At 62.1% G+C, this 112799-nt stretch carries 111 protein-coding genes, 2 rRNA genes and 1 pseudogene (2 of these 114 only partly in view); 49 read left to right on the forward strand and 65 right to left on the reverse strand.

The genetic code is table 11. The annotated features are described in order from the left end of the window. The 5 genes from L0U80_RS25025 to L0U80_RS25045 form a co-directional block, all read left to right on the forward strand. A 23S ribosomal RNA gene (locus L0U80_RS25025) occupies positions 1 to 473 on the forward strand (it extends 2408 nt beyond the left edge of the window). A 162-nt stretch (positions 474 to 635) separates the two neighbouring features. Further along, a 5S ribosomal RNA gene (rrf, locus tag L0U80_RS25030) occupies positions 636 to 749 on the forward strand. A gap of 638 nt (positions 750 to 1387) precedes the next feature. Beyond that, positions 1388 to 2065: a CsgG/HfaB family protein gene (locus L0U80_RS25035; protein WP_233872168.1), complete on the forward strand. Its 678-nt coding sequence runs from the start codon at positions 1388 to 1390 to the stop codon at positions 2063 to 2065. Positions 2066 to 2120: 55 nt separating this feature from the next. Continuing rightward, positions 2121 to 2486 carry a DUF4810 domain-containing protein gene (locus tag L0U80_RS25040; protein ID WP_233872172.1) on the forward strand — a complete coding sequence of 122 codons (366 nt, stop codon included), beginning with the start codon at positions 2121 to 2123 and terminating at the stop codon, positions 2484 to 2486. 14 nt (positions 2487 to 2500) lie between these two features. Continuing rightward, a complete protein-coding gene (locus L0U80_RS25045) occupies positions 2501 to 3166 on the forward strand; it encodes a DUF799 domain-containing protein (RefSeq protein WP_233872176.1) in 666 nt (221 codons plus the stop codon). A gap of 140 nt (positions 3167 to 3306) precedes the next feature. Here L0U80_RS25045 and rpoD read toward each other — a convergent pair whose 3' ends face one another. The 3 genes from rpoD to L0U80_RS25060 all read right to left on the reverse strand — a co-directional run bounded on the left by rpoD (position 3307) and on the right by L0U80_RS25060 (position 7003). Next, a complete protein-coding gene (gene rpoD, locus L0U80_RS25050; protein WP_267954952.1) occupies positions 3307 to 5286 on the reverse strand; it encodes an RNA polymerase sigma factor RpoD in 1980 nt (659 codons plus the stop codon). Positions 5287 to 5953: 667 nt separating this feature from the next. Continuing rightward, on the reverse strand, positions 5954 to 6379 hold the full coding sequence (locus L0U80_RS25055) for a GFA family protein (protein WP_233872179.1): 426 nt from the start codon (positions 6377 to 6379) through the stop codon (positions 5954 to 5956). 282 nt (positions 6380 to 6661) lie between these two features. Then, entirely contained in the window at positions 6662 to 7003 is a 342-nt protein-coding gene (locus L0U80_RS25060) for an XRE family transcriptional regulator (protein WP_233872182.1), read from the reverse strand. 79 nt (positions 7004 to 7082) lie between these two features. Here L0U80_RS25060 and L0U80_RS25065 point away from each other — a divergent pair, with 79 nt between their 5' ends. Further along, entirely contained in the window at positions 7083 to 7976 is an 894-nt protein-coding gene (locus tag L0U80_RS25065) for a hypothetical protein (protein ID WP_233872185.1), read from the forward strand. Beyond that, positions 7924 to 8172, forward strand: coding sequence for a hypothetical protein (locus L0U80_RS25070; protein WP_233872188.1), 249 nt, complete (start codon positions 7924 to 7926; stop codon positions 8170 to 8172). Before L0U80_RS25065 ends, L0U80_RS25070 begins: the two co-directional genes overlap by 53 nt. Positions 8173 to 8470: 298 nt before the next feature. Here the strand turns inward: L0U80_RS25070 and copC are convergent, their stop codons facing one another. The 3 genes from copC to L0U80_RS25085 form a co-directional block, all read right to left on the reverse strand. Next, a complete protein-coding gene (copC, locus tag L0U80_RS25075; RefSeq protein ID WP_233872191.1) occupies positions 8471 to 8836 on the reverse strand; it encodes a copper homeostasis periplasmic binding protein CopC in 366 nt (121 codons plus the stop codon). A 16-nt stretch (positions 8837 to 8852) separates the two neighbouring features. Further along, positions 8853 to 9776 carry a hypothetical protein gene (locus L0U80_RS25080; protein WP_233872195.1) on the reverse strand — a complete coding sequence of 308 codons (924 nt, stop codon included), beginning with the start codon at positions 9774 to 9776 and terminating at the stop codon, positions 8853 to 8855. 114 nt (positions 9777 to 9890) lie between these two features. Next, a complete protein-coding gene (locus tag L0U80_RS25085) occupies positions 9891 to 10268 on the reverse strand; it encodes a DUF2946 domain-containing protein (protein ID WP_373322288.1) in 378 nt (125 codons plus the stop codon). Between the two features lie 400 nt (positions 10269 to 10668). Between L0U80_RS25085 and L0U80_RS25090 the strand changes: the two genes are divergently transcribed. Next, on the forward strand, positions 10669 to 10962 hold the full coding sequence (locus L0U80_RS25090) for an antibiotic biosynthesis monooxygenase family protein (RefSeq protein ID WP_233872200.1): 294 nt from the start codon (positions 10669 to 10671) through the stop codon (positions 10960 to 10962). 107 nt (positions 10963 to 11069) lie between these two features. Here the strand turns inward: L0U80_RS25090 and L0U80_RS25095 are convergent, their stop codons facing one another. From L0U80_RS25095 to L0U80_RS25105, 3 genes are all read right to left on the reverse strand, one after another. Continuing rightward, positions 11070 to 12077 (reverse strand): glycosyltransferase family 2 protein, encoded by a 1008-nt coding sequence (locus tag L0U80_RS25095; protein WP_233872203.1) that lies wholly within the window; start codon positions 12075 to 12077, stop codon positions 11070 to 11072. Positions 12078 to 12195: 118 nt separating this feature from the next. Further along, positions 12196 to 12849, reverse strand: a complete 654-nt coding sequence (locus tag L0U80_RS25100) for a class I SAM-dependent methyltransferase (RefSeq protein WP_233872206.1) — start codon at positions 12847 to 12849, stop codon at positions 12196 to 12198. Positions 12850 to 13018: 169 nt separating this feature from the next. Further along, a complete protein-coding gene (locus L0U80_RS25105) occupies positions 13019 to 13852 on the reverse strand; it encodes a peptidoglycan DD-metalloendopeptidase family protein (RefSeq protein WP_373322316.1) in 834 nt (277 codons plus the stop codon). A 380-nt stretch (positions 13853 to 14232) separates the two neighbouring features. Between L0U80_RS25105 and cobA the strand changes: the two genes are divergently transcribed. After that, positions 14233 to 15048, forward strand: a complete 816-nt coding sequence (gene cobA / locus L0U80_RS25110) for a uroporphyrinogen-III C-methyltransferase (protein ID WP_373322289.1) — start codon at positions 14233 to 14235, stop codon at positions 15046 to 15048. A 90-nt stretch (positions 15049 to 15138) separates the two neighbouring features. Here cobA and L0U80_RS25115 read toward each other — a convergent pair whose 3' ends face one another. The 6 genes from L0U80_RS25115 to L0U80_RS25140 are packed head-to-tail and all read right to left on the reverse strand — an operon-like array spanning position 15139 to position 23618. Further along, positions 15139 to 16287 (reverse strand): CmpA/NrtA family ABC transporter substrate-binding protein, encoded by a 1149-nt coding sequence (locus L0U80_RS25115; RefSeq protein WP_233872215.1) that lies wholly within the window; start codon positions 16285 to 16287, stop codon positions 15139 to 15141. A 10-nt stretch (positions 16288 to 16297) separates the two neighbouring features. Next, a complete protein-coding gene (locus L0U80_RS25120) occupies positions 16298 to 16873 on the reverse strand; it encodes an ANTAR domain-containing response regulator (RefSeq protein ID WP_233873825.1) in 576 nt (191 codons plus the stop codon). 38 nt (positions 16874 to 16911) lie between these two features. Further along, positions 16912 to 19605 carry a nitrate reductase gene (locus tag L0U80_RS25125; protein WP_233872218.1) on the reverse strand — a complete coding sequence of 898 codons (2694 nt, stop codon included), beginning with the start codon at positions 19603 to 19605 and terminating at the stop codon, positions 16912 to 16914. A 5-nt stretch (positions 19606 to 19610) separates the two neighbouring features. Then, positions 19611 to 19937, reverse strand: coding sequence for a nitrite reductase small subunit NirD (nirD, locus tag L0U80_RS25130; RefSeq protein WP_233872221.1), 327 nt, complete (start codon positions 19935 to 19937; stop codon positions 19611 to 19613). Positions 19938 to 19947: 10 nt separating this feature from the next. Continuing rightward, complete coding sequence (gene nirB, locus L0U80_RS25135) at positions 19948 to 22383, reverse strand: nitrite reductase large subunit NirB (protein ID WP_233872224.1); 2436 nt, start codon at positions 22381 to 22383, stop codon at positions 19948 to 19950. A 32-nt stretch (positions 22384 to 22415) separates the two neighbouring features. Beyond that, positions 22416 to 23618 carry an MFS transporter gene (locus tag L0U80_RS25140; protein WP_233872227.1) on the reverse strand — a complete coding sequence of 401 codons (1203 nt, stop codon included), beginning with the start codon at positions 23616 to 23618 and terminating at the stop codon, positions 22416 to 22418. 1717 nt (positions 23619 to 25335) lie between these two features. Here L0U80_RS25140 and L0U80_RS25145 point away from each other — a divergent pair. Next, a complete protein-coding gene (locus L0U80_RS25145) occupies positions 25336 to 26892 on the forward strand; it encodes a methyl-accepting chemotaxis protein (protein ID WP_233872230.1) in 1557 nt (518 codons plus the stop codon). Positions 26893 to 27193: 301 nt separating this feature from the next. On the opposite strand, the gene L0U80_RS25150 is transcribed toward L0U80_RS25145, so the two are convergent. The 3 genes from L0U80_RS25150 to L0U80_RS25160 all read right to left on the reverse strand — a co-directional run bounded on the left by L0U80_RS25150 (position 27194) and on the right by L0U80_RS25160 (position 30666). Further along, positions 27194 to 28981 (reverse strand): chloride channel protein, encoded by a 1788-nt coding sequence (locus tag L0U80_RS25150; RefSeq protein ID WP_233872233.1) that lies wholly within the window; start codon positions 28979 to 28981, stop codon positions 27194 to 27196. 5 nt (positions 28982 to 28986) lie between these two features. Further along, positions 28987 to 29400 carry a MarR family winged helix-turn-helix transcriptional regulator gene (locus tag L0U80_RS25155; protein WP_233872236.1) on the reverse strand — a complete coding sequence of 138 codons (414 nt, stop codon included), beginning with the start codon at positions 29398 to 29400 and terminating at the stop codon, positions 28987 to 28989. A gap of 111 nt (positions 29401 to 29511) precedes the next feature. After that, complete coding sequence (locus L0U80_RS25160) at positions 29512 to 30666, reverse strand: HPP family protein (protein WP_233872239.1); 1155 nt, start codon at positions 30664 to 30666, stop codon at positions 29512 to 29514. Positions 30667 to 30984: 318 nt separating this feature from the next. Here L0U80_RS25160 and L0U80_RS25165 point away from each other — a divergent pair, with 318 nt between their 5' ends. Further along, positions 30985 to 33255: a bifunctional diguanylate cyclase/phosphodiesterase gene (locus L0U80_RS25165; RefSeq protein WP_373322290.1), complete on the forward strand. Its 2271-nt coding sequence runs from the start codon at positions 30985 to 30987 to the stop codon at positions 33253 to 33255. Between the two features lie 62 nt (positions 33256 to 33317). Here L0U80_RS25165 and L0U80_RS25170 read toward each other — a convergent pair whose 3' ends face one another. Further along, positions 33318 to 33914 (reverse strand): hypothetical protein, encoded by a 597-nt coding sequence (locus tag L0U80_RS25170; protein WP_233872242.1) that lies wholly within the window; start codon positions 33912 to 33914, stop codon positions 33318 to 33320. Positions 33915 to 34391: 477 nt separating this feature from the next. Here L0U80_RS25170 and L0U80_RS25175 point away from each other — a divergent pair, with 477 nt between their 5' ends. From L0U80_RS25175 to L0U80_RS25190, 4 genes are all read left to right on the forward strand, one after another. Next, positions 34392 to 35021 carry an MlaC/ttg2D family ABC transporter substrate-binding protein gene (locus L0U80_RS25175; protein ID WP_233872245.1) on the forward strand — a complete coding sequence of 210 codons (630 nt, stop codon included), beginning with the start codon at positions 34392 to 34394 and terminating at the stop codon, positions 35019 to 35021. Between the two features lie 64 nt (positions 35022 to 35085). After that, on the forward strand, positions 35086 to 36945 hold the full coding sequence (locus L0U80_RS25180) for an AI-2E family transporter (protein ID WP_233873832.1): 1860 nt from the start codon (positions 35086 to 35088) through the stop codon (positions 36943 to 36945). Positions 36946 to 37096: 151 nt separating this feature from the next. Then, positions 37097 to 37351, forward strand: a complete 255-nt coding sequence (locus L0U80_RS25185; RefSeq protein WP_233872248.1) for a hypothetical protein — start codon at positions 37097 to 37099, stop codon at positions 37349 to 37351. Positions 37352 to 38507: 1156 nt separating this feature from the next. Continuing rightward, the gene (locus L0U80_RS25190) at positions 38508 to 39248 is read left to right on the forward strand and encodes a 3-ketoacyl-ACP reductase (RefSeq protein ID WP_233872251.1); all 741 of its coding nucleotides are present in this window, start codon (positions 38508 to 38510) and stop codon (positions 39246 to 39248) included. A gap of 886 nt (positions 39249 to 40134) precedes the next feature. Here L0U80_RS25190 and L0U80_RS25195 read toward each other — a convergent pair. Then, positions 40135 to 41232, reverse strand: coding sequence for a transporter substrate-binding domain-containing protein (locus L0U80_RS25195; RefSeq protein ID WP_233872254.1), 1098 nt, complete (start codon positions 41230 to 41232; stop codon positions 40135 to 40137). 469 nt (positions 41233 to 41701) lie between these two features. On the opposite strand from L0U80_RS25195, the gene L0U80_RS25200 reads away from it, so the two are divergent. Together L0U80_RS25200 and L0U80_RS25205 are read left to right on the forward strand one after the other, a co-directional pair. Then, on the forward strand, positions 41702 to 42634 hold the full coding sequence (locus L0U80_RS25200) for a dihydrodipicolinate synthase family protein (RefSeq protein ID WP_233872257.1): 933 nt from the start codon (positions 41702 to 41704) through the stop codon (positions 42632 to 42634). Between the two features lie 37 nt (positions 42635 to 42671). Continuing rightward, positions 42672 to 43604, forward strand: coding sequence for a Gfo/Idh/MocA family protein (locus L0U80_RS25205; RefSeq protein WP_233872260.1), 933 nt, complete (start codon positions 42672 to 42674; stop codon positions 43602 to 43604). 80 nt (positions 43605 to 43684) lie between these two features. Here L0U80_RS25205 and L0U80_RS25210 read toward each other — a convergent pair whose 3' ends face one another. Genes L0U80_RS25210 through L0U80_RS25225 form a run of 4 tightly spaced genes read right to left on the reverse strand, consistent with a single transcriptional unit; the run spans position 43685 to position 47396 of the window. Further along, positions 43685 to 44416, reverse strand: a complete 732-nt coding sequence (locus L0U80_RS25210) for a FadR/GntR family transcriptional regulator (protein WP_233872263.1) — start codon at positions 44414 to 44416, stop codon at positions 43685 to 43687. Positions 44417 to 44461: 45 nt separating this feature from the next. Further along, entirely contained in the window at positions 44462 to 45277 is an 816-nt protein-coding gene (locus tag L0U80_RS25215) for an ATP-binding cassette domain-containing protein (protein ID WP_233873835.1), read from the reverse strand. Then, the gene (locus L0U80_RS25220; RefSeq protein WP_233872266.1) at positions 45277 to 46287 is read right to left on the reverse strand and encodes an ABC transporter permease; all 1011 of its coding nucleotides are present in this window, start codon (positions 46285 to 46287) and stop codon (positions 45277 to 45279) included. The genes L0U80_RS25215 and L0U80_RS25220 overlap by 1 nt, the downstream gene beginning before the upstream one ends. Positions 46288 to 46289: 2 nt before the next feature. Continuing rightward, a complete protein-coding gene (locus tag L0U80_RS25225; RefSeq protein WP_233872269.1) occupies positions 46290 to 47396 on the reverse strand; it encodes a sugar ABC transporter substrate-binding protein in 1107 nt (368 codons plus the stop codon). Positions 47397 to 48125: 729 nt separating this feature from the next. Here L0U80_RS25225 and L0U80_RS25230 point away from each other — a divergent pair. The 4 genes from L0U80_RS25230 to L0U80_RS25245 are packed head-to-tail and all read left to right on the forward strand — an operon-like array spanning position 48126 to position 51797. Beyond that, positions 48126 to 49520 carry a hypothetical protein gene (locus L0U80_RS25230; protein ID WP_233872272.1) on the forward strand — a complete coding sequence of 465 codons (1395 nt, stop codon included), beginning with the start codon at positions 48126 to 48128 and terminating at the stop codon, positions 49518 to 49520. A 17-nt stretch (positions 49521 to 49537) separates the two neighbouring features. Continuing rightward, positions 49538 to 50689, forward strand: coding sequence for a glycosyltransferase family 2 protein (locus L0U80_RS25235; RefSeq protein ID WP_233872275.1), 1152 nt, complete (start codon positions 49538 to 49540; stop codon positions 50687 to 50689). A gap of 3 nt (positions 50690 to 50692) precedes the next feature. After that, positions 50693 to 51094 (forward strand): GtrA family protein, encoded by a 402-nt coding sequence (locus tag L0U80_RS25240; RefSeq protein ID WP_233872278.1) that lies wholly within the window; start codon positions 50693 to 50695, stop codon positions 51092 to 51094. After that, positions 51072 to 51797, forward strand: a complete 726-nt coding sequence (locus L0U80_RS25245; RefSeq protein WP_233872281.1) for a class I SAM-dependent methyltransferase — start codon at positions 51072 to 51074, stop codon at positions 51795 to 51797. Before L0U80_RS25240 ends, L0U80_RS25245 begins: the two co-directional genes overlap by 23 nt. Before the next feature lie 144 nt (positions 51798 to 51941). Here L0U80_RS25245 and yjfF read toward each other — a convergent pair whose 3' ends face one another. The 4 genes from yjfF to L0U80_RS25265 all read right to left on the reverse strand — a co-directional run bounded on the left by yjfF (position 51942) and on the right by L0U80_RS25265 (position 56642). Next, a complete protein-coding gene (gene yjfF, locus L0U80_RS25250; RefSeq protein WP_233872284.1) occupies positions 51942 to 53063 on the reverse strand; it encodes a galactofuranose ABC transporter, permease protein YjfF in 1122 nt (373 codons plus the stop codon). A gap of 16 nt (positions 53064 to 53079) precedes the next feature. Beyond that, on the reverse strand, positions 53080 to 54105 hold the full coding sequence (locus L0U80_RS25255; protein ID WP_233872287.1) for an ABC transporter permease: 1026 nt from the start codon (positions 54103 to 54105) through the stop codon (positions 53080 to 53082). Beyond that, on the reverse strand, positions 54102 to 55619 hold the full coding sequence (locus L0U80_RS25260; protein WP_233872290.1) for a sugar ABC transporter ATP-binding protein: 1518 nt from the start codon (positions 55617 to 55619) through the stop codon (positions 54102 to 54104). The genes L0U80_RS25255 and L0U80_RS25260 overlap by 4 nt, the downstream gene beginning before the upstream one ends. 75 nt (positions 55620 to 55694) lie before the next feature. Continuing rightward, positions 55695 to 56642: an ABC transporter substrate-binding protein gene (locus L0U80_RS25265; RefSeq protein ID WP_233873838.1), complete on the reverse strand. Its 948-nt coding sequence runs from the start codon at positions 56640 to 56642 to the stop codon at positions 55695 to 55697. 273 nt (positions 56643 to 56915) lie between these two features. Between L0U80_RS25265 and L0U80_RS25270 the strand changes: the two genes are divergently transcribed. Continuing rightward, complete coding sequence (locus L0U80_RS25270) at positions 56916 to 58658, forward strand: IlvD/Edd family dehydratase (RefSeq protein WP_233872293.1); 1743 nt, start codon at positions 56916 to 56918, stop codon at positions 58656 to 58658. 206 nt (positions 58659 to 58864) lie between these two features. Further along, positions 58865 to 59884, forward strand: a complete 1020-nt coding sequence (locus L0U80_RS25275) for an alpha/beta hydrolase family protein (RefSeq protein ID WP_233872296.1) — start codon at positions 58865 to 58867, stop codon at positions 59882 to 59884. Between the two features lie 54 nt (positions 59885 to 59938). On the opposite strand, the gene alr is transcribed toward L0U80_RS25275, so the two are convergent. Together alr and L0U80_RS25285 are read right to left on the reverse strand one after the other, a co-directional pair. After that, complete coding sequence (gene alr, locus L0U80_RS25280) at positions 59939 to 61060, reverse strand: alanine racemase (protein ID WP_233872299.1); 1122 nt, start codon at positions 61058 to 61060, stop codon at positions 59939 to 59941. Positions 61061 to 61304: 244 nt separating this feature from the next. Beyond that, complete coding sequence (locus L0U80_RS25285; protein WP_233872302.1) at positions 61305 to 61745, reverse strand: SET domain-containing protein; 441 nt, start codon at positions 61743 to 61745, stop codon at positions 61305 to 61307. A gap of 503 nt (positions 61746 to 62248) precedes the next feature. On the opposite strand from L0U80_RS25285, the gene L0U80_RS25290 reads away from it, so the two are divergent. Both L0U80_RS25290 and L0U80_RS25300 read left to right on the forward strand, forming a co-directional pair. Then, positions 62249 to 63127, forward strand: coding sequence for a hypothetical protein (locus L0U80_RS25290; protein ID WP_233872306.1), 879 nt, complete (start codon positions 62249 to 62251; stop codon positions 63125 to 63127). A 287-nt stretch (positions 63128 to 63414) separates the two neighbouring features. After that, positions 63415 to 64143 (forward strand): GNAT family N-acetyltransferase, encoded by a 729-nt coding sequence (locus L0U80_RS25300; RefSeq protein WP_233872309.1) that lies wholly within the window; start codon positions 63415 to 63417, stop codon positions 64141 to 64143. 28 nt (positions 64144 to 64171) lie between these two features. Here L0U80_RS25300 and L0U80_RS25305 read toward each other — a convergent pair whose 3' ends face one another. The 5 genes from L0U80_RS25305 to dbpA form a co-directional block, all read right to left on the reverse strand. Further along, a complete protein-coding gene (locus L0U80_RS25305; RefSeq protein ID WP_233872312.1) occupies positions 64172 to 66979 on the reverse strand; it encodes an Hsp70 family protein in 2808 nt (935 codons plus the stop codon). Between the two features lie 5 nt (positions 66980 to 66984). Beyond that, complete coding sequence (locus L0U80_RS25310; protein ID WP_233872316.1) at positions 66985 to 68832, reverse strand: Hsp70 family protein; 1848 nt, start codon at positions 68830 to 68832, stop codon at positions 66985 to 66987. Beyond that, positions 68829 to 69437: a DUF2760 domain-containing protein gene (locus L0U80_RS25315; RefSeq protein WP_233872319.1), complete on the reverse strand. Its 609-nt coding sequence runs from the start codon at positions 69435 to 69437 to the stop codon at positions 68829 to 68831. The genes L0U80_RS25310 and L0U80_RS25315 overlap by 4 nt, the downstream gene beginning before the upstream one ends. A 367-nt stretch (positions 69438 to 69804) precedes the next feature. Then, a complete protein-coding gene (locus L0U80_RS25320; RefSeq protein WP_233872322.1) occupies positions 69805 to 70116 on the reverse strand; it encodes a high-potential iron-sulfur protein in 312 nt (103 codons plus the stop codon). A 177-nt stretch (positions 70117 to 70293) separates the two neighbouring features. Next, positions 70294 to 71691, reverse strand: a complete 1398-nt coding sequence (gene dbpA / locus L0U80_RS25325) for an ATP-dependent RNA helicase DbpA (RefSeq protein ID WP_233872325.1) — start codon at positions 71689 to 71691, stop codon at positions 70294 to 70296. A gap of 289 nt (positions 71692 to 71980) precedes the next feature. Between dbpA and L0U80_RS25330 the strand changes: the two genes are divergently transcribed. After that, positions 71981 to 73051 carry a diguanylate cyclase gene (locus tag L0U80_RS25330; protein ID WP_233872328.1) on the forward strand — a complete coding sequence of 357 codons (1071 nt, stop codon included), beginning with the start codon at positions 71981 to 71983 and terminating at the stop codon, positions 73049 to 73051. Positions 73052 to 73286: 235 nt separating this feature from the next. On the opposite strand, the gene L0U80_RS25335 is transcribed toward L0U80_RS25330, so the two are convergent. Next, the gene (locus L0U80_RS25335) at positions 73287 to 74309 is read right to left on the reverse strand and encodes an NAD-dependent epimerase/dehydratase family protein (protein WP_233872331.1); all 1023 of its coding nucleotides are present in this window, start codon (positions 74307 to 74309) and stop codon (positions 73287 to 73289) included. Positions 74310 to 74407: 98 nt separating this feature from the next. On the opposite strand from L0U80_RS25335, the gene L0U80_RS25340 reads away from it, so the two are divergent. Further along, positions 74408 to 75301: a LysR family transcriptional regulator gene (locus L0U80_RS25340; protein WP_233872334.1), complete on the forward strand. Its 894-nt coding sequence runs from the start codon at positions 74408 to 74410 to the stop codon at positions 75299 to 75301. A gap of 178 nt (positions 75302 to 75479) precedes the next feature. Here L0U80_RS25340 and L0U80_RS25345 read toward each other — a convergent pair whose 3' ends face one another. Both L0U80_RS25345 and L0U80_RS25350 read right to left on the reverse strand, forming a co-directional pair. Next, a complete protein-coding gene (locus L0U80_RS25345; protein WP_233872337.1) occupies positions 75480 to 76151 on the reverse strand; it encodes a Vgb family protein in 672 nt (223 codons plus the stop codon). Then, on the reverse strand, positions 76148 to 77380 hold the full coding sequence (locus L0U80_RS25350; RefSeq protein WP_233872340.1) for a helix-turn-helix domain-containing protein: 1233 nt from the start codon (positions 77378 to 77380) through the stop codon (positions 76148 to 76150). The genes L0U80_RS25345 and L0U80_RS25350 overlap by 4 nt, the downstream gene beginning before the upstream one ends. A 127-nt stretch (positions 77381 to 77507) precedes the next feature. On the opposite strand from L0U80_RS25350, the gene L0U80_RS25355 reads away from it, so the two are divergent. The 4 genes from L0U80_RS25355 to L0U80_RS25370 all read left to right on the forward strand — a co-directional run bounded on the left by L0U80_RS25355 (position 77508) and on the right by L0U80_RS25370 (position 80836). Further along, positions 77508 to 78275, forward strand: coding sequence for a DUF899 domain-containing protein (locus L0U80_RS25355; RefSeq protein WP_233872342.1), 768 nt, complete (start codon positions 77508 to 77510; stop codon positions 78273 to 78275). Between the two features lie 6 nt (positions 78276 to 78281). Next, positions 78282 to 79106, forward strand: a complete 825-nt coding sequence (locus L0U80_RS25360) for a DUF2182 domain-containing protein (RefSeq protein WP_233872345.1) — start codon at positions 78282 to 78284, stop codon at positions 79104 to 79106. 121 nt (positions 79107 to 79227) lie between these two features. Beyond that, positions 79228 to 80331 (forward strand): GGDEF domain-containing protein, encoded by a 1104-nt coding sequence (locus tag L0U80_RS25365; protein ID WP_233872347.1) that lies wholly within the window; start codon positions 79228 to 79230, stop codon positions 80329 to 80331. 166 nt (positions 80332 to 80497) lie between these two features. Continuing rightward, positions 80498 to 80836, forward strand: coding sequence for a carboxymuconolactone decarboxylase family protein (locus L0U80_RS25370; RefSeq protein ID WP_233873841.1), 339 nt, complete (start codon positions 80498 to 80500; stop codon positions 80834 to 80836). A 175-nt stretch (positions 80837 to 81011) separates the two neighbouring features. Here L0U80_RS25370 and L0U80_RS25375 read toward each other — a convergent pair whose 3' ends face one another. Next, positions 81012 to 81341 (reverse strand): DUF2322 family protein, encoded by a 330-nt coding sequence (locus tag L0U80_RS25375; protein WP_233872350.1) that lies wholly within the window; start codon positions 81339 to 81341, stop codon positions 81012 to 81014. Positions 81342 to 81405: 64 nt separating this feature from the next. After that, a complete protein-coding gene (locus L0U80_RS25380) occupies positions 81406 to 82053 on the reverse strand; it encodes a glutathione S-transferase family protein (RefSeq protein ID WP_233872353.1) in 648 nt (215 codons plus the stop codon). A 718-nt stretch (positions 82054 to 82771) separates the two neighbouring features. Here L0U80_RS25380 and L0U80_RS25390 point away from each other — a divergent pair. After that, the gene (locus L0U80_RS25390; RefSeq protein WP_233872356.1) at positions 82772 to 83188 is read left to right on the forward strand and encodes a universal stress protein; all 417 of its coding nucleotides are present in this window, start codon (positions 82772 to 82774) and stop codon (positions 83186 to 83188) included. 210 nt (positions 83189 to 83398) lie between these two features. Here L0U80_RS25390 and L0U80_RS25395 read toward each other — a convergent pair. Beyond that, a pseudogene (locus L0U80_RS25395) lies at positions 83399 to 84055 on the reverse strand (methyl-accepting chemotaxis protein); the annotation flags it as partial. Between the two features lie 160 nt (positions 84056 to 84215). On the opposite strand from L0U80_RS25395, the gene L0U80_RS25400 reads away from it, so the two are divergent. Next, complete coding sequence (locus tag L0U80_RS25400; RefSeq protein ID WP_233872359.1) at positions 84216 to 85442, forward strand: tyrosine-type recombinase/integrase; 1227 nt, start codon at positions 84216 to 84218, stop codon at positions 85440 to 85442. Between the two features lie 45 nt (positions 85443 to 85487). On the opposite strand, the gene L0U80_RS25405 is transcribed toward L0U80_RS25400, so the two are convergent. The 12 genes from L0U80_RS25405 to L0U80_RS25460 all read right to left on the reverse strand — a co-directional run bounded on the left by L0U80_RS25405 (position 85488) and on the right by L0U80_RS25460 (position 93401). Then, complete coding sequence (locus L0U80_RS25405; RefSeq protein ID WP_233872362.1) at positions 85488 to 86165, reverse strand: hypothetical protein; 678 nt, start codon at positions 86163 to 86165, stop codon at positions 85488 to 85490. Between the two features lie 101 nt (positions 86166 to 86266). Further along, entirely contained in the window at positions 86267 to 86494 is a 228-nt protein-coding gene (locus L0U80_RS25410) for a helix-turn-helix transcriptional regulator (protein ID WP_233872365.1), read from the reverse strand. 19 nt (positions 86495 to 86513) lie between these two features. Continuing rightward, the gene (locus L0U80_RS25415) at positions 86514 to 86756 is read right to left on the reverse strand and encodes a hypothetical protein (protein WP_233872368.1); all 243 of its coding nucleotides are present in this window, start codon (positions 86754 to 86756) and stop codon (positions 86514 to 86516) included. 69 nt (positions 86757 to 86825) lie between these two features. Beyond that, positions 86826 to 87254: a hypothetical protein gene (locus L0U80_RS25420; protein ID WP_233872371.1), complete on the reverse strand. Its 429-nt coding sequence runs from the start codon at positions 87252 to 87254 to the stop codon at positions 86826 to 86828. Positions 87255 to 87471: 217 nt separating this feature from the next. After that, on the reverse strand, positions 87472 to 87729 hold the full coding sequence (locus L0U80_RS25425; RefSeq protein WP_233872374.1) for a hypothetical protein: 258 nt from the start codon (positions 87727 to 87729) through the stop codon (positions 87472 to 87474). A 4-nt stretch (positions 87730 to 87733) separates the two neighbouring features. After that, positions 87734 to 88792: a recombinase RecT gene (locus L0U80_RS25430; RefSeq protein WP_233872377.1), complete on the reverse strand. Its 1059-nt coding sequence runs from the start codon at positions 88790 to 88792 to the stop codon at positions 87734 to 87736. A gap of 28 nt (positions 88793 to 88820) precedes the next feature. After that, the gene (locus L0U80_RS25435) at positions 88821 to 89771 is read right to left on the reverse strand and encodes a YqaJ viral recombinase family nuclease (RefSeq protein ID WP_233872380.1); all 951 of its coding nucleotides are present in this window, start codon (positions 89769 to 89771) and stop codon (positions 88821 to 88823) included. 734 nt (positions 89772 to 90505) lie between these two features. Continuing rightward, on the reverse strand, positions 90506 to 90979 hold the full coding sequence (locus L0U80_RS25440) for a hypothetical protein (protein ID WP_233872383.1): 474 nt from the start codon (positions 90977 to 90979) through the stop codon (positions 90506 to 90508). Positions 90980 to 90982: 3 nt separating this feature from the next. Continuing rightward, a complete protein-coding gene (locus L0U80_RS25445; protein ID WP_233872386.1) occupies positions 90983 to 91873 on the reverse strand; it encodes a hypothetical protein in 891 nt (296 codons plus the stop codon). Positions 91874 to 91916: 43 nt separating this feature from the next. Beyond that, the gene (locus L0U80_RS25450; protein WP_233872389.1) at positions 91917 to 92246 is read right to left on the reverse strand and encodes a DNA-directed RNA polymerase subunit alpha C-terminal domain-containing protein; all 330 of its coding nucleotides are present in this window, start codon (positions 92244 to 92246) and stop codon (positions 91917 to 91919) included. A 1-nt stretch (position 92247) separates the two neighbouring features. After that, the gene (locus tag L0U80_RS25455) at positions 92248 to 92709 is read right to left on the reverse strand and encodes a hypothetical protein (RefSeq protein ID WP_233872391.1); all 462 of its coding nucleotides are present in this window, start codon (positions 92707 to 92709) and stop codon (positions 92248 to 92250) included. Between the two features lie 5 nt (positions 92710 to 92714). Continuing rightward, positions 92715 to 93401 carry a hypothetical protein gene (locus L0U80_RS25460; RefSeq protein ID WP_233872393.1) on the reverse strand — a complete coding sequence of 229 codons (687 nt, stop codon included), beginning with the start codon at positions 93399 to 93401 and terminating at the stop codon, positions 92715 to 92717. Between the two features lie 1038 nt (positions 93402 to 94439). Between L0U80_RS25460 and L0U80_RS25465 the strand changes: the two genes are divergently transcribed. From L0U80_RS25465 to L0U80_RS25510, 10 genes are all read left to right on the forward strand, one after another. Beyond that, on the forward strand, positions 94440 to 95318 hold the full coding sequence (locus tag L0U80_RS25465; RefSeq protein WP_233872396.1) for a hypothetical protein: 879 nt from the start codon (positions 94440 to 94442) through the stop codon (positions 95316 to 95318). Next, on the forward strand, positions 95296 to 95919 hold the full coding sequence (locus L0U80_RS25470; protein ID WP_233872398.1) for a hypothetical protein: 624 nt from the start codon (positions 95296 to 95298) through the stop codon (positions 95917 to 95919). Before L0U80_RS25465 ends, L0U80_RS25470 begins: the two co-directional genes overlap by 23 nt. After that, the gene (locus L0U80_RS25475) at positions 95916 to 96314 is read left to right on the forward strand and encodes a hypothetical protein (RefSeq protein WP_233872401.1); all 399 of its coding nucleotides are present in this window, start codon (positions 95916 to 95918) and stop codon (positions 96312 to 96314) included. The genes L0U80_RS25470 and L0U80_RS25475 overlap by 4 nt, the downstream gene beginning before the upstream one ends. Continuing rightward, positions 96311 to 96814, forward strand: coding sequence for a RusA family crossover junction endodeoxyribonuclease (locus L0U80_RS25480; RefSeq protein ID WP_233872404.1), 504 nt, complete (start codon positions 96311 to 96313; stop codon positions 96812 to 96814). The genes L0U80_RS25475 and L0U80_RS25480 overlap by 4 nt, the downstream gene beginning before the upstream one ends. Before the next feature lie 213 nt (positions 96815 to 97027). Then, the gene (locus L0U80_RS25485) at positions 97028 to 97267 is read left to right on the forward strand and encodes a hypothetical protein (protein ID WP_233872407.1); all 240 of its coding nucleotides are present in this window, start codon (positions 97028 to 97030) and stop codon (positions 97265 to 97267) included. 20 nt (positions 97268 to 97287) lie between these two features. Next, positions 97288 to 97476, forward strand: a complete 189-nt coding sequence (locus L0U80_RS25490) for a hypothetical protein (RefSeq protein WP_233872410.1) — start codon at positions 97288 to 97290, stop codon at positions 97474 to 97476. Between the two features lie 12 nt (positions 97477 to 97488). Next, positions 97489 to 97722: a hypothetical protein gene (locus L0U80_RS25495; protein ID WP_233872413.1), complete on the forward strand. Its 234-nt coding sequence runs from the start codon at positions 97489 to 97491 to the stop codon at positions 97720 to 97722. Further along, on the forward strand, positions 97719 to 97916 hold the full coding sequence (locus L0U80_RS25500; protein WP_233872416.1) for a hypothetical protein: 198 nt from the start codon (positions 97719 to 97721) through the stop codon (positions 97914 to 97916). Before L0U80_RS25495 ends, L0U80_RS25500 begins: the two co-directional genes overlap by 4 nt. Beyond that, positions 97916 to 98527, forward strand: a complete 612-nt coding sequence (locus L0U80_RS25505) for a group I intron-associated PD-(D/E)XK endonuclease (RefSeq protein WP_233872419.1) — start codon at positions 97916 to 97918, stop codon at positions 98525 to 98527. The genes L0U80_RS25500 and L0U80_RS25505 overlap by 1 nt, the downstream gene beginning before the upstream one ends. A gap of 9 nt (positions 98528 to 98536) precedes the next feature. Then, positions 98537 to 99331: a DNA-methyltransferase gene (locus L0U80_RS25510; protein WP_233872422.1), complete on the forward strand. Its 795-nt coding sequence runs from the start codon at positions 98537 to 98539 to the stop codon at positions 99329 to 99331. A gap of 56 nt (positions 99332 to 99387) precedes the next feature. On the opposite strand, the gene L0U80_RS25515 is transcribed toward L0U80_RS25510, so the two are convergent. The 5 genes from L0U80_RS25515 to L0U80_RS25535 form a co-directional block, all read right to left on the reverse strand. Then, the gene (locus L0U80_RS25515) at positions 99388 to 100023 is read right to left on the reverse strand and encodes a hypothetical protein (RefSeq protein WP_233872425.1); all 636 of its coding nucleotides are present in this window, start codon (positions 100021 to 100023) and stop codon (positions 99388 to 99390) included. A gap of 220 nt (positions 100024 to 100243) precedes the next feature. Further along, positions 100244 to 100852 (reverse strand): T6SS effector amidase Tae4 family protein, encoded by a 609-nt coding sequence (locus tag L0U80_RS25520; RefSeq protein ID WP_233872428.1) that lies wholly within the window; start codon positions 100850 to 100852, stop codon positions 100244 to 100246. Next, a complete protein-coding gene (locus L0U80_RS25525; RefSeq protein ID WP_233872431.1) occupies positions 100852 to 101400 on the reverse strand; it encodes a PAAR domain-containing protein in 549 nt (182 codons plus the stop codon). Before L0U80_RS25525 ends, L0U80_RS25520 begins: the two co-directional genes overlap by 1 nt. 12 nt (positions 101401 to 101412) lie before the next feature. Next, positions 101413 to 101970 (reverse strand): PAAR domain-containing protein, encoded by a 558-nt coding sequence (locus tag L0U80_RS25530; protein WP_233872434.1) that lies wholly within the window; start codon positions 101968 to 101970, stop codon positions 101413 to 101415. Between the two features lie 75 nt (positions 101971 to 102045). Further along, entirely contained in the window at positions 102046 to 102828 is a 783-nt protein-coding gene (locus L0U80_RS25535; protein ID WP_233872437.1) for a PAAR domain-containing protein, read from the reverse strand. A gap of 191 nt (positions 102829 to 103019) precedes the next feature. Between L0U80_RS25535 and L0U80_RS25540 the strand changes: the two genes are divergently transcribed. Further along, positions 103020 to 103610, forward strand: coding sequence for a hypothetical protein (locus L0U80_RS25540; RefSeq protein WP_233872440.1), 591 nt, complete (start codon positions 103020 to 103022; stop codon positions 103608 to 103610). A gap of 140 nt (positions 103611 to 103750) precedes the next feature. Here L0U80_RS25540 and L0U80_RS25545 read toward each other — a convergent pair whose 3' ends face one another. From L0U80_RS25545 to L0U80_RS25560, 4 genes are all read right to left on the reverse strand, one after another. After that, entirely contained in the window at positions 103751 to 104191 is a 441-nt protein-coding gene (locus L0U80_RS25545; RefSeq protein WP_233872443.1) for a hypothetical protein, read from the reverse strand. Beyond that, on the reverse strand, positions 104184 to 104666 hold the full coding sequence (locus L0U80_RS25550) for a hypothetical protein (protein WP_233872446.1): 483 nt from the start codon (positions 104664 to 104666) through the stop codon (positions 104184 to 104186). Before L0U80_RS25550 ends, L0U80_RS25545 begins: the two co-directional genes overlap by 8 nt. Before the next feature lie 96 nt (positions 104667 to 104762). Next, positions 104763 to 105341, reverse strand: a complete 579-nt coding sequence (locus tag L0U80_RS25555) for a hypothetical protein (RefSeq protein ID WP_233872449.1) — start codon at positions 105339 to 105341, stop codon at positions 104763 to 104765. 28 nt (positions 105342 to 105369) lie between these two features. Continuing rightward, positions 105370 to 105684 carry a hypothetical protein gene (locus tag L0U80_RS25560; protein ID WP_233872452.1) on the reverse strand — a complete coding sequence of 105 codons (315 nt, stop codon included), beginning with the start codon at positions 105682 to 105684 and terminating at the stop codon, positions 105370 to 105372. A gap of 350 nt (positions 105685 to 106034) precedes the next feature. Here L0U80_RS25560 and L0U80_RS25565 point away from each other — a divergent pair, with 350 nt between their 5' ends. The 3 genes from L0U80_RS25565 to L0U80_RS25575 all read left to right on the forward strand — a co-directional run bounded on the left by L0U80_RS25565 (position 106035) and on the right by L0U80_RS25575 (position 109572). Continuing rightward, positions 106035 to 106595: a phage tail protein gene (locus tag L0U80_RS25565; RefSeq protein WP_233872455.1), complete on the forward strand. Its 561-nt coding sequence runs from the start codon at positions 106035 to 106037 to the stop codon at positions 106593 to 106595. A gap of 227 nt (positions 106596 to 106822) precedes the next feature. Further along, positions 106823 to 107350 carry a hypothetical protein gene (locus L0U80_RS25570; protein ID WP_233872458.1) on the forward strand — a complete coding sequence of 176 codons (528 nt, stop codon included), beginning with the start codon at positions 106823 to 106825 and terminating at the stop codon, positions 107348 to 107350. Positions 107351 to 107529: 179 nt separating this feature from the next. Next, the gene (locus tag L0U80_RS25575) at positions 107530 to 109572 is read left to right on the forward strand and encodes a phage terminase large subunit family protein (protein WP_233872461.1); all 2043 of its coding nucleotides are present in this window, start codon (positions 107530 to 107532) and stop codon (positions 109570 to 109572) included. Here the strand turns inward: L0U80_RS25575 and L0U80_RS25580 are convergent. Both L0U80_RS25580 and L0U80_RS25585 read right to left on the reverse strand, forming a co-directional pair. Continuing rightward, positions 109569 to 110042 carry a hypothetical protein gene (locus L0U80_RS25580; protein ID WP_233872464.1) on the reverse strand — a complete coding sequence of 158 codons (474 nt, stop codon included), beginning with the start codon at positions 110040 to 110042 and terminating at the stop codon, positions 109569 to 109571. The two genes, L0U80_RS25575 and L0U80_RS25580, sit on opposite strands and share 4 nt — an antisense overlap. Positions 110043 to 110045: 3 nt before the next feature. Continuing rightward, positions 110046 to 110432 (reverse strand): aggregation-promoting factor C-terminal-like domain-containing protein, encoded by a 387-nt coding sequence (locus L0U80_RS25585; protein ID WP_233872467.1) that lies wholly within the window; start codon positions 110430 to 110432, stop codon positions 110046 to 110048. Positions 110433 to 110525: 93 nt separating this feature from the next. Here L0U80_RS25585 and gpW point away from each other — a divergent pair, with 93 nt between their 5' ends. Then, positions 110526 to 110828 (forward strand): gpW family head-tail joining protein, encoded by a 303-nt coding sequence (gene gpW / locus L0U80_RS25590; RefSeq protein ID WP_233872470.1) that lies wholly within the window; start codon positions 110526 to 110528, stop codon positions 110826 to 110828. 21 nt (positions 110829 to 110849) lie between these two features. Here the strand turns inward: gpW and L0U80_RS25595 are convergent, their stop codons facing one another. Continuing rightward, a complete protein-coding gene (locus L0U80_RS25595) occupies positions 110850 to 111392 on the reverse strand; it encodes an NYN domain-containing protein (protein WP_233872473.1) in 543 nt (180 codons plus the stop codon). A gap of 68 nt (positions 111393 to 111460) precedes the next feature. Here L0U80_RS25595 and L0U80_RS25600 point away from each other — a divergent pair, with 68 nt between their 5' ends. After that, a protein-coding gene (locus L0U80_RS25600; RefSeq protein WP_233872478.1) for a phage portal protein crosses the window boundary here: on the forward strand, positions 111461 to 112799 show its 5' portion. The gene runs 296 nt beyond the window's last position; the window shows 1339 of its 1635 coding nt (coding positions 1–1339); its start codon is at positions 111461 to 111463; its stop codon lies off the right edge, out of view.

Genomic DNA, 112799 nt, shown 5'->3' on the forward strand with positions numbered 1-112799 from the left:
AAAAGGTACTCTGGGGATAACAGGCTGATACCGCCCAAGAGTTCATATCGACGGCGGTGTTTGGCACCTCGATGTCGGCTCATCTCATCCTGGGGCTGTAGCCGGTCCCAAGGGTATGGCTGTTCGCCATTTAAAGAGGTACGTGAGCTGGGTTTAAAACGTCGTGAGACAGTTTGGTCCCTATCTGCCGTGGGCGCTGGAAGTTTGAGGGGGCCTGCTCCTAGTACGAGAGGACCGGAGTGGACGAACCTCTGGTGTACCGGTTGTGACGCCAGTCGCATCGCCGGGTAGCTATGTTCGGAAGAGATAACCGCTGAAAGCATCTAAGCGGGAAACTCGCCTCAAGATGAGACTTCCCCGGGGACTTGATCCCCTTGAAGGGTCGTTCGAGACCAGGACGTTGATAGGTCAGGTGTGGAAGCGCAGTAATGCGTTAAGCTAACTGATACTAATTGCCCGTAAGGCTTGATCCTATAACAGGTATGCCTCCCTCCCCTGATGGAGAGAAGCGCGTACAGGTTGAGATCACGTGTTGTGCCTGAAACAACACAACCCCAATTCAGCAACACACACTCTTTACGCTTCTTCCCGATTGGCTGTGGCGCGATAACACCGCGACGCAGCAACCCGTCATGCCTGATGACCATAGCGAGTTGGTCCCACCCCTTCCCATCCCGAACAGGACCGTGAAACAACTCCACGCCGATGATAGTGCGGATTGCCCGTGTGAAAGTAGGTAATCGTCAGGCTCCTTATGCTGTAAAGTTCGAAACCCCGGTGTCTCCGAAAGAGCGCCGGGGTTTCGGCGTTTATGCGCCGGTGAAGCCACTCCGGAGCGATACGCTGAAGCGCAAGACCGTAGCGGACGTACCGCGGCGCAAGCCCGGGACGCTGGGCCTGCCGGTCGCGCCGTGAAACCGGAAACGGAAGCCGCAATAAAAAGCCGTCCCGAAGGACGGCTTCCGCTTCTGGAACCAGGACACACTATTCCTGTACAAGAAATCTTGTCGCCAGTCGCAGGCAATATGACGAAATCGTAGCTTTCCCCAAGTTTACGTTGTACCAGCCGATACACCCGCGTGTAAACTTAAATGCAGGTTTAAAAGACACGCTGTACCAACAAGAGCCGGGAGGCTTCCGCACATACGTTCGCGTACGGAAAGAGATAAACGTGCAACGCCGACGGAATAACCATCGCGCGTAGCGCCGCGCCGCGTCTTCTACGTCAGCCGCGTTCACGTACGCGCGACCGGACGTTTCACGCCATGCGCAACCGTGCCGTGGCCATCCGATGCCAGTTCTCGCCGCCCCCCATTCTCCTGCCGCTTCCACCGCTACACACCGCCGGTGCTAACTGACGTTCCCGTTCCAACAAAAAGGAGAACCCGTGAAACTGTCCAAAACCTGTTGCGCAGTCGTCGCTGCCACCACGATCGCGGCCCTGAGCGGTTGCACGACGGAGTCGTCGCGTTCACTTCCCGTAGCGCCGGTCGCAAGTGCGCAGCGCCCGCCAGTCGGCAAGCCCGTGCAGATCTCGGTCGGGAAGTTCGACAACCGGTCGAGCTATATGCGAGGCATTTTCTCCGACGGCATCGATCGTCTCGGTAGCCAGGCCAAGACCATCCTGATCACATCGCTGCAACAGAGCGGCCGTTTCAACGTACTTGACCGCGACAACCTCGACGAAATCCGCCAGGAAGCCGGCTTCACGAAAAAGGCCCAGGCGATCAAGGGTGCAAATTACGTCATCACTGGCGACGTGACCGAGTTCGGGCGCAAGGAAGTCGGTGATCACCAACTATTCGGCATTCTTGGCAGCGGCAAGAACCAGATTGCATACGCGAAAGTGAGCATCAATGTCGTCGATACCACGACCTCGGAAGTCGTCGCCTCGGCACAAGGCGCGGGCGAGTACAGCCTCTCCAACCGCGAGATCATCGGCTTTGGCGGCACCGCGAGCTACGACTCGACGCTCAATGGCAAGGTCCTCGACCTCGCGATCCAGGAAGCGGTCAACCATCTGGCCGATCAGGTTGACGCCGGCGCATTGCGCACCGCGCACTGAGCGCGCGTCGTCTACGTTATTCGCCCGAAAAACCAAGAACTACCAGGGAGATTTCATGAAACACATCGGAATGTTTCGGGGACTTTGCGTGCCCGTCACGGTAGCCGCGCTGCTGCTCGCGGGCTGCGCGAACACGACGCCGACGCTTTACCAGTGGACCGGCTATCAGCCGGGCGTGTACGACTACCTGAAGGGTGAAAAGGGGCCGCAGGAACAGATCGATGCGCTCGAAAAGGCGCAGCAGCAAATACGCGCGAAGGGCAACACGCCGCCGCCTGGTTTCCACGCCCAATTGGGCATGCTGTACGCGAACCTTGGGAACGACACGCAAGCGATGCAGGAGTTCGACGCCGAGAAGCAGCTCTTTCCGGAGTCGTCGACCTATATGAACTTCCTCATGAAGAAACCGAAACAACAATAAGCGAGCGTACCGATATGTCGAGATTCTCTTCTTTCAAGCTCTTGTTGGTGCTGTCCGCGGTCGCGTTGCTCGCGGCTTGTGCCCAGCCTGTGAAGCACATGGATTACACGGCATTTAAGAATGCGCGTCCGCACTCGATCATCGTGCTGCCGCCCGACAACTCGACCACGGATGTGAACGCGTCGAACAGCGTGCTCTCGCAGATGACGATGCCGCTCGCCGAAGCGGGCTACTACGTGATCCCGGTCGCCGTGATGGAAGAAACGTTCAAGCAGAACGGACTCACGACGGCGGGTGATATCCAGCAGACAACGCCTGCGAAGCTGCGCGAGATCTTCGGCGCGGATGCTGTGCTGTACTCGACGATCACGCAATACGGCACCCAGTATCGCGTGCTTGCCAGCGCGACGGTGGTCACGGTGTCGGCGAAACTCGTCGATCTGAAAAGCGGCGACGTGCTCTGGCAAGGTGCTGCGACGGCCAACAGCGAAGAGGGTAGCAACAACGGCGGCGGCGGCATCATCGGTATGCTGGTGACGGCGGCGGTCAAGCAGATCGCGAACTCGCTCACCGACAAGAGCCACGATATTGCCGGTATTACGAGCTATCGTCTGCTGCACGCCGGTCCGCCGACGGGGCTCCTTTACGGTCCCCGCTCGCCGAAGTACGACACGGATTAAGCGTAGTTCCCACTCGATATGCAACTCGCCGAGGCGCTTCTATCGGCAAGTCCAATTACCACACAAACAAAAAAGCCCGTCACACAGTGACGGGCTTTTTATCGCAGCTTCGAGATGCCTGAAAGCGCGATCAATACGGCTTAACGCTCGAGGAACGGCCGCAGCTTGTCGGCTCGGCTCGGGTGCATCAGCTTGCGCATCGCCTTGCTTTCGATCTGGCGAATACGCTCGCGCGTCACGTCGAACTGCTTGCCGACTTCTTCCAGCGTGTGATCCGACGTCGTGTCGATGCCGTAGCGCATGCGCAGCACCTTTGCCTCACGCGGCGAAAGCGCCTTGAGCGCCTCATCGATGGCGGCACGCATGTTTGCGTGAATCGCAGCATCGGCCGGCGAGCTCGATGCGGCGTCCTCGATCATGTCGCCGAGCGTTGCGTCGCCGTCGTCGCCGACCGGGCTCTCCAGAGAAACCGGCTGCTTCGCGATCTTCAGGATGCCCCGCACCTTTTCTTCGGTCATGCCCATGCGCGCGGCGAGATCCGCCGGATGCGCTTCCATGCCCGTCTGCTGCAGGATCTCGCGCGAAATGCGGTTCAGCTTGTTGATCGTCTCGATCATGTGAACCGGCACGCGGATCGTGCGCGCCTGGTCCGCGAGCGCACGCGTCACGGCCTGGCGTACCCACCACGTGGCGTACGTCGAGAACTTCCAGCCGCGGCGATATTCGAACTTGTCCACGGCCTTCATGAGGCCGATGTTGCCTTCCTGGATCAAGTCGAGGAACTGCATGCCGCGGTTCACATACTTCTTCGCAATCGAGATCACGAGACGCAGGTTGGCCTTCACCATCTCGCCCTTCGCCTTGCGCATTTTCGATTCGGCGACCGTCATGCGGCGGTTGATGGCCTTGATCTGCTGCAGCGACAACGAAGCGGCTGCTTCGATCTCGGCGAGCTTGCGCTGTTCCGCCTGAATGGCCGGCAGGCTGCGTTCCATCGAGGCGCCGTACTTGCTCGACTTCGCAGCCGTGCGGACGGCCCAGTCGAGATCGGTTTCGTGGCCGGGGAACTGCTCGACAAATGCATCACGCGGCATGCCGCAGCGGTCGACGACGATCGTCAGCACATTGCGCTCGATCGCGCGGATCTGCGCGACCTGGCCCTGCAGCAACGTGCAGAGCCGGTCGATGGTGCGCGCCGTGAAGCGGATCGGCGCGAGTTCGCGCTGGATCTCTTCGCAGATCTTCATTTCGGCTGCCGATGCGCGCGCATCCGAATCGGTCGTGCATGCCATCTGTTCGAAGAGCGTGCGCACGCGAGCGAAGATCGCAAGGCCGTCGGCCTTCAGCTGCGCGAGCAGGGCTTCGTTCGCCTTGCTCGAATCTCCGGCATCGCCGTCGTCTTCTTCGCCGCCGTCGCTTTCGTCGGCGTCGTCGGCTTGCGCTTCGATCTCTTCGCTTTCGTCGCTAGCGGCGATCGCGGGTTCTTCGACGGGCTCGTCGCTGCCGATGCCGTCGATCAGCTCGTCGATGCGCATCTCGTCGGCGGCGATACGATCCGCGTCCGCGAGGATCGTTGCGACGATCGACGGGCACGCGGCGATGGCCTGGATCATCTCCTGGAGACCGTCTTCGATGCGTTTCGCGACTTCGATTTCGCCGGCGCGCGTCAGCAGTTCACTTGACCCCATTTCGCGCATGTACATGCGGACGGGGTCGGTGGTGCGGCCGAATTCCGAATCGACGGTCGAGAGCGCGACTTCGACTTCTTCGTCCGCTTCGTCGTCGATTTGAGCTTCGCCACGCGTTTCGTCGTTGAGCAGCAGCGTCTCGGCGTCGGGGGCCTGCTCGTAGACCTGCACGCCCATGTCGTTGAACGTCGCAACGATCGTTTCGAGCGCGGCCGTCTGCGCGAAGTTGTCGGGCAGATGGTCGTTGATATCGGCGTGCGTGAGGTAGCCGCGTTCGCGGCCGAGCTTGATCAGCGCGCGCATCTGGTGCTGGCGTTTTTCCAGCTGTGCGCTAGCGTCGATCTGAGTCGTATCGCCGGTCTTGTCTTTCGATGCGCGGCGTGCAGGGCGGGCAGACGAGGCCAGCACGTCGTCCCGGTCATGGCTTGTCAATACGTTCTCCTTGAAGGGGGGCCTGACAAGGGCAAAAAGAGTCACGCGCCAGCGGCGTTGCGTCCTGGCGATGACGAAATTGCAGGGGAATTGGCGGGGGCGAATGCCGGTCCCGCCGAGCGGGCACCAGACGCACAAGGCGAAAGGCGGCCTGAATTTTCGTGCAATGCAGAGAGATCGCGTATGGTAGTGCGTTCCGGCATGGGAGGCAACCGGAATCGTCGTCTGCAACGCACAGTTTCACGCAACCGCCAGATCGAATCACAACACCTGCTCAACAGTACTTCGCCACGAGCGCTGTTCGGCGCGAAAACAAATAATTGGTTCGCGACTCTAAATCGTCTGATGAATACGTGACGCGGCCAGCAGGAGGACGTTTGCGTGTCGAAATGACCCGCGCAGATCGTGCCCCGTTACAAGCCGCTTTTCACCGCTCGATTGCAAATGGCGACAATACGTTGAACGCGTTTACCTGACGACTGGTTGACCGCCGTTTCGTCGCACGCGAGCGCGGTGCCACGCAGGGTGTCCCTGACGACTGATGTATCGAGCGCGCAAATAGCGCGTCCTGCGGTGTCACGGAAGTGTTTGCCTCGCGTCAGGCACCCGCTCAGGGGGGCGAGTGGTTGTTCCGGTCCCGGCGCCTGCCGCCTCCCGTGAGGTCCAATCACGGGAATTCGTCGTACTGCGGCAAGGTGTCCGTGATCTCGAACCAGGGCGCCTTCGAGCCAACGAAAATGTGGGCGCTCGGGCGGATCGCGGGAGTGTCGACGAGCGTACCCAGCGTCACGTGAACCCAGCCCCCTTCGCGCACGACTGAAAAGAGCAGTGAGCCGCATAGGGCGCAATGGACGTCGTGATTGGCCTGCGCGTCGCCGAACGTCAGCAGGCTTTCGCCGCCTCGCGTCACGACCAGTTTCTGTCGCTCGATGCCTGCGAACGGTTTGAATGCCGAACCGGTCGCCCGTCGGCATTTCGTGCAGTGGCAATTGAGCGCGTAGACGAAGGCATCGTCGACGGCGTAATGCACCGTGCCGCACAGGCATTGCCCGCGCAGTGTCGAGGTGGTGTTCGCAGATGGGGACGCCAGCATCGTAATTCCCTCAAGGGACCTGCAATCGACCGTGGGTTCACGTCAGCCGCGACGTGATGGCACAAGGTAACCGGATTTGGGGTCTGGGGCCCCAACTCACCGTATCGGCGCGCCCCGCGCGGCTTTCCGCAGACCATAAGGGGCGCTTCCTACGGCCTTTATACGCGCGTTCGCTGCTAGGTAGAGCGTCGACTTCCCATAAAGCGTTACCTTTGCGCGCTGCAACGCTACTGACCCGGTGACCTGTGTACCCCAACGCGCCCCTTCTTCCGTGCGCGACGCTCATCGGGTCCGACCACTCATCTCCTTCAATCCATTGATCACGACGAGTAGCGCGCGGCCGTGCTCTTCCGAGCCGTCCCACGCCTCGACGATCGCGTTGCGCAGTAGTTCGCTATAGGCAGCGTCGCGCCGCACGTTGGGCGTTGACTCGACACCATAGAAACTGCATAGCTTATTGAATGACGCACTCCGGCGCAGCCGCCTTCCATTCGAGAGACGAAGTCTCGACACGGTGGGCTGGCTAACGCCGGAAAGCCGCGCAATTTCGCTAGATGAGCGGGTATCGGACGTAAGCCGGCTCATTAGCGTACGTACGGGAAAATGTCGGTCTGGGGCTTCCATGTCATGCATTATACCTATACAGTAACGGTTATTGAATTGCTCGTCGAATCGGGCAGATTGATGTATTCCAAGGAAGTCGATGGCACTGAAAAACTTACCGCCCACTTTTTGCTGGTCTCGAATCGGATCGGAGACCAGCGAAGATCTCGCTACGCTCATACTTCGCAAGGAGTGGGAGCGGCGGCTGGGCGGCGGGCGCTTCCTGTGGGGTATCAGCCAGTCGCTCGGCAGCAGCGCGCAGGTGGCGGCGCTGCGCACGGGTTTGCTGCTCGCGCTGTTTTCGCCCGCGGCCAGCCGTGGGCGCGTACAGCAACGCAAGAGCGAAGACGCACTGGTGTGGAATGCCTGGGTCGATACTTCCGGACAGATCCGGCAACTGCCCCAGCATGCGTTCGTGACGAGCCGCACGACCTTACCTTCGGGTCGTGCGCGCGAGCAGCACTACGCGTTGGTCTGCGCGTCGCCAACTGAACTCAGCATTGGCAGCAGTCTTAAGGTGTATTCCGAACGCCTGCGCAGCGTGGGCACCGGCAAGGCGCCGTGCGCTTCGCGGGCCACTACCGTGGTGGACCGCGTCGAGCGTGCGGGCGACGCGACGGGCAAGGCTTACCCGATCGCGCTGGCTGTCGAACTCGAAGCGCCCTATTTCGTGCGACTCGCGCAGCCCACGCTCGTGAAGGCGCGCAACCTCGCCGCGATTCACGAGGCAGCGCGTGACGGCAATTTCGAGGCCTATGCCGAACTCACGAAACGTCTGCGCAACCAGCCGGCCATCCAGCAGGTGCGCGGCGTCACGCGCGATCTCTTTGATACGTCGTCGGCCGAATCCGCGATATCAGTCGGGCACGGCGGCGCGCGTTCACGTATCCGCAGCGCTCAGGGCGTAGCGGACTGGACGCAACTAACGATGGAACTCTTTCATGGCGATCATCACCCGTTCACGAGAAGCCGAGGCCGCGCAGCGCTTCGTTGAGGCGAGCCGTCACGTCGATCTGGCCTTTCGTGCCGTTCGCGGCGAGTCGGAGGAAGCGGCCTCGCCGATGACCTATGGAGCGGCGCAGTCTCGTCTGGAGCGTGCGCTCGACGAACTTGCGCGTGCTGAGGCGCTTTTCGATTCTGTGATTCGCGTGCAGGGACGCGGGCACCGTCCGGATCGTATGGATACCTGATTAAAGCGGCGTCATGACTCGCGGTGCTGCCGGGACCTTCTGGCGGGCCGTCATTTCGACGGTCAGGACGCCCTCTATCGCCGTTTCGCGGCGAAACGCGGAATCTGGCGGTTCGGAATCGATCCCGCAGATCTGCCCGCGTTCCTCGCGCCCTAAGGATGGCGCGTGAGCTAAGCGCCGGAGCCAGAAACGCTAGCGCGGCGCTACATCAAGCCAACCGGCAGCGCGCTCACCTGCATGCCGATCGAGCGATCGGTCTGCTCAGCGCGCTCTTAACACACCGGCAACCCATCTTCGATCACTTCACCGTGAACGTGTAGTGTCCCTGCGTGCGATGTCCGTCCGCGGCGACAGCGACCCACGCGACCGTATAGACACCTGGCGTCAGCGGATTCAGATCCACCGACATACGCTTTTTGTTCGACGCATCGACCATGGCTTTGCCGCTCGTGACGGCCTTGCCTTGCGCGTCGGTGACGGTGATCGAACTGAACGCGGGTTCGAGTGCGTCGTCGAAGTCGATCGCCACGTTCTTTTGGTCGGTTGTGACGGTCGCGCCCGCGGACGGTACCTGGTGAGTCGGATGCGCGTGCGCGAAGGCAAACTGGCAAGCGGCGATAAAGAGCGCAGCGACGGCGGCGCGAGCGGTGGTGTGCAGTTTCATGAGTCGTGTCCTTCGGTCAGAAGAGGGGTTTGCCGAGCGAGTGCGGGAAAAGGTCGTCGAAATAAAGATGTGCGTCAACGAGCACGCCCACATGGTTGCCCGTCGCGCGGTTGACCGGAATCTGTGCTTCGATGCCGAACTGGCCGTAACGGTTAAGCCATAGCACGCCGGGATTGATCGTGCCGGTGGTGTGTCCTGCGCACGCGCCAGCGGTGCAGGTGCTCATCGGGAATTCGACCACGGGGACCATGTTGCTGAACGGCTGCGGCAGGCCCAGATCCTTCACCTGGCTCTGCAGATACGGAATGCTGTACTGAAGCGTCACGCCCCAGTCGAGCGAATTCGGGCCGTTGTCGGACGATGCCGTCGTGATGTTCGGGCCGATTTCACCCGTCACCGCGAAGGGCCGCAGATAGCCGAGGCTCGCGGGGATGTCGCCGAAGCCCTTGCCGGCAAAGACTGCGGGTGTGAAGGTCGAATAGGGATTGCCGATCGATTTCGCGCCCGTTCCGCCAATCTCCGTTGCGAGTCCGATCGACGCCATGAACTCGTGCTTCGCGTTCGCGTAGACGAGGTATTTCACGCCGAGCGTGACGTTGTCCCAGCCTTTCGCTGAATTGCCGTTTGGCGCGTTCTGGTTGACGTACTGACTCGACACACTGAACGCGAGGTTCTGTGTGATGAGCTTGCTCCATGCGTATGAGACCGTGTTGACGTTCATGTTGTCGCCGTCGTCGGTGGGCGACTTGATGTGGCCGAACTGCGTGTCGAATTCGTCACCGACGCCGGGATCGTCGACGGCGAGCGTGGCGGGAAAGGCACGCTCGCCGACTATCGCGTGAGCGTGCGCGGCGGGTGTGGCGATGGCGCAGGCGAGGGCGGTCGAGGCGAGCAAGGCCGCGCGCGATACCCCGATCGGGCGCAGCAAGAGGTTGCGCATGAATTTTCTCCGGATGTGTTTTCTCGCCGTCAAGTGCAAGCATGACGGCGGCCCGCCACGATGAGCGCAGTGGCGGTGTTTTGTTCGTTTGCGCGCGAGGCGCAGCGGATGCGGTCAGGAGAAAGCGGGTGGTGCGCGCGGCTGTGCCGCCGTGTGGACGACGAGTGTGTGAACTTCAGAGACAGCGGGCGCCGCGCTTACGCATGCGATGGCAAGTGCAACAGCGAACTTCGCGGCCGCAGCTGGCAGCACGGGCACGTGTGCGAGCAGGCTGCAATACGCGCAGGCCTGCCAGTGCTGCGCAAGAGAATGGTTCGGGGTGTCTCGTGTGGGGACGGCAGATGCCGCCTCGGCAATACAGAACGCGGTATGTGCGTGACCATGTCGATATTGCGTGACCAGCGTCTGCGAGATGGTCGGCGCTAACACGCTCATCAGGATGGCGAGCAAGCCGAGCAAGCTGCCGATTTTCCCTGGTCGAATGCGTGACATGTGGCGCGTGGTGCGAACGGGCGCTTCAAATGCGCCGTTGAATTACACGGCAGATGCCGTGCGTTGAGTTCGGGCGCCATGTGGCGCCAACAGGTGCGAAAATTATGCCACGCACCCCACGTGCTGACAGGGGGGCGCAGATGCGTCGATTCGGCGCGTTGCAGCGGGAAAAGCTTGAATGCGTGCTGCCATTCAGAGCGGACGCCCAGTCATGACCGCGAACCTCGCTATGGGCGGAATCGTCATATTTGAAACGTCGATCTTTTGTGCGGAATTGTCGAAATCGCGCGGATCAAGACGCTGCCGTGCTAACGTGGCGGTCGGCTGCTGCGTCACGCGCCCATGACGGCGCGACGTGAGCGGGTTCCGCAACAGATGGCTGATAGAAGAGGAGAATCTCGTGGTCTACGAAATGGCACACATCGCGGTGCAGGCAGGCAAGAACGCCGAGTTCGAGGCAGGGGTGGCGCAAGCGATTCCGCTGTTCAACCGTGCGCGCGGCTGCCGCAATATCGAGTTGCAGCGTTCCGTCGAAGAGCCGAACAACTACGTTCTCGTCGTGCAATGGGATACGGTCGAGGACCATATGGTGCATTTCCGCGAGTCGGCGGATTTCCAGGAGTGGCGCCGGCTCGTCGGCCCGTACTTCGAAAAGCCGCCGGTGGTTGGGCACACCGAAGTCGTCGTCAAGTAAGCGCGGAAAAGTGGGCGCGTCCGAGTGACACCTCACCGGATCACGGCGCGCTCATTCCTGATTGGTCAGTGTCTCGGGCACGGCTCCCGGGACACGCGCGCGACGCGCTATCGGATCAAGGAAATATCGACATTGCCTAGATACTTGCGCGGACGCCGGATCTTGCTTTTGAGTTTCTTAAACCCGATAGCAACGCCCGGGAAGCTAAACGTCAATAGCTTTCGCGTCTTCCATCCGGCGCGAATATCTGCCTGGGCCATGAGCACCTTGAATCGGCCCGCGATGGTCTGCTCTGTGACCATCGCGTAGATGTATTCTTCCTTCCGCTTCTGGTCAGATAAGGCATTCCGGACGATTTCGTAATTCCCCTTATGCGATGCGTCGTTTTGCATTTGCGTAATGCCGGCGAGAATTCGTTTGCTCTGAGTCCCGTACCATTTCTTTAGCGCTGAAGCCGACTCGAACATGGGCTGCTGTGAAGTGCCGCCTACGCGGTAAAGAACAAGAGGCTCTTTTACCGTTATCGCGCCTCCGCTCATCAGCGCCCGAAGCAGAATGACCGGATCTTCGTACCATACGTCCACACCCAGTGGACCGTATTCGTCGAATAGACGCCTCGTAAACGCATGCGTTGCGCCCACCGTGAACGGATGCCCCTTCGTCCAGGACGACAGGGATGCGAGTCCGAGATCTTGTGTCTCCACCTTGTCCCACTTGCGACCGTTGCTGTCGATAATGGTGAAATGACTGGAGAGCATGTCGGGCGCTCTTCCGGCGGACTCCCAGGCCTCGACTAGCCGTGTGACTCGACCCGGTTCAGAAATATCATCGCCTGCGGCCGTAATGATGAGTTCGCCTGTCGATGCGGCAATGGCCTCGTTGTAGTGCTGCCCGATTCCGGCGTTTTTATGGTTTCGCCTCACGACCAATTCGTGAGGACCTTCGTACGATCGAGCGATTTCTTCCAGAGTCGCGAAAGTGCCGTCCGTGGACGCGTCGTCGGAAAACACTATCTCAAGGGGCTCATAGTCCTGGCTGAGGCACGCAAGCGCTGCCTCTTTGACGATGGCTTCCTGGTTATAGGTGAGAAGTAAAAGACTGGCTTTCGGTTTCAATTGATCTCCGTCTTTCCGCTTTTCTTCAATCAGGCATTGATCGTTAGCGTTGCGATGGCACGCCAACGGACCCATACGCGCCACATTGGAAACGAACGTCTACCGGTGTTTTGAATCGTTATTTCTGCGCTTCAAAATCCCAGAGAAAATACGAAAGCGCCCCTCGTTTTGCACGACGTTTTCTGGACATTTCCTGACGCCAGCTCAGTTCGGTAGCGGTTTGAACGAGTTCTGGAATGGTCCATTCAGCCTTGATCGCACGGAAAGAACCAGCGAATCCATACATTCTTCCCAGCGGCTCTGCACCCGTGAAATAGTGGTGCGTCGTATCGGTCAGGATGTTAACGTGGGTTGGATCCTGGAACGCGACTTTGGCTGGATAACAAGGCGTCAGAGCATAGAGTCGTCCACCGGGTTTGAGCACGCGCCAGATTTCATTCATCAAATTGATGAATGGGTTAATCGTGGATTTCCCGTCGGCGCTTGATAGTATTCTTGGGATGTGTTCCAGAAAGTCGAAGGCCGACACCGAATCAAACTGATTGTCGTCGAACGGTATTGTCTCGACAGCAAGATTGGCGCACTTGATTTCAACTGTTCCGGGAACAGAGAGCGGCCTTACATCGACGCCGTAAACCTTCGTTTTCCCGTACGGATTATGAGGACGGGTACCGCAGCCGAGGTCGAGGTGAGCGCCCTCAGTGGTGCTGCTTGCGGGGCCTTGTCCGGTCAATGAGAATTCGTCGGAAAGCACAGAAAAGGCCCTGTTCATTCGGACAGTCCGTTTGCGAGGATTTACGCTGGAGGCGGCCGGAGGTCCCGCTGAAAACGCATGCTTCATCGCGCCTCGTCAGAACGCGAGGCGAATTTATCATATCGCAAAAAAAGGCCGCTCAATGCGGCTCGCCAGCAGCGCGCCGCAAGCGCCAGCGCAACCGAGCTTACTGCGGCGGCAAATACCGCATGGGGTCGACCGGCTTTCCGTCGCGCCGCACTTCGAAGTGCAACTTGACGCGATCCGAATCCGAGTTGCCCATTTCAGCGATCTGCTGGCCCTTCGTCACGGAATCGCCTTCCTTAACTTTCAGGTCGCGGTTGTGCGCGTAAGCGGTTAGAAAGCTCGCGTCGCTTTTCACGATGATCAGATTGCCGTATCCGCGCAGGCCATTCCCCGCATACACCACCCGGCCGTTGGCGGCCGCCCGCACAGGCTCGCCGGCGGTGCCGCCGATGTCGATGCCCTTGTTCCGTGATTCGTCGAAGCGGGAGAGCAGCGGGCCACGCGCGGGCCAGCCCAGGGCGATGGCGCTGGCGGCGGGCATGACCGGCTCGGCCGGCGCGCCGGTTGAGGCGACGGTGGGCCCGGTGCTGACGGGCGCCGGCGCGGATGCGGATGCTTGCGTCACGGCAGTGCCGGCCGCTTGCGGCGGCACTACACGCAGCGTCTGGTCCACTTCGATGTGGTTCGGATCGGAGAGATTGTTCCAGGCGATGAGGTCGCGACTGCTCTGCCCATTCGACCGGGCGATACCGGAGAGCGTGTCTCCGGGTTTGACGCGATAGAAACCGTGCGGCACAGGTGGGAGCGGGGCGGGCGCGCTTGCGATGGGAGCATTGGTCGCCGGCACCGGCGCGGACATGGCGCCACGACCGGTCATGTCCACGACGGGCGCAGGATCGAGCCGGGTGGCGCAGGCCGTCAGCACGCAGAGTGCGGCGGCGCAGAGTCCTGATCGTATCGTGGTCAATCCGTGGCCCGGAAGATTTGCTCGCATCGTTCTATACCTGCTTCTTTCGTTTACGTGTCCGCCCGGCGTGCCTTGGGGCACGACATTGTACTGGACAGTCAACGGTTTTCCCGCATCCGGGGTTGACCATTGTGGTACCGGCGGGTATCCAGCGCGCGTGTCGCGCAAAGCGGGCGGGGCGGCACCAGCGCGGTGCTCGCGCGCACGCCACGCGTGCGCGGCAGGGTTCCCGTAACCGGACCGGGTTTCGTCCTGCGTGCGCAGCGCGTCCCGCACACGCCGTCGACGCGCCTGGCGCACGCTGGCCTCGTTCTTGCGTTAAAGAATGCCACCGGCAACGAGGCCGGTTCAGGTCGTACGCGGCTTCTTTTACGCGCAGTCATTCAGGACAACGGCGTCCCCAGTGCATGCACGGGCGGCACGCCGTTTTTCACCGGCTCCCGCTCATACGGAGAGCTACATTGAAACCAGGCAAAGTCTCGCTGGTCAGCGCCGGTCCAGGCGATCTCGATCTTTTGACGTTTCGCGCGGCGAAGGCCATTGCGGCGGCCGATGTCCTGCTCATCGACGATCTCGTGAACAGCGAGATCGTCTCGCTCGCACCCCGCGCGCACGCGATCCGGGTGGGCAAGCGCGGCGGGTGCCGGTCGACGCCGCAGGCCTTTATTACCCGACTGATGCGCCGGTATGCGCAACAAGGCCGCCACGTTGTGCGCGTGAAGGGCGGCGAGGCACTGCTGTTTGGGCGCGCGGGTGAGGAGATGAGCGAGCTGCGTCGCGCGGGCGTCGAGGTCGAGGTGATCAACGGGATTTCGTCGGGCTTCGCCGCGGCGGCCGGGCTCGGTGTCTCACTCACGCATCGCGATCATTGTCCCGGAGTGATATTCGTGACCGCACACCTACGCGACGGTTCATCGCCGGACTGGCCCGCGCTCGCGCGCACGGGCATGACGCTTGCCATCTACATGGGTGCGAGCCGGCTCGCCGACATTGCCGGGGCCTTGATTGGCGTGTTGCCGTCGCAAACGCCTGCCGCCATCGTCGAGTGGGCCGGCACGACGCGGGAGCGGCGCGTGGTCGCCACGCTCGACGATATCGCGCAGCTAGCCGACGCCGCTGGGATCGCGAGTCCGGCGGTGATCCTCGTGGGCGGGGCTATCGGGGAGGCTTCCTGTGAAGCGGACTTGCTGCAAGATGCGCACGAGCTGTCGCGTCGCGCGTGAATGGCGGGCGTGGTTGCATCGGGTGGCGGTTACGCGTAAGTGCCGCGCCTGACCGCCATACGCAACCGCAGACCGCGCACGCCCGAGGGCTCAGGCGTGCGCGCTCCGAATCGTGAACCCGTCCACGTACGCGTGCGGATCGCCACCATCCCAGCGACGGCCATCGATCAACACTTGAGGCGGGGTTTCGGCGGGCGTATCGATCTGCATCGACTGCGTCGCCTCGCGGTAGAGCGCGGTCTGATTGAGCGCCTGCGCGATCTCGCGATAGTCGTCGCGCCGCGCCTGCATGCCCCAGCGCTCGAACTGCGTGAGAAACCACACGCCTTCAGAAGGGCGCGGATAGTTGACGGCGCCATCATCGAAGAAGCGCACTGGCGGCACCTCGGAGCGCATACCTTGCTCTAGCCGCGATGCAATCACGGCAGCGTCGACGCCCAGGAATTCCGGCCGCGCAAGCCACTGCGCGATTTCGCGCCGATGACCCGCGCCGTCGAGCCAGCGACACGCTTCCAGCATCGTGCGCACGAGCGCCTGCGCGGTACGCGGATACGCATGCACGAAATCGCGGCGGCAGGCGAGTACCTTCTCCGGATGATCCGGCCATATCTCACCGCTATAGACGACCGTGCGTCCCACACCCTTTTGCTCCGCGAGCGCGTTCCAGGGTTCGCCGACGCACAAGCCGTCGAGCCGATCGTCCGCGAGCGCAGCGACCATCTGCGGCGGGGGAATGACGACGCTCTCGACATCGCGCAACGGATGCACGCCTTGCGCGGCGAGCCAGAAGGCGAGCCACATCGCGTGCGTGCCGGTGGGGAAGGTCTGGGCGAAGACGGGTTTGCGTCCAAGCGAAGCCAGCGCGCGCGGCAGCGTGCCGTGCGCGGCAAGGGCGTCGGCGAGCCGGTTCGAGAGCGTGATGGCCTGGCCGTTGCGCGCCAGCACCATCAGCAGCGCCATGTCGGTCTGCGGTCCGCCGAGGCCGAGTTGCAGGCCGTAGACGAGTCCGTAGAGCGTGTGCGCGGCGTCGAGTTCGCCGGCCACCAGTTTGTCTCGCAGTGCGGCCCAGGAAGGCTGGCGTGACAGTTCCAGCGTGAGCCCGTGTGCGTGGCCGAATTCGAGCAGCTTTGCGGCGACGATCGGCGCGGCGTCAGAGAGCGGCACGAAGCCGATCTTCAGATGCGACTTCTCGGGCGGCGCGAGCGCGGATGCGGTTTGGGAGAGCGCGTTCGGGTTCATGGGTTTCGCTTCACTCCTTCGATCCGGCAGCGTCGACGATCTGGCGGGCCGCCTCGGCGAGCTTCACGCTGTGGTTCATGGCGTGCTTGCGCAGCGCGGCGTACGCGTCAGGCTCGGTCATCTTCTGGCGTTCCATCAAAAGTCGCTTCGCGCGGTCGATCAGCTTGCGTTCGGCGAGTTCGTTCTCAGCCTGCGTGAGACGCTCACGCAACTGCGTTTCCTGCGCAAATCGCGCGAGGGCGACTTCGAGGATCGGCGCGATCCGCTCGCCCGCGAGCCCTTCGACGAGATACGCCGTCACGCCCGCGTGCACGGCCGCGCGGATCAGTTGCTGGTTTGCGTCGTTGCTGAACATCACCACCGGACGTGGCGCGGTGGCGTTCATCACGGCGAGTTGTTCGAGCGTGTCGCGTGACGGTGATTCGGTATCGATGATGATGACGTCGGGCCGCGCGTGCTCGACCACGCGATGCAGATCCTGCGGCGTGGCCGGGTCGGGCAGCATCTCATAGCCGAGTCGCGCGAGCGCTTCGCGCAGATCGCCGATGGGCTTGTCGGTGTCGGTGACGAGCAGTACACGCAGCATGTCGGATGGCGGGTTAGGTGTCTTGTCGTAGCTGTTATTCATCCGCCGACGGTGGCGGTCTCGCACATGCGCCGCAGTTCGGTCACGCACGATCCGCAAACCGTGCCGCAGCCAAGCGACGCTTTCAACTCAGGCACCGAAGCGCCGCGCGCGATCGCCGCCTGGATTTGCGTTTCGCTGATCTGCATGCAACTGCAGACGATGCGCTCTCGTGGCGTGCTGGCGGTCTCTCCGGCACGGCGCGCGGCGAACACGCTGAGCCGCGTTCCGTGCCACGGTTCGCCCGAGCGCACGGCGGCGAAAAGCGTATCGGCCTCTTTGACGTCGCCCGCGAGCACGAAACCGCGTATGACGTTTTCGCGCCAGAGCGCGCGCTTGTCAAGGCTTCGGCGCGCGTCGCGGTATTCGAGCGTGTCGTCGCCGGAGGGGAGGTCGAGCGCGGCGTAAAGCTTGTCGAGCCAACCGGCCGGCGCGGCGGTATTGGCTGCGCGTACGATCAGAAGGTCGTCTTCGATGGCGAGCGCCGCGTAGCGGCACGCGCCGAGCAGCGGTTGAACCGCCGCCTGCAGCGCCAGCGCGTCACCTCGCCGTGCGGCGGCCACGCGCCATGGCAACGCGACAGGTTCGATGCGTACCGCCGCGTGCTTCAATTCCGGCTGCAACGAATGAGGATCGACAGCGGGATCGGTGACCTCGTTGATTCCGCCGCTCGACATGAACTGCGCGTTCCAGTGCATCGGTGCGAACAGCGTGCCGGAGCGCACGTCGTCGCTCGTCCTGATGGGCAGCACGAGTTCGCCGCGTCGGCTGATGACGCGCACGAGGTCGCCATCGCTCAGACCGCGTCGCGCAGCGTCGCCGGGGTGGACGTCGAGCGTCGGCTCGGGCGCGTGCATAAAGAGCCTGCCGATGCGGCCTGTTCGCGACATGCCGTGCCACTGGTCGCGCAGGCGGCCGCTCGTGAGGCGTAGCGGGAAGCGCGCGTTGATGGCGTCGGCGGGCGGTTGATAGCGCGGTGCGTGGAAGCGGGCCCGGCCATCGTCGGTGGCGAAGCGGCCATCGGTATAGCGGCGCGCCTCGCCTTGTTCGGTGCCCGCACGAAATGGCCACTGTTGCGGGCCACGCTCGTCCAGCAGCGCGTAGCTCAGGCCGCTGATGTCGAGATCGCGGTCTTCGGTGAGCCGCCGGTGTTCGTTGAAGATGGCTTCCGTCGTTTCGAATGCAAAAAGCGACGCTTCACGCAAGCCGCCGAGCCGCTGTTCGATACGTCGCGCGATTTGCACGGCGATCCACCAGTCGGGCTTCGCGTCGCCCTGGGCGTCGATCGCTGCGCGAACGCGCGAGATCCGGCGCTCCGAGTTCGTCACCGTGCCGTCCTTTTCACCCCATGAGGCGGCAGGCAGCAAAACGTCCGCGTAAGGCACGGTATCGGTCTGCGTGAACGCTTCCTGCACGACGACGAACTCCGCCTTTTCGAGCGCTTCGCGCACGCGAGCGTTGTCGGGCATCGAATGAGCCGGATTCGTGCAGACGATCCACACTGCCTTGATCGTGCCCGCGCGCAGCGCTTCGAACATCTCGACGGCGGGCAGGCCAGGCCGCGCCGAAAGCGCTTGTACGCCCCACAGCCGCGCGAGTTCTTCACGGTCCGCTGCGTTGCCGATGTCGCGATGCGCGGCGAGCATCGTCGCCATGCCGCCTACTTCGCGTCCGCCCATCGCGTTGGGCTGGCCCGTGAGCGAGAACGGCCCGGCGCCTGGCTTGCCGATCTGCCGCGTGGCCAGATGCAGGTTGATGAGCGCGAGATTCTTGTCGGTGCCGTGGCTCGACTGGTTCAGGCCCATGCTGTAGAGCGACAACGCCGCGTCGCTCGCACCGAACCAGACGGCGGCCTGAATCAGGTCTTCTTCGGCGATACCGCACAATTCGGCCGCGATCGCGGGCGTGAACGTCCGCACGGCCGACTTGAGCGCTTCAAAACCCTCGGTGTGTTCGTCGATGTACGCGCGATCGACAAGCCCTTCCCAGATCAGGTGATGCAGCATGCCGTTGAAGAGCGCGACATCGGTTCCCGGTTCGATCGCGAGGTGCAGATCGGCCATCGCGGCCGTATCGGTGCGGCGAGGGTCGATGACGATCCAGCGGATCGACGGGTCCGCGGCCTTCGCTGCTTCGAGCCGGCGGAACACGACCGGATGCGCCCACGCCGCATTGCTTCCCGCGAACAGCACAGTGCGGGCGCGCTCGAGATCGTCGTAGCAGGTGGGAGGACCGTCCGCGCCGAAGGCCTTCTTGTACGCGGTTACGGCGCTCGACATGCAAAGGCGCGAGTTTGTGTCGATATTGTTCGTGCCGATCAGACCTTTCGCGAGCTTGTTGAAAACATAGTAATCCTCAGTGAGAAGCTGACCGGAGACATAAAACGCAACGGCGTCCGGACCGTGCTGCTCGACGATGCGCGCGAAGCGCTCCGCAACCGTGTCCAGCGCGACCGGCCACTCGACAGCTTCGCGCGGCAAGTCGCGATGGACACGTAACTCTGGCTGCAGCGCGCGGCCCGTCGTGCTTCGCGCTGTGTCCGCCAGCGCCATGCCCTTGCTGCAGAGCAAGCCACGGTTCGCGGGATGGTCGGGGTCGCCGCGCACGCCGGTGATGCGACCTTCGCCGGCTTCGATCAGCACGCCGCAGCCGACGCCGCAATAGCAGCAGGTGGAGCGTGTCACGGTCTTCATGGTCGTCAGTCCAGGCAGATAAACACGGCGCCGTCCTCGACGCGCACTGGGAAGCGCCGCGCGCAACCCTCATCCGGCGCGTGGGCCTTACCGCTCGCGAGGTCGAAATTCCATGCGTGCAGGGGGCACGTCACGCTCTCGCCGTGGACGATGCCGAGCGAGAGCGCACCGCCCTTGTGCGGACAGCGGTCGAGCAGGGCGAAGACAGTGTCGAGTGCAGTGCGAAAGATCGCGACGTTACCGTCGTCGCGTTCGAGCACGCGGCTGCCGAGGCGCGGAATGTCCGTGACTTCGCATACACGCGTCCAGACGGGAGTGGCTTTCATATCCATGTGCGTAACCTCAGGCGATGACCTTGAGCGGAATGTATTGATGACGCTGAGCACCACCGATGCGCGTCTCCCACGGGTCCTGCAGACCGTCGAGCGAATACAGCAGACGTTCGTACAACGCGCGGCGGCTGGCGGCGTCCTCGACGACTTTTTGCTTCACGTAATCGAGCCCCACACGCGCGATGTAGTGCACCGTGCGATCGAGGTAATACGCTTCCTCACGATAGAGCTGCAGGAACGCACCGCTGTACTCTTTCACTTCGTCGGACGTTTTCACTTTGCAGAGGAACTGCGCCACTTCCGTCTTGATGCCGCCGTTGCCGCCCACGTAGAGTTCCCAGCCGCTATCGACGGCGATCACGCCCACGTCCTTGATGCCCGCCTCGGCGCAGTTGCGCGGACAGCCCGAGACCGCGAGCTTGACCTTGTGCGGCGACCACATGTTGGCGAGCATGGTTTCGAGGTCGATGCCCATCTGCGTGCTGTTTTGCGTGCCGAAGCGGCAGAACTCGCTGCCCACGCAGGTCTTCACTGTGCGGATGGATTTGCCGTACGCGTGGCCCGACTTCATGCCGAGATCGTGCCAGACGTTGGGCAGGTCTTCCTGCTTCACGCCGAGCAGATCGATACGCTGACCGCCTGTGACCTTGACCATCGGGATGTGATACTTGTCGGCCACATCGGCGATGCGGCGCAGTTCGGATGGATTCGTCACGCCACCCTTCATTTGCGGCACCACGGAGAACGTGTTGTCCTTCTGGATGTTGGCGTGCAGACGTTCATTGACGAAACGGCTTTGCGGATCGTCCACGGCTTCGCGAGGCCACGTCGAAAGCAGGTAGTAGTTGATTGCAGGGCGGCAGGTCGCGCAGCCGTTCGGCGTGTTCCATTCGAGGAAATCGTAGACATCGCGATGCGTGAGCAGATGATGTTCACGGATCGCCTTGCGCACCTCGCCGTGATTGTGGATGGTGCAGCCGCAGATGGCTTTCGTCTTCGGCGCTTCCTGGAAGTTCGAGCCGAGCGTGCTCATCAGAATCTGCTCGACGAGACCCGCGCACGAACCACACGAACTCGATGCCTTCGTGTGCTTTTTTACATCGTCGAGCGTGAAGAGGCCCTTTTCGGTGATCGCCTTGACGATCGTCCCTTTGCACACGCCGTTGCAGCCGCAGACCTCGTCGGTGTCCGCCATCGCGGCGGCGCGGCTCTGCCCTTGCACGCCGGCGTCGCCGATGCCCGTTTCCCCAAAGACGAGATGCTCACGCAACTCGCCCAGCTTGCGTTCCTCGCGCAGGAGGCGGAAGTACCATGCGCCGTCGGCGGTATCGCCGTAAAGGCAGGCGCCAACCAGCTTGTCGTCCTTGATGACGAGCTTCTTGTACACGCCGCCCGCCGGGTCCGAGAGCACGATTTCCTCGGTGTCGGCACCCCCGACGAAATCGCCCGCGGAAAACAGCTCGATGCCGGTCACCTTGAGCCGCGTCGAGAGCACCGAACCCTTGTAACTGCCGATACCCATCAGCGCGAGGTGGTTCGCACACACTTTTGCCTGTTCGAACAGCGGGGCAACGAGACCGTACGCGACGCCGCGATGGTTCACGCATTCGCCCACGGCGTAGATGCGCGGATCGTAGGTTTGCATGGCGTCGTCGACGACGATGCCGCGCGAGCAATACAACCCCGCCGATTCAGCGAGTGCGGTATTCGGCCTGATGCCCGCGGCCATCACGACGAGATCGGCCGGAAGCGATTCGCCATCGGCGAAGCGCACGCCCGTCACTTCGCCTGCGTCGTTGCCGGTGATTTCGGCCGTCGACTTGTTGAGCAGGAAACGCAGCCCGCGTGTCTCGAGCGATCGTTGCAGCAGCTTGCCCGCGGTCGCGTCGAGTTGACGTTCGAGCAGCGTGTCGGCGAGATGCACGACGCTCACGTCCATGCCGCGCAGCTTGAGTCCGTTTGCCGCTTCGAGCCCGAGCAGACCGCCGCCGATCACCACCGCATGTTGCTTGACGGCTGCGGCGTCGATCATCGCTTGCGTGTCGTAGATGTCGCGATACGAGACAACGCCTTTGAACGTGTTGCCCGGCACGGGCAGAATGAACGGCGTCGAACCGGTTGCGATGAGCAGGCGATCGTACGGCGCTTCGGTGCCGTCCTCCGCAACGACGACGCGGCGCATCCGGTCGATACGCTCGATGCGCTTGCCCAGATGCAGATGAATGCCGTTTTCCGCATACCAGTCGAGCGGATTGAGCACGATGTCGTTGAAGTTCTGCTCACCAGCGAGAACCGGCGACAGCAGGATGCGGTTGTAGTTCGGATGCGGCTCGGCGCCGAACACAGTGATGTCGTAGTGGCCTCGCGCGATCGTGAGCAGCTCTTCGAGCGTGCGGATGCCGGCCATGCCGTTGCCGATGACGACGAGCTTCGGTTGCGTATCCATGGAGTGTTCCTCGTGCGTAGTCGGTAGTGTGTTCAGACGCGCGCCGCGGCCAGCGACCACGTATTGCGCCAGCGGTGCTTCACGTTGCTCATCCCGGCCCAGCCGAGCGCGGTCAGCAGTGCGAAGAGCGCGAGCCCCCACGCGTAGCTGCCGGTGGCCTGCTTGATCGCGCCGAGGCTCGCTGCGAGCGCGAAGCCGCCGACGCCGCCCGCCATGCCGACGAGCCCCGTCATCACGCCGATGTCTTTGCCAAAACGCTGCGGTACGAGCTGGAACACGGCGCCATTGCCTGCGCCGAGGCACAGCATCGCGGCGATGAAGAGCAGCACGGTGACGACAGGTCCGCCCGGATGAAACGCGGCCGCGCCGATGAGCAAGGTCACGGCGGCGAAAACGTTGAGCAGCGAGCGCGTGCCGCCGATGCGATCGGCGAGCAGGCCGCCGAACGGACGCATCACGGAGCCAGCGAACACGCACGCGGCGGTGGCCCAACCGGCGAGCTTTGCGTCGATCGCGAACTGATCGTGGAAAAAGCCGGGCAGCGCGCTCGCGAACCCGGAAAAGCCGCCGAACGTGAGCGAGTAGAAGAACATGAACCACCATGTATCGCCGCCGCGCAGCATGCGTGCGTAGTCCGAGAAGCGCTTGCGCTCGACGAAACCGGGCGCGTCCTTCGCGCAGACCATATAAATGGCGAGGGTCGCGACGAGCGGAATGCAGGCAATGCCGAACACGGATTGCCAGCCGAACGCGACAGCGAGTGCGGGTGCGAAAAGTGCGGCGAGCACGGTGCCCGAATTGCCCGCGCCGGCGATGCCCATCGCCGTGCCCTGGTGCTGCGGCGGATACCAGCGCGACGCAAGCGGCAGTGCGACGGCGAACGAAGCGCCTGCAACACCGAGCGAGATGCCGAAGAACAGCGCTTGCGGCAGCGAGTGCAGACCGACCCGCCACGCCACGAACAGGCTCGCGATCACGCACACCTGACCGAGGAGTCCTGCACGTTTTGCGCCGATGCGGTCCGCGAGCATGCCCATGAATACGCGCAGAATCGCGCCCGCCAGAATGGGCGTGGCGACCATGAAGCTGCGTTGCTGTGTTGTGAGCGCGAGCGTCTGAGCGATCTGGATCTGCAGCGGTCCGAGCAGATACCAGACCATGAAGCTCAGGTCGAAGTAGAGGAAAGCGGAAAACAGCGTCGGGGTATGGCCGTTGCGCCAGAAGCTGCGGTCCATGTCGGCTCCGTCGTTGGATCGCACCGGTTCGAGATATACCGGTTGCGACGAACGTCGAACGTCATTGCCCGACAAGGTTTGGCAGTTTCGAGCGTCGTGCGGGACGCGCTGCCGCGATGCTGAGCGGTGCGCGAAGTTCGTGCTCGCCGCTCTCAGGTTCCCACGTCATTGCGGGACCCGAGAGCCTTTTCGCAAACACTGTGCCAACTCGCAGCAACGGCGCAAAGCGTTGCTGGACGGGGCTGTACGGGAAATGGAGGGTATCTGGCTGGTGCACCGCAGCAGTGCGGCGCGCGTTTTGCCGCACTTAACTGGCGCAGTAATCGCACGCGAAAGCAGCGGTCACTGCTGGCGGGTGACTGCAGTTGATTGGGTATTCAGCGCCGGTTCTGGATGTCGTATTTCCAGTGATTGAGTGCTGTGAACCCTTCGAGCGCGGTGCATTGTGATGGAGACCGGAAAATTCCCCGCCCTTCGCAGATTTCAGGGGAAGGGCTCTGTTCGATCCGTAGCCGACTCTCATGGATTCGATTTACGTGTTGAAAAGCGGACACCCATCATTTGGATCCCAAATCGACGTCATCCGTTCTGCCAGTACATGGTCCGCTGCCCCGATGCGTTGGATTTCAGTTTGACTTCAAGTCAAAGATAGCCTGCGCCTTTTGAGTCCTGCCACTATTCCTGGCTGCCCACGTTACCTTGAGGCAAGTTCAAAACGGTTGTTCAGGACGGTCGAAGCTGTTCCAACAGGCCGGCGCGCACGCTAGTCCGACGAGTGCTTCACGAATGTCGACTCGATTTCTTATGAACACTGACGCTCGATATTCACGTCGGAAACAGCCGCTAATGTCCGTAGCGGCTATCGCTCCTTTAACGCTAGCGATACCACTTCGGTGTCGACCGGATATTGCCGGGCTTGTATGAGCATTATTGCGCCCTGGCGGCGCGATATCCTGCCATTGGCAGCCCGAAGAGGCGTGCCCCAAAAACTAGGTAAACCCCGCATGGTGGTTTTCTCACCAGGAAACTAACATTTGCTAACGTTAAGGCTAACGTTCTTCGGTTGTTTTAATTCAAAGTCGCAACAGGGGTAAATACCCACCCGATCAGAGCACTGCGGTGAATGCATGCCGCATCGACAAATCGCTTGCTAACGACGGTGAAAGCATCAACGTCACCGTCGCTGCAGTGTCTGGAATGCACTCGTCTGTTCAAGTGGCGTTGGAGCAAGGCGACCGCTGATCACACCTGCGCCAGTGTGCTGGCTGAGCAGGCAGAAGGCGCCAACCCAGGCTGCACGCGATGCGATAGATCGGGAACCGGACGGCGATCAGGTCCTGACCTTGACGATCAGCGGGTTCGAAATCGCGGAGCTAGTCAAGGACGGCAGACTCGGACCGTCGATGGACGCGCGGAACCGGGGCTCTCCGCGGTCGTGTCAATGGAGGGCGCACGGATGGCTCTGTTGGGCGCCGAGACCACGTTTGCGCGCGATCACCCTGTCGCTCGCGCTGACATCGCACCAGAGGATGGTCGTCACGGCAGTCCGCGCCTTTAACTGCATCGATTCGCTTCAATTCACGATCAGGTAGGCACTGTATCTCTGCTCTGCCGCTATCACATGAACACGTCACCGAGGCGAGGCGTGAACGACAAACCTCGAAGCCTGGAAGAACCACGCGCCGCCAAAGGCTGATTCCGACATTCCGGAGACCCAATGCTTAACAACCTCACCATTCGCGGTGGCCTGACGCTGGTCATCAGCGTTTTCGTTGCGTTTCTGCTTACCGTGATCGGCGTCGGCTACGGTGCGCTCAAGCTCACGAGTAGCGGGCTGGAGGACGTCCGGCACCGTGCGTCCACGCTGGAGGAACTGAGGGGCAGCTCTGAACAGCTTCTTCAGGTGCGGCTGGCGCTCAGCAGTTACGAGACGCTCTTCAGCGCCGGCAAGCAGAACGACGGGCTACTTCCGGCGGCGCACGCGGTGCTGGAAGAATCCACGGCTGCGTTCCGCCGTTACGCAAATGGACCTTTTGCCAGCGACGAGGAAAGGCAGCTCGCGCAGGCCGTCGAGCAGGCACGCGCCGCGCTCGTCGACCGCGCGATCGAACCAGAATTCAAGGCGCTCAAGGACTACGACTTCAACACCTTCCACACTATCCAGGGCGAAACGGCGAGCACCTACTACGCGGCCTACGCGAAGGCGTTCGACGCGCTCAACCAGTTGCAGACCATCGAAAGTCAACGTCAGGCCGAAACATCGGAGCAGCGCTTGCGCACCTCGACGCTGCTGTTCGGCGCGATCGGCGCAATTGGCGTCATGGTCGGGGTGATGGCGCGAGCAGGCGTGTCAGCGGCGGTGGTCAATCCAGTGAACCGGACGATCTCCCACTTTCGCAGCATCGCTGCGGGTGACCTGACGATCTCAGTCGGGTCACGCTCGCGCAATGAAATGGGCCAGCTGCTGTCGGCGCTCACGCAGATGCGCGACGGTCTGGTGGATACGGTGTCGAAGGTGCGCGGCAGCACGGACGCGATCACCACTGGCGCGAACGAGATTGCCGCGGGCAATGCCGATCTCTCTAGCCGTACCGAGCAGCAAGCCGCGGCGCTTCAGCAGACGGCGGCGAGCATGGAACAGCTATCCGCGACGGTGAAGCAGAACACCGACAACGCGAAACAGGCGAGCCGCCTCGCGCAGGGCGCGCTGGAGACGGTGACGCGCGGCGGCAACGTCGTGACTCGCGTGACAGAGACAATGGACGGCATCACGGAGTCGTCGCGCAAGGTCACGGAGATCATCGGCATGATCGAAGGCATCGCTTTCCAGACCAACATCCTTGCCTTGAACGCCGCGGTCGAGGCGGCCCGTGCGGGTGAGCAGGGGCGCGGCTTCGCGGTGGTCGCATCGGAAGTGCGCAGCCTCGCGCAGCGCTCGGGCGCGGCTGCGAAGGAAATCAAGGAACTGATCGGCGACTCGGCCGCGAAGGTGGAACAGGGCGCGTCGCTCGTAGGGGAAGCGCGCAGGACGATGCTGGAGGCGATGGAGTCGGTGGGCCAGGTAAGCGGCATCATGAGCGAGATCGAAGCCGCCGCGCTGGAACAAAGCACTGGCATCGATGAGGTCAACAAGGCGATCAGCCAGATCGATGAAGTCACGCAGCACAATGCCGCGCTCGTCGAAGAAGCCGCGATGGCAGCGAAATCGTTGGAAGCGCAGGCGGATGTTCTGCGGGGTGCGGTGGCGGTGTTCCGTATCGATCAGGATCGCTAATCAGCGGACGCAGCGCAAAACGGAAGTTCGACGGCGGGTGGGCCTCAATATGGCCATCCGACTGCGGGCGGCCGCCTCGCTCTGGCAATCCGCTAGTTCCGTCCCGTTTTGGACAGCGCGTTCGATTTCGACGGCGCTCTCGCGTCGTCGCGGGACGGGCCAGGCGTTTGTGATTCCCCGGCGAAGTGCTGCGTCGTTTCGAAGCTAACGGTCCAACCCGCGCCACCCTACCTGCCGAGCGGCGGCACGCTTTAGGCCATGCGTTGGCACCGTCGAGCAGAAAGAGGGCGAACGTATGCGTTCACCCCGCTTTATGCACGGGAGGAAACCTTCGCTTGCCGTTGCCGATGCGAATACGACGAAACCGCTCCTTCTTGTGCTCTTCCTCGAAGTGGGTCAGCGAGAGCTTGACCAGATCGCTGCGCGAGACAATGCCGACGAGGCGCATCGTCGTGCGGTCGGTGACGACAGGGAGTCGTTCGAGGCCATGGATTGCGAGCCGCGTGGCGATCTGGCGGCACGTCTCCTCGGGCATCGCGACGTCAGGCACGCGGGACGCGAGCAGCGCGCCGAGCGTCTTGTCGGCGCCATCGCCACGCAGGTTTTCGAGCGCCGCACGATCCACCACGCCAAGCACCGCGCCGTCACGCACGACAGGCCACGCGCGTCGCGTCTGCGCTGCGCCGAAGCGGGTCGCGAGGGCATCGCCCACGCTGGTGTCGGCGTCGATCGTCTCGACGTCGTGCGACATCACCTCATCGACATAGTGACGTTCGAGCGGATCGACGCCGTACTCGCGATAGATGTGATACCCACGGCGCGCGATCTTCTCGGTCATGATCGAGCGCTTCATGACGACGGTGGCAAAGCCATGCGCGATCAGCGTGGCCCCAAGCAGCGGAAGCAGCGCGTTGCTGTCATGCGTGAGTCCGAACGCGAAGACGATAGCCGTGAGCGGCGCGCCAAGCGTTGCGCCGAGCGTCGCCGCCATGCAGACGAGCGGCCACAGCGCGGGATCGGCGCCGGGCAACACGTGACCGAGCACGGCGCCGAGTCCTGCGCCGAGCATCAGGAGCGGCGCGAGCACACCGCCCGACGTGCCGGAACCAAGCGCGACGACCCAGATGATGGCCTTCACGACGAGGATGCCGATCGCAACCTGCCAGACGATGTGCAGATTCAGCAGATCGCCGATGACGTCATAGCCGACGCCGAGCGCACGCGGCTCGAAGAATCCACCGATGCCGACGACGAGGCCGCCGAGCGCTGGCCACCAGCTCCAGTGAACAGGCAGGCGTCCGAATAAATCTTCGACCTTGTAGAGCGCGGCTGACAACCCCGACGCCAGCGCGCCGGACAACAGCCCTGCGATAACGCACGACCCGAGCGCAAGCGCATGGGGCGGCGGAGTTTGAAGTGCGAACAGCGGTTCGACGCCGAAGAACGCGGCGCGCGCGAATCCCGCGACAGCGCACGCGAGCGCGACGGGCAGGAAGCTGCGGGGCCGCCATTCGAACAGCAGCAGTTCGACGGCGAGCAGCACGGCGGCGACGGGCGTGCCGAACACGGCGGTCATGCCGGCGGTCGCGCCTGCGACGAGCAGCGTTTTGCGTTCGGCAGAGGTGAGCTTCACGCACTGCGCGAGCAGCGAGCCCAGCGCGCCACCCGTCATGATGATCGGACCTTCCGCACCGAATGGCCCACCGCTGCCGATCGCGATGCCTGACGAAAGCGGCTTGAGCACGGCCACTTTCGGCGACATGCGGCTCTTGCCGAACAGGATCGCTTCGATGGCTTCGGGGATGCCGTGACCGCGAATGCGCTCGGAACCGAAGCGCGCGATCATGCCGACGATCAGCCCGCCGAGGGCGGGAATCAGGATCACCCATGGGCCGAGCGTGTTGAGCGCGGGCGAATGATCGGCGAATGAAAAGCGGCCGAAGAAAAACAGATTCGTGAAGAGATGAATCAAGCTCAGCAGCGCGAAGGCGGCGAGCGTCGCGATGACGCCGATCACCGCCGCCAGCGCGGCGACACCCGGGAGGCGCTTGTTGGCGGAAAAATCGCGCTTGTGGGAATCGGCGTGCATGGCAGTCAAAGGTCGATTTGCGGAACCGTGAAGGCGCTGTCGAGCGAGCGCAGTTCGGCGCGATGGAGTTCGGCGAGTCGCGCGAGCAGTTTTTCGCCGTCGGGGAGGAGGTGGACTTCGACCTGGCGGCGATCGCGTTCGCTGGCGCGGCGCTCGACGAGGCCGAGCACCTCGCAGCGCGATACGAGCGCCACGACGCCGTGATGCTGCGACTGCAACCGCTCGGCCAGTTCGCCGATGGTGGCCCATTCGCGCTCCGGATATCCCTTGACGTGAAGAAGCAGGAGATACTGGAGCGGCGTGATACCTTCGGCCTGTGCCGCGCGCTCGGAGAAGCGCTCGAAGCGCCGCATCTGGTAGCGGAACGCAGACAGTTGCTCGTAATCGCTCTTGGCGAGCGCACGCGTGCCTCTTTTCATCAGATCATCCGGTGGGACAGGGAAGCTCATAAATGTATCACAATATGATATATTGTTGCGTGCGAAGGCAATGGCGATAGCGCTTGTAGCGCTTACATAAGGTTGCTCAAATCAGGCGGCGAGCGGTAGTTCGCTTTGCGACTGCCGGTAGAGACCTGAAATCAGGTCCGCCTGAGTGACGATGCCCGCGAGACGCTTGTGCGCGTCGACGACCGGAACGTGGTGGTGGCCGCGGCCCGCGAAGATCGCCAGCAGATCCGCGATCGGCGTTGTCGTCGCGACCGTGCGAACGGGCGCACTCATCAGCGTATGCACGGGCTCGTCCATTCCCGTCAGCGGCGCGAGCCAGCGCGCAGCGCGCGCGGCCAGGCGACGGCCCGGATGCGCATTGCGTTCGCCGTCCGCGAGATTGGCGCGCGTGACGATGCCCTTCACATTACGCTGCGCATCGACCACGGGCAGCGCCTTGATATCGTGTCGCCGCAGCAGGCGGCGTGCCTCACGCACGGTTGTATCGGGCGAGATGCTGATGACGTCGTGCGTCATCACTTCGGCGCAGGTCAGCTCGCCGAAAGTGCGTGCATATGCACGGATTTCCGCTTCACGCAGAACCGCTTCGAGATCCCGAGGATCGACGTCGAGCATTTCATCTCGCCCGCGCAGCACCGCCTCCAGGTCGTCACGTGAAAAGCCGCGCTGCGCGGGCGCATTGCGATCCGCCGGTTTGACGGCCACATGCGGATAACGGTGCCCCGTCGCGGCGTGATAGACGAGCGCCGAGCCCAACAGCACTGCGGACTGGAGCGCGACGGGCTCGAACACGAATTCGTATCCGAGCGCGCGCACCGCAGGGCCGCCGAGCACGGCCGTAAGCGCAACCGCGCCTGAGGGCGGGTGAACACAGCGCAACGCGAACATTCCCGCAATCGCGAGCGCGATGGCGACCGCTGCTGCCTCGACGGGATCGTGAATCAGAAGCGCGCAGGTCACGCCCACCGTCGAAGAAACAAGGTTGCCGCCGATGATCGACCACGGCTGCGCGAGCGGGCTTGCCGGCACGGCGAACAGGAGTACCGCGGAGGCGCCCATCGGCGCGATCAGGAACGGCACAGTCGCATCCGTGCCGAGCAGCCAGTGCGCAAGCAAGCCCGTTAGCGCGATACCGAACAGCGCGCCGCCGCTCGAGCGCGCGCGCTCGCGCCAGCTGATGGAAATACGGGCGGGGGCGAATCCGGCGAGCCAACGGGTAAGGTTCAGACGTGACACGATCGAAAGCTTTCTGGAAGGAGCGAAACGGCGTCCCGGTTTTGTATGAGGAGGCGGCAAAAAGCCGCAAGCCGCGAATTATATCGCAACGTGATATATATCGCAGCGGTCCTCACGGAAACAGCGCTGCTCGCGCGGAGAACGCATCAAGTCACGCCGGGTGCGTCAAGAAGCCGCAATTACTGCCGATATCACAAAGAGAAGGCCTGCGGATGTGAATACGTCCTCAGCCCGGTCCGGCAATCCGGACACCAACGCTTGCATTAAAAAAGCGCGCGATGGCGCGGATTTGCCGTTACATCAGGAGAAAGCGTGGGGATGAGCTATTCCTGGAAGATCGGAGGCATGGGCGGGGCGCCAGTGGGTGGCGCCGGTCACCGGGCCGGTTCGGCGGAGGATGCGTTCGCCTTCGAGCGCGACGTGCTGAAGCTCATCACACGCGGCATGCCTATGCCCGAACTGCTGGCGGAACTGTGCCGCCATGCCGAGCGATTGCTGGGTGACGGCGCAATCTGTTCGATTCTGCTGCTCGACGCTGACGGGCAGCACATCCGTCTCGGCAGCGCCCCTTCGCTTCCGGACTACTATCGCCGCAATGTGGACGGGACGCCTGTTGGTCCGCACAGCACGCCGTCGGGCACGGCGATCTACGAGAACAGGACGGTGGCCGTCGAAGACCTGCTCGCCGATCCTGCGTGGGCCGCCTTTGCGCATGGCGCCGCGAAGAGCGGCGTGTGCGCGTGCTGGACGACGCCGCTCGAAAATGACGCCGGCGGCGTAATGGGCGCGCTGGCGGTGTATCGGGGCGTGCCGTGGCGGCCAGACGCGGCGACCGAGAGACTGTTGCGCGAAATCGGGCTGAGCGTCGCGGCGCTGGTCAATCAGGCGAACATCGCGCAACGCCTCGCCGAGAGCGAAGAGCATTACCGGCTCGTAGTCGATCACCTGAACGAAGGCATCGTCGTGCAATCGCGCGACAACACCATCCTCGCGTGCAACCGTAGCGCGCGCCGCATTCTGCGCTTGCCGGACGACGTGATCGGCCAGAGCATCCTCACCGTGATTCCGCGTGTGCTCGACGAAGATGGGCAGCCCATGAGCCTGCCGCGTCGTCCCAGCATGCTTGCGCAGAGCGCCGGAAAGTCCATCATCGGGCGCACGACGGGGCTGGAACTCGCGAACGGCGAGATCGTCTGGGTCAGCGAGAACGTGCTGCCCATCTTCCGGCCCGGCGAAACCGAGGCGTCGTCGGTCGTGGTGTCGTTCACCGACATCGGCGCGGTGCGCGAGGCACAGCAACAGCTCCTCTACCTGGCGACGCGCGATCCGCTGACCGGTCTCTACAATCGCACCTGGCTCGCCGACCGCATGCGCGAATTGCTCGAAAGCGAGGATGGAACGACCTGCCCCGCGCTGCTGTTCGTCGATCTGGACGGTTTCAAGAAGGTGAACGACACAGGTGGCCACGAGGCAGGCGACACGCTGTTGCGCGCAGTCGCGGCGCGGCTCACGCAATGTGTGCGCGATGCCGGCACGTTAGCGCGCGTGGGCGGCGACGAATTCGTGATCGCGGTGCGCCGGCACGAGGGCGGCAGCGAGCTGATCGCGCTTGCGCAGCAGGTGCTCGACGCCATCGCCGTGCCATTCAAAGTGGCGGACAACGAGTATTACCTCGGGGCATCGATCGGCATCAGCCGCTATCCCGACGACGGCACGGACGCTGCCGCGCTCATGCGCAACGCCGATTCTGCGATGTACGTTGCCAAGCAGCGCGGCACCAACCAGTTCCAGTTCTTCACGGCCGAACTGCGGCAGCGTCTGGAGCGCCGCTACCTGCTGGAGCAGTTGCTGCGGCGCGCGCTCGCGTCGGGGGAATTGCGGCTCGTGTACCAGCCGATCGTCGACGGCAAGACGGGCAGCACGATCGGCGCCGAAGCGCTGCTGCGCTGGGAGAGTGGCGAACTGGGCCCGGTCCGGCCCGCCGAATTTATTCCGATCGCCGAGGACACGGGCATGATCATCGGCATCGGCCAATGGGTACTCGAGCACGCCTGCCGGCAGGCCGCGCAGTGGCGCCGCCTGATCGCACCGGACTTCGTGATGGCCGTGAACCTGTCGCCGCGGCAATTCACCGAAGGACTCGTCGAGCAGATCGAACGCTGTCTGACGCAGGCCGGGCTCGATCCTTCCGGTCTCGAACTCGAAATTACGGAAGGACTGCTGATGAATGACAGCCAGTCCGTCCTGCCGATGCTGCGCGCGATCAGCGATCTCGGCGTGCGGATTTCGGTGGATGATTTCGGAACCGGGTACTCGTCGCTCTCTTATCTGAAGCGCTTTCCGCTTCATCATCTCAAGGTCGATCGCTCGTTCGTCATGGGCCTGCCCGATAACCGCGACTCGGCGGCAATCACGCAGGCCGTGGTCGCGATGGCGCATTCGCTCGGGATGCATGTCACAGCCGAAGGCGTGGAAACGCCCGAACAGTCTTCGTTCCTCAAATCGCTCGGCTGCGAGCGTCAGCAGGGCTATCTGTTCGGACGGCCGGTTGCCGCTTCGGTCTACGCGAGCAAGCTGAGCGGCGCCTGAGGATGCGCGTGAGCCGCGCGGGCGTCCGGTCGTGCCGGACTCGCGTGCGGCTCAGGCGTGGCTCAGCTGTGCGGTTGCACCTGATGGTTCTCGTCGGCTGTGCGGTTTGCGGCGGGCGCTGGCTTGCCGGACGGCGGCTGGTGCGGCTGATGTGCCTGCTGCGTCGGCTGCGCCTGGCGCGCCTGCGATGGCTGATGCTTCGCGGGCTGGTGTGCCAGTTGTGCCGGGCGGGCCGGCGGCGCCGGCGGGGCGCGCCTTGTGGGCGGCGGCGCCATCTGCACCTTCTGCATCGGCAAATGACCTTCGTGATGCGCCATGACGAGCCGCAAATTCGCGCGCCGGTGCATGACCTCGCCACGCAGATCGCCATGGCCGTAGAAGTGACGATAGCGCCGGCCATCGTGGCCGAGATACCAGATATACGTGTTGCCGCCTGCAAAGACGATGTCGCTGTCGAGGGCGATCGAAATATACGCGTCGTGAGGCTCGGGCACGTAGACCGGCTCCGCGACGACAACCGCCGGCCGCGGCGGTGGCGGCGGTGCGGCGACGACCGCGTTGGCCCGGACAGGGGGGGCAGTGACGCGGTTGTCGCTGATGCAGCCGCTCAGCAGCAGCGTGGTGGCCAGGGCACTGAGGGCGAGCGTTTTACGGTTCAAGCAAGACTCCGTCACGATGGTGGATACCTCAGCACGTTTACGGCACGTTCGTGCGGCTGCTTGAGAATGGGGTCTCGCGCGATGGGCTGACGCGGGTGTCGCGGCTGGCCAGGCGTCGGGTTTTGTAGATTTTGCAGACCCTGCGAAGTGGCGAGACGGCGCTTCAGGCGCTTTCCAGTGTGGTACGGGCCTTGCTTCTCGTTGACGTGCTTCTGCGCGTCGCACGCATCGCGGGGCGGCGCCGAAGCAACGGATACACCTTCTTTTCCCCGCGATACCACTGAAACGGCGGCGCATGACCGCACGGGTCTGTTCGACTGAGCGGTGGCGCCGATACGTGTGCGCCGCGGCCGGTGCAGTGGACCTACCTCGCCCGGCCTGAACTTATAGACTGAAGGGTATCCGGCACACTCGCGCGGGTGCGGTAGCCGTATGCAAATCGGCGCGCGACCGCACGATTCACCTTTTGAGACCTCGATGAAAAGGCTATTCCTGTTTATCGCGCTGCTCGCAGGGCTGGCGCCGGGTGTGAGCGCGTTTGCGCAGACCGCCGTCGACCAGTCGGATCCGCAGGCGCTCATCAAGACCGCGACCCAGCAGGTGCTGGACGAAGTGCGCACAAAGTCGATCGCACCGGACGACATTGCGCGCATCCGCAGCATTGTCGACCAGCACATCCTCCCTTACGTCGATTTCAAACGCACCACGCAGCTCGCCATGGGCCGTCACTGGCGTACGGCCACGCCTGAGCAGCAACAGAGAATCGAGACGGAGTTCCAGTCGCTGCTGATCCACCTGTATTCCGGTGCACTGGCGCAACTGAAGCCGGATCAGCAGATCGAGTATCTGCCGATGCGCTCGTCACCCGACGACACCGATGCCGTCGTGCGCACGCTTGCGCAGACGAGCGGCAACCCAGTCGAGATCGACTATCGTCTATACAAGACGCCACAGGGCTGGCGCCTTTACGACCTGAATGTGCTGGGTGCGTGGCTCATCCAGACCTACCGGGAGCAGTTCAACGTACAGATCCAGCAGGGCGGCATCGATGGCCTGATCCAGTTCCTCACCGCGCGAAACCAGGAGATCACCTCGGGCAAATCGTGAGGAAGGCCGTGTGCCGTCCCTGCGCCGCTAGCCCGATCGACTCATGAAATTTCCTCGCTACGACATGAATTTTCCGGTGCCGCCGCAGGGCCGGAACAACCGCGTCTTTCCGCCGAGCCCGCCGACGCTGCATGTTCTCGCGTCGGTGATCATCGGCGCGATCCTGGTATGCGGCCTCTACTTCGGACGTGCGGTGCTGATTCCGATCACGCTCTCGGTGCTGTTGAGCTTCCTGCTCGCACCGCTCGTGACGACGTTGCGCCGCTTGCACCTCGGGCAATTTCTGTCGATCTTTCTTGCGGTGCTCGCCACCGTGCTAGCGCTGGGGGGCGTGGGTACGTTGATCGGGGCGCAGATCGTCCAGCTTGCCGCCGACCTGCCGCAATATCAGGAGGCGATCGAGCAGAAGCTGGAGACGGTACAGGAAAAGACAGTTGGCCGCGCCGATTCGCTGATGAGTCGCGCGTCCACGGCGCTTCAGCGCATGTCGCCCGCGCCGCCGCCCGCGCCGCTGCCGTTGCACGGTCGCGCCGCACGCAACGCGCCCACCCAGCCGACGCCGGTCGAGGTCCGCACGCCTCCGCCTACGCCGATGCAGCTCGCGCTGCGAGCGATCTCGCCTGTGATTGCGCCGCTCGAAACTGGCCTTATCGTGCTGGTGGTCACGATCTTCATCCTGCTCCAGCGCGAGGACTTGCGTGACCGCCTCATCAGTCTGTTCGGCTCGGACGACCTGCATCGCACCACCACGGCTATCAACGACGCATCCCGGCGGCTTTCGCGCTACTTCGTCGCGCAACTGGGCGTGAATGTCTCAGTGGGGGCGATCATTGCGATCGGGCTTGCGGGCATCGGCGTGCCGGGCGCGTTGTTGTTCGGCGCGATGGCGGCGTTGCTGCGCTTCGTGCCGTACATCGGAATCTGGATCGCGGCGGGGCTCGCGACCGTGCTGGCCGCCGCCATCCAGCCGCAGTGGACGATGGGAGTCTTGACGCTGATTCTCTTTATCGTCGTCGACATAGCGGCCGGGCAGTTCGCGGAGCCGCTGCTTTACGGGCGCCACTCGGGTCTGTCGCCGCTCGCGGTCGTCGTCGCGGCGATCTTCTGGACCTGGCTCTGGGGGCCGATCGGGCTCGTGCTCTCGACGCCGCTCACGTTGTGCCTCGTCACGCTCGGACGCTATGTAGACAAGCTGAATTTTCTGACCATTCTGCTGGGTGACCAGCCAGCGCTTACGCCCGCGCAAATGTGCTACCAGCGCCTGCTTGCCGACGATCCACACGAAGCGCTGCTGCAGGCGGACCGACTGCTCGCGGGCATGCCGCTCATCGACTACTACGAGCAAGTGGTGCTCGAAGGCCTGCGCTTCGCGCGCAACGACGCGTTGCGCGGAGTGCTGCCTGCCGAACAGGTTGCGCGCATCAATCAGGCGCTGCTCGATATCGTGGAGGACCTGGAATCCGTCGATGATTCACGACATGCCGACGCTGACGAAAGCGTTGGCGAAGCCGGTGCGCAAGCTACTGGTCGCGAGATCGTTGAGCCGGGCCCGGTGCTGTGCGTGCCGGGGCGTGGCGCGTTCGATACGGTTGTCGCAGCGATCGTTGCACAACTGCTCGCGCGGCGCGGCATCGATTGCACGACGACAAGCTATGAGCAGATGCGCGGCACGCGAGCCGGGATGGTGGATGGGGAGGATACGCGAGTGATCTGTGTGGTATCGCTGGATGCGCCCGAATCACCGCCGTATTTGCGCAATCTCGTGCGACGGCTGCGTGAGCGGACTGCGCAGGGGCTGATCATCGTTGGTATCGGTGGACCACAACAGGAGGAAGGTCAACTCAACACCGACGATGCGAACGTGCGGATTGCGGCGGCGTTAAAGGATTTGATCGAGGAATGCGCGCGGACGCGCGTGGTTTGAGCGTGGCGCGCGGCGGTGCCGATCAAAACCGCTCTTGATTGCACCTCGCCCCCGACCGATTGTGACAGTCATGACGGTGTCATATTTGACCGCCAATATGTGAGGTTCTGTGCCCCTGGTTGCGGCATTAATGTTACTGGGAGACGAAGTCTTGCTAAGTCCACACGAAATTGCCACGCTGATGCTGGTCCGCCATTCGGCGGAACAGATCGACATGAATCGCAGTGAACTCCACACGCTGCTCGAACGCAGACTGATCGCACTGGAGCAGCGCGAAGGCGGTCACCGGCGGCTCTCGTTGACGATGACGGGCCGTCAGTTGCTTGAAGCGGTCGGGCGTATAGACCCGACTTTGCCGACGGCGAATGAAGCCAACGGCTTCGGGCGTCTTGCAGCGAATCTATAAGTATCTATTTACTTCAATTTTAAATTGGAGCTGATTCGGTAACGGTGCGCTCCACGCCTGATCGTTCGAAAATGCGAATGTGATTTCGCCCGATCTTCGGGGTGTTGACGCGTTACGCGCTGGCTATCCAGATTAATCGGATGCTGTCTTGGTGAACGAGAAAAACCATCGAAGTCGTGATCGAAATTGAAAGTTTTGACGCGGCTGTGATTAATTCGTAAAACTAAATGTTGAGCGGAGACGTCGCTCTGTGATGGCCTGTTATGTTAACGCTCGATTAACTGTTCGCCATCTATGCAAGCGGAAATATTGTTTCATTTGTCGAAGTGTACGAACGGCCGTGCCAGATCGTAATTTCCGTGTTTGCAGAAACGAATTGATACATATCACGAGTATTTTTTTCAAACGGTCTGGACGGGTTCGGCATCTCCGTGTTTTACTTGTCATGTGACACATCGCAATATGCGTTACGTATGAAGAGTAACGCTGTCGTATGACGAATTCCCCTGTCGTAGAACTGTCACCATAGCCGCGATACGATTATTAACGTCACCTGCTGATAGCAGGTGGACGAACGGCCGTGCTGTTGCGCAGGGTGCCTTTTTATATGGAGTCCGAATTTTGGTCTGCGTTGCCGAAGATCGTGCCGGGTTCAGCACTATGTGCATGCGTGTCACCGGGATTTCCGCCCGGCTTGCCTCTTACCCGAGGCGCCATCAATCGGATGTGCCGCATTCACGCGGATCTTGCGTACGAGACTTCGGACGCGGCGCTCGTTGCGCCCGCCTCAAATGCATGAGCCTGTGCTCACTGCCCCAAGAGTGGTTGAATCGACTTCGATCCAGTTGGCGAGCTCCCAGCCGGGCATGATCACAAGACGCTCCCCGCTGGTTGAGATTTCGGCTACGCGTCGCTGCGGCTGCTGCCGTTGGTCTAGCGCGGCGCGATACCCAGCGGCGGCAAGCATCAGGTGAAGGTGGCGCTCGGCGCGCGCCTGCCCCGGCTGGTCAGCGGCGCATTACGCACCGATTCCGTCAATCATCGTTACTGCATCCGGGTTTATACCCATCGTATGGCGCGAGGGTGGTGTTCAAACTGACCCCACCCTCCGCAGCTTTTATCGAGTTGCTTATACCCCTAAACGAAAGGAGGAGTTATGGCGAAGCGCATTGCCTATGTAACCGGCGGAATGGGCGGCATTGGAACCGCAATCTGCCAGCGGCTGCACAAAGACGGCTTTACCGTCATCGCCGGCTGCGGGCCGAATTCCCAGCGTCGCGCGAAATGGATCGAGGACCAGAAGGCGGCAGGTTATGACTTCGTTGCGTCGGAAGGCAATGTGGCTGACTGGGAATCGACGGCTACTGCTTTCGCGAAGGTGAAGAAGGAAGTCGGCGAAATCGACGTGCTGGTCAACAACGCTGGCATCACGCGCGACGTCGTGTTCCGCAAGATGACGCATGAGGACTGGGTCGCAGTCATTGACACCAACCTCACGAGTCTCTTCAACGTCACCAAGCAGGTTATCGACGGCATGGTCGAGCGCGGCTGGGGACGCGTTATCAACATTTCGTCGGTGAACGGGCAGAAAGGTCAGTTCGGCCAGACGAATTACTCGACCGCGAAGGCCGGCATTCACGGCTTCACGATGGCGCTCGCTCAGGAAGTCGCGACGAAGGGTGTGACCGTCAACACGGTCTCGCCCGGCTATATCGGCACGGACATGGTGCGCGCGGTGAAGCCCGAAGTGCTGGAGAAGATCGTGGCGAGCATTCCGGTGCGTCGTCTCGGCGAACCGCATGAAATCGCGTCGATCTGTGCGTGGCTCGCGTCTGAGGAGTCGGGTTTCTCGACCGGCGCCGACTTCTCGTTGAACGGCGGTTTGCACATGAGCTAAGCGGACGTTTCGGCCGACTGTGTGCAGCTGGCGGAAGTCATGTAATGCGGGAGCGGGCAGCAGCCTGCTCCCGCATTTTGCATTATGCGGGTCGCGCAACGATACGGCAGGGGCCAAGAAAAAGCGCCGGAAACAGGGGTCCCGGCGCCCAAGGTTGGCTCTGCGTGTGGTCCCAACTGCTGTTACATGGGACAGGGTATGGCCCGTGGCGCGCGGGAGCGACGCATTCGACCCGTCGCCTCGTTCCATGATTGTTTTAACGGCAGCAGCCGCGCGAAGTTAAGGGTGGAGAATCACGGCTAGTCGAAAGAACGAAGACATGCTACGCCGGGGCGTGAGAGAGCCAACACTGATTCAGATATCGATGCCGTACTATCAGCGTGACGGTTCCGGGTGCCACGCGTCATTCGGGTTGCCCGACCGCCGACTGGCGAAGTGCAAATCGTTGTGCGGCGATCCGCGCAAGAAGCGCCGGAGCGTATGACTTTATTGTCCCTTCGTCAGTGCCGCAAAACCAACCGGCAGGCTGGCTCCCTGATCGGAGGCAGCAAAGGGGAACGGCTATGCATTCGAAAGCAATGCCTCATATGCTTGCAATCGTATTGCTCATGAGTAGCGGCCCCGCTCTTGCCGCCTGTGAACAAGAAGCGTCACGACTCTGCTCGAGTGGCGATCCACGTTGTCTTGAAGGTGCAGTAGCGTCGGTTGAGCAGGCGCTCGCCGACTGCAAAACGCCGGAAGGAAGGCAACAGAACGCGGCGCTGTGGCAAGCCACGCCGCTATTCTTCGACGGGCAGCCCTTCGAACATATGTTCTGGCGGTGCGTTGCACATCTGTGCGACGAGCGTCAATAGGCCGGTTTCGCGGCGCCTGTGACAACGGCCTGCTATCGCGTTCCGAACCATCTGTCGTAAATGCGCTGGTACGTACCGTCTTCGCGCATTGCGAGGAGGGCGCCGTTCACGCGTTTGAGCAGCGCGCTGTTGAGCGGGAAGACGAAGCCCACGTCGTTCTCGTTGAAGCTGGGGCCCACGAGCTTCACCCGGCCCTTGCCTTCGTGTGCCGCGAAGTACCCAAGTCCTGCGGAGCCGAGCACGACCGCATCCACGTCGCCTTTGAGGAGCGCGTCGAAGGCGGCATGGTCGCTCGCGTATTCGCGCACCTGCACGTCGCGATTCCGAAGCCACGGCAGCGCCGAACCGCTGGCCACTGTGGCGACGGTCAAGCCCGCGAGGTCGTCGGGGCCGTTGATCGAACCACGAATATGCTCGACGGTCAGTTTCGAGGTGAGTTGCGCCGTGTACGACGCCACGAACACGATACCGACGAACATCCATACCAACGCTATCGCACGCGAGAGCGCTCGACGGCGAGGCTCGTCTTCCTGCGTGAACAACGTGGACGCCGCCCAATAGATCGCGCGGAAAATGCCCGGAAAGTAGCGCGTGGACTTGCCGGACTTATAGCCCTGCAAGTAATCGACGAACCACACCACATGCGCTGCAATCAGCGTGAGCAGTGCGGCCATGGCGAACCAGAGCAGCGTCGTGCGCGAGATCAGCAATTCGCCGAATCTTCGTAGCGGCAAGACGGATGCGGTTTCGCCCGTGTCGCGCACCATCACGCGCAGACCCGATTCCATGATCGGATACGAAAAGTCGAATTCGCGATCGCGTTCGACGCTGTAGAAGAGGCCGGACACAGCAACATCGTCGTCACCATCGCGCAGCGTCTGGAATAGTGCGTTCACGTCAGGTGCCACGTCGTAGTGCGTCTGGATGTGCAGACGCGCAGCGATTTCGTTCCACAAGTCGATGGAGAATCCGGTGAGCTGACCGTGAGACTGCATCACGAACGGCGCGATCACGAACGTGCTGACGCGCAACGGCTGAGGTTCCTGCTGCGCGTGCGCTTGTGATGCGTGGATGAGCGATGCCAGTAGAAGCAGCCATGCGCCCAGAGTCTTGCGCCATCGGGCAGTCAAGTTGCGCCTCCACGCAAAAGGCGCGGTCTTCGTGGAGAGGTTCGAATCGCGTGCTTTCATGGACGTAGCACCGTCCTTGTCGGCTTGTGGCGCACAGGCGCGATGGATCGAGCTTAGCCGCGAAGTTTTGTGATGTCGATGAGCAACAGACTCATCTTCGGACTCGCGCGCGTGGTTGAGGGGCACTTATCGCGGACGGTATTAGGGGTTAATACCATGTCGATTTCGATATCGGAAGGCGCTCAATTGCGCCAAAGTGGATGTTTTGTGCCTGCGGGGATCGGCGAGTTACGCCGGGGTAGCCGGCGCCGCGCCGATCGCAATGAGCGGGGATCACCGCGCGAGCACGACGAAAAATCGAAGCTTTGCGCAGGGCCGCACTAAGTGCTAAAGCACCAGGTGCGGCCGACAGCTCTGCATGGGGCCGCACTAAGTGCTAAAGCACTAAGTGCGGCCGACAGGAGACAGGATGACGACCACGAACCGTGTACCCCGCCACGCGGGCATCTTTCCCGTCGTACCAACCACGTTCACCGAAACCGGCGAACTGGATCTCGAAAGCCAGAAGCGTGCGGTCGATTTCATGATCGACGCAGGCTCAGACGGACTGTGCATACTCGCGAACTTCTCGGAGCAATTCTCGCTGTCCGACGACGAACGCGACCTCATCACGCGCACCGTGCTTGAACATGTCGCGGGCCGTGTGCCTGTGATCGTGACCACGACGCACTACAGCTCGCACGTCAGCGCTGTGCGCAGCCGGCGAGCGCAGGATCTGGGCGCGTCGATGGTGATGCTGATGCCGCCTTATCACGGCGCGACGTTCCGCGTCCCGGAAACGCAGATCCATGAGTTCTACGCGCGTGTTTCCGATGCCATCGACATTCCGATCATGATCCAGGATGCGCCCGCGGCGGGCACGGTGCTCTCTGCTTCGTTTCTCGCGCGCATGGCGAAAGACATCGAGCATGTCGCCTACTTCAAGATCGAAACGCCGGGAGCGGCAAACAAATTGCGTGAACTGATCCGCCTGGGTGGGGAAGCCGTGGCCGGCCCGTGGGACGGCGAAGAGGGCATCACGCTGCTCGCGGACCTCAATGCGGGCGCAACCGGATCGATGACGGGCGGCGGCTTCCCGGACGGTATCCGTCCGATCATCGTGGCGCACCGCGAAGGCCGCACCGACGAGGCGTTCGCGCTCTATCAGCGCTGGCTGCCGCTCATCAATCACGAGAATCGCCAGGCGGGGTTGCTTGCCACGAAGTCGCTGATGAAGGAGGGCGGTGTAATCGCGTGTGAATTGCCGCGCCATCCGTTGCCACCGATGCATCCCGATACACGCGCCGAACTTATCGCCATTGCACGCCGTCTCGATCCGCTCGTGCTGCGGTGGGCGCATTGATGATTCAAGTGTAACCAATACCAACCAGGAGATCCTGATGAACGCATCGCCGTATACGTTGGCCATTGCGGGTGTCGGCAAGATCGCACGCGACCAGCATCTGCCCGCCATCGCTGCGAATCCGGGCTTTGCGCTCGTCGCGAGCGCGAGTCGCAACGCGCAGGTTGAGGGTGTGCGCAATTTCACCGATATCGATGCGCTGCTCGCCGACGTGTCCGGACTCGACGCTGTGTCGCTCTGCGCGCCGCCGCAGGTCCGTTATGCGCAGGCGCGCTCCGCGCTGCTGGCGGGCAAGCACGTCATGCTGGAAAAGCCGCCGGGCGCGAGCGTGACTGAAGTGGAAGCGTTGCGCGAACTGGCCCACGCGCAAGGGCGCACGCTTTTCGCGACGTGGCACTCGCGTTACGCGAGCGCCGTCGAGCCCGCGCGCGCATGGCTCGCGACGCGGACCATCAGCGCGGTGCACGTTCGCTGGAAAGAGGATGTGCGGCGCTGGCATCCGGGGCAGCAATGGATATGGGAGCCGGGCGGCCTGGGCGTATTCGATCCCGGTATCAACGCGCTTTCCATCGTCACGCGTATGCTGCCGCGCGAAGTGCTGCTGCGCGGTGCGACCCTGCATGTACCCGCCGATTGCTTTACGCCCATTGCTGCCGAACTCGACTGCATCGATACCGATGGTGTCGGCGTGCGCATGGAATTCGACTGGCGACATGGCCCCGTCGAGCAATGGGAGATCGACGTTCAGACGACGGATGGACTGCTGGCGTTGAGTGAAGGCGGCGAGCGCCTCTCGATCGCGGGCGAGGACGTTGCGCTCGCGCCCGAACGCGAATATCCGGCGCTCTACGAGCGATTTCACTGGCTGATCGCGCATGGTGCCGAGGACGTCGATGTGCGTCCGCTGCGTCTCGTCGCCGATGCGTTTCTGCTTGGGCGGCACGTCGAGGTTGAACCGTTTGGACGCTAGCGCGGGTGAGAATGGGATGGGCGGATGTAGAGCGAATTGAATACGTTCTACGCTAGCCGGCGCGCCCGTCAACCATCCATCTACCGCTCCGGCGCGAGCGCTGCACCACCGAGAATCGAATTCGCATCGACGCGCGCGTTATCGAGCTGCACGACGCTCGCCTGTCGTGCAGCCAACGCGTCTCGATGCTCGATCGCGGTGAGTATGGCCTTATGCCGTGGCAGCGAAAGGGCGTGCGTGTTCGGATGGCGGCTCGTGAGTTTGATCGACTCGGAGAGCGCGAGCGAGAGCATGTTGCCGATATAAGCGAGCATGTCGTTGTGCGTGGCCGCCATGATCGCGCGGTGGAACTCCAGATCGGGCTCGAGCAGTTCGCTCGCTGTGCGCGCACGCTCCATGCGCGCATAGGCAGCGCTGATGCGCGCGACATCGTCGTCACTGGCGGAAATCGCGGCGAGTGCGGCGGCGGCGGGCTCGATGATCTGGCGCACCGTCATGAGCGCCTGAAAAAATTCGCCTTCGGGAATGCTGTTGACGGTCCAGTAGAGCACATCGGGATCGAGCATGTGCCATTCTTCGCGCTTGCGCACGACGCTTCCCACGCGTGGCTTGGACACCACCAGTCCTTTCGCCACGAGTACGCGCGTCGCCTCGCGCAACACCGGACGGCTCACACCATAGGCCTCGCATAACGTGGGCTCCGGCGGCAGTCGCTGCCCCGGCACGAATCGTCCGCTGACGATTTGCATGCCCAGTTCCTGCACGATGCGGCCGTGCATGCTCTTGCGGTTCGGCAGATTGCGATAATCCATGTTTTTGCGGTGGGGCGATCCGGTCGGGTACGCCCTCGTTTGTCGTCAATTCGTTTCGTTCGCGCGCATCGCGCGGTACTCCCGCCGCACGATGTCCATCAGTTCCGGCACCGAGGTTTGCGCGCTGTGCTGCTCGAACGTCACGCGGCCGCGTTGCATCAGCATGATGCGGTCGGCGATATCGAGAGTCTGCGCGTAGTTGTGCATGATCATAATAATGGAAAGCCCACCCTTTTCCTTGAGGCGCAAAACGAGGTCGATGATAAGCGCGGCTTCGCGCGCGCCCATCGCCGCGAGCGGTTCGTCGAGCAAAAGTATCCTGGCATCCGAGTTGACAGCGCGCGCCACGGCGATCGCCTGGCGCTGTCCGCCCGAAAGCCGCTCGACGGGCAGATCGACCGACGGCACATGCACGCCGATGTCGTCGAGACACTGCGCCGCGCGCTCGCGCATCTTTCCGTGATCGAGCAGGCGAAACGGGCCGCGCCGCACGATCTCGCGGTTCAGGAACATGTTGTGGTAAATGCTCAGCGAATTCGCGAGCGCGAGGTCCTGATAGACGCACTCGATGCCGAGCGAACGCGCGTGATCGACTGAGCGCAGCAGCATCTCCTGACCGTTCACGTAGAGCGTGCCGGCTGTCTGCTGATGAAACCCCGTGAGGATCTTCACCAGCGTGGACTTGCCCGCGCCGTTGTCGCCGAGGATGCCGAGAATCTCGCCTGGCCCGAGCGTGAACGACACGCCGTCTAGCGCCGTCACAGCGCCGAAGCGTTTGACGAGTTGTTCGCCGCGCATCGCGAGCGGCGCGCCGGAAGCGGCGCTCGCAGATGTGGTGGCGTCGGTTCGCGGCTCGACCATCATCGGCCCCCTCTGCGCCCGATACGCCCGACGTGAATGTTGAAGATCATCGCGGCGAGAATCGCGGCGCCGAGGATGATGTTGAACATGAACGCGTTGATGCCGATGAGCGTGAAGCCGTCGTTGAGAATGCCGAGCACTGCTGCGCCGATCAGCCCGCCGATGATCGTGCCGGAGCCGCCCGTGAGCGGCGTGCCGCCGATCACCGCAGCGGCGATTGCGAGGAATGTGATCTGGTTGCCGCCGGCTTGCGGATCGATGGACGTGATGCGAAAACCTTCGAGGATGCCGGTCAGGCCCGCGAGCATCGCGGCGATGATGAAGTTGCCCAGCCGCAACCGGTTGACATGAATACCCGCTTCGCTCGCGCCTAGCGGGTTCGCACCCGCGGCCTGCGTATGCAGCCCCCAGCGCGTGTGCCGCAACAGGACGTGCATGGCGAACGCGAGCCCGAAAGTCCAGAGTATTTCGCTGTAGCCCCACGCGCCCATGACGTTGGCGAATGCCGTTGACCCCGGTGCCTCGACTGGCGTACCGCGCGAAACCGTGAGCGTGATCCCGTTGATCAGAAAAAGCGTGCCGAGCGTCGTCACGAACGAAGGCAGCCGCAGCCACACGGTCACCGCGCCGTTCGCGAATCCGACGAGCGCCGCCGCGGCGAGTCCCGCGATCAGGGCGAGCCACATGGGCGCGCCCGCGTCGTTGGCGAACACCATCATGAACGGCGCGAACGCGAACACCATGCCCGCTGAAAGATCGATGTCGCCGCCAATCATGAGCATGATTTCGCCGAACGCGATGATCGCGACCGGCGCGACGAACTGCGAGAGGTTGACGAGACTCGCATTCGTCAGAAGAAAATCATGATTGGCGAACTCGAAGTACGCGGCGAGCAGTACCGCAACAAGCAGAATGCGCAATTCCGCGGACCAATGGGCCAGCAGGAGCCCGCGCGGCCGCGCGTTCCGCGCCGGGGCTCCGACCTTGCGGGGATCGTCTACGGTATTCATCACTACTTGATCGGGCCTCTCATCTGGAGGATCTGCGCCTTGGTGCTCTTGCCTTCATAGCGCGTCGACGTGTTGAGGTACGGCTCGACCGTATCCTTCGTCACGAACTTGAGACCCGTGTTGACGTCCGCCGGTCCCACGAGACCGCCCGACGCAAGCGTCACGAACGCCTGCATCACCGTGTAGAAACCCTGAACGTAAGGCTGCTGATCGATCGTGAAGTCGAGATACCCTTCGTGAATCAGCTGGACGGTAGTCGGCAGCAGGTCGAAGCCGCCGCCATGTACGCCCTTCGAAGGCAGGTTGTTTTCCTTCATCACTTCAGCGACGCCCTGCGTGCTGCCCGCATCGACGGCGAACATGCCCTTCAGGTCCTGGTGGCCGAGGTAGAACGCCTTGATCTTCGAAAGCTCCTCGTTGACCGTCGCGCCCGTCGCCACGGTCTGGATCTGGATGTTCTTGCCTGACTTCTTGATTGCGTCGCTCGCGCCGTCGAGACGCGGCTGAATGTTCAACTGGCCCGGCGTTGCGATGAAGAGGCCGACGAGGCCGCTGTCGATGAGGCTCACGATGCGCTGCCCCATCTGGTAGCCCGAGAGATACAGGTCCTGCCCGATGTAAGCGAGGCGCGGGTTGCTCTTGCCGCGAGGTGCGTCGGCGTTGTATGCGAACACCGGAATGCCTGCGTCGAGCGCGGCCTGGATCGGTTTGTCGAATGCGGTGGGGTCGACGATCGGGACAGCGATGGCGTCGGCCTTCGCGGCGATGGCGGCGTTGACGGCGCGCACCATTTCACCCGCGTCGGACGTAGCCGAACCGGTCCACTGGTAGTCCATGCCCAGCAGCGAACACGAATCCTGAATGCCGTATTGCGTCGGTACAAAGAACGGATTCGTGGTGACGTGGTTCACGAACACGATCTTCCACTTCTTGTGGTTGGGGAATGCCGATTCGGCGGCCTGCGCCGTCGAGATCAGTCCGCCTGCGCCCGCACCCAGCGTGCCCAGCAGCGAGAGCGCGGCGCCGAGTCCCGCACCCTGCAACAGGCCGCGACGGCCCGCTTTTACCTGCTGTAATAGGTCCTGCTCTTCATCCCGTTCTTGCGCCATTTTTTCCTCCGTTTGTATTGGTGGAGATGGGGCATGCACATTCGCGACAGCACCGGGCGGCGCGGCGGCGTCCTTAAACCGGGACGCCGTGGGTCGAACGTGGAGACCGTGCCGGGACGGTACCTAAAAAATGGTAATGCAGCGATTTGACGGGACCTAGTACATGTAAACCCGTAATAAGTCGGACTATTGTCAGGCAGGCCGGGGGTGTCTGGCACACATTTATTTATTGCGTATCCGAATCCACGGTTGACCGATGCTGCGAAGCAGCAAATCATTCATCAAGCGTCAAGCGTTTCCGTACCTATATTTTCGGGAAACTTATTCCGGGGGGCGTACTTCGCATGCGGATACCCTGGTGAACTCGTGAGTTTCAACCTCTCGGGAACGGCCGCCCCCCGAGAACCTTGATATCGTCCATTGCCTCTATCCGCAACTCATAAGATTGAGGCCCGTTGTATTTCTGATCAACGCCACGGGCGGCGGAGGTGAACCCATAGTGAGGCGCTTGGCATATACGTTAAGATCCTCCTTCGAAATCCGAATGGATATCGCCTGTGACGATATTGATAAACGACGAGTCTGCACTGCTGACTGGCGCGAGCGCTAGCACACACAGGTGACGATCTCGACGATTCTGGTAGGACAGTCTTCTGTATTATTGGGGCGCCTACAGCGGGTTGTCAGGGTTCCCCCCGTAAGTCTATAACCCATCACAGTCATCACCCCATGGCGCCACTTGCTTGCGAATCGAAATTCCTGCGCCGGTTAGACGTCGCCTGCGCTTTGCTGTTGATATGTTGCCTGTCAGCTTATGCTCTCGTTTTCCCGGTTGTTAGCTACGACAGTTTTGCATATCACCTGCCTTTTTCGTCGTATCTCTTGAATATTGGCGGTGGAGAAAGTGCGTTTCATCCATGTTGGGCAATGGCGAACCGCTACTATGGGTTCCCAAAGTTATTCGAATTTTTGCAGGGCGTATTGTGGAAGATAACGGGGAGTTTTCATTCGGTCGTCATTCCGCAAATGATTGCACTCGCCGGGTTTGTTTTTGCCGTTCAGCGTCGATTAGGGGTGTCTCCGACGCTGACTTTGGCTGCCTTCTGTATGAGCCCGCTGCTGATCATTCATGCGGTAGCGACCAACAATGACTTATTCGCTGGAATCCTGATTGCCTGGGGATTGGTCATCGTAATGGAAATCGTGGCCGGCCCAGAGGACTTGACGACATCGAGTTGGCTGCAACTCGTGGTCCTCTTCGCTCTTGCGTCAGCGACAAAATTCCAGGCCACGCTTGTAGTGTCTGCTGTTCTCGCGCTCCTCATTGTGACGCTCGCTGTGCAGAGGCGGCTTAAGCCCGGTTACTTCGGCTGGCTCGTCGTTGCCGTCATCTCCGTCAATGCATGGGAGATCCGAAATCTAATAGCGCATGGCAATCCGTTCTATCCGGTGACCGTGAATCTAGCGGGGCACGTGCTTTTCGCAGGTCCGGAGCCTGACTATTCGCTTCGCCCGCAATACGGCCCACACATTGGCGCATTCTATTTCCTGACGTCCTTGACGGAATTCGATTGGGTTAAGCGAGGCGTTGTCGCGCTGTACTCGCTCTCCATGGAAACCGGAGACAGTGCGCGCACGTTCGGAGTGGGGAGGACTGGTGGTTTCGGTCAAGCATACGTCATTGCCTCGCTCTCGCTGATCATTGCGCAATTCGTATTCTGGAAAAGCCTCGACAGGAAGCAAAAGATACTTGTCTGGATGTTCGCTGCAAGTCTGGTGATCACGTCGCTGATGCCGCAAGCACACGAGCTCCGATACTGGCTATATTTGCCGTTGTTCTGGAACGTAGTCACACTGCGCTTTCTGGGTTTGGTTGGTGCTGGCTTCGGCGGCACGCTGGCCATCGCGATCCCTTTTGTTGCCATGGGTATTGGGAGTTCAGTGGGATACATATGGGACGCAAGATACGTCGATTCGAAACCTCCCGTACAATATACAAATTCCGATCCCAATGTAATAACGGTTGAATATGCGAAAAATATAGAATTTGCGTTCTCGCGCGCAATGACCGGGCAAAACGTGATTCTTTTCTGCAAAAAAGATCCGCTACATAGCGGAAATTGATAGAAAAGTTGGCTTAAATGGAACTGACCATCTTAATGCCGTGCCTGAATGAGATTGAGACACTAGCTACGTGCATTGAAAAAGCCAAGGCATTTTTGATGCGAAACGGCATTGACGGAGAAGTCCTGATCGCTGACAACGGCAGCGAGGACGGATCGGTCGATCTAGCGCATGCGCATGGCGCACGCGTCGTACATGTGCCGCGCCGCGGATATGGGGCCGCTTTGCTTCACGGCATCAAGGCTGCTCAGGGGAAATTTGTGATAATGGGCGACTCGGATGACAGTTATGATTTTTCCGAACTCGACGCGTTTATCGAGCGCCTTCGCGATGGTGTTGACCTGGTGATGGGAAACAGGTTTCGGGGTGGAATTGCAGAAGGCGCGATGCCGCCGCTGCATAGATACCTCGGAAACCCGGTACTCAGTTTCATAGGAAGACTGTTCTTCTCGATTCCCGTGCGGGACTTTCATTGCGGCTTGCGGGGCCTCAACCGCGATCGATTCGTCGCGTTAGGCTTGACCACTACAGGGATGGAGTTTGCGAGTGAGATGATCGTGCGGGCGGCGCTGTCCGGATATACGATCGACGAGGTACCAACTACGCTGTCGAAAGACGGCCGTTCTCGGCCGCCCCATTTGCGTACCTGGCATGACGGTTGGCGTCACCTGCGTTTCCTGTTGATTTTCAGTCCGAGGTGGCTGTTCTTTTACCCCGGTCTCATCTTCCTTGCATTTGGCTCGCTTGTTACCCTGGCAGCGCTGCCGGGTCCGATTGAAGTTGCTCCCGGTGTATCGCTAGACGTGCATAGCGTTGTCGCCGGTTGTATGACGATGCTGATCGGTACCCAGTGCATGTCATTTGCGATCGTCGCCCGGCGGTACGCGGCATTTCGCGGATTTTTGTCCAACACCTACACTTTCAAACGATTCACTACGGCCTTTACGCTTGAAAGAGCGCTGTTTCTCGCCGGTGTGCTAATTCTCGGTGGAGTAATCGGCGTGGGTTTTTGCTTGCTTTCCTGGGCCCGTGTCAACCTTGGGGCACTGCCCTACGGCTCGCTGATCCGAACCCTGGTCACGTCCGGAGCCGCGATCGCAATTGGGCTCCAGATCGCTTTCACTGCCTTCCTGTCGGAAGTTCTCGAGATCGAATCAGCACCGAACTGAAGAATGCGATTGTTTGCCAATCCTCTGTCGCGCTTTATTGTAATCGGCGTATCCAGTGCTATCTGCTATCTTGGGCTAACGTTTTTGCTTCAGCGATCGGGCGGAATGGCACCGTGGGTGGCAAGTGGCGTCGCCTACGTCGTGACATTCGGCGGTACGTACCTGCTGCAGCGCGGTTGGACTTTCAGGAGTTCCGCAGCACACGCGACTGCGCTTCCGAAATACGCCGTGGCTCAATTGATCTCGCTGTTGCTCACGATGATGATCGTGCATTTATTCACCCTCAGATTCCAGGGGGCATCGGCGATGGTAATTTCTGCGGGGGCGACGGTCTTTGCGGCCTCTATCAGCTTTATTTTGTCTTCCAGGTGGGCCTTCGCAAATGCCTCGAAAGACGCCGAATAGCCAATACAACGTCGCGGCGCCAGACAGCGTGCCGGTTCGTCTGGCGACGTATCAGCGCAAGCGCATGTTTGTGCGGTTTTTGCAGCGCTTTGAACCGACGCAAGACGACTTCATTCTCGATGTTGGAGCGACGAGTGATGAGACTTATGAGTCGTCGAATTACTTCGAGGCCTGGTATCCCCATAAGAATCGTGTGACTGCACTCGGTATTGACGACGCGTCGTTTCTCGAACAGAAATTTCCGGGAGTTCGTTTCATCAATGGCAACGGAACAAACTTGCCTTTTGAAGAACGATCCATGGACTTTGTGCATTCATCAGCGGTACTTGAGCACGTCGGCAACGCTGACAGCCAGCGCAAAATGATTGAGGAGTGCGCTCGCGTAAGCAGGAAGGGGTTCTTTATCACCACCCCAAATCGATGGTTTCCAGTCGAGTTCCATACGGTTATTCCTCTGCTTCACTGGCTGCCAAAGCGTTGGTTTCGAGCCATCCTTCGATCGCTAGGTATGAACTTCTTCGCGAGCGAAGCAAATCTGAACCTGCTTACCAATGCGGAACTGACGTTGCTCGCTCGGAACTTACCGAATTTTGAAGTCTGGGTTGAATCCGTGAGCTTGTTGTTTTGGCCTAGCAATCTTCTTTTGATCGGGCGAAGAAAAATTGAAGACCAAAGCAAAGCCGATTCGAAATCGGTTACGTAGCCGCTTCTGTTTGCGGCCAATCGGGGCGATTAACGTCGTCAAAACAGCCAGAAGACTGGTCGTTTTCACGTCGTCGTCAAGAGTGCAAGTGTTTCTCCCCACTGCTCCGCGTAAAGCCGTTTCACGCTTGCAGTCCCATGCCCCTCACGCCCGCGGCGGCGCTGCCGCAAGCTTCGCCTGATCGAGCGGCGCGGTGGTTTGCGTGTGTGTATCTTTCTTCATCGGCGCGCCCATGCCCGTACCGGTCGACTTGCGCCGCGCCGCGTGCCGTTCGCTGGCGCGCTGGAGCAGGCAGAACGCACAAAGCAGCGCGCCGATCACGATACGCGTCCACCATGAGCTGAGCGTGCCGTCGAAGGTGATGAGCGTCTGGATCGTTCCGAGGATGCCCACGCCGAACACTGATCCGATCACGTAACCGACGCCGCCCGTGAGCAGCGTGCCGCCGATCACGGTGGCGGCGATGGCGTCGAGTTCCATGCCTTGCGCCTGAAGCCCGTATCCGGAGAGCACATACAGCGTGAACACGACGCCCCCGAGCGCGGAGCAGAACCCCGAAAGCGCGTAAACGCCGATCTTCGTGCGCGCGACGGGCAAGCCCATGAGCAGCGCAGAGCGCTCGTTGCCGCCGATCGCATAGACGTTGCGCCCAAACCGCGTGAAGTGGGCGATGACGATGCCTGCCGCGAGCATCGCGAGCGCGATCAACGCACCGGTGTTCAGCGATCCGCTGCCGAGTGTGACGTTGAACTGCGAGAGCGCGTGAAAATCCGCGCTGTTGATCTGGATGGATTGCGTGGTGATGAGAAAGCAGGTGCCGCGCGCGAGGAACATCCCCGCGAGCGTGATGATGAACGGCTGGAGCCGGAAGTAGTGGATCAGCGCGCCCATGCCGGCGCCGTAGAGCGCGCCGCACGCGAGCACCACAGGCACGATGACGACGACGGGCCAGTGCCACCGCTCGGACATGACCGCGCAGAGAATCGTGGTGAGCGCGACTACCGCACCCACCGAAAGATCGATGCCGCCGGAAATGATCACAAACGTCATGCCGATGGCGACGATCAACAGGAAAGCGTTATCGACAAGTAATCCGAACAATACCTGCAACGAGAAAAATCCGGTGTACATCACCGACCCGAAGCCGAACAGCGCGACGAACAACAGCACGGTGACGGCGATGGGCAGCACGCGCGGATCGCCGAAGCGTGCGGCGCCGCGGCGAACGGCGGCGAGCGGGGCGAAGTGCGGGAGGGAGTGGTTCATGCGTTCGGTTCCTCTCTCAGGCGCTTTCTCGCGCGCGGCGCGCGAGCGCCAGGCGGCGTAGTCGCTGCGCAGCGAGCGAGCGGGCCGCCGGCGACTGGATCAGGGTCACGAGCAATACGACGACGGCTTTGACGACGAGCGTCGCCTCGGGCGGCACGCCGATCGAATAGGTCGTGTAGGTCAGGGTCTGGATGATGAGCGCCCCGAGCACGGTGCCCGCGAGGCTGAAGCGTCCACCCGCGAGCGACGTGCCGCCGAGTGTGACGGCGAGGATCGCGTCCAGTTCGAGCAGCAAGCCTGCGTTGTTGCCATCGGCGCTGCGCACATTCGAGCTAATGAGGATGCCCGCGACGGAAGCCATCAATCCGCAGAACGCGTAAGTGCCGAACACCACGGCCTGCGACGACAGCCCGGCGAGGCGCGCGGCCACCGGGTTTACGCCGATCGATCGAATGAATAGCCCGAGCGCGGTCTGGTTCACGATGAGGGCGGTGAGGATCGTAACGGCGATAGCGATCCACACATCGCATGGCACGAGCGCGTAGTAGCCGCCACCCGCGAAGAGATAGCCCGGCGCGCCGATCGGAATGATCTGCCCGCCAGTGAGCAGTTGCGCGACGCCGCGTCCGGCGACCATCAAGATGAGCGTCGCGATGATGGGCTGCATGCCGACGAACGCCACGAGCATGCCGTTCCACATTCCCGCGAGCAGACCCACACCGAGCGCTGCGGCAAAGGCGGTACCCACGCGCGTCGGATCGCCTTCGAGCACGCTCGCGGCCGCGGCCCCGGCGATGGCGACCACGGCGCCAACCGAAATGTCGATGCCGCGCGTTGCAATCACGAGCGTCATCCCGAGCGACACCACGACCAGCGGTGCGGCGTTCATCAGAATGTCGATGGGTGCGCCGAACATGTGACCGGAAAGCAGGGTGATCGAAAGGAAATTCGCGCGGTGAGCGACGTCGATGGCGAACAGGCACACGAGCGTCGCGACCGGCCACATGAGCGGGTGCTTGAAGAGCGTGGACAAGCGCATCATCGGTGACCTCCGGCGATCAGGTCATACACTTCGTCCTCCGAATGGCCGTGGCCGTTCAGCTCGGCCACCTTGCGGCGGTCGCGCAACACGGCGATGCGATCGCTCACGCGGACCACCTCGCTGATCTCCGACGAAATAAACAGAATGGCGAGCCCCTTCGCACACAGCGCGCGCACACGATCCATGATTTCGAATTTCGCGGCGACGTCGATGCCGCGTGTGGGTTCGTCGAGGATCAGCAATTCGGGCTCAGTCGCGAGCCAGCGCGCGAGCAGGACCTTCTGCTGATTGCCACCCGAGAGCAGGCCGAGCGGCTGTTCCGCGTCGCGCGCCTTGATGCCGAGCTGCGCGATGTATTCGTTCGCGAGTTCACGCGAGCGCGCGCGGCTGATCATGCGCCACCAGCCGCGTCGCGCCTGCAGGGCGAGCACGATGTTCTCGCGGATCGAGAGGTCCGCGACAATGCCCTCCTTCTTGCGGTCCTCGGGACAGTACGCCATGCCGTGCCGCACTGCATCGCGTGGCGAGGAAAGCTTCACCGTCTCGCCGGCGATCGACACTGCGCCTTCGTCCGCGCGGTCAGCGCCGAACAAGAGACGCGCGGTTTCCGTGCGCCCGGAGCCGAGGAGGCCTGCGAGTCCGAGTATCTGGCCAGGCTGGACGTCGAGGTCGAGCGGACTAAGCACGCCGCGCCGCGCGACGCCGTGCGCGCTGAGCCAGGGTGCTGCGTTCGCCGCGCTCGCCGGTGCCGGCTGTTCATTGCCTGGTTCGAGCCGTTCGCGCGCGAGCTGCTGCCCGACCATCTTCGCGACGAGCGTCTGCACGGGCAGGTCTGCTGCGAGATATTCGCCTTCGCGCTCGCCGTTGCGCATCACCGTGATGCGATCGGAAATCGCGTAGGTCTGTTCGAGAAAATGTGTGACGAACAGGATCGCGATACCCGAATCCCTCAGCTTGCGCAGGACTTCGAAGAGCCGTGTGACTTCGCTGTCGTCGAGACTCGAGGTCGGTTCGTCGAGGATCAGGATGCGCGCATCGACGGACATCGCGCGCGCGATCGCTACCATTTGCTGCATCGCAATGGGATAGGTGTCGAGCGACTGCGTGACGTCGAGCGCGAGATTGAGTTCGCCGAGCGCTTCCTCGGCGCGCCGGTGGATCGTCTTCCAGTCGATCAGTCCACGCCGGCGCGGCTGCCGTCCCGCGAATATATTCTCTGCGACCGAGAGGTTCGGACAGAGGTTGACTTCCTGGTAGAGCGTCTGGATGCCGGCCGCTTCCGCTTCCAGCGGCGTCGAGAAATGCACCGGCGCGCCAGCGAGCAGGATTTCGCCCGCGTCGGGTTGGTGCACGCCGGTCAGGACGTTGATGAGGGTCGATTTACCGGCGCCGTTCTGACCCATCAAGGTATGGATCTCGCCGGGGTAAAGCCGGAAATCGACGTTGGCGAGTGCGCGCACGCCCGGGAACGTGCGCGAAAGGCCGTGAGTTTCGAGGAGCGGAGTGGCGCTCATAGCGTAGTTAGCACGCAGCGGCGGGCGGCACGCGAAACGCGCGCCACCCGCCGTCTGCGAATCAGTCGTCAATAGTTAGTACTTGCGCGACGGCAGCACTTGCGCGGCCACGCTCATCGGGAACACGGTCTCGGTCGTCACGATGCGCTTCGGCAGTTCCTTGCCCGCCACGACATCTTTCACGGCGGACATCAGTTGCGGTCCGAGCAGCGGGCTGCATTCGACGTCGACATTCATCTTGCCGGCGATCATCGCTTCGAAACCGCCCTTGGTCGCGTCGAACGACACCACGGCGATGTCCTTGCCAGGCTTCATGCCGGCTTCTTCCATCGCCTGGATCGCGCCGAGCGCCATGTCGTCGTTATGCGCGTAGACCACGTTGATCTTGTTGCCGTAGGTCTTGGCGAACGCTTCCATGACCTGCTTGCCGCCCGCGAGCGTGAAGTCGCCGCTCTGCGACGCGATGATCTTGAACTTCGGATCGTTCTTGATCACTTCGATCAGGCCGGCATGGCGGTCGTTGGCGGGCGCGGAGCCCACTGTTCCCTGCAACTCGACGATATTGATCGGGCCCGCGTCGTTCTTGTAACGCTCTTCGAGCCACTTGCCGCCGCGGCGGCCTTCCTCAAGGAAGTCGGAGCCGATCATCGTCACGTAGAGCGACGTGTCCTTCACGTCGATGTTGCGGTCCGTGAGGATCACGGGAATCTTCGCGCGTTTCGCTTCCTGCAGCACCGGCTCCCAGCCTGATTCGACCACGGGCGAGAACGCGATCACGTCCACCTTCTGCGCGATGTACGAGCGGATGGCCTTGATCTGGTTTTCCTGTTTCTGCTGGGCGTCCGAGAACTTGAGATTGATGCCGGCGTCTTTCGCCGCCTGCTTGACGGACACTGTGTTGGCTGTGCGCCATGCGCTTTCCGCGCCAACCTGGGCAAAGCCGAGCGTGATCTGCTTGTCTTCGGCGTGGCTTGTGCCAGCCGCGAACGCGAAGGCGGTTGCCATGAGTCCGCCCGCGACCATGCGAATTGCCAGTTTCATGCGTGTCTCCGATGTAGCTTGCGTTGTAGTCATTTAATTCACGGCGCTACGCTCGTTGTCCACCACGGCCGGATACTGTCACGAGTAGTTCGCGCCATTTCTAACCACCGGATGCTTTGGTGGCCGCCCGACTGCTGACTTCAATAGGAAAACTATATGCAGGCTAATTAAGGGTTGCGATTAGCGTTTTCCCGGTCATACAAGATCAAATAGTCATGCTATTTATAGTACATCGACCACGAAAATGGTATCGCCATGAGCACACGCACAAAAAAGCTTCGCTCGGCAGCCTGGTTCGGCACAGCGGACAAAAACGGCTTCATGTACCGAAGCTGGATGAAGAATCAGGGTTTCCCGGATCACGAATTCGAGGGCAAACCCGTAATCGGCATCTGCAATACGTGGTCGGAACTCACGCCATGTAACTCGCACTTTCGCAAACTCGCCGAACACGTGCGACGCGGCGTCTACGAAGCGGGCGGCTTTCCCGTGGAATTTCCGGTCTTCTCGAACGGAGAGTCGAATCTGCGGCCCACGGCAATGTTGACGCGCAATCTCGCTTCGATGGATGTCGAGGAAGCGATACGCGGCAATCCGGTCGATGCGGTCGTGCTGCTCGTGGGTTGCGACAAGACTACACCTGCATTGCTGATGGGGGCCGCAAGCTGTGACGTACCCGCGATCGTCGTGAGCGGCGGTCCGATGCTCAACGGCAAACACGAGGGACGCGACATCGGCTCGGGTACCGTCGTATGGCAGTTGAGCGAGCAGGTCAAGGCGGGGCGGATTTCGATTCACGAATTCATGTCGGCGGAAGCGGGCATGTCGCGCTCGGCGGGGACCTGCAACACCATGGGCACTGCGTCGACGATGGCGTGCATGGTCGAGGCGCTTGGCGTGACGCTGCCGCATAACGCGGCGATTCCCGCCGTCGATTCGCGCCGCTACGTGCTCGCGCATCTCTCGGGCATGCGTATCGTCGAGATGGCGCTGGAAGATCTGAGGCTTTCAAAGCTGCTCACGCGAGAGGCTTTCGAGAACGCGATCCGCACGAACGCGGCCATCGGCGGCTCGACCAACGCGGCCATTCACCTGAAGGCCATTGCGGGACGCATCGGCGTGCCGCTCGAACTCGACGACTGGACGCGCGTCGGGCGCGGGACGCCCACGCTGGTCGATCTGCAGCCGTCGGGCCGTTATCTGATGGAAGAGTTTTATTACGCGGGTGGCCTGCCCGCCGTGCTGCGACGGCTTGGCGAAGCCGGACTGCTGCCGCATCCGGATGCGCTCACGGCGAACGGCAAGTCGCTCTGGGACAACGTGTGTGAAGCACCGATCTACGACGCCGAAGTGATTCGCCCGCTCGACAATCCGCTCGTGCGTGACGGTGCTTTGTGCGTGCTGCGCGGCAATCTCGCGCCGAACGGCGCGGTGCTGAAGCCATCGGCGGCGACGGCCGCGCTGCTCAAGCATCGCGGCCGCGCGGTGGTGTTCGAGAGCTTCGACGACTACAAGAACCGTATCGCCGAGCCCGGTCTCGACGTCACGCCGGACTCGGTGCTCGTGATGAAGAACTGCGGGCCGAAGGGATATCCGGGCATGGCGGAGGTTGGCAACATGGGCTTGCCGCCGAAACTGCTCGAGCAGGGCATCACCGACATGGTGCGCATTTCGGACGCGCGCATGAGCGGCACGGCGTATGGGACCGTCGTGCTGCACGTGGCGCCTGAGGCGCGCGCGGGCGGACCGCTTGCCATCGTGCGCGACGGCGACTGGATCGAACTGGACTGCGAGGCGGGGACGTTGCACGTCGATATCAGCGATGAGGAGATTCGTGCGCGTCTTGCACAGTGGGCGGATGCGCGGGAGGAAATACCGGAGGATCGCGGCGGCTATCGTGGCCTGTACGTAGAACACGTGCTGCAAGCTGATGAAGGGTGCGACTTCGATTTCCTCGTCGGTTGCCGGGGAGCTGAGGTGCCGCGGCATTCGCATTGAACGGGGCGGTACGCGCTGATCGCGGGCTGTGCTCGTTGCCAATGCGAATTACGCATTGCCGGCAGGGCGTGCGCCTTACCCGCCGCCCGACAATTGCTAGTGACACGAACATCGCCACGATCGCACGTCCGGCAATGAGAGCAAGTTCGATCAAGTGCCCCTGATTCCGGTTCACTACAATCCATGCAATCCATTGGGGGGATCGCATGGGAAACCTGAGACATACCTTTCGATTTGCTGCTGTCCGCATTGCCGCGCTCGCGACCGTGTGCGGCCTGTTCGCCATTGCTAGTTCGCCCGCCGAAGCAGCGGTGGGGTTCCAGCGGCTGACCTATGCCGCCCCCGGAGGCGGTCACGTCGAAGCAGGCATCTGGTATCCGAGCGAAGGGACCGAGAAGCCTGAACCGATGAGTCTGAACGAGCAGGACGTGGTCACTGGCGGTGCCATTCGAGGCACCGATCTGCCGCTCGTCGTCATCTCGCACGGAACGGGTGGCTCGCTCGCGGGGCACTACGATACGGCGATCGCGCTCGCGAAGGCAGGTTTCGTGGTGGCCGCACTGACGCATCCCGGCGACAACTACCAAGACAACAGTCGCGCGTTGTTCATCTCCGACCGACCGAAGCAAGTCAGCCAGTTGCTCGACTTCATGCTCGAGCGTTGGAGCGGCCGGGCAAGCCTCTCGACGCAAAAAGTCGGCGCGTTTGGTTTCTCCGCTGGCGGATTCACGGTGCTTGCGCTAGCCGGCGGTCGCTACGATCTTGCTCTCGTCAGTGAGCATTGCGCCGACCATCCCGCCGAGTGGACCTGCACATACGTTGCAAACAGTCCGGTGCCGGTGAACTTCGCCGTGCCGCGCGGGGACGGCGCGGATACCGATCCCCGCATCAAGGCGGTGGTGGTTGCCGCGCCTGCGCTCGGCTATACGTTCGGGAAAGCCGGGCTGGCTGATGTTCGCATTCCGCTCCAGCTTTGGCGTGCCGCGGACGACGAGATCCTGCCGCAGCCCTTTTACGCGCAGGCCGTTTATGACGCCCTTCCGGTCGCGCCGCAATACTTCGTCGTGCCCGATGCGGGCCACTACGATTTTCTCGCGCCGTGCTCCGCCGCCCTGGCGCAGCGAGTGCCGGACATCTGCACGTCGGCGCCTGGATTCGATCGCGCGGCGTTTCATCGGCGCTTCAATGCTGCCGTCGTGGACTTCTTCAAAGAGAATCTGCGTTAGCGTCAGCACAAAACAGGCAATGGCCGCCGCTTGCGTGCAGCAGATGCGCTTCGCTCAAAGTGTCGTCACGCACTCGGCTTGTCGCTCGCGCCCGGCTGTGGCCACGCTGCTTGCCACTTCGACCGGCACGCGGCGCGCGAGCGCACACATCAGCTCATAGCCGATCGTGCCCGACGCTTCGGCCACGTCGTCAACCTTCACCTGGTCGCCCCAGAGTTCGACCGACGATCCGATCGTCACCTGAGGGCACGGCGTGAGATCGACGGTCAGCATGTCCATGGAGACGCGTCCGACGATGCGTGTGAGCACGCCATCGACGGCAATGGGCGTGCCCGTGCGCGCGTGACGCGGATAGCCGTCTGCGTAGCCGCAGGCGACGACGCCGATGCGCATCGGATGGCTGACCTGGAACGTGCGCCCGTAGCCGATGGTCTCCTGTGGCGTGACCGTTTGCACGCCGATGATGCGGCTAGTGAGCGTCATCGCCGCGCGCAGCCCGAAACCCGCGACGTGGCGCGTCGCGCCCGTGGGCGAAGCACCATAGAGGATCGTGCCGGGCCGCACCCAGTCGCGGTGCGCGCGCGGATGCCAGAGCACGCCCGCCGAGTTCGAGAGCGACTGCTCGCCGGGAATGTCCTGTGTGACGGCGTCGAACTGATCGAGTTGCCAGTCGATCGCGCCATCGTCGGCGTTGGCGAAATGGCTCATGAGCCCCACTGAGCGGATCGAAGGCAGCGCCGACGCACGTTCCCACGCTCGTCGGAACACGTGCGGACGAAAGCCGAGCCGGTTCATGCCGGAGTTCATTTTGAGCATGACGTCGATGGGCTGGCGCAGCTTTGCCGATTCCAGCAACTGCAACTGCTCGTCGCAGTGGACGGCGACGGTTAAGCGATGGCTATCCGCGACTTCGACATCGACCGGTTCGAATACACCTTCGAGCAGCAGGATCGGTTTCGTCCAGCCCAGTTCGCGCACGCGCACGGCTTCGTCGAGATCGAGCAGGGCGATGCCGTCGGCTTGCGCCAGTGCGGGATAGATTCGCTCGATGCCGTGGCCGTATGCGTTGGCCTTGATGACTGCCCAGACGCGCGAGTGGGGCGCCGTTTGCTTGACGAGTCCGAGGTTGTGGCGGACGGCTTCGGGATGAATGCGGGCGATGATGGGACGCGGCATGGCGGTTCCTGATCCGGGATGTCTGGCCTGCGCTGCCCGTATCGCGGACTGCGCGGTTAGTCTGGAGGAGTGGTTTGCGCAATCATATTGATCTTCAGGCAGTTATTTCTAATGTATTTGATTGAGTTTTTGGTCGAAATAACTGTGTCGATGCGCTTCAGTGATCGACGGTTCGCGACCTTCGCGAACATCGTGTGTACGTCGAGTTTTTGGAAGCTGGTGGCGCTCGCCTCGCGGTAGTCCTCTACGCGCTGACGCCCAGCATCGTGCCACGGCAGCCGCCCGTGCCGCATCGGCATACATACATCAAACGCGTCTCGTCGCTCGCATCGCTTTCGAGTTCCAGCGCGTAGTCGATGAAGAGTTCCGCGCCCGCGTCGATATCGCAGATCGCGTCGATAAACACGCGCCCGTCGATCTCGACCGTTTCGCAATTCGCATTGCACGCATGATTGAGCCAGCGCGCGCCGTTGCCGCCGCGCCCGCCGTCGATCACGCGGCCGTCGGAGAGACCGAACAGAAACGTGTGGGCGCAGTCCACGCGCGACTGGCAGTGACGTGAGGCCTCGCGCCAGGTGGTCACCTTGCCACGGTATTCGAAGATCCGTTCTCCCGCGCGCAGGGCGCATAAGGCGAAGACGCCTCGGCCATGCACTGGGGACCGCCGCACTGTGATTCGTCTCATGTCGATTGGGGTGATGGGGATTGCGTGAAGTATAGGTGGGCAATATTGCGTGTTGTGTTGAAGATGTATGACGGTGGTTGCGGTCAACGGGTGCGTGATGGTCTGGTACGACCACACCAGCCGGACTTCTCCACCGGCGAATCCTGTGCGTGGCTCCATGGGCATTGGGCCACGATGAATTGACACATGCGTCGCAAGCCTCGCATGGGCACGTGTGGTTTATGTGGCCTCGCTGAAAGTGAGGAAGTGAGGAGCATTGAAAAGGCGCAGACGGGAAGGAGAGGGTGCGGGGTGATGCGTTATACACGACGCTTCAACTGAAAAATACAAGATCACAACGTTGAGGAAACCGACCAAAAATTCCAGATTTGTCTGATCGTCACGATGCAATCCGTCCACTAGTCTCGTCCGATTTTCCTGCACCGGGTGTGACGATTGGGTTTCACGTTTCCGGGCAGTTTTGAAGCGTCAGTCCGATGAATCGTGATACCTGGAGCCATACGATGCAAAAGCTTTTCCGCAGGCGCAATTTTCTCGCTGTTGTGCTGGTCGCCGCTTCACTTTCCGCGTGTGGCGGCGGCGATAAGCGTCCGTCAGTCGCGACATCGTCTACGTCGTCAACACCCCCGATAGCATCGCCGTCGGGTACCGTCCCAGAGTCATCAACTCAGGTAGCGTGTAGACCGAACGGCAGCTTCACCTACTCGGGCTCGGCCGCCCAGGTCGCGGCCAGCAATGGCACGCTGGCGGTCGTGGTCGTGCCGAGTTTGCCTGCCGACTATCAGAAGAACCGCAATTTCACTGCGCCTGCCGCTCCCGCTTCGAGTCAGGTACAACAGGCGAGCGGCGCATTCACGACGCTGGCGTCATCGGGCGCACAGACAGACTGTCTCGGACTCGACCATGGAACGGTTTCGGATATTCAGGGTGTCGGTAGCGACGTGGCGATCGGTCGGTGGAACGCGGCCATGGATACCGACGGCAATACCTACACCCCCCAGCAGGGCGTTCACTACGCCGTCGGCACGCCGTTGTCGCTGACCGCGACGAGCGGTACGCTGGCCTGTACGCAGGTCATCGCGGATACCGTAACCAGCAATGACGGCTATGCCCCGGGTACGCTCGGCACGACTTCGGCGGCGCTGGATCTCGGAACGCGCACGCTCGATAACCTGAGCATGTCGATCAATCTGGACAATGCCAACTACACGCTGACAAATACACAGGCACCGTTGAACGGCACCTCGACAACCGGACAACTATCGATCCAGTCGGTTGTCGTGGGGCATGACGCGACGCAGCCACTGGTGGCGCTCGGCTACTCGGCCACGTTGCCGAATGCGGAGGCTATCGGCGGCGTCGTGGTGTTGTCGTGTAAATAGCCGCGATGTGCACCACGACGACTGAGGTGCGATGAGCTGGAAAACGGTACGGTGGGATGCGTATAGCTATGACGTATTTGCGCGTACGCCGGTCCATGCGCCTCCGGGCTTCTCCGCGCCGAGCGTGACGTTGGGCTTTCAAGTCACGGCGCAGTTCTGAATGAAGGTGGCGATCCCGCATGCGCGATGACCGTGGCCCCACAAGACTGCCATCGCGTGGACCTTCCAGAGGAGCCACGAAAGACGTAGTCTTCTGCAATCACCCATCACACTCGCGGGAGCAGTCCTTGACACAGCGCCTTAACGAATTCGGCCAACCCATCGGAGAACCGGTCCCAGGCTGGACGCCGCGCGAGCGCCCCGCCGACGTCACCCTCACGGGCACCTGGTGCCGCCTCGAGCCGCTCGACGCGACGCGCCACGCGGACGATCTCCACGCTGCCTACCGTGCCGCGCCCGATAGCCGTAACTGGACCTACCTGGCCGTCGGCCCGTTCGAGACAGTCGACGACTACCGCCGCTACGCCGAAGGCGCGGCGCAAAGCGCGGACCCGAAGCACTATGCAGTGATCGACCTCAAGACGGGCCGTGCGGTGGGCACGTTGGCGCTGATGCGGCAGGACCCGGCCAACGGCGTTATCGAAGTGGGCAGCGTGACGTTCTCGCCGCTGCTCCAGCAGACGCCGCTCTCCACGGAGGCGCAGTACCTGCTCATGGCCTATGCCTTCGATACGCTTGGTTATCGCCGGTACGAGTGGAAGTGCGACAGCCTCAACGCGCCGTCGCGCAAGACGGCGCAGCGTCTGGGCTTCACCTTCGAGGGAATCTTCCGCCAGGCGGTGATGTACAAGGGACGCACGCGCGACACGGCGTGGTTCTCGATCATCGATACGGAATGGGCGTCGATCAAGCGCGCGTTCGCGGCGTGGCTGGTGCCGGAAAATTTCGATGAAGAGGGGCGTCAGCGTGCGTCGCTAGTGGCGCTACGCGACCGCGACAAGGGCCACGCTGCGTAATTGGCCGGACGATGAGGCCGTGCGTGCCTCATCCCCCGATCAACTTCAATCCGGCAGGCAGCGATTCGCCGAATACGCGTCCTGTATCGGCATTGTCGAGCGACACCACTTCGCGGACCATCTCGACCCACGCAAGCGGCGCATTCGCCGCTTCGAGCCGCCGGATGATGGTGTCGCGCACCGTCTGCGGGAGATCCCGCGAGCGGTCGCCGGTCATCGTTGCGATCTGCACGGCGGCAAACATCGCGGGCTCGACCTTGCGCCAGTTCAGTTCAAGGATGACGTCGATCCAGCGCGTCGCCACGTCGGGCGGCACGACGCCATGCGCGCTGCCGTAAAACGGCCGGCGCGCACCGATACGGCCGACCGCCCACCAGCTCTGCGGGTTTTCCGAAGACTGTTGAAGCCGCGCAAGCAGGCGTTCGGCAATCTGGATCTTGCGATCGACGTCGATGTGTTCGAGTGACGCGTACAGGCGAACCATGTCGCCCTGGCCCAGCTTCGACGGATCGAAGGGCAGTTTGTGGCGCTTCGCGCCCGCTGCCGCTTCGAGCCAGTCCATCGCTTCGAGCACCTGCTGCTGGGCCGCTTCGGAGAGCCCGCCCGCCGCGCGCCGCCAGAGCGTCCACCACTCCGACCACACCTGGCTATCGTTGACGTGCTGGATGCCGTCGTCGAACAGCGTCCACAGTTGTTCGACGCGCCATTCGTCGAGCGGATAGCCGAAGCCTGGCCGTACGCAGTAGCCGGCGAGGTTAAGCCACAGCCGTTCGTGATCGGCGGAACGTCGACGCCGGCCCGAGCGCTCCCACAGTGCGCCGAACAGTTCGCGCAGCAGCGCGCTATCCCAGGTTTCGCGCGGCCCGAGGCGTTGTTCGAGTTGCGCGCGCAGACGCTTTACTTCCTTCGGATCGACGTTCGCGGACCGTGGTCCGAACACGCGGTCGATGAGGCCGATCGCTTCGTCGAGCAACGGATGACGCTGCGTCGCCTCGGCGTTGTTTCCGGTGTCGTCTCGCCGGAGCTGGAATTCCAGCAGCCATCGTTGCGATGGATCGTCGGTGGCGATGCAGCGCACTTCGAGCGTGCCGAGTTCCGTTAGCGATGTCGTGAGCTTGACCTCACGCTCGCGCGGCGCGTTTGCGTCCACGCGTTGCACGATGGTGGCGAGCGGCGGCAGGCGCACGAAGTCGGCGCCGGAGAGATCGGCGATCTCGCCCGGTTGCCATGCCGTATCGGCGACCGTGGAGACCAGATGGAACTGCACGGGGTGTCCGAGCCGTAACGCGAACACACGATCGTCGAGACGCACTTCGTGCGCCTCTTCCGTGCCGCGCGGCAGCAGACATACGCCTCGCTGCGTTTCGGGGGCGCCGTCGAGCACGAGGAAATAACTGCGCGCAGAGCCGCCGCCGATGCGCGGCGCCTCGCCCGTGCGGGCCAGCGCATAGGCCACCGCGCCGCGTGCGACGGCGACATCCGGCTGGTCGTTTTGCAGGACGTGCAGCGCTTGCCCGCGCCATGTGCCGAGTGTATCGGCGAGGCGCGACGAAAGGGCCTGCGCGCGGAAAACGCCGCCATTGAGCAGCAGTGTGTCCGGCACCGGCACGGACGGCGCTTCGGTTTCGGCGAATGCGTCGCCCAACGCGTCGCGCGACTGCGCGGCGAACCGGTCGAGGAACGCAGCGATGTGACGCGTGATGGCCGGATCGGCGGCGTAGGGCAAGCCGAACTCGACGAGTGCTGCCCGCGAGCGTCGCGGCAGGTCGCGCGCGCCGCCCTTCGGAAAGAAGCCATCGACGACAACTTGTTCGACTTCCTCGCGACGCAGCTGCGTCGTGCGCGCGCCGCCTACCAGCCGCGCACCCGCGCCAAGCAGCGTGATCGGGACGCTATCGGGTGCCGCTTCGTCGAGCAGTTGTTCCTTCGCGCCGCGGCAGCGCTCAACAAGCTGCGAGAGGCTAGCAGCCGTTAGCCGCGTACCGGCTGGCTGCCCGGCAGCGAGTCGCGCTTCGACGAGATGCGCCAGCGCGAGATCCATGTTGTCGCCGCCGAGCATCAGATGATTGCCCACGCCGATGCGCGTCAACCGCGGCTCGCCGTCTTCGACATGCACCTTGATGAGCGTGAGGTCCGTCGTACCGCCGCCCACGTCGCAGACGAGCACGAGGCGCGTCTTTCCGAGCTCGGTGTCGAGCGTCGTGCGATGGTGATACAGCCAGTCGTAGAACGCGGCCTGCGGTTCTTCGAGCAGGCGCAACGCGGGCAATCCGGCGAGCCGTGCAGCTTCGAGCGTCAAGGCACGCGCGCCGTCGTCGAACGAGGCCGGCACGGTGAGGACCACATCCTGATCTTCGAGCGGCGCATGCGCGAAGCGGGCATTCCAGGCGTCGCGCACATGCACGAGATAGCTTGCGCTCGCGGCGACAGGCGAAACCTTCTGCGCGTCGTCGCTCGCGCCCCAGGGGAGGATCGGCGCGAGACGGTCGACCGACGCGTGCGAAAGCCAGCTCTTCGCACTGCTCACGAGCCGGCCCGGCACCTGCGCGCCGAGCGTGCGCGCGAGCCGGCCGATCACCGCCTCGTGCGCATCGCCCTCAACGCGTGATTGCGCGCTGCTCCATGGGAGGCGCAGATCGTCCGCAGCGAGTTCTCCCGGCGCCGGGTGATAACGTGCGGACGGCAGGAGCGGTTCGGCATGCACTTCGCCGAGGCCCACGAGCTGATCGACGTCGAAGACGCGGATCTCGCTGTTGTTCGCCGCGCCGCCTGCCTCGACGTAGGCGACAACGGTGTTGCTCGTTCCGAGATCAATGCCGACGAGGTATTGCTTCATCAAGCTCAGGCGTTGGCGCTGCCACGCACGTCGAATTCGACTTTCCAGCGCTCGTTCGTGCTGCTCGACAGTGCTTCGAGTTCGAGCGTGCCCGCTTCGGTCACGCGCGCGTGCAACTTCACCGGCACGACGTCGCCGGGCGTGCGGCCTTCGGGCGGCAGCGTCGCCTGGATTTCTTCGAGTTCCTGCAGTTCGTCGGGCGACCAGTAGTCGAGCATCGTGCCCACTTGATCCTGCCGCCGGACCGACGATCCGAAGAAGCGGAAGTGCACCGGTTCACCGACCACGAGTCCGAATTCCTGCGGCGGCAGCGCGGCGTCCGTGCCTTCTTCCATGCCGAAGGGCGCGACGCACAGCGCCGACACCGGCGGCTCCAGTCCGGGCACGGCGGGCATGGCCGATTCGATCGCGATGTAGTAAGCGCGCGCCGTGCCTCCGCGAATCCGCACGCCCTTGCCTCGCTTCACGTAGCCGTAGTACGCGGCGCCGCGTGCGACGGCGAGATCGAGGTCCGCGCCGCCGATCAGACGAGCGCTCGCGGCGCCGTCGGCGGCGAGCCAGCTGTTGAGGACACCGAGAATCCGTTCGGCCAGCAGCGCCGACTTGAACACGCCGCCGTTGAACAGCACAGCGGTCGGGTGCAGGAAGCTCGCACCTTCGTTCGGGGCAGTGGTCAGGCCCTGGAGTTCGGCCAGCGCGCCGACCTGCTTGCCGAGGAATGCCGCGAGGTGCCGCGTGATGCCGGCGTCCTGCGCGTAAGGCAGGCCGAGTTGCGTGAGGCCCGCGCGTGCGCGGCTCACGGGTCGCGCTGCGGCATCGACCTGCGGGAAGAAGCCTTCGAGAATGGTCTGCGTGAGTTCGGCGCGCGTGAGTTCGGTGCGGATCGATCCGCCGATCAGCTTCGATCCGCGGCTCGGCACGACGAGCGGCACGGCGTCGGCGGCGGGGTCGGAGAGCAGCGTTTCCTTGGCCGCGCGGCACGCGTAGGTGAGGGCGCGCAATTGCCACGGATCGGCCTGTGTGCCTTGGGCCGCGAGCTTGCGCGCGACGACGTGCGCGAGCGCGAGATCCATGTTGTCGCCGCCGAGCAGAATGTGCTCGCCGACCGCGACGCGATGGAGTTCGAGATTGCCTTCGCGCTCGACGACGGCGATCAGCGAGAGGTCGGTCGTACCGCCGCCCACGTCGATGACCAGAATGATGTCGCCGACCTTCACCTCTTTGCGCCACGCGCCGCCGCTTTTCTGGATCCAGCTATAGAGCGCGGCCTGCGGTTCTTCCAGCAGCGTCATGCGTGCGTAGCCGGCTGCCTGCGCAGCTTCGGCGGTCAGCTCGCGCGCGGCCGGATCGAACGAGGCCGGAATCGTGACGGTGATGTCCTGCTCGGCGAAAGGCGCGTCGGGATGCGCGTGGTCCCAGGCTTCGCGCAGATGCGTGAGATAGCGCACCGAGCTTTCGAGCGGCGAAACGCGCGCGACTTCAGGTGGCGCGTCGTTCGGCAGGATCGCCGCGCGCCGGTCCACGCCGGGATGGCACAGCCAGCTTTTGGCGCTCGACACGAGGCGGATCGGCGTGCCTGCGCCACGGCTGCGCGCGAGTTCGCCTACCGCGTAGTCGCGGCTTGCCGTCCACGGCAAGGTCAGATCGCCGGGCGTCAGTTCACCGGGATGCGGCAGATAGAGAAACGAAGGTAGCAGGCTGGGCGATTCGAGCGTGCCGGGCGCCGTGAGCTGCGCGATAGGCAGCACGCCCTGGCTGGTCTTCTCGCCATCGCTTGCCGTGCGGTCGACGTAAGACAGCGCGCTGTGCGTCGTGCCCAGGTCGATACCGATCGAAAAGCGCGGCTCGCTCATAGCTCCACCTCGGCGGGTGCGATCACCGTCACGTCGTGGGACTTGATGAGCTTCGGCAGCTTGACTTCGACGGCGCGCCAGCCGCGGTGCGCGATGCTGCCGTTAAAGGGCGCCTTGCCGACCACGTTGCCGGTGAGCCGGACAGCGGTGGCGTCGAAACCGTCGGGGATCGTGATGCGGCTGCCTTCGGCTTCGTCGCGCACGTGGCGGATCGTGAAGTGCTCGCGCAGCGTCGTGCGGCAACCGTCGTGAACGAGGCGCGCCGCAGCACCGATTTCGAAATCGGAATAGCTCGCGATGTCCTCTTCGACGAAGTCGATGAAGCGCGCGTTGCGCTGAAGCAGGCCCAGCAGCTGAAGGGCTGCATCGGGGCTCGCTTCTTCGATGGCGGGCGCCGGAGCTGGCGCGACGACGGGTGCCGGTTGGGGTGCGGAAACAGGGGCAGAAACAGGGGCAGAAGCGGGAACGGGAGCGGCGATGGGCGCCAGCGTGCCTTCGCGCAAACGGCGAACGTTCGCGGCAAGCGTGCTGTCGCCGAGGATGGCGAAAAACGATCCGACGGCGACGGAAAGCCGGCCGACGAACGAAAGATTCGATTCGGTCATGAAGAACTGCTCCTGGAGTCGCCTGAGAGGCGAGCGGGCCAGCCGGGCCTGGCGTTGCTCGTAGCGAGCATTGCAGGCAGTGGCCAGCGTGGGAAAGCCGAGCCCGGTGAGGGCTCAAAAGCGTTATTTTGCCTTGTTCTGGCGCTGAGCCGGGCAAAATACGGCCGCGAGGGCCGGATATGACGCCCGGCTGAGGGCGCAGCGTGGCGCCGGATCACGGCGAAGGAGGGTTACGCCCGGATATGTGCCAGGCTCGCGGGCGGCTATTTCGATCGACGCCGACTGGCGTGGGCGAACATGCGCATGTCGCCACCGTCGCCGCACGCGCGCAAGAGCCTCACGCTCGCGACGCGCGTCGTGACCGGTCTCAGGCCTTCTTCGTATATCCGCTGCACCAGCCGCCGCTATTGACGGTCTTGCCGCCGAAAAGCAGACAGGGGCCGCTCGCCGCTCCCGTCTTGCCCTGATACAGCTGGCAATTCGAACACGATTGGCCGGTTTGAAACGTCGGATACTTGGCTTTATCGACCTGCGCGGCATTGGCCTTGTAGCCGAGCGCCTGAGCCGTCGGATCGCTTTCGGAGACCGGCGGGGCATCGGCGCGTGCTTCGTCGAGGAGGATCGACGTCGACGCGAACGTGGCCGCGATGGCGATGAACTGGCGACGTGAACATGGCATTACAAGACTCCCTTTGAACATGCGCGCCTCGGGGAAAGGTTCGCGCGAGCGGTTGTTCGGGTTGGATCCTGCAGACACGAGCCTAAGCCTAAGTGTTGCCGTCGGGCATCGCAAGTTTTTTGCGATGCCTTCGATTCCCGGCGCGCAGAGCGGCGCCTCGCCTCGATGGCGCGAATCTCACTCGTCCATCAAACGCGCCTTGATCTTCTTGCCCTTGACCTTGCCCGCGTTGAGCTTGCGCAGCGCATCGCGCGCGATGCCACGCTCGACGGCCACGTAGGTTGAAAAATCGGTGACGTTGATCTTGCCGATCTGCTCGCCCTTGAATCCGGCTTCGCCGGTCAGCGCGCCCAGTACGTCGCCCGGGCGGATCTTTTCCTTGCGACCGCCGAGGATCTGCAGCGTTTCCATCGGCGGCAGCAGGGGCGTGTTGCTGGCGGGTTTCAACGAGGCGAGCGGGTGCCATTCGACTTCGCGCTTGAGCGCCTGTTCGATGCCGCCCACGCGCCCCATCTCGTCCATGGTCGCGAGGGAAAGCGCCCAGCCGTCCTGATCCGCGCGTCCCGTGCGGCCGATGCGGTGCACGTAGGTTTCGGGATCGGGCGTCACGTCCACGTTGATCACCGCTTCGAGCTGCGCGATGTCGAGACCGCGCGCGGCGACGTCGGTGGCAACGAGCACCGAGCAGCTTCGGTTGGCAAACTGGATCAGCACCTGGTCGCGTTCGCGCTGGTCGAGTTCGCCGTGCAGCGCGAGCGCATGAAAGCCCTGCGCGCGAAGTACGTCGAGCAGGTCGCGACACTGCTGCTTCGTGTTGCAGAACGCGAGCGTGCTCACCGGGCGATAGTGATTCAGCAGCATGCCGACCGTGTGCAGACGTTCGTCCTCGGTGACCTCGTAGAAGCGCTGACGAATCTTGCTATCGTCGTGATGTTCTTCGAATTTGACTTCCTTCGGATTGCGAAGGAATCGTTGACTGAGCTTCGCGATGCCGTCCGGATACGTCGCCGAAAACATCAACGTCTGGCGCTCTTTGGGGCATTGGCTGACCACTTTGGCGATGTCGTCGAAGAAGCCCATGTCGAGCATGCGGTCCGCTTCGTCGAGCACGAGCGTGTTCAGCGCTTCGAGCGCGAGGCTGCCGCGCTCCAGATGATCCATGATGCGTCCCGGCGTACCGACGATGATATGTGCGCCATGTTCGAGGCTCGCCGTCTGGGGGCGCATGGGCGTGCCGCCGCAGAGCGTCAGCACCTTGATGTTTTCCTCGGCGCGCGCAAGGCGGCGGATTTCCTGCGTGACCTGGTCGGCCAGTTCGCGCGTGGGGCAGAGGATCATCGCCTGTATGTCGAGGCGGCGCACATCGAGCCGCGACAGCAGCGCCAGCGAAAACGCCGCCGTCTTGCCGCTGCCGGTCTTCGACTGCGCGATGAGATCGTGTCCCGCGAGCGCGATGGGCAGGCTTTCGGCCTGGATGGGCGTCATTTCCGTGTAGCCGAGCCGGGTGAGGTTCTCGAGCATGGCGGGCGCGAGCGGTAGCGCGCTGAAGGGCGTGGCGGTGGATGAGTTCGTCATTCGGGGTCTCGCGCCGTGAGTCGCGGCAACGCTGCTTGTGGCCGACGTTGCGCAGGGGCGTTGGGTGGATCGGGAGGCGAAGAAAGTTCGCGCGTGCCGCGATTTTAGCGGAAGCGCGCGGGTGCGCCTTTTACTTCGTCGCGCCGCGCGCTGATAGGGCCAGATCATGTGCGACAGATCGTTGTGCACACAAGCGCCTTGCAGCAGACGGAGCCGCCAACCGATGGCACAATATGTCCTATCCCAAAATCCCTTCGTCCGGCGCAGCGCGACCGGCCTAAAAGCAAGAATGAACGCTGCAGCGAATAAAGAATCCGGCAAGGGACGGCGTTTCGTCGAACGCGTCTACCGCTTGCGGGTCGCCGGGCTCGGGCTGGGGATCTTCTGCGTTGCTTCGGTGCTCGCGCAGCAGGATCGCGGCTTTTTGATGTGGGCGCTGCTGGTATTTCACGGTTTCGTATGGCCGCACGTGGCGCGCCGCGCCGCGCTCGCCAGCGCGGTGCCGTATCGCGGCGAGCGCGTGAACCTCTTGATCGATTCGGTTCTCGGCGGCTTCTGGGTTGCCGCGATGCGCTTTAACGTGCTTCCGTCCGTGTTGATCCTCACGATGCTCAGCATGGACAACATCGCGGCTGGCGGCTTGATGCTCTTCAACTGGGGCGTCGTTGCGCATGTCGTGGGGCTGGCGGCGGGGTTGCTCCTGCTCGGCTTTGCCTTCGAGCCGATGTCGAGCATGCCGACCATTCTCGCCTGCCTGCCGTTCATGGTGATCTATCCGATCGCGCTCGGCTGGTCCACCTATCGGATCTCGCGCAAGCTCGCGGACCAGAGTCGTTCGCTCGAGCGCCTGAGCCGCACCGACGGTCTTACCGGCATCCTCAATCGCCGCACGTGGGAGGGCGTACTCGCCCACGAATTCGAGCGCAGCCTTGCAAGCGGCTATGCGTCGTCGCTGTTGCTCGTCGATCTCGATCACTTCAAGAACCTCAACGACACGCGCGGTCACACGGCAGGCGATGCCGCGTTGCAGGCGTTCGCCGGGATACTGCGCGAGCACTTTCGCGACGGCGGCCACATCGGCCGCTACGGCGGTGAGGAGTTCGGCATTGTGCTGCCGGGCGCGACGCTGGCGCAGGCACGGGCCGTCGCCGAACGGCTGGTCGCCACGGTGCGCGAGTATGCGTCGAGGGACGACGCGGTCTGCCCGTGCACGGCCAGCGTCGGCGTGGCGCAGTGCGACGAGGCCATGCGCGATCACATCTCATGGCTGCAGAAGGCCGACACGAGTCTCTATGCCGCGAAAGTGGCTGGGCGCGATCGCGTGGTTGTGGCGCACGCGGCGCCGGTCGCGGATGATTGAGCGCTTTGATTTGCGCGTGTGAGTCGCGTGGCGGTCGCGACGGCTCGCATGCGCACGCCAAGCACGCCAAGCACGCCAAGCACGCCAAGCACGCCAGGCACGCCAGGCACGCCAGGCACGCCAGGCACGCCAGGCACGCCAAGCACGCCAAGCACGCCAAGCACGCCAACCGCGCCAACCACACCAGGCACGCACCGCTGGAACCGTCCTCGCTGACCGGCCCACGCCCGCGAGACTATTTCCCCTGAAGCGTCGGAGCGACCCCCTCGGGTGATCCGAGGCAGCCGAGGCTCGCCAGCGTTGTTTCGACCGCCGCGTCGAGCGCCGTGTGCGGTTCACGGCCCAGCGTTGCGACGAGCCGCGCGTTATCGAGCTGGACCGGTTCGCGCCACAGGTAGCGCATTTCGAGCATTTCGCGCAGCGTCGTCACAAAGGGCGCAGCGGCGAAGACGAGGGGCCACGGAAATCGGCGCTTCACGACTTCCAGACCGTGGCGGTGCGCTACCCGGGAAATCGCTGCGGCCATCTGCGTGCCGTCGGCGTCCCAGTGTCCGGCCAGGTGAAACGTCGCGAACGGCGCCAGCGTCGAGCGTCGCGCGATCAATTCGACCATCGTGCGCGCGACGTCCGGCACGTAGGCCCATTCATGCCCCACGCCGGGCTTTCCCGGTAGCCGGACCACGCGAAGCGGTTTGCCCGCTTCGATCAGTCCCTGCGAAAACCAGCTATTTCCCACAACGTGCGGACCGAAAAAATCGCCTGCACGCACGACGATCGTTCGCACGCCGTGTTCCGCGGCGGCCTGCAATTGCCGCTCCATTTCGACGCGGATGGCGCCCTTTCGCGTGCGCGGCCGTTGTGGCGCGTCTTCACGCAAAAGCGGAAACGCATCCGGCCCGTAGTTGTAAACCGTGCCGGGGAACACGATAGTCGCGCCTGCCGCCTGCGCCGCTGCGATCGTGTTGCCGAGCATGGGCAGCACGAGTTGCGGCCAGCGGCGGTAGCCCGGCGGATTGACTGCGTGGACGATCACCGTGCAACCCTGCGCGACGCGCACGACCGCTTCGCGATCCATGGCGTCGCCCTCGTGCCATTCGATGCCGTCGCCGGCCTTCGCTGCCTTCCCGGGATGCCGATGAAGCGCGCGCACCCGCCATCCAGCGTCCAGCAACTGGCGCGCGACTTCGCCGCCGATCCCACCCGTCGCGCCAAGTACCAGCGCCAGTTTGTCCGTCGTTTGAAGGGAAGTGAGTGCCACGTCGATTCTCCGGTTTCAATGCTGCGATGGAGGCATTCTGCGCCTTCGACGGCACACAAGAAATTGGCGAAATGACGACATCAGCTATACATTTATGTATGGCCTCGAACCTCAACTGGGAACTCTACCGGACCTTCCTCGCGGTGCTGACGGAAGGCTCACTGTCGGGCGCTGCGCGTGCGCTCGGCATCACGCAGCCAACGGCGGGGCGGCATATCGAGGCGCTTGAAGCGGCGTTCGGGCAGCCGCTTTTCACGCGATCGCAGACCGGCTTGCTGCCCACCGAAGCGGCGAGCGCATTGCGCGGCTACGCCGAGGCGATGCGCAGTACCGCGGCGGCGCTGGAGCGTGCGGCCGCAGGCCACGGCGCGGCGACGAGCGGCGTGGTGCGCATTTCGGCAAGTGAGGTGATCAGCGTGGAGGTGTTGCCGCCCGTGATTGCGGAGTTGCGGCGCACACATCCGGGGCTCGTCGTCGAACTGGTGGCGACCAATCGCGTGCAGGATCTGCTGCAACGGGAGGTCGATATCGCGGTTCGCATGACGCAGCCGAAACAGGAAATGCTGATTGCGAGGCGTATCGGCTCAGTGGAGGTGGGTCTCTTCGCGCGCGACGATTACCTCGCGGAACGCGGCACGCCGTCGACCGTCGACGACCTCGCGGCCCACGCGCTGATCGGATTCGACGAAGCAACACCGTACCTGCGCGCCGCGACGAAGCAGTTGCCACTCTGGCGTCGCGACGCTTTCGCGATCCGCACTAGCAGCGATGTCGCGCAACTCGCCATGATCCGCGCGGGGTGTGGCATCGGCTTTTGCCAGACAGGCGTGGCGCGGCGCGATGCGCGGCTCGTTCGCGTGCTGGCGAAGCCGTGCGCGTTGGGTCTCGACACGTGGATCACCATGCACGAGGATTTGCGCGGCAATCCGCGTTGCAGGGCGGCGTTCGACGCGCTGGCGCAAGGGTTGAGCGCGTATATCGCAGGTGGCTGATTGAGGCGGCACGCGAGATGACGGTTCGTCTCCGGCGCGATGACATAGCCCGTTGACGCTCGACCCGGCGTATTCAAACAACCGGAAACACCCAGCGCGCCGCGCAATATCTTCAACCGATGCAGTTAGCTGCAACGTTCATCGCTCTCACTAGCGCGACGTATCACAACGCTCCGGCTCACTCCGTAGTCGAATCGGCGTCCGCTACAGCCGCTTCACGCGCCGGCTTCCGCACGGCCCGCACCTTGCCGCTATCGCCGCCGCCGCAGTAGAACCGGTCGCGACCATCGGATTCGAGTCCCGATACACCCATGCCCGCAGGCATGACAAGCTGTTCGAGCACTTCGCCCGTGGCGGGGTCGATATGGCGCAACTCGCTCTCCTGATTCTCCCAGGTGCCGTGCCAGAGTTCGCCGTTCGCCCAGGTCACACCCGTAACGAACCGGTTCGATTCGATCGTGCGCAGAATCGCCCCGGTTTGCGGATCGAGTTGATGGATCTTGCGTTCCTGGTAGCGCCCCACCCAGAGGCTGCCTTCCGCCCACGCGAGTCCGCTGTTGCCGCCGCCTTCGGGCGAGGGAATCGTCGCAACGACTCGCCCGCTTGCAGGATCGATCTTCTGGATCGCGGCACCGTCGATCTGATAGAGATGCTGGCCATCGAAGGCCGTGCCGGCGTGCGAGGGCGCTTCGATCGAGCGCACAGTCTCGCCGCTTGCCAGATCGAGTTCGTTCACCTTGTCGCCCGACGCAAACCATACGTGATGGCCGTCGTACGTGACGCCATTGACTTTGTCGATGCCCGCGAACGGGCCGTATTCGCGGACGACTTCCGCGGGTACTGGCTTCATGGTGAATCCTCGTCGGTTGGGAGTGAGGAGGGGAGTAACAAAGTCGTCGCGAATCCAGGTGCGGGCGGGGTGGTCCAGCGCCGCGCGCGTCCGCGGCCGAACGACTGGATCTTGTTCGTTGCCGCCAATGCATCGAGGGCGCGCTGCACGGTGCGCTGACTGGCCCCCAGCGCGAGCGCCAGCGACGAACTCGACCAGGACTCGCAGTCGGCGAGCAGCGCGAGCACGGCTGCGTGCGGCTCTTCGATCGGGCGCGCCAGCACCACGATTTCGCGCGCGACGTGGGGCGTAATCGTGAAGCCGCGATTCGTTGCGTGTATGCCCGCAAGCGGTCGCAGCGCCGTGCGCAGACGGCCCATCTCCACGCGCAGACGTGCGCGATGCGTTTCGTCCGCGTGCTTCGTGCGAAACGCACGCTCGATGAGCGCGTCGCGCGGTACGTCGGCGGGCCACGCTTCAGCCAGCGCTCGGGCGAGCACGAAGAGCACCGGGCGCCGCGCGAGCGCGATCACGGTGCCCGCTTCGCGCACGGCATGGCGGCACGCATCCACGACGAACGTCTTCGACATCAGCAGCGCTTCAACTTCGGCGAGCAGCAGCGTTCGTTCCGTGCCGTTCGCGAGCAGGCGCGCCGCGGGCGCGCGCAGGACGGCGCTAACACTGTCGACCTCGGCGAGGAGCGCGGGGATGCCCGCGCGGCGTGCGGCTTGCGCGGCCTGCGCGAGCGCGCTGCGGGCCGCCTGTGTCTGGAGACGGCGCATGGCGATGCCGGCGATGGCCAGTTCGTGGGCCGCGGCGAGCGCGGGCGGCAAAGCGGTGGAATCGATCGCGGCAAGGTGGTCCTCGGCGGCGTCGAGGCGGCCGATCAGAACGAGGCGGCGGACTTCCAGTTGTCGCGCATGCGCGGCGTTCGCGAGGTCGCCGTGCATCTCCAGCGTCGTGCGCGCGGCATCGAGCGAGTGCTGAGGCCAGCCGAGGTCGCGCGAGGCGAGCGCGATCTCGGCCTCGGCGACGACGCAGCGCGCGCGGGCCACCGGCGCTTTCGGGCCGAACGCGCGCGCCGCATCGCGCACGAGCGTGCGGGCGCGTTCGAAGTCGCCGAGCTGCGCAATCGCGATGCCGCGCAGCGCGAGCGCAGGCGCATCGTCGCGCAGCGCGACGCGGTTCAGCGCGCCGAACGGATCACCGGCCGCGAGCGCGCGCGCGGCGGCTGAGATGTTCGAGTCCATCGGAATCCCGCCACACTTGTCACTCCCAGGGTCGGAGGCCGGCAACTAATCTAGCACACGAGTACCGGCGCGCTTGCTCATCTCGCGGGCCGGATGTTTCGACGATGACCATCGCAAGGAGGGAAGCATGAGCACGAAGCATACGACCGGGACGCGCGAAGAATGGCTGGCTGCGCGCCTCGAACTGTTGGCCGCCGAAAAGGCGCTGACGCATCGCAGCGACGAAGTCGCGCTCCAACGCCAGGCATTGCCGTGGGTGCGTATCGACAAGACCTATCGCTTCGACACCGAAGACGGGCCCGCGACGCTCGCCGATCTCTTCAAGGGCCGCTCGCAACTGCTCGTCTATCACTTCATGTTCGGGCCGGATTACAAAGCGGGCTGCCCGTCGTGCTCGTCGATTGCGGACGGCTTGAACGGCGCCTTCATTCACCTCGCGAATCACGATGTCACGCTGATGGCCGTGTCCCGCGCGCCGCTCGCGAAACTGCTGGCTTACCGGCAGCGCATGGGGTGGACGTTTCCGTGGGCGTCCTCGTCCGATAGCGATTTCAACTTCGATTACAACGTGTCGTTCTCGGAGGTTCAGGAGCGCGAGGGCAGCGTCGAATACAACTACCAGCGCGGCGGTCACGCGATGGATATGACGCCCGTCCCCAAGCCCGTCGAGGAGTTCGCGGCCAGTTGCGGGACGGATGGCCAGACCTATCGCCGCGACCGGCCCGGCATCAGCGCGTTCGTGATGGAGGACGGTGAGATCTATCACACGTATTCGGCCTACGCGCGCGGCGTGGACGCGATCTGGGGCATGTATCAGTGGCTCGACCGCGCACCGCTCGGGCGCAACGAGACGGGCATCTGGTGGCGCCGTCACGACGAGTACAGCGCGCGGTGACGTGTGATGCGCGCCCAGCCCGTCACCGAGATCTGCGCGCGCATGCGAAAGCGCGTGCACGCAGGCGCCTGGATCGGCGTCGCCGCGCTGTTTTTCTGCGTGGCCACGACATTGACGATCGCGATCTGCACGTCGATGTCGTCGAAGGGCGGCATGCCGATGCCGGGCGGCTGGACGATGTCGATGGCCTGGGCGCGCCTGTGCGGTCAAACCTGGCCGGGCGCGGCGGCTTCGTTCATCGCCATGTGGTCCGCGATGACGGTGGCGATGATGCTGCCCGCGCTGATGCCCGCGCTCTCGCGTTACCGCGCGGCAGCGACGGGTCAGGGGCCGGCGCGTGCGGGATGGTTCGTGCTGCAGGTCGCGTTGGGCTATTTCGCGTTGTGGGTCGCGCTGGGTGTCGCGTTGTATCCGGTGGGCGCGTGTCTGGCCGCGCTGGCGTTGTGCGTCAGCGCTTTCTCGCGCGCCGTTCCCTTCATGGCCGGCGTGATCGTGCTGCTGGCCGGTGCGTTTCAGTTGAGCATCGCGAAGGCGCGTTTTCTTGCGTGCTGCCGCGCGGCATCGCCGCAAAGCTTTGCGCGGTATGGCGCCATGGGGGCGGCGTGGCGTCACGGCGCGCGGCTCGGTTGGTATTGCATCGGCTGCTGTGCGGGGCTCACGGCGATGGTGCTCGTGGTCGGCGTCATGGATCTGCGTGCCATGGCGCTTGCCGCCGTCGCGATCAGCGGCGAGCGTTTCGCGCGCAATGGTGCGCGCGTGGCGCGGATCGTCGGCGGTTGCCTGCTGGCGGCGGGCGGGGTCATGCTCGCGAAGGCGGGTGGCTTCGCATGACGGCGTTGTCGTGCGCGGTGGATGCGGTTCGTCGCGAATGTACAATCGTGCCGCGCACAAAAGCCTAAATCGCAGCGCATAACTGTCGTTATCCCGTCTATTGTCCCTCGCCGAGCGACCCGTGACCGAGCCGAACACCCTGTCCAAGCGTCTGCGCAAGCTGATCGATACCGTCCAGCACAACGAGCGCACCCTCCAGCGTTTTCAGCAGATCGAAGTCCGCCTCATCAGCGTCGACGATTTCGCGGCGCTGCTCGACACCCTCGTGACCGATCTCGCGCGGGCGTTCGACCTGTCGGTGGTGACCCTCTGGCTCGACGCGCGCGTACCGTATATCGGCGAACTGCTGCACGGCGACTCCGGTCCCGTAGCGGACTCTCGCAACTTGCGCGGCGGCCACGCCGACGAACGCGGGTTGGTGTTGCCCGGCGAGCCCGGCGCGGCGTGGCTCGGCCAGCCCACGGATCTGCCGCCCGCGTTGCGCGCCGAGTTCTTCGACCCCGTGGATGAGCCGCGAAGCGCCGCGATCCTGCCAATCGAAAGCGGCGCGGGCGTGTGCGCTTATCTGTGCCTCGGCAGCGCGGATGCCACCCGCTTCACCGCCGACATGGCCACGGATTTGCTGCAACGCTTCGCGGTCTTCGTGAGTGCCGGGCTCGTGAATGTCGTGCATCGCCAGCGGCTCAGGCGCCAGGGCGTGACCGACGCGCTGACCGCACTCCCTAACCGTCGCTACTTCGACGCGCGGCTGCGCGAGGAAATCCAGCGCGCAGCACGTGTGGCGGGGCCGGTAGCGTGCCTTGTCATCGATATCGATCTGTTCAGGCAATTCAACGACACCTTCGGTCACGACGCGGGCGACCGCGCGCTCATGGCGGTCGGTTCCTGCATCCGTCGCACGGTGCGGCAAGGCGAAACGGTGGCGCGCTATGGTGGCGAGGAGTTTGTCGCGCTCGTGCAGGGTGACACGCGCCGGGCCTGTATCGCGGCGGAACGCGTGCGTGCTGCCGTGGAAGCGCTCGTGATTCACGACGACCGCGGCGCGCCGTTGCACCTGACGGTTTCGATCGGTGTGGCCGCGCGGGCCATCAAGCAGATCAGCACCGACACGTCCGACACGGCGAATGCGTTGATCGAGGAGGCCGACCGTGCGATGCAACTTGCCAAATCCAGCGGTCGCAACCGCGTCGAGGCGCACCAGGCGGATGCAGGCGCCGCGGCTTGAGTCGCACTGCTGCGGCTCAGGCCAGCGTGACCTCTCCTATACTTTCTCCCGACTGGTCCATTCGAAGGCTTCCGGCCCCGCTGCGGACGCGAGCAGGTTCGTGATCGTCCCGTGAGGTCTTGCACCTCGATTCGTCCGGCACTAATCCACCGGGAGAAATAGCATGATGCTCGACTGGGACGACTACCTTCAGCAGTTGAAGACCACGATCGGTGAGATCGGCAAGCTCAGCCCGAAGACCCTCCACGGTTACCAGGAATTGGCGACCGCAGGCAGCGCAACCGGCCAGCTCGATCCGAAGATTCGCGAGCTGATTTCACTGGCCGTAGCAGTGACGCTGCGCTGCGACGGCTGCATCACCACTCACACGAGCGCTGCGATCAAGCATGGTGCGACGCGCGAGGAAATCGCGGAGGCACTCGGCGTGGCAATTTCAGTGAATGCGGGTGCGGCGCTTGTGTACTCCGCGCGCGTCATGGATGCGTATGTACAGAAGACGGCATGACGTGTGGATGGGCGTCGTCGTCTGGTAGTGCGCGGTTCAGACGCGGCAGCAGTAGCCGAGTCTGTGCGATTTATATTGAGGATCGCTGAGTATTGCGCTGTGCCTGAGCACGGTAGGAGAGCGCGATGTGCCGCTAATGACGCGGCCCGGTAAGCACCGGACCGCGTCGCGACTATCAGGCCGTGGTGACGTCGATGCGCAAGGCTTCGGCGCCTGCAACGATAGCGAGCAGGCGGTCGACGTTGGGATGCGCGCCGGGGCGGTTACGGGCGTCGATGGTGTGCTCGGCGAATACGGCGAGACCGTGTTCGGCGGCACGTGCGTCGAGCGTGCCGAACGTCTGCTTCAGATAGTGGTAGACGGCGAGCGAACCTTGCTTGCCCGGCTGGTTTTCGATGGTTGCCACCACCGTGCCTTGCCCGTCAACGAGATCGATGCGTGCGATACCCTCGATGGTGGGCAGTTGAGCCAGATTGTCCTTGAATACAGTGCCTGGTTGAATCATTCAAATCACTTCGTTAGTTGGGGAAAATGGATCGGCCGGACGCCGCCTGGATGCTGCGATGGCCTCACACCAACGGCTGAGCGATGCCCTCGGTCTTGAATGCGCGCGCGACGGCCGGACGTTCGAGCATGCGCTGCAGATACGCGCCAAGCCGCGGCCACGTCCGCGCCGGACGATGAAGGCCGCGTGTCCACCGGCAGAGCATCAGCGCGTAGGGATCGAGCGCGGTATAGGCATCGCCGAGCAGCCACGGGCCGCCAGACGTTTCCAGTTGCGCCTCAAGCTGATCGAGCAGCGTGGCGATCTTCGCTTCGGCATGGGACTGGACCTGCCGGGCGCCATCGGCGTTTCCGGCTTCGACCCAGCGGTCCGGGTAGAAGTAGACGATCAACGTAGCCTGCAGCGTGTTCGTGAGCCACATGAGCCATTTGTAGAACTCGGCGCGTTGCGGCGTACCCAGAGCGGGGACGAGGGCACGCTCTGGATGCGTATCGGCGAGATGCAGGCAGATCGCGGCCGACTCGTAGGGGACGAGGTCGCCGTCGACGAGCGCTGGAATCAGGCCGTTCGGATTCAGCTTCAAGTACTCGTCGGATTTGTGCTCGTCCTTCATGCGATCGACGAGCTTCAGTTCGAAAGGCTGGCCGATTTCTTCGAGCACGATGTGGGGCGCCATGCTCGCGGTGCTGGGGTAATAGAACAGCGTCGTCATTGAGGTTTTATTCTCGATCGGGAAAGGTGGCTTCGAACACAATACAGCCGCATATTATTGCAGGAAGGCATGGGGAATCGTATGTCGTTGCGTACGCATGCAGGACCCCAATCACGTAACCGGCTGGCATGACGCGCCAATAACGTAAAACGGCCCCTGCTTTTACGACATTTTTTCTTGTAGTGGTCTGGTGCGAACCCTGGACTCCAGTCATCGAAAGGACTGGAGAAGCCGTCTTGAAACGCAGTGCAGCGTCGGTCAGCGGAGAACGGATTACCAGCAGACAACCGGGTGCCGTGCCTCTCGTACTTCGGCGCTTCGATCCGCGACACGACTCCTGGGAACATCTCACGAAGCTGCTGCACCGTGCCTTCGCGAAGCTCGCGGCGCTCGGCCTGCACTGTTCGTGTGCGGACCAGGCTGGCATCGTCACGCGGCAGCGCGCGCTCTCGGGCAAGCAGCGCGCATGGGCCGCTGCCGGGAATCGCGATCACACGCGAGTATCCACTGCGCTGGCTCGTCGGACTGCATGCCGAACTCATTCCTGGTCTCAAGCCGTAGTGCGCGGCTTACCATGCGTTTACGCAATCTTTGCGCCGCCGTGCGCTATCTTTTCACGCTTTTGCCCGGTCGAGCGATATCGTGTTGAAAGACGCAGTAGGCGTCATTCTGTCCGAACCCGAACATATGAACGGGCCGTGGCCCAGCGAGGTTCCAGATGTTGAAACTGCTGATTCCAATCATCGACCGCAATGGCGCGCTCGAAGCGGCGCATCACGGCGCGTTCCTGTTTGCTGAGCGTTGCGTATCGGAGGTCGAGATCGTTGAAGTACTCGACGAGATGGGGCGTGACCGGAGCGCGGCGTTTCATTCGCCGGCTGACTTGCGGATCTCCGAAAAACGGGCGATGCGCGATGCGCTACTGCAAACGCGCGCGATTCTCGACGATGCGGGTGTGCCCTACACGTGGAAGCGCGTTTTTGGCCGGCCTGAGTACATCATCGCAGCCTGCGCGGAGCGCGATCACGCGGACATCGTCGTGCTCGATGCGAGCCACCTCGGCGTTTTCCGCAGATGGGGTGTGCTCTCGCGGCTGCGGCGCCTGACACATACGCCCGTCACGTTGCTGCAATGAGCCATCGGTGACGGGCCTGCGGTTAGCGTGTGACTATCCCGTTAGTAGCGGCCGCGCGTGAACTGGCGCTCGCGTCGTGTGCGAATGCCTCGAACACACCGTCCGCGTCATGCGTCTTGAGGATCATGAAATCTACTGCTACTGACCCCGGCTCGATGCGTGGTCGCTCGAACCGGGGCAGCCAACGTTTGCTGCGTGGCGCAGGAAACGTTAGAAGGTCTCCCAGTCGCTCGACGCCGATGCAGGGGAGGGCGCAGGAGCCGGAGTCGGTGCAACAGGTGCCTGCGTCTGACGCGGGCTGGCGGCAACTGCGCTAGCCTTTGGCTTCAGCTTCGGTTCGCGCGGCGCCATCGAACTAGCTGCGGGCTTGACTGCGGACCTTACCGGCTTCGCGGCAGTGGGGGCCGAAAACGTGTTTCCGCCGCCGATCCGGAACACCGCCACCACTTCGCGCAAGCCTTGCGATTGCGCGGCCATCGCCTGCGCTGCCGCCGACGCCTGTTCAACCAGCGCCGCATTCTGCTGGGTCATCTCGTCCATCTGCGAGACGGCCTTGTTGACTTGCTCGATACCCGAGTGCTGCTCTTCGGAAGCCGCTGCGATTTCGCCCATGAGGTCCGCGACGCGCTTGGCCGACACAACAACCTGATCGATGGTCGTGCCTGCTTCGTCGACGAGCTTCGAGCCCTCCACCACCTGCGCAACCGACTGGCCGATCAGTTCCTTGATCTCCTTCGCGGCGCTGGCGCTGCGTTGCGCGAGGCTGCGGACTTCGGCGGCGACGACAGCGAAACCGCGCCCCTGATCGCCCGCACGCGCTGCTTCCACGGCGGCGTTGAGCGCGAGGATGTTGGTCTGATATCCCATCTTTCTCCGCGTGGCTGGCGTAAACTACGCCTAGCCACGAAATTATCATGGCAAATCAAGTACTTACACTCCACTTGACTCCGCTACGCTTTCGCCCGGTCCGCGACAATCCGCGTTGAATTGGGGGGCCACGCGGGGGGCTGAAAACAGGGCAAATCCTATGACCAAGCTGACCGACCGGACCCTTCGCGCACTCAAGGCCGAAGACTCGCCTTTGACCGACGATCTTGTCAAGGGCCTTCGTGCAACCCCGACCCCTGGCGGCGTGAAGTGGATTCTTCGTTTCACCTCGCCCGTGACTGGCAAGCGCCGCGACGCGGGCGCGGGCGCGTATCCCGAGGTTTCGCTCGGCGAGGCGCGCGAGCGCGCGCAAGCCATGCGCAAACTCATTGCGGACGGCAAGGACCCGATTGAAGAACAGAAGCGCGAGCGCGCCGCCGCTGCGCGCGAGGCAAGCGTTCCGACCTTCGGCGAAGCCGCAAAGCAGGTCCACGCCGACCTGAAAGGCGGATGGAAGCAGACCAAGAATGTTGCGCGCTGGCTCGCGAGCGTCGAACAGCACCTCGCGCCGATCCTCGCGCGCCGTGTTGAAACGCTGACGCCTGCCGACTTCGCCGACGCGCTGCGCGCCGAATGGCTCGTCCACCCGCGCGCGGCGGCGGACGTACTCCAGCGCGCCAGCGTCATCATGCGTTGGTGTTTCGCAAAGGGCTTCGTTACGGCCGACCCTACCTCGCTTGTGCGCTCCCTGCTGGCGAAGCAGAAAACGGACGTTGAACACCATCCCGCGTTGCCTTATCGCAATGCTCCCGCGTTCGTCGCGCAACACTTCGGCGATATCGCCGCAACCGATGTACACCGCGCCGCCGTCTTCGTGCTGATTCATACTGCCTGCCGCCCCGGCGAAGTGCGCGGCATGCGCTGGGCCGAACTCGACCTGGACGGCGCAGTGTGGACGGTTCCCGCCGCCCGCATGAAAGGCAAGGCCGAACACCGCGTGCCGCTCGTTCCGCAAGTCGTTACGTTGCTGCGCCGCATGTCTGAAATGAAACTGCATGATGAATACGTGTTTCCGAACACGCAGGGCAAAAACGTAATTGCAGACGTGCGGCTCCAGGAATGGCTACAGGATGCCGATGCACCAAGCGACACGGCGGGCCGGGCTGCAACGCCGCATGGTTGCCGCTCGACGTTCAAGGATTGGGCGATTGAGAACGGTCACAGCGAAAGCACGTCAGAACGCGTGCTCGCCCACAAGGTAAAAGGACAGGTAAAGCAGGCCTACGAACGGACAACGCAGTTTGAACGCCGCGCGCAACTTATGCGCGCCTGGGCGGACTACCTGCACGGCAGGACGAACGTGATACAACTTCCTGCCGCCGCCTGAAGCAAACGCCCCGAAAGGGGCGTTCTAATTTACTTCTCTGAACATTCATTGATGCGTGATCGGTATCCCTGACGGAAATGCCAATCCCTTCAGCTGAATGAAAAATTTGAATACCTCGGCCCGTTGCCCAATTCCAAGCGGCTCTGGAATAAATCTCTGGTTGGCCGCCAAATTAAAAACAAACCTGGTAAATTCAACGATATTATCGGTTGCATATTTTAATGCTTCCGCATCCATCGATTTATTGCTGGGGTCATTGTGACGATTGAATATAGGTTCCGGGTAAAAAGGAGGGGTAATGCCGCACGCCATGACGGCACGCAGTCTGAGACTTGCTAACTGGGCCTTGTCGTATTCTTGCTGATTTACGTTGAAGTACGTATTCATCAGATCAAATATCTGTTTCGCTACTTCATGGAACATGTATACGACATCCTGGGATGCCGGAAATTCGCGTGAAACGTGATGATCGAGTATGCGCGCCAGAAGCTGGGTTCCGAGTCTGATTACTTCAAACGATTCGTCGTTTTCCCGCGTTTGGGAATCTAGAAAGATCCGTGGCCCTTCTAGTTGGAAGCGTTGTCCGGAATAGCTGTTGATCGTTCCATGCATCACCGCCAGTGGCGGTTCAAAACCCGTCTTTTCCAGGCCAATCATTGCTACCGGGGTTACGCCATCGGAAAGCTCTCTTAACAAATTCACAGCCTTCTGTATCTCACTCATGTTTGCAGATATTCCAAAATTGGTTTTTGACAATGTTCCTCAGAAAAAACATCATTGAACGTTAAAACTGAAGATGTTCAGATGCGAACGTAATGTACATACTACACGACCGGGAATTTCCCGGCCTTTCTATATAGCCACGCGCGCACGTCCGCGAGCAACCAGTTATGTGCGCGCCCGCCGATCCTGAAGCCTCTGGGGAAATCGGGGTCCGTCCGTTCAAGTCGCCGCACCGTGCGGGCGCTCACTTTCAGCAGTGCCCGCAGTTCGTCCAGACCAACGATTTTCAGGTCTTCGCAGCAGCCGGGCGGCGGGCCGTCTTCAATCATGGTTGCCCCCGCGCTCTATTCAATACCCGCTACCGATGGCGAGGCGCACCGGTTCCGCGTCCAGGCATTCGCCGCAGCGCTGCGCCTCAACCACAATGACGCCATCCAGCACGGCCGCGAGGCAAGGCGTTTGCCCGCAAACCTCGCATTGATTCCCCCAGTCTTCCCGCCATTCGATCCGGTCTTCGTCGCCGTCCGCGCCTTGCTCAGGTAACAGGCGCATGCGCAACTTTTCGTGCAGCCTCGTATTCTTCGCAGACATTGCGATACCTCCAGCGACGCGGCCGGGCTCGCGCGCGAGGCGCGGCCCGGCATCGCCGCACAACATGCCTTATGTTTCGTCCGCCTCGCTTTCGTCGCTTGCCTCGCTCGCGTCCAGCGTTGCGGGCACTTCATGTTTAAGCAACGTCACCAGTTTTGCCGTTACGCCTTCGTTGCGCGGATGCACCTGGGCACGCGCGCCGAATGCAACCGTGCCGCCTTCGCGCGGCTTCATGGTGACGCGGCCTAACGTGACCTCATCGAACGCGAGATCGTCGCGCGGCTTGCTGCCGGTATGCAGACACAGGCGCATTGCGCGCCATGTCTCCGACCAGTGCAGGGTGCCTAGGTGCGGATGGCGCACGCGTACTAGTGGCGGGCCTTCCTCGCCGTTGAACATGTCCGGGTCGTTCGCCGCTTCGAACAGCGAAGCGCGCAGCGACGGACTGAGACTGTCCAGCACTTCGCCGCCCAGTTCAAAAACGAGTTTCAAATCCACGGCGATTACTTCGTCGGGGCCGTGCTGTTCGGTTCGCAAATTTAAATGCGCAATCCTCACCGTTTGCCGCCTGAAGTCCAGCATATCTACCTCCCGTATCCGTGCCTGCCACGCCACGCCGCGCCATAACACACCTCGCCTGAAGTCGCCCCGCCTGGCCTCGCCTCGCCATGCCCGCCCATGCCTTCCCTTGCCTTGGGCAAACTGCTTACTGCAATTACGTCCTTATGCCGAACATCTCGTGAAGACATTCGCGCGCATCGCGCTTGGCCTCCACGATTTCCTCGCGGCATTGATTCATGAATGCGTTTCGCTCGTCCTCGTTTTTCAGCCTGCACGCCGTAACGATGGCGTCAAACTGCGCATGTGCGCCGATGAAAAAACACGTCCGCGCGGCCTCGCGCAACTCTGGCGGCGTATCGCACATCGCGAGAAACCCGTCCAGGCGTTGCAATCGTTCATTCAGATAGCCCATTTCGCTAATCTCCCTTTCCCAGTTCGTCGGCGCGGATGCTCAATAGCTCCGCGATTTCCTCGCGCTGCGTTGCGTCGCGGATGCCGCGCGCCAGGTCCGCCGCCTCGTTCAACGCGTCCAGCGTCTTCGCGCTCTTGATTGCTTCGGCAATCTCCGCGTATGTCGGCGCTCTTTCGCGCGCGCTCGCATGCGAACCCTTGCGCGGCCTGCCACGCGGGCGCGTGCTACTTGTACTCGCCGCAGGATCGGCGGCCGGTTCGTTCGCTGCCGGTTGCGGGTCAATCGCCTTGCCTGAGCCTGGATCAACGGCCGCGCCCGTTTCAGCGTCGAACACGTTCACGAAGTCACCGTCGATATAGGCACGGTCTCCCACGTCCGCCGCATTCGAAATTGCGATTGCGTTTTGCAATTCGATGGATTTAGGCATGTATTTCAAAACCTGCAAAAGTGGAATTTTCCGCGCATACATTTCCCAATCGCGGAACGAGTAATGTTTCGCGCCGACCTTGTTATATTTGTCGCGGTGCCGCCGTATCTTTTCGATGCGCCACACTTCGATAACAGGGAAGTGCGAGCCGTTGACGCGCCCGATTGCATAAACATGGGTCAACTTGTCCGGGTCGTCTTCAACGCCGGGGCGATGGCGCACGAATGGCGAGTCGCCCAGCGCATAATCGAATTCGTCACCCTCGAAAACCGCGCCCGTCCAAACCGTCGCCCGGCCGCTGCGCGTGACAAGATCGACAAGGCCTTTCCAGCCCGGCACGAACTGGCAAATTTCACCGTAGGGAACGAGAAAGCCCTGGCCGTCAACGCCGATTTCAAGCCCCAGCACGGCCGAAGTCATTACGCTTGCAATGATGCTTTTGGCGGTGCATTCCTGGAGTTTCGGCGTAGTGCTGAACGCCGTTACGGCGAGGCGCGCGACACGATCAACCGTTAGATGTTTGGGCAACGCCAGCGCAATCTGCGGCTTGTAGCGTTCAAGGAAATTGCTGAACGCGACAACCGGGTTTTTCTTTTCGCCGGTTGCCGCCTCACGCAATGCGGCGTTAGTGTTCATGTTGTGCCCCTCCCATGGACAGCGACAACTAAGAACGAATTTTCAAACGTAAGACCCGTATCTGCTTTGTGCGCCGGTAGCGTGCGTATAGCTCCGGGAAATCCTTGGCGAACGCCTTTTCGTCAAGCCATAAGAACGGCTGATTCTTCCAGGTTGCCAGATCGTGCCCGCCCGCCGTAAGGTACGCATTCGGGCGCATGTATTCAGCAATGCAATATTTCAAATCGTCTTCGCGATCCGTCAGTATTTTTAGCTTGTGCTTTACATCGGCCAGCTCGAACACCGCGTCGCGTATGTTGCTCGTTGCCTCGATGCGCCCGCCGTTCGATTGCTGATACATTGCATAGCAATCGTCAAAGTCGATAGGATCGGGTTCAACATCGGCCAGTACACATTCGTTCCAGAACTGCGAAACGCGCCCACGTATAGCCGCTATCGTTTCTTCGTCGCGCTCGACCCAATAGACCAGCAAATCGTCCATGCCGACCAGGGCCGCCACGATGCAGCGGGAGCGGCCTGTAATGCCTAGGCCGTGCATGAACTGGAGTCCGTAATAAGTTGGCACTTCGTCGGTCTGTTCCTGGCCCCACTGCTTCGCGGCGAAAGGGTGAACCGTTTTAGCGTCGCCCGTGGTGTGCGTGCCGTCCAGCATCAATTCGAAGTCAATTTCGCATTGCATGAACGGATACTGTTGATCGACATAACGGGCGTTCCGGCACAGCAGTTCAACCGTGTGGCCTTCGTCTTTGAGGCGGTCTATCAGCATATCGACCACGAAGGGCTCCAGCCGGTGCCCACGGTCAAAGCGCTTTTGCTGTGCTTCGGTAATTTCCACGCGGGGCGTGCGGCGCGTCTTTTCGCGCCATATGTCTAGTGGCGTTCGCCACGGGCTCACGCCGAGAATCGCGGCAACGTCCGAACCGCCTACGAACGTTGCGCGGTCAACGGCCTGAGCGTCCGCGTTTGTCGCGTCGCTCATGGTTTTATCTCCCTGATAACTGCCCGTCTTTACTGCCCGTGCCTGCCGTGCCATGCCAACCCTGTACGCGCACCACCTAGCCTCGCCACGACGGGTTACGCCTCGCCTGCCACGCCTCACCTAGCCGGGCCGTGTCCTGCCGAACCTGCCGTGCCAGTTCCGACCTTGCGCCATACCGCCACGCAAAAACGCGCCGCACCAGCCCTGGCCCATCGTCGCCTGCCTCGCCTGAACAGTCCACATACAGCCTGGCCCCTCCAGCGCTCAACTGGCCGCGCCTGCATCGCCGAAACATGCCAGGCCGGACGCTTCCCAGCCCGAAACACCGCATCATGCCTAGACGAACCCGAACATTCCGCGCCTGCCACGCCCCGCCATGCCGGGTTGTACCGCGCCGGGCCCAACCAAACTGCGACAGTCCCAGCCTGCCAAACCGTGCCGATAGCGAAGCGCCTAGCCCATCTCGTCCACAACGAGCGTTGCCTGCCGGTCCAATCCGTTAGTCGCATCGCCAACACCCATATCGCCTCAGCTATTCGCGCCTGCCTCGCCATCTCAGGCCACGCCGGGGCTTACCGTGCCAACCCTAATTCCGCCTGCCATGCCTCGCCGGACCGTTCCCTTCTTTGCCGGTTTTCGCCGCGCCATTTCCGCCCACGCAACGCCTGCCGCCCCATGCCTGACCCATCAACGCCAGGCCATGCCGAAACGCATCTGGCCGTTCACTGCCTGCCTTATGCTTCGGCACCCGAAAGAATCGCGCGCACGTCCAGCACGCCACGCAGAAGCGACTCTATCTGGTCGCTTAAATCAAGCGCGCACGCTACCCGCCGCGCACGATCCAGAGCCCCATGGACAAGCATGATTTCCGTAAGCAGCGCTTCGCGTGCCCGCTCGCGATCCGTGCGCAGCTTCGTAACCGGCACATATCCACGCGAGGCGGACGGATTGCGCACGTATGCGGGTACGCGCAGCGTTTCGGCGTGACTTTCATAAACGATATGCACGCCGCGAATCAGTTCGCGCGCCTGCTCAATCCGGTACTGGTGCGCGGCCCTTCCATCGTTCCATTCGAAATAGGGATGCAAGACTGACTCCTTGCGCGTGGCGTCGCGCACCACGGCCTCGGCGGTGAGATTGCCGCGCGCGCGGTTGCACATTGCCTGTAGATGGTCGCGGACGGAATCGGTTTGTTCGCGTGTTGTCATGACTTACTCCGGGCAGGCAAGCGCGGGTCGGTTCTTGTCGTTTGACTTGCGCACCGCATGGTTAGCCGTCGCGCGCTTCGCCGTCTTCGCTGCGTGGATCATTTCGGGCGACGGCCTGGCCTCGCCGGTAAAGCCGCGCCGCTTTAGCTCGATATCGAACCACGCGAGCAATTCAGCCGTTTCCGCGTCGTATGGCTCAGGGTTATCGAGCGCGGTCTGTTGCGCCGCACGTCCGCCCGTTTTCATGATGCGCAGGAATTCCCGGTTGTCCGGGTCCACGATGTCGAACTGTCCATAGGAGCCCGAACCCTTTTCACATCGCCAGTCACCCAGGCCACATATCACGCCTGCCGCTGCCAGCAGGTTTGCAACGGCAATGCTCTTTAGCTGCGGTTCAACGAATTCGACCGTGACCAGCGCGGCCCATTCGCGCAGGATGCAGCGCGTTCGAACGTCCGGCGTTCGATCAACGTCCGCCATTCTGGTTACACTGCATAGCACTTGCGGAATACCTGCAACCGGAACCATGGCGGCCTCGATAAAGCAAAGGCGGCCAATCTGTGCCTTCGATACGCCGCGAATTTCCAGCGCTGCATTGCGCATAGCGCCTTTGACTGCCGTGGACGGCACGGCTAGAAGTGTCGGCGATTTGGGGTCCTCGATGCGATGCGCCGCGGCGCGAAACTCCGCGAGCGGGTCATGCTTCAGCGTTTGCGCCTTGTCGGCGGCCGTCTTGCGCGGCGGCGGAAATAGCAACTGCTGCTTTGCCTTCTCGCTCAGGCGATTCATGATAAGCGGCGTGCGGCCCAGGATTGCGACCGTCAGTTCGCCGCGCTGAATGCGCAGGATATCCAGCGTTTGCGGCGCATCCTGCTTCTTTGTACTCGTCCTCATTTCAGTAATCTCCGCTCACGTTTGACCCGCGAAAGCGCGGGCCTCATTCGTCGCGTCCGCCTGTTCCAGACGCGAGACAAAGCCCCCGCGCGGCAAGCGCGGCGGTTACTTCGTTCAATGCACCACGACCGAAATTCGGTATTCGCAGCAGGTCCGCGCGCGTGCGGCGGCACAGGTCGGCAACCGAAAGCACCTCACTCTGCGCAAGCAGGTTGAATGTGCGGGGTGACAGCGCGAGCGTTGAAACGCCACGCGCTTTAATGCTTTCCGGCGACTCAACGCGCACCGCACGCGGTGCGAGCATCGCATCGATTGCATTACGTGCGCGCGCCAGGTCCGCCAGTTCGCCGGTTGTTTCGATCACGATCCGCATATCAATTCTCCGGGTGCGAGCCGGACGCGCGTGAATTGTCCGATTCATGCCGCCACGCGAGGTAGCGCACGATTTCGTCGGCGTGCAGGTAGCACCCGGCACCCATCGCGCGCAACTCGGCGTGCTTGTCCATCAGTTGTGCATCTGTCATTTCCTCGATGGGTATCGAAACCTTCGCGCCGTCTTCCTCGACCAGATACTCCTTTTGCAGGCGTTCGAAGCCCTCGAGCACTAGCTGCGAATCAGGTACTACATCGGCGCTCAACTTCACCCGGCGCAACTGCGCCGCTACAGCCTCGCGAACATACGCGCGTGCGCCAAAGCGATAAAAGTCAGCGTCGCTCCCTTCAGGCGGCTTGTGCATGCGCATAACTGCCTCGGTTATCCAGTCCGGGTGTTTGCGCCCGGTAGTTTCGGCGATAACTTTGGAAATCTCGGCCGACAGATCGATTCGGCTATACATGGCGATCACTCCGGCAAATGGTGGGCGAAGCTGCGTAACCACTCGCCGGATGCCGCGATAAACTCGCGCAACTCGGGGCGCTCGTGCGTCTGGAATGCCGCCGCGATGCGGGCGGCGTCATGCGTACTGCAATACTCGGCAAGGCGGCGTAGTGCGCCCTGCAATTCGGTTGCTGCGCGGTAGTCTTCGTGCGGGATTCCTTCGGCAACAACCTGGCCGCGTTTCTTCGTGCCCTGTTCGGCAAGTGCAGTAACCGTAGGCGGATTATTGCTTTCGACCTGTTCTTCGAAGGTTTCACGCGGGACGGCCGCCACGCGTAGCGCGGTTTTCCGTTGGCGCTCGCTCATTCCCGCCTCACGCGCTGCAATTGTGCGCGTCGCAACTTTAGGGCCGTCGGCGTCCTTAATGTTTTGATTTAAGCCGTTCGCGGGTTCGATCTGCGCAAGCAGTTCGCCGCAACGCCGCGACGCGCGCGCCTGTATCCGCATTGCCATCTTGTAGAGCCGGTCATCGCCAGCCTGGCGTGCGTAACTGGTTAGCGCCTGCATTCGGTCCGACCATGCCTTGCACTCGTCAATGCTTGCGGCGCGTTCAAGCGCGGTAACGGCTCCCCGGTACAGTTCAGGAAGGCGCGCGGTAGCGGGCGATGGCAGCGAGCCGAGGGCAGGCAGGACTATCTGGTTAGCGGTCATTGTCCGTGCTCCAGATGACGCTCCCGCCTGCTAGCGACGCGACCGTAGCCACACTTCGCGCGCGCTTTTCAATCACGATTCGCACGGCAACGCCTCCACTTCATCAAAAGCGCGGACAAAACCTCGCTATAGCCATGAATAGCCATACATAGCTATGCATAGCCTTTTCGACTAATGCGTAATGTCTGTTTCGCGAATTGGCGTGCGCCATTTTTTTGCGCTTCGCATTCGAACGCTGAGGTTTGCGTCGCGATGGACTGGAGAATAGTTCGCGCTCCGCATCTGTCCATACCGGTAAAGATATAAGCGAATGATTATGTATTTTGGGTGCGGTGCATCAATGTTAAATCTGTCCAACGCGCCTGGACAGGCACCAATTTACAGTCACTGGAAATCGCCGCGTAGCGTAGTGAAATAGCGCATAGCGGCGTACCGTCGCGCAGGCGCGTGTCCATTAAACTGCCGTTTACAAGAGTTACGCGAACGCAGGTGCAGCATTGAAAATTCAGGGTTTTTGCCTGCCGCATATGGAAAACCCTTATTCGACGTTTAGCGGCTTATTTTCACAATTGACATTTGCAGAACCGCGTAACTACGGGCAATTACTCCCGCTCGACATTTCACAATAAGAAACTGGCAGATTTGCAATAAAAGATGGCGCATTCTCGATAAATCCAGTTGTCTTGATTTTTCTGAAAGTCGCCGCCATCAAGCGAAAGCGCGATTTCGGGCTTTTCTAAGTGTTTTCGATTAATTGATTTGGAAATCAGCAGGTCTATCTTTTAACTCCGCGACAGATGCGAACCAGGCGAGGCGAGCCATGCAACACGCACGCGAGAGTTACGCGCCAGGCAACGGGCGCAAAGGTTACGCAGGTTATCCGCCGCCATTGCGCGGCACTGACACGGCGGCGGTGCGCCTCGCGCGCGTCGCAATGACGTTCGCGACAGCACGCCCGCCGTTTCCTCTCACGCGACCGCGCCAGCGCGCTAGCTCGCGCTCCCACACATAGCGGGGGCCATCATGGCGCGGTCACGGATGCTTAAGCCAACGTTTTTCACGAATGAACTTCTCAGCGGCTTACCACCGCTTGCCCGTCTGCTGTTCGCGGGGCTATGGACAGTTGCAGATCGCGAAGGGCGACTCGAAGACCGCCCGGCACGCATACGTGCCGAAATCTTCCCGTACGAACCCGATACCGATGTTGACGCGCTGCTCGACCAGCTCCACGACGCGGGCTTCATTGCGCGCTACGCGATCAACGGCGAGCGCTATGTCGAAGTAATCAAGTGGACGAAACATCAGCGCCCGCACCCGCACGAAGCGGCTAGCGAGATTCCGCGTTGCCCGCCTGAAGCAATCCGTAAGCAATGCCGTGACATTGGCGAACCAAGCAATACCACGAACGACATGCAAGGACAGAAAAAGTCGGCATGTCTGCCGGTTTCTAAGTCTTTAAGGAAGTCGGTTTCTAAGTCGGAGTCTAAGCACTTGCGTTTAGCGTTATCGCTAGAACCAGGGGTAGAGCCGCGCGAAAAATGCGATTCGCGCGGCGCTCGCCTGCCCGAAGGCTGGACGCTGCCCGACGAATGGGCCGCATGGGCGATGAATCGATGTGGGTTTTCGTCCTCACAGGCCCGCAAGGTTGCGGAACGCTTCGCGAACTACTGGCACGGATTGCCCGGCGCGAAAGCGCGCAAGTGCGATTGGTTCGCGACGTGGCGCAATTGGTGCCTTGGCGACCTGGGCCGCGAAACGCACGGGCCGCCGTATGCACCGTCTGCGCGCGACCTGCGCGAAGCGCGTAACCGCGAAGTCGTGACGGTGCTTACGGGGCGCGACCCGTGGGGACCGCCGCCCGAAGTCTTCGACCTTGCCCCTGAGGATGTTCGCCATGTTCCCGACCGGCGACACTGAAACGCGCGGCGAATGGCTGTTTCGCCACATGCTGACGCTCTACGGCTCGCGGTTTCTCGCCATGTGGCGCGACGTGGACCCCGATGACCTGAAGCGCTCGTGGACGCATCGTCTGAGCGGGCTTTCGCCCGAAGCGCTGCGCGCAGGCGTTGAAGCGCTCGCCGGTGTAACGCATCCGCCAATGCTGCCGGAATTCCTCGAACTGTGCCGCGAGTCGCGCGCGCAACGCGTAGCGACTGCCGCGCCGAAGCTCGAAGCGCTGACGCGCGCCTCGCCTGAAGTCGTAAAAGCGAACCTGAAGCTCATTCACGAAGCCATTGACGCGATCAAGAATCGCAAGCCTTCGCCGCAATGGGCCTTCGACATGATGCTGCGCGGGTACGGCAAGAACGGTGCGCCGCTTACCTACGAAACTCGCCGCATATCGATCGACGCCATGGTTTCGCCTGCTGGCCGCGCGTACTACGTGAACGGTTCGGCGGAACTACGCGCGAAGTATCGCGATGTTTTCGCGGCGGCGTTATTGACACGCGGCGAACAACTGCCGTCGCGGGAACCGGGCGAAGACGACGAACCCATCGAAAGCGAGGTGGCAACGTGATTACGTTTGAATCCGACGAACGCACGCGCGGCGAACAGCTTGTGTTACGCGCGATGCTTGAAGAGCGACCGCTCGCGCGCTGCGACTGGCACGCGCTGCGCCCCTGCGACTTCGCGCACGACCTGCACGGCCGCATTTTCCGCCACGCGGCGGGCCTTATGGCGGACGGCATCACGCCGTGGGCTTATGCAGTGTGGTGCTCGATGCGCAGCGAACGGGGCATGCCTGCAATGCAGGGCGTGGGCGATTACCTCGAATGGCTGACCACTGACGCCCCATGTTTCACGGTGCGCCGTGCTGAAGCGCTCGTCGCGTTTCTCGACGCGCTCGCCGACCAGTGGGCGGCCGAAGCGCGGGCCGAAGCCCCGGCAAAGGCGACGCGGGGCCGCAAGTGAACGCGCCTGTTCCCGCGTTGCTCCAGAAACGCGCGGATAGCCCCGCTATCGCCTTCGTGATTCGCGGGCAACCGTACAGCAAGAGTAACCGCCGCAAGGCCGTTACGCTGCGTTTCCGCGACGCTGCGGGCGAGCTTCACACACGCCCGCAGTTCATCAAGTCGGACGAAGCGCGCGCCTATGAACAGGCGGCCTTGCTGCAAATCCCGGTCGCATGTCGCGTGCGGCTAACCGGTGCATGTCGCGTGACGATCAAGGTTTTCTATTCAAGCGAACGCAGCGACCTGGACGAAAGCGTCATTCTCGACGTGCTACAGGACCGCTGGACATGGGTAAAAACGGCGGCGGGAAAGACGCGCGTGCTCGTACAGGCGGGCGTAGTACGCAACGACAGGCAGATACGCGAAAAACATATCTGGCACGGTATCGACCGCGCCAACCCACGCGCGGAAATCATGGTCGAGCCGTTGACACCGCAACAAACTGGCCTGCCGCTATGAACACGCTTGACGGCCGCGCGTTGCATATCCACATGGCCCGCGTGTTTCTCGCGCAGGCACGCGTTACGCGCCATCTACCGTGCGCTCATGCAATGTTCCTGCGCTGGGCGGCCGACCGCCGCCGCAGGGCGGCGCAAACGCGGGAACCTGTACAAGGCGACCTGTTCGGCGAGGTGCAGTCAACAACGCGCACCTCGCAACGGGGGGCGAACCATGAACCACAAGGAAAGGGATAGCCGCGTCATGCACGCCGACCAGATACGCGCGCGAGCGCTGCACGACCTGAAGCGCGCCCGCGAAGCGCTCGCGCTGATTCGCGACATTGCCGAATCTGCACCCGTGGCGGACAGCCTGCCGAATATCGCACGCCTCGCACGTGCGGCACTGGTAGGCACAACGCCGCCTGATCCGGCCTTCGTGCAGGGCGAGGAACACGAAAGGGGCAAACCGTGAACATCACGATACATAACCGCATGACAGGCGAAACTACGCGACGTGTGACGCTTGGCGACCAGGTACGGCGCGAGGCGTTGCGCCGTGGCGGCAAGTGGGCCACGCAGGCGGACCAGTGCGCGCGCCGTGCAGAGGCATGGTATGGGCGGTTGCCATGCAAGGGCGAAGACCTCGCGCTCGTTTTCGGCGAAGTCTTCCGCGCTGAATGATGGGCACGCGCCATGATTGCGAATCACGCGCACCGTTGCGGCTGGCCCAACTGCCCGCGCATGGTGCCGCCCGGCCGCTGGGGTTGCCGCGAACACTGGCACGCGCTGCCTAACAACCTGCGCGCGTGGATCGGCCGCTCGTATCGCGCAGGCTTCGAAGCCGGTACGCACCCGACGCGCTCATGGCTCGACGCGCACCGCGCCGCACTCGAATGGATACGCGAACATGCAGGGGAAACAACGTGAAGCGCGCCGACATGAAACCGGGCGATATCGTCTTCGTTATCGAAATCGCGATGTTTGAAGGCGAACGCCGCACGCCTGCCGAAATCCTCACGATAGAGCCGCACAAGATCGGCGTGCGCTATCTCACGGGCGAACATCGCGGTGACCTTATCGCGCTCGAAATGGCCGCCGAAAATCGCACTTGGCGGCATTGATGAATGAACCCGTTACCATCGGCCCGGCGACGCTGTACAACGCGGATGCGCTCGCGGTGCTGCCGCTGCTATCCGGCCTCGATCTACCTGAAACACCATGCATTGCAGCGGTGAGCGGCCCTGTTACCGACCTCGCTGCAGGCCACGCTGCCGAACACCTCGTTTGTGCTGATTTGTTGCTCAGCGGTTACAAGGCGTTTCTTACTGACCAGATTTGCGCCTATGACGTGGCGGCGGAAATCCACGGACGGCTTGTGAGAATTCAGGTCAAGGCAACGCGCGCACCCAAACTAATCGCGCAGAATGCACACCGCCCGTTTGCATATCAATGGAATGTGCGCCGGGCCGGAAAGCACGGACGGCGCACGTATGGGGAAAATGAATTTGACATGCTGGCACTCGTTGCGCTTGACGTTAAAAAGATCGCTTACTTGCCGCCAAGTCGTTCGCGGCAGACGATTCACATACGCTGGAATGAACTTGGCGAGCGACGCGCGCGCAACGGGAAAACGACTAAGACATTTGCAGAGTTATCGTTTGACGCGGCGTTGCATGAGATTTCCCAGACGAGAGAACATCTCGAAGACAAACAGCTAACACTGGCGTTCTAGCGCGCAATCATGAACACGCCCGTCACCATCGGCCCGGCTACCCTATATCGGGGAGATGCGCTCGCCATACTCCCGCATCTGGAGGGCTCCGGCTTCGACTCAGTTCTTACCGATACGCCTTACTCATCGGGCGGACAGTTCCGCTCCGACCGCGTGCAGGATACGCGCAAAAAGTACGTTGTCACGGGTTCGTCCAGTATCAACCTGCCCGACTTCAGCGGCGACAACCGCGACCAGCGCGCGTTCGCGTACTGGGCCGCGCTATGGTCCGGCGCGGCGCTACACGCGTGCAGGCCCGGCGCGGTGGGCATGTTCTTTACGGACTGGCGGCAACTGCCCGCGTCAACCGATTACATGCAGGCGGGCGGATGGGTATGGCGTGGCATCGTGCCGTGGTGCAAGCCCGATGCACGGCCGCAGCTTGGACGCTTTACAGCGCAGTGCGAATACGTGATATGGGGCACGGCGGGCGCGGTGTGCGCCGACGATACGGCAGGCCGCATACCGGGCTTTTATGAGTGCATCGCGCCGCGTAACCGCGTCCACGTCACGCAGAAACCCGTTGAACTGCTGCGCGAACTGCTGCGCGTGGTGCCCGTGGGCGGCTGCGTGCTTGACCCGTTCATGGGCTCAGGAACTACGGGCGTTGCGTGTATCCAGACCGGGCGGCACTTCGTTGGCATCGAACTGGACCCGGTACATTTTGATAACGCCTGTGAGCGCATCCATGATGCGTACAGGCAAGGCCTGCTATTCGATCACGCCAGCGAAGCGCAGGAACAGACGCGTTTGACGCTCGAATGAAAAGCCCCGCCGAAGCGGGAACAATCACTTAGTTTGCGGAGCGTTTCTTAGTCGTCTTATTGATCCGGAATATTCCCCGGCGCGCATAGATTCATCGACTTCATCGGAATAGAGTCTTTTAAATTTTCCTTCGGAATCAACGAAAACGCCTTCCAGTCAGGCTCGTTAACATATACAACACCGCTCTTACAAAACATATGCGCTTGCCGTGGTTGCTTGTCGCAAGATGCGCCGTCAATCACGCAGCGTTGCCATTGCGGGACAACGCTTTGGGGTTTGAGTACGCCATTTTCTGCGTTGGTGTATGTTTGAACATCGCGGGTAGCGATTGCCATATACATAAAATCAAAGTCGGGTTGCACGGGCCTTGCCGCTTCAGCTTCAATGTACTGTGAGTGAAGCTCGAAGACATAGCGGCAAGTAGCAGCAAGAATTGCGGCGACAACCAAGGCGACCAATACTACTAGCGCGCGACGTGCTGTAAGACGTTCCCTTCGGGTGAAGATGTAGCCGATTATCGGGAATGCTAATACGGTGACGAAGCCCGAAAGTAGAGCGGCGCTCAAGTCAGGACTGGCACAATCCAGCCCGCATCCGGGGTTATGGACGAAGGCCCCAACGATACGCACGACCGCTATAGCAGTCACGCAACCCGCAATCACGAACAACGCGAGCGCCGCAAGTCTTTTCACTCGTTCTCCTTCTTCTGGCGTCGATTCCGCATTACGAAAAATCCGATAAACATAAATATGAACGCTCCACCCAATGCGCTACGGAATGCCGTCGCCAAAGCTCGTCCACCACATTCATCACCGCACGGGATGCTGGAATCAGGTAAGACTAGATACAAACTCACCAGCCCGGCAACAATAGCGCCAGAGACGAATAGCCCGGCATATATAAGTGCCGCTTTCAATTTATCTTCCAAAATAGAATTGTTTTTGCTTGGGATAGATCCGAATAGAAATTTTCGGGGCCAATGCCGATGGCGGAAAGGGGGTTCCACACATGCGAAACTCCTAAGTCGAATCTCAAGGTGGTTTCAGTGCTTGGCGTAAGTCGATCTCCATTCCACAAGTCGATATGATCTCCACTAGGCTGCTTTTCTTTAAGCGAACGCCGCCAGTAGCTACCAAAGAATACTATACCGGTGCGCCCCTTGATCTTGTCCACCCAGTCACTACCTGTAATGGTTTCGGGTTTCTGACACCCGGCGAATGGTTGCGAGTGCAGCCATTCTGCTACTTCCTTTGCTCGAAGCATATGGCTGCGCGGATGGCCGTGAAACCAACACGTCTCGCCCTTGAACGAATTGTTCGTGATACCCACACCATAGAGACAAGTTCCTAGACGAATCGCGCACTCGTCCTCAAAGGCTTTTTTCCCCGTTGCAGGGTCGATGCAGGGGTCTGAATGTGGATACGCTGCCCATAGTTCCGCAAAGGTCACAGCCTTTAGTATGACTTCCTTTATGGAGCCCTTCGTCGAGTTCGTCTGAACGTGTGTTTTCTTGTTCGGCATTATTGCCATTCCTCATGGGCCAGGGCTTCATCGCCCCAATGGATTGTGTAAGTTGCGGCGGTGTCGGTGTAGATACGGGGCAAGCGACCGGAACTATCAATGCGCCCGCATACGGTTCGCCCGTCTGCCGTTTCGATCAAGAACGGATAACCGTCTGTTGCACCTTTCCCCGTCGCGTGTATTTGTTCGTCATAGAACAGCGCACATGGGACAGGTTCAATGTCCTGGGCGCTCGCGTATTTGCCATTACCGCCCCCCATGTCTTCATGTCTTGCCGTGCTTTGCTTCGTGGCGAGCATACGGGGCGGCCGGGGACACTTGCACAGCAGGATATCGCCATCAAGCGCAACTTCATTATCGCCATGTTTATGTCGGCGCGGGCCGCCAGCCTTCGCGATAATTCCCGTACTCTTGCAAGCAGCACAGAACGCCTTGCCGCCGATAATTGCCACTTGATGGCCCGATATGGTAAATGGGCGGCTTGGGTAAGGCGCGATTGTTCCGCCTGTTTCCGGCTCGTCACCCATACATAGATAAAGTCGCAACATAACGCCCCCTGATTAGCCTTCGCCGAATACGGATTGTGCGAGCGCTTCATCGCCCCAATAGACAGTGTACTGATCCTCTCCATCCGTTGTAATTCGCGGGAGAAGACCGCGCGAATCAACGCGTCCGCTATATACGTCGCCGGACGCTGTTTCGATGTAGTACGGATAACCCTCAAGTGAGGCGCGAGTCGCGACGGCTCGCACCTGTTCGTCGTAGATGGCAACAGACGACGCGGGTTCCGTGGCAACGTTCGCGGGCGAAACAGCGTTAGCCGCGCGTTCTTCTTCGCCAGGGATGCGATGATAAAAGCAGCCTTTCGACAGTGAAATAACGCGATTCTTGCCGCAGGGGCATAAAACCCTGTCGCCCTGAAGTACGACCGGCTGACCATCATTTCGCATCCTGTATCCGGTGCCGACAATGGGCCAGGTGCCTTTGCAGTTACCGCACGTTGCGCGTTCTCCGTGCAGCGCAATCGCTTTTCCGTCGTCGCACATGTTGTCGTGCAGTGCATGCACTTTTCCGCCCGTGGTAGTCGGGTCGCCGAATCTGACTACAGGAATTCGCATTACTTCTCCAGGTGTCCAAGATAAACGGCGGCGGGTTGCGCGCCGTTTGTTCGGTGCCGCGTCGTGCAGCTTGGGCTACTGGCGCGTCAGTGCGACGCCGTGTTCATCAATGGGGACAAAAATGGTGGACGTGCGCGGCTCGCGGTGCGGGCTGTCCGTAATCATGTCGCCGTTATCCAGCAGACTGCCAACGACCGCATAGCGGTTGCGCTCGTTGCCTGGCATGCCGATTCCAGTAATGATGCGTGCGCGGGTTCCGTCCGCGTACTCGACAAAATCGCCAATGCTCGCGGCCTTGCGGTGTGTTCCCTCGACATCCCATTCGCTTGATACCTCGCGCACCATGCCGCCGCGTGCGGTGGTTGCGCCGAAGACTGCGAAGCGTGCGACCGGCTCGCGCGGCGGGGGCGTCCAGCTTGCATCGAACAGGCCGGGAACCTTTTTCCCGTCTTCAATGAACAGCCCCTTATCAAGGTTCCCCCATGGCGTTTCGATGATCCGGTCGCCGTTGCTCAGGTGCGAACCGACCAGCGCGGCGGGCCGGTCGCCAATGACTGAGGCGTAGCCCGCGCCGTCCACGATGACCGCTTCGCTTCCATCGGGATACGTCACAACGTCACCAACGCAGGCAATGCCCAGGCCGCACAGCCTGAAATTCGAAGCAGTGCTAACGCGGCCACCGCGCTCCGTGAGTGCGGCAATCGTTGCGAAGCGGTAGTGCGTTCCTTTACGTTCCTGTTCTGACATTTCCAGTCCTCTAAAAAAGCGCCTGCAATGCAGGCGAACGACTGACGCAACAAAAGCGCGCCCCAAATCTAGTGATGCTTGTTCAAACGCCCCGAAAATACAATCGAACAAATCTAAAAAGGGTCACATTTTCGTCAATTAATGTCATATCAACGAACAGCAGATAATCCTCGGAAAATTTGACAAGTCGCAAAAATTGGCTACTATGGCCGTTAATCAGGACGCTCCCTTCTTGTCCCTGACCCCAATAGCCCGCGCAATGCGGGCTTTTTTGTCTTGTACGTCTCCCGGATTTCCTCACCATGCGCGACTGTTACGCGGGCACCGCTGCGGCCCTGCGCGACGCGCTACGCCATGCCGTTGAACGTGGCGGCGCGTCGTCGCTCGGCGTGCTGCACCAGGGCGTGCCGTCCATATCGACGCTGACCGGCGACGCGGCCACGGCGCAGGCCGGACGCATCCGCCGACAGCTAGACCGGCTCGCGCCCGTACCGCGCGCGCTGCTCGTTGTGGCCTACGCGCCGCGTGACGTTGCCTGTAACTGCCGTGCGCCGTGCTGCTCGGGCCGCTATCCCAATCCTGAATGGCGCGACGCGCTCGACCTTGTAGTCGCGCACACTGCGCCGCTCATGGCCGGGCATGCGCCGAATGTGCGCCTGCGGGCGGCGCTCGTCGCAAACCTGCTGACGCGCACGCACGAAACCGCCGTCAGCCTCGCGCAGCGCTGCGGTGTGCATCGAAAGACCATCGCGGAACACACGGCGATACTCGAAGCGGCATTGATGGGCACGCGCCAGCATGCGGGCGAACTCGATACCGCCTTCGCGCGCGTCGATGTGCTGCTACGCGAGGCGGGCATCGTCGCCGACGACAGACAGCCGCAGGCCGCCTAACGTTCGGATTCGCTACTGCATGGAGCGGGTTGGGAGCGTTTGGCGCGTGTGCCACGCAAGCAGGCCACATGCAACCAGCAGGACCGCCGCGCAACCCAGTTCTATGCAGGCAACGCAGATCACCAGATCCATGCGAAGTCCTATTCATTCGACGGCGATTCGCCGGGCCGTTCGCCTTCGATCATGGATTGCGAAAGCAGCCCGTGGCGTATCACCTGATCGGGGCGAGCCGAAGGGCGTGAAACCTCGCACAGCCTGCGAAACTGCCCCCACAGCGTGTGCGCGGCCTGCAGTTCATCCCGCTCATAGAGCGATTGCCGTGGGGCGTTCCTGTCCCGCTCGACGCGCTCACTGAGCCAGTACATGGTGCGGTGCCCGTTGTGCCGGCATTCGACCTTTCCGGCCCTTCGGGCCTCTATCAGTAGCCGGTCGGCTTCGCCGGTTGTGCACCCGGACAGGCGAGCAATCTGGGAGGCGTTGTAGCGCTTGCCCGATACCATAACCGCGATAATGTTCTGAATCGTCATGTCGTTTTCTGCAAGGTTTTGAAGTGGTCGCGCAACCGTGACCTGATCAAGCATGCGCGCAAGGTGGGGCGTGCATCTTGACTAGCCGCGCAAAGAGCATGGAATGTCCGGGTTGTGCGTCGCCATCCGCGAGCGGCGAAATCTGCCCGGCGACCGCGCTCGTTAGGCGGTTCCAGGCATCGGTGAAGTGCTGCGCGGCATAGCTGGCAATCTGGGTATCGTGCAGCGCCAGCACGGGCGCGACGAGCGCCGCTTCGTGCTCGTCCAGGGTCCATCCGTGGCCGCCTTGGGCGCGCTCCCAGCAACGCGAGAGCACCACATCAGCCGCGCGGAACGGTTCGGGATCCGGGCGCGTCCGGGTTTCAATGCACTCCATCAGAAAGGCAACATAGACCAGGCGCGCAAGTGTCGTCAGATGATCCGGCGAACCCTGACCGCCACACAACTGCGCGAGCGAATCATGATAGGCCCTCGACACCCGGTTAGCGAGAAAAACGGGCAGTGGTTCCCGCTGTATTGGTCGGCTCATGGGGACTATCCAGTCGTCTACGGTTGAATGCACGCACATTGACGCGCTGTTACGCAAAGCGGGCATCGTCGCCGACGAAACGCGCGCCGAAGCGGCCTAACCATTCGTACCCGGCGTCGCCGTCTTTTCAACGAGCCACCTGAACAATGCATCCTGTGCGGCCGGTGCGCGCGGATCGGCCAGCGGCGAACAGCCGGAACGTTCAAAGTGAACCAGGCTTTCGAGCGCGTCCAGATAGCAGTGCGCGCGGCATGCTGCCAGTTGCCCGTCGAAATGCGTGAGTAGTCCCGCAAAATGGGCGGCCTCATCGGTTTCGAGCCGCCAGCCTTCGCCCGCCTGGCCGTGCAGATAGCAGCGGTACAGCATCGCTTCGGCAGTGCGGTAGGGGCCGGGATCGGCGCGGCCTCCGGTCTCGGCGCGCAGCATCATGAGCGGCAGATAGACCACACGGGCCAGGACCCGTATCTGGTCAGCGGTACCGTGTCCGTCGCGGAACGCCGCGAGCGCGCAGTGCTGCTGCATGCTGATAAGGTGTCGCTGCCCCGGCGGTAACGGCAGCAGTTGCGCGGCCGTGCGCGGTTTCTTTCGGCGCGGCTTGGTTCGTCCTGTCATGGCGCGGCCTATGCGGTAGCGCCGCGCGTGAACAGCACAACGACCAGCGCGCCAGCGCACCATATGGCAAGCCCTGTGAGCGTCGCGGCGCTCATGACAGCATCGCGGACGGTGCCATGAACGGCCAGCCTTTTAACGCTGGGTGCGTTTCTTCGGTTACGAGGTTGCCGGATGAAAGCTGCATGCCAAGCGCCGCCAGTTGCGCGCACGCAAGTACGAGAGCCGCGCGCACGTTATCGGTTGAACCGTCCAGCTCGATTGCAGAGCGCAGTTCAGCCAGGATACGCAGGATTTCCAGCGAACTCTCGTGCGCGCGTTCGCGGTGGAATTCAACCAGGTCTTCAAGGATGGCGATACGGTCTTGCGGGGAGGTAATGCCGGGCGTGCTTGTGTTGGTATCTGGCATGGGTCCGTAGTCTCGTTTGGGAAACGAACGGCCCGCCCTACGCGTGAGGGTGAGCGGGCACATGGCAGGGGCTCAAATCCGGCGCTTCACCACTTACCGGCAAACCCGAAGGTTTCCCTACCAAGGCCCGCCCATTGTCGAAAGCAACAGACGTGCAGAGGTAGCCGCACACCCTTGTGGGGCGTGCGGGGTGAAGCGTGACCAGGTTTGAGCGCCTGGTGCCGGTGTTTCCGGCAGATGCCAACCGCAAATAACACGACTGGCGCACTCATGCTACTGCCAAACGCGTGCCAGATCGCAGCGTCTGACCGATTTTAACACCCTCGATCTTGCTATCCGTCAATGTCAGTGTGGCAACCGCACGCGCAGGCCTGGGCGCGGGCGCTTCGCTCAACCCGAAGGAACTTGCACGCGCGACGGCTCGCGCCGTCAACAAAACCGCCACGCAGGCCCGCACCTCTGCTTCACGCGACGTGCGCAAGCAAGGCTATAACCTGCGTGCCTCGACCATCCGCAAGGCACTTGCATTGCGGCGCGCGAATCCGGCAAAACCGGCCGCGACGCTCAGGGCAACCGGCCGACCCGTACCGCTGATTGACTACGGCGCAAGGCAGACGAAAAACGGCGTATCCGTGCGCGTGAAGAATGGCCGCACCGTACTACGGCATGCGTTCATTGCAACGATGGAAAGCGGGCACAAAGGCGTATTCGAGCGCGTGAGCAAAACCGCACACAGGCGCGTCAGCAAGAACGGCAAGACGTACTGGAGCGGCTTACCGATTCGCGAACTGTTTGGCCCGTCGATTCCTGACGCGCTCGCCAATAGCACCGTTGAAAAGGCCATGACGCGTCTTCTCGAAACAAAGTTTCCTGCAATCCTCGCGCATGAAATCTCACGGCTTCAGCATTAGCGCGCGCGTCAATGTCGCGGCACGCCGGGGACCTCCTGACGCACGCACGAACGGCATGCCCCTGGACGGCCTCGCGCGGGTCCTTCTGGCACGAACGATGCAGTGCGGAGCGGAGACTCGCGGTTTTCGCCCAGCTATGAATTTTTAAAACTGTTCGCAGTTCGCACCTTATGGCCTCACTCGGACTATCGCGCCGCCAGTTCGCCAGGCGTGACGGCTGCTCGGACATGCTTGTACGTCGCGCCATTGAAGCGGGCCGCCTGTCCGTGCTGGCCGATGGCTCGCTCGATCCGGCATTGGTTGGCACGGCGTGGCGCAAAGGTAATGCGCAGACTGCCGCGAACAGTTCGCGCCAAAATGCGAACAGCGACGACGACGCGGCGGCAACTGTCGACGAAGCCTTGCGTTTGTTCGAAGCGCAGGCCGCAGCCGTCACTGAGCGCGTATTAAATGGCGCGAGTTATGCAGATGCTTTGCGAATTCGGGAAAGCTATAACGCGCTATTGAAACAATTGGAATACGCGACCAGAGCCGGTTCGCTGATTGAATTGAGTGTCGCGCAGAATGTGCTTTTTGAGTCGTTCCGCTTGCAGCGCGATAGCTGGATTAACTGGCCTGCGCGCGTTGCACCGCTGATTGCGGCGGATATGGGGATTGAGGATATTGAAGCGTTGGCAGACGCATTAAGCAACCATGTTCGCGCGCAGTTAAGCGCGCTCGGGGAACCATCGGGCGAAGGATTCACAACGAAGTGATAGCGCGATTGCATCGGACAGCGGCCTGTTAAAAGCCGTTGCCCGCTGCAATTGCAGTCTTTGCCGTGCCGGACCTGCCGCGCCTTGCCGGGCCTCTCCCTGCCGCGCCCAGTCTTGCCACGCCTGACCTCGCCAAACCAAACGTCTCTAGTCCAAGCGCGTTTCGATTATAGGCGGCGATGCTTACACCCAATGCCAAAATCGAAAGCCTTTGGGTAACCGTCCGGCGCGCATGGAGCCCGCCGCAGCGTCTTTCGGTTGCTCAATGGGCCGACGATTACAGAGTATTGGCACGCGAAAGTGGTAGCACTGGGGGGCGATGGGAGACATCACGCGTAGAAATCGCGCGCGGGCCGATGCTGGCAATAACGGAACCGGGCACGCATATTGTGAGTTTGATGTTCGCGACCCAGCTTTGCAAATCTGAAGTATTGCTGAATACCATCGGCCGGTTCGCGCATATCGATCCATGCCCCATTTTATGCCTGCAACCGAAATCAGAAAGTGCTGAAGAATTCAGCAAAGAACGTGTCAGTACGATGATTCGCGTAACGCCAGTTTTGCGTGATCTGATCGGTACGCGAAAAATGCGTGATTCCGACGAAAAAATATCGTTTAAACCTTTTGAAGGCGGTTTTCTGGCAATTTCGGGTGCGGGCTCACCCGATAACCTCGCGCGGCGGCCTGTGCGAATTGTTCTATTCGATGAGTGCGATAAATATATCGTAACCCGCGAAGGCGACCCAATTTCATTGGCCGAAGAAAGATGCGCGACATTTGCAAACGCGTTAAGCATCCGCGCCTGTTCGCCGACCATCGAAGGGCAAAGCCGTATTGCAGCGTCTTTCGAAGAATCGGACCAGCGCCGCGCGTCCGTTGTCTGCCCGCATTGCGGACACCGCATGTTTCTGGATTTTTTTCGTGACGTTAAATGGAGCCGCGCACCTGAAGACGAAACGCGGCATTTACCGCGAACCGCCGCCGTTTATTGCGAATGCTGCGGTTCGCGATGGTCCGAAGCGCAACGCCTGCGCGCATTGCAGACGGCGCGCTGGCATCAATGCGCGCCCTATACCTGTTGCGGTGTGCGGCATGAACCGCTCGAAGACTACGCGCGGGCATGGCGCGCGCTCGATGCGGACGCGAACGCGGAAACAGCGATTGATTCGGTTTGGGATTGGTGGGCTAGTGATTTACACGCCGTCTATCGCGTAAAGTGTCCGAAGTGCGGCGCATGGGCCGTCGATAACCGGCATGCGGGATTTACAGCCTCGAAGCTCTATTCTCCGTGGGCGAAAGACAGGCCCTCGGAGATTGCCGCGAAGTGGCTGGCCTCGTATCGCGACGAAGTTTTAAAACAGGTTTGGTGGAACACACAACTAGGTCAGGCGTATCGCCTGCGTGCCGGTAAGGAAGTCAAGGTCGAAGTGTTGGCCGCGCGTGCGGAACGCTGGGCGGGCGAAGTGCCCGAAGGCGTTGGCGCGCTGACTTGTGGCGCTGACGTTCAAAGCGACCGCGTGGAAATGGAAATTGTCGGCTGGGGTATTGACGAGGAATCGTGGAACATTGCTTATGAAGTAATCGAAGGCGACCCCTCTACGCCTGACGTATGGCGCGAAGTCGATAACGTATTGTTGCGGACATACCGCCGCGAAGACGGCCGCCCATTCTCCATTATGGCTGCGTGCATTGATTCGGGCGGCCATCATACGCAGGCGGTTTACCAATTCTGCAAGGAACGCATTGGCCGCCGCGTATATGCGATCAAAGGCGAGGCGGCGCGCGCCGGACAACGTTCGCCCGTATGGCCGAACAAGAAACCGACACGCCGCACAAAATCGACTTATCGCCCCGTGATACTCGGTGTTAACGCCGCCAAAGATTCGATACGCGCACGGCTCGCGCTCGATGCGCCGGGACCGGGTTACATGCACTTTCCCGCCGACCGTGACCGCAACTATTACGCGCAACTGGTTTCTGAACGCATCGCCGTTCGCGAATTCGCGGGGCACCGCTTTTACGTGTGGGAACTGCCGCCCGGCCGTGCCAATGAAGCGCTTGACTGCCGCGTTTATGCGTATAGCGCACTGGCTGGACTTTTACACTTTGGTTTTCGCCTGAACGTCCACACACAGCGCGCCGCCGCGCCCTATGGTGACGCGGACACGTCCGCACAATCCAGCGATTCGCGCCGCGCCTCGCTTGTTTCACAACTGGCCTAGTGTGCCGGTTGCGAAACCGTTGCGCGTAGCCGGAATGCCTTGCCGTCGAAGGCGTACCAGTATGTACCTTGTTCCTTGCTCTCGTTGCGGCTTCCCTGCACAGCCAGCATGCAACTATTCGCGCGATAGGTTAGCGGCTCTGTCACGTCCAGCGGCCAGTCTGAAACGGTGAAAGGCAGCGAGGTAACGCGGCCGGTTTTCGTATCGACGGCCGCCGCCATCACGCAACCGGCACCGCACCCCCATTCGGCGAGTATGTACCGCCCTGCGAAATTGATCGGGCCGCGCGCCGCGTCCGCGATAGCGCTGCGGTACTCCCGCGAGCGCGAATCAAAGACAAGGCGCGGCGTCGCATGCTTCGACTGAACCGTTGTCGGGCAATCCTCGAAAGCGGGCGGGCGCTGCGCATGCGCGATGCCCGACACCGCATACAGGACGGACAGCGCAACGAATATGGACGGTTTGCGCATGGATTAGTACCAGTGGTGGCGTTTCCAGAAATCGCGCGCACGCGATGCCGTGTGATAGCGCCCGTAAATGTACCGGATTCCGCCCTGGCATTCCTCGACCGCGTTGCCGAAGGACGCCTCACCGTTCGGGTTCAATTCGTACTGTGCGTGTAGAAGCTGGAACAGGCCGCGTGCCGTGGAACCGCCGTTTCTTGCATTGACGATGCCTGCTGATTCCTGGGCCATGATCCATAAAAGATCGTCATAGTCTGCTGAAGAAACACCTTCCTTTTGCATCGCATCCTTAAGGGCCATCTGCGAACTGAGCGGCACGACGCTAACCGGCTTTTCATGCCAGCCGCCGCGCTGTGGATGCAGTTTATAGTGCGTGCGTGGATGGGCAACCGCCATTGCTGTGTCTCCCTGGTTGAATGGAGTCACGAAACTAGCGCGAAAGAATCCTAAGCGGTTTGCCGTCAATCAAACCTGATCCAAATTCCAGCCATGAACACGCCCCATACATTCCCGTTCCGGGCGTGCGATTGCTATCACCCGTCGCAGTCCATCTTTGCGGGCATGACAACCGCGCAACTGCAGGCCGCGCTCGCAGCCGCACAGGCGGCTTATGTGAAGCTAATGACGGGCGGCCAGGGCGTGTCATTCAGCTATACGCAGGGCGACGGCACGCGCAGCGTGACGTACACCGCAGCGAACCCCGCGAACCTCGCGGCCTTCATCCGCCAACTGCAAGCGCAATTGGGCCTCGTGTGCCGTGGCCGTGCGCCGGTCCGGCTCATCTATCGCTAGGCGCTCGTCCCCAGCAGAAGTTCAAATGCGCAGAGTCTCCAGGTAATCGTCAAGCGCGATAAATTTCGACGCCGCTGCGATCAACTCCTTTGCTGCGTGCTTCCAGAATACAACTTGAACAATATATCCGTCTGATTTCAGTTCGTGAATCGTAGGTACATAGTCCGCATCGCCAGCAACTAGCACGAAGGTGTCGGACTTCGGGTCACCATGTTTATATGCATCTTTCGTTAAGAGTGTCGCGATGCCTGTATCAATCTTCTTTTCCTTGTTTCGAATGTTACGGTCTTCCAAATGCAACTCAAATCCAGCTTTCTGTGCAAATTGCCAGATCGAATCATTCGGCGGGGGGCGCGATCCGAACAGTGCCGCACGCTTGATATTGGGAAAGTCGTTACCCGTAAGAAATTGATACAGCTTACCGAAACTGATTGTATAGCCATGGTCAAAAATTCCATCGTCCATGGCTTGGCGAATGTTATCTGCTAGTCCCTGATTTACGGCACTTACTCGACGCCCCTCAATGTACAGATTTGAATTATCGACATAAATATAATCAGACATATTGTCATCCTTACGAGTAGCTAACAAATACCTACGCAGGCGTACTGCGTCATTACTTTACCCGAACCATGTCCGCCGTTCAGATTCTCGACCCTGACGGACGGCCATTCCCGCCGCGCTCGCGCGTCGTGTCCATGCTCGCGGGTAACGTGCCGTATGACGCGGCGGACGCGCTCAGTCCAGACCTCGCGCTGTGGACGCCCTGGCTAGGTTCGCCGGATATCGAACTAAACCCGTACAGGGACCGGATTGTTTCGCGTATCCGCGACCTGGTACGCAATGACGGGTGGGCAAGCGGCGGCGTTACCCGGATTCTCGACAACGCCATTGGCGCGAATTTCCGCCCGGTGTCGAAGCCGGATTTTCGCGCGCTCGCATACCTGAGCGGTAACAAGGCCTTTGATAGCGTATGGGCCGACGAATTCGGCCGTGCGCTCGACGCGCGCTGGCGTGCATGGGCCAATGACGTAGCGCGCTATTGCGACGTGCAGCGCAATCTGACTATTTCGCAGATTTTCCGCCTTGCGTTCCGGCACAAGCTCGTCGACGGCGACGCGCTGGCCATGCTCCACTGGTTGCCGGACCGCGTGGAGCCCGGCCGCGCACAGTATGCAACCGCCGTGCAACTGATCGACCCGGACCGCCTGAGCAATCCTTTTCTGCAATTCGACCAGGAACACACGCGCGGCGGTGTGGAAATCGACACGCGCGGCGCAGCCATCGCGTACTGGATTCGCGAGGCACATCAATCCTCATGGTTCGAATACGACAAGGTAATGAAATGGCAACGCGTGCAGCGTGAAACCTCATGGGGCCGCCCCGTTATCGTCCACGACTTCGAACACGACCGCGCCGACCAGCACAGGGGCGGCGCAGGCATTTTTACGCCCGTGATTGACCGGCTAAAAATGCTCATCAAGTACGATGCAACGGAACTGGAAAGCGCCATTGTCAACGCGATTTTTTCGGCCTATATCGAATCGCCGTTCGATCCGTCATTCGTTGAAGACGCCCTGGGCGATTGTGTCGAACTCAAGGGCTACCAGCAATTGCGCACGCAGTTTCACGACCAGCGCCGCCTCCTGCTCGGCGGTGTGCGGATTCCTGCGCTATTCACGGGCGAGAAAATCAACACCGTTAGCGCGGTGCGGCCTACATCGAACTTCCGCGATTTCGAAGGCGCAGCGCTGCGCAATGTGGCCGCGTGTCTCGGCGTGAGTGCGCAACAGCTTTCGCAGGACTGGAGCGACGTGAATTACTCCAGCGCACGCGCGGGCCTGCTCGAAGCGTGGAAGACGCTAACGCGCCGCCGTGCCGACTTCGCGAACGGCTTTGCGTATCCGATCCGCTCGGCCTTCGTGGAAGAATCGTTAGAAGTCGATGACCTGCCATTGCCCGATAATGCGC

This window comes from Paraburkholderia adhaesiva (genome assembly GCF_021390575.1).
GTDB classification, from domain to species: domain Bacteria; phylum Pseudomonadota; class Gammaproteobacteria; order Burkholderiales; family Burkholderiaceae; genus Paraburkholderia; species Paraburkholderia adhaesiva.

Excerpts from the sequence above, each read along its gene's own strand:
- L0U80_RS25290 (WP_233872306.1), top strand. The coding sequence starts at position 62,249 with ATGCAAAAGCTTTTCCGCAGGCGCAATTTTCTCGCTGTTGTGCTGGTC.
- L0U80_RS25260 (WP_233872290.1), bottom strand. The coding sequence starts at position 55,619 with ATGAGCGCCACTCCGCTCCTCGAAACTCACGGCCTTTCGCGCACGTTC.
- L0U80_RS25105 (WP_373322316.1), bottom strand. The coding sequence starts at position 13,852 with ATGCGAGCAAATCTTCCGGGCCACGGATTGACCACGATACGATCAGGA.
- L0U80_RS25330 (WP_233872328.1), top strand. The coding sequence starts at position 71,981 with ATGAACGCTGCAGCGAATAAAGAATCCGGCAAGGGACGGCGTTTCGTC.
- L0U80_RS25060 (WP_233872182.1), bottom strand. The coding sequence starts at position 7,003 with ATGGAAGCCCCAGACCGACATTTTCCCGTACGTACGCTAATGAGCCGG.
- L0U80_RS25465 (WP_233872396.1), top strand. The coding sequence starts at position 94,440 with ATGCTTAAGCCAACGTTTTTCACGAATGAACTTCTCAGCGGCTTACCA.
- nirD (WP_233872221.1), bottom strand. The coding sequence starts at position 19,937 with ATGGATATGAAAGCCACTCCCGTCTGGACGCGTGTATGCGAAGTCACG.
- L0U80_RS25145 (WP_233872230.1), top strand. The coding sequence starts at position 25,336 with ATGCTTAACAACCTCACCATTCGCGGTGGCCTGACGCTGGTCATCAGC.
- L0U80_RS25115 (WP_233872215.1), bottom strand. The coding sequence starts at position 16,287 with ATGAACCCGAACGCGCTCTCCCAAACCGCATCCGCGCTCGCGCCGCCC.
- L0U80_RS25520 (WP_233872428.1), bottom strand. The coding sequence starts at position 100,852 with ATGCCGAACAAGAAAACACACGTTCAGACGAACTCGACGAAGGGCTCC.
- L0U80_RS25405 (WP_233872362.1), bottom strand. The coding sequence starts at position 86,165 with ATGAGTGAGATACAGAAGGCTGTGAATTTGTTAAGAGAGCTTTCCGAT.
- L0U80_RS25085 (WP_373322288.1), bottom strand. The coding sequence starts at position 10,268 with ATGTCACGCATTCGACCAGGGAAAATCGGCAGCTTGCTCGGCTTGCTC.
- L0U80_RS25305 (WP_233872312.1), bottom strand. The coding sequence starts at position 66,979 with ATGAAGCAATACCTCGTCGGCATTGATCTCGGAACGAGCAACACCGTT.
- L0U80_RS25190 (WP_233872251.1), top strand. The coding sequence starts at position 38,508 with ATGGCGAAGCGCATTGCCTATGTAACCGGCGGAATGGGCGGCATTGGA.
- L0U80_RS25205 (WP_233872260.1), top strand. The coding sequence starts at position 42,672 with ATGAACGCATCGCCGTATACGTTGGCCATTGCGGGTGTCGGCAAGATC.
- L0U80_RS25430 (WP_233872377.1), bottom strand. The coding sequence starts at position 88,792 with ATGAACACTAACGCCGCATTGCGTGAGGCGGCAACCGGCGAAAAGAAA.
- L0U80_RS25375 (WP_233872350.1), bottom strand. The coding sequence starts at position 81,341 with ATGATTCAACCAGGCACTGTATTCAAGGACAATCTGGCTCAACTGCCC.
- dbpA (WP_233872325.1), bottom strand. The coding sequence starts at position 71,691 with ATGACGAACTCATCCACCGCCACGCCCTTCAGCGCGCTACCGCTCGCG.
- L0U80_RS25070 (WP_233872188.1), top strand. The coding sequence starts at position 7,924 with ATGGCGATCATCACCCGTTCACGAGAAGCCGAGGCCGCGCAGCGCTTC.
- L0U80_RS25315 (WP_233872319.1), bottom strand. The coding sequence starts at position 69,437 with ATGACCGAATCGAATCTTTCGTTCGTCGGCCGGCTTTCCGTCGCCGTC.
- L0U80_RS25345 (WP_233872337.1), bottom strand. The coding sequence starts at position 76,151 with ATGAAGCCAGTACCCGCGGAAGTCGTCCGCGAATACGGCCCGTTCGCG.
- L0U80_RS25065 (WP_233872185.1), top strand. The coding sequence starts at position 7,083 with ATGGCACTGAAAAACTTACCGCCCACTTTTTGCTGGTCTCGAATCGGA.
- L0U80_RS25200 (WP_233872257.1), top strand. The coding sequence starts at position 41,702 with ATGACGACCACGAACCGTGTACCCCGCCACGCGGGCATCTTTCCCGTC.
- L0U80_RS25150 (WP_233872233.1), bottom strand. The coding sequence starts at position 28,981 with ATGCACGCCGATTCCCACAAGCGCGATTTTTCCGCCAACAAGCGCCTC.
- L0U80_RS25180 (WP_233873832.1), top strand. The coding sequence starts at position 35,086 with ATGAATTTTCCGGTGCCGCCGCAGGGCCGGAACAACCGCGTCTTTCCG.
- L0U80_RS25470 (WP_233872398.1), top strand. The coding sequence starts at position 95,296 with ATGTTCCCGACCGGCGACACTGAAACGCGCGGCGAATGGCTGTTTCGC.
- L0U80_RS25240 (WP_233872278.1), top strand. The coding sequence starts at position 50,693 with ATGCGATTGTTTGCCAATCCTCTGTCGCGCTTTATTGTAATCGGCGTA.
- L0U80_RS25285 (WP_233872302.1), bottom strand. The coding sequence starts at position 61,745 with ATGAGACGAATCACAGTGCGGCGGTCCCCAGTGCATGGCCGAGGCGTC.
- yjfF (WP_233872284.1), bottom strand. The coding sequence starts at position 53,063 with ATGAACCACTCCCTCCCGCACTTCGCCCCGCTCGCCGCCGTTCGCCGC.
- L0U80_RS25340 (WP_233872334.1), top strand. The coding sequence starts at position 74,408 with ATGGCCTCGAACCTCAACTGGGAACTCTACCGGACCTTCCTCGCGGTG.
- L0U80_RS25450 (WP_233872389.1), bottom strand. The coding sequence starts at position 92,246 with ATGCGGATCGTGATCGAAACAACCGGCGAACTGGCGGACCTGGCGCGC.
- L0U80_RS25155 (WP_233872236.1), bottom strand. The coding sequence starts at position 29,400 with ATGAAAAGAGGCACGCGTGCGCTCGCCAAGAGCGATTACGAGCAACTG.
- L0U80_RS25080 (WP_233872195.1), bottom strand. The coding sequence starts at position 9,776 with ATGCGCAACCTCTTGCTGCGCCCGATCGGGGTATCGCGCGCGGCCTTG.
- L0U80_RS25225 (WP_233872269.1), bottom strand. The coding sequence starts at position 47,396 with ATGGCGCAAGAACGGGATGAAGAGCAGGACCTATTACAGCAGGTAAAA.
- L0U80_RS25360 (WP_233872345.1), top strand. The coding sequence starts at position 78,282 with ATGCGCGCCCAGCCCGTCACCGAGATCTGCGCGCGCATGCGAAAGCGC.
- L0U80_RS25545 (WP_233872443.1), bottom strand. The coding sequence starts at position 104,191 with ATGCTTGATCAGGTCACGGTTGCGCGACCACTTCAAAACCTTGCAGAA.
- L0U80_RS25505 (WP_233872419.1), top strand. The coding sequence starts at position 97,916 with ATGAATGAACCCGTTACCATCGGCCCGGCGACGCTGTACAACGCGGAT.
- L0U80_RS25435 (WP_233872380.1), bottom strand. The coding sequence starts at position 89,771 with ATGAGCGACGCGACAAACGCGGACGCTCAGGCCGTTGACCGCGCAACG.
- L0U80_RS25370 (WP_233873841.1), top strand. The coding sequence starts at position 80,498 with ATGCTCGACTGGGACGACTACCTTCAGCAGTTGAAGACCACGATCGGT.
- L0U80_RS25570 (WP_233872458.1), top strand. The coding sequence starts at position 106,823 with ATGCTTGTACGTCGCGCCATTGAAGCGGGCCGCCTGTCCGTGCTGGCC.
- L0U80_RS25255 (WP_233872287.1), bottom strand. The coding sequence starts at position 54,105 with ATGATGCGCTTGTCCACGCTCTTCAAGCACCCGCTCATGTGGCCGGTC.
- cobA (WP_373322289.1), top strand. The coding sequence starts at position 14,233 with ATGCACGGGCGGCACGCCGTTTTTCACCGGCTCCCGCTCATACGGAGA.
- L0U80_RS25310 (WP_233872316.1), bottom strand. The coding sequence starts at position 68,832 with ATGAGCGAGCCGCGCTTTTCGATCGGTATCGACCTGGGCACGACGCAC.
- L0U80_RS25270 (WP_233872293.1), top strand. The coding sequence starts at position 56,916 with ATGAGCACACGCACAAAAAAGCTTCGCTCGGCAGCCTGGTTCGGCACA.
- L0U80_RS25455 (WP_233872391.1), bottom strand. The coding sequence starts at position 92,709 with ATGTATAGCCGAATCGATCTGTCGGCCGAGATTTCCAAAGTTATCGCC.
- L0U80_RS25165 (WP_373322290.1), top strand. The coding sequence starts at position 30,985 with ATGAGCTATTCCTGGAAGATCGGAGGCATGGGCGGGGCGCCAGTGGGT.
- L0U80_RS25210 (WP_233872263.1), bottom strand. The coding sequence starts at position 44,416 with ATGGATTATCGCAATCTGCCGAACCGCAAGAGCATGCACGGCCGCATC.
- L0U80_RS25175 (WP_233872245.1), top strand. The coding sequence starts at position 34,392 with ATGAAAAGGCTATTCCTGTTTATCGCGCTGCTCGCAGGGCTGGCGCCG.
- L0U80_RS25400 (WP_233872359.1), top strand. The coding sequence starts at position 84,216 with ATGACCAAGCTGACCGACCGGACCCTTCGCGCACTCAAGGCCGAAGAC.
- L0U80_RS25320 (WP_233872322.1), bottom strand. The coding sequence starts at position 70,116 with ATGCCATGTTCACGTCGCCAGTTCATCGCCATCGCGGCCACGTTCGCG.
- L0U80_RS25445 (WP_233872386.1), bottom strand. The coding sequence starts at position 91,873 with ATGAGGACGAGTACAAAGAAGCAGGATGCGCCGCAAACGCTGGATATC.
- L0U80_RS25440 (WP_233872383.1), bottom strand. The coding sequence starts at position 90,979 with ATGACAACACGCGAACAAACCGATTCCGTCCGCGACCATCTACAGGCA.
- L0U80_RS25510 (WP_233872422.1), top strand. The coding sequence starts at position 98,537 with ATGAACACGCCCGTCACCATCGGCCCGGCTACCCTATATCGGGGAGAT.
- L0U80_RS25575 (WP_233872461.1), top strand. The coding sequence starts at position 107,530 with ATGCTTACACCCAATGCCAAAATCGAAAGCCTTTGGGTAACCGTCCGG.
- L0U80_RS25275 (WP_233872296.1), top strand. The coding sequence starts at position 58,865 with ATGGGAAACCTGAGACATACCTTTCGATTTGCTGCTGTCCGCATTGCC.
- L0U80_RS25415 (WP_233872368.1), bottom strand. The coding sequence starts at position 86,756 with ATGTCTGCGAAGAATACGAGGCTGCACGAAAAGTTGCGCATGCGCCTG.
- L0U80_RS25140 (WP_233872227.1), bottom strand. The coding sequence starts at position 23,618 with ATGGACCGCAGCTTCTGGCGCAACGGCCATACCCCGACGCTGTTTTCC.
- L0U80_RS25530 (WP_233872434.1), bottom strand. The coding sequence starts at position 101,970 with ATGCGAATTCCTGTAGTCAGATTCGGCGACCCGACTACCACGGGCGGA.
- L0U80_RS25245 (WP_233872281.1), top strand. The coding sequence starts at position 51,072 with ATGCCTCGAAAGACGCCGAATAGCCAATACAACGTCGCGGCGCCAGAC.
- L0U80_RS25525 (WP_233872431.1), bottom strand. The coding sequence starts at position 101,400 with ATGTTGCGACTTTATCTATGTATGGGTGACGAGCCGGAAACAGGCGGA.
- L0U80_RS25490 (WP_233872410.1), top strand. The coding sequence starts at position 97,288 with ATGACAGGCGAAACTACGCGACGTGTGACGCTTGGCGACCAGGTACGG.
- nirB (WP_233872224.1), bottom strand. The coding sequence starts at position 22,383 with ATGGATACGCAACCGAAGCTCGTCGTCATCGGCAACGGCATGGCCGGC.
- L0U80_RS25460 (WP_233872393.1), bottom strand. The coding sequence starts at position 93,401 with ATGACCGCTAACCAGATAGTCCTGCCTGCCCTCGGCTCGCTGCCATCG.
- L0U80_RS25485 (WP_233872407.1), top strand. The coding sequence starts at position 97,028 with ATGAACCACAAGGAAAGGGATAGCCGCGTCATGCACGCCGACCAGATA.
- L0U80_RS25355 (WP_233872342.1), top strand. The coding sequence starts at position 77,508 with ATGAGCACGAAGCATACGACCGGGACGCGCGAAGAATGGCTGGCTGCG.
- L0U80_RS25410 (WP_233872365.1), bottom strand. The coding sequence starts at position 86,494 with ATGATTGAAGACGGCCCGCCGCCCGGCTGCTGCGAAGACCTGAAAATC.
- L0U80_RS25560 (WP_233872452.1), bottom strand. The coding sequence starts at position 105,684 with ATGCCAGATACCAACACAAGCACGCCCGGCATTACCTCCCCGCAAGAC.
- L0U80_RS25045 (WP_233872176.1), top strand. The coding sequence starts at position 2,501 with ATGTCGAGATTCTCTTCTTTCAAGCTCTTGTTGGTGCTGTCCGCGGTC.
- L0U80_RS25235 (WP_233872275.1), top strand. The coding sequence starts at position 49,538 with ATGGAACTGACCATCTTAATGCCGTGCCTGAATGAGATTGAGACACTA.
- L0U80_RS25585 (WP_233872467.1), bottom strand. The coding sequence starts at position 110,432 with ATGGCGGTTGCCCATCCACGCACGCACTATAAACTGCATCCACAGCGC.
- L0U80_RS25540 (WP_233872440.1), top strand. The coding sequence starts at position 103,020 with ATGCGCGACTGTTACGCGGGCACCGCTGCGGCCCTGCGCGACGCGCTA.
- L0U80_RS25100 (WP_233872206.1), bottom strand. The coding sequence starts at position 12,849 with ATGAACAGGGCCTTTTCTGTGCTTTCCGACGAATTCTCATTGACCGGA.
- L0U80_RS25580 (WP_233872464.1), bottom strand. The coding sequence starts at position 110,042 with ATGCGCAAACCGTCCATATTCGTTGCGCTGTCCGTCCTGTATGCGGTG.
- L0U80_RS25055 (WP_233872179.1), bottom strand. The coding sequence starts at position 6,379 with ATGCTGGCGTCCCCATCTGCGAACACCACCTCGACACTGCGCGGGCAA.
- L0U80_RS25550 (WP_233872446.1), bottom strand. The coding sequence starts at position 104,666 with ATGAGCCGACCAATACAGCGGGAACCACTGCCCGTTTTTCTCGCTAAC.
- L0U80_RS25495 (WP_233872413.1), top strand. The coding sequence starts at position 97,489 with ATGATTGCGAATCACGCGCACCGTTGCGGCTGGCCCAACTGCCCGCGC.
- L0U80_RS25390 (WP_233872356.1), top strand. The coding sequence starts at position 82,772 with ATGTTGAAACTGCTGATTCCAATCATCGACCGCAATGGCGCGCTCGAA.
- L0U80_RS25425 (WP_233872374.1), bottom strand. The coding sequence starts at position 87,729 with ATGGGCTATCTGAATGAACGATTGCAACGCCTGGACGGGTTTCTCGCG.
- L0U80_RS25125 (WP_233872218.1), bottom strand. The coding sequence starts at position 19,605 with ATGAAGACCGTGACACGCTCCACCTGCTGCTATTGCGGCGTCGGCTGC.
- alr (WP_233872299.1), bottom strand. The coding sequence starts at position 61,060 with ATGCCGCGTCCCATCATCGCCCGCATTCATCCCGAAGCCGTCCGCCAC.
- L0U80_RS25555 (WP_233872449.1), bottom strand. The coding sequence starts at position 105,341 with ATGGTGCGCTGGCGCGCTGGTCGTTGTGCTGTTCACGCGCGGCGCTAC.
- gpW (WP_233872470.1), top strand. The coding sequence starts at position 110,526 with ATGAACACGCCCCATACATTCCCGTTCCGGGCGTGCGATTGCTATCAC.
- L0U80_RS25040 (WP_233872172.1), top strand. The coding sequence starts at position 2,121 with ATGAAACACATCGGAATGTTTCGGGGACTTTGCGTGCCCGTCACGGTA.
- L0U80_RS25215 (WP_233873835.1), bottom strand. The coding sequence starts at position 45,277 with ATGGTCGAGCCGCGAACCGACGCCACCACATCTGCGAGCGCCGCTTCC.
- L0U80_RS25595 (WP_233872473.1), bottom strand. The coding sequence starts at position 111,392 with ATGTCTGATTATATTTATGTCGATAATTCAAATCTGTACATTGAGGGG.
- L0U80_RS25120 (WP_233873825.1), bottom strand. The coding sequence starts at position 16,873 with ATGCTGCGTGTACTGCTCGTCACCGACACCGACAAGCCCATCGGCGAT.
- L0U80_RS25380 (WP_233872353.1), bottom strand. The coding sequence starts at position 82,053 with ATGACGACGCTGTTCTATTACCCCAGCACCGCGAGCATGGCGCCCCAC.
- L0U80_RS25350 (WP_233872340.1), bottom strand. The coding sequence starts at position 77,380 with ATGGACTCGAACATCTCAGCCGCCGCGCGCGCGCTCGCGGCCGGTGAT.
- copC (WP_233872191.1), bottom strand. The coding sequence starts at position 8,836 with ATGAAACTGCACACCACCGCTCGCGCCGCCGTCGCTGCGCTCTTTATC.
- L0U80_RS25220 (WP_233872266.1), bottom strand. The coding sequence starts at position 46,287 with ATGAATACCGTAGACGATCCCCGCAAGGTCGGAGCCCCGGCGCGGAAC.
- L0U80_RS25265 (WP_233873838.1), bottom strand. The coding sequence starts at position 56,642 with ATGGTCGCGGGCGGACTCATGGCAACCGCCTTCGCGTTCGCGGCTGGC.
- L0U80_RS25230 (WP_233872272.1), top strand. The coding sequence starts at position 48,126 with ATGGCGCCACTTGCTTGCGAATCGAAATTCCTGCGCCGGTTAGACGTC.